General features: G+C 68.4%; 115 protein-coding genes and 1 tRNA gene (1 of these 116 running past the window's edge). 56 read left to right on the top strand and 60 right to left on the bottom strand.

The features are described 5' to 3' along the window. The first annotated feature begins 270 nt into the window (after window positions 1–270). A complete protein-coding gene (locus ABL844_RS27110) occupies window positions 271–693 on the top strand; it encodes a hypothetical protein (RefSeq protein ID WP_418129615.1) in 423 nt (140 codons plus the stop codon). A 40-nt stretch (window positions 694–733) separates the two neighbouring features. Here ABL844_RS27110 and ABL844_RS27105 read toward each other — a convergent pair whose 3' ends face one another. Next, a complete protein-coding gene (locus ABL844_RS27105; protein ID WP_418129614.1) occupies window positions 734–1,246 on the bottom strand; it encodes a DinB family protein in 513 nt (170 codons plus the stop codon). Between the two features lie 102 nt (window positions 1,247–1,348). On the opposite strand from ABL844_RS27105, the gene ABL844_RS27100 reads away from it, so the two are divergent. Together ABL844_RS27100 and ABL844_RS27095 are read left to right on the top strand one after the other, a co-directional pair. After that, window positions 1,349–1,951 (top strand): TetR/AcrR family transcriptional regulator, encoded by a 603-nt coding sequence (locus tag ABL844_RS27100; protein WP_184640752.1) that lies wholly within the window; start codon window positions 1,349–1,351, stop codon window positions 1,949–1,951. Between the two features lie 100 nt (window positions 1,952–2,051). After that, complete coding sequence (locus ABL844_RS27095; RefSeq protein ID WP_418129613.1) at window positions 2,052–2,414, top strand: hypothetical protein; 363 nt, start codon at window positions 2,052–2,054, stop codon at window positions 2,412–2,414. A gap of 14 nt (window positions 2,415–2,428) precedes the next feature. Here the strand turns inward: ABL844_RS27095 and ABL844_RS27090 are convergent, their stop codons facing one another. The 6 genes from ABL844_RS27090 to rtcR form a co-directional block, all read right to left on the bottom strand. Then, the gene (locus tag ABL844_RS27090) at window positions 2,429–2,659 is read right to left on the bottom strand and encodes a hypothetical protein (protein WP_126025617.1); all 231 of its coding nucleotides are present in this window, start codon (window positions 2,657–2,659) and stop codon (window positions 2,429–2,431) included. A gap of 118 nt (window positions 2,660–2,777) precedes the next feature. Further along, the gene (locus ABL844_RS27085) at window positions 2,778–3,725 is read right to left on the bottom strand and encodes an ornithine cyclodeaminase family protein (protein ID WP_418129612.1); all 948 of its coding nucleotides are present in this window, start codon (window positions 3,723–3,725) and stop codon (window positions 2,778–2,780) included. A gap of 8 nt (window positions 3,726–3,733) precedes the next feature. Further along, entirely contained in the window at window positions 3,734–4,594 is an 861-nt protein-coding gene (locus ABL844_RS27080; RefSeq protein ID WP_184640749.1) for an alpha/beta hydrolase, read from the bottom strand. Further along, a complete protein-coding gene (locus tag ABL844_RS27075) occupies window positions 4,591–5,169 on the bottom strand; it encodes an exonuclease (RefSeq protein ID WP_418129611.1) in 579 nt (192 codons plus the stop codon). The genes ABL844_RS27080 and ABL844_RS27075 overlap by 4 nt, the downstream gene beginning before the upstream one ends. A 9-nt stretch (window positions 5,170–5,178) precedes the next feature. Next, entirely contained in the window at window positions 5,179–5,724 is a 546-nt protein-coding gene (locus tag ABL844_RS27070) for a 2'-5' RNA ligase family protein (RefSeq protein WP_418129610.1), read from the bottom strand. A 16-nt stretch (window positions 5,725–5,740) separates the two neighbouring features. Beyond that, entirely contained in the window at window positions 5,741–7,345 is a 1,605-nt protein-coding gene (gene rtcR / locus ABL844_RS27065; protein ID WP_418129609.1) for an RNA repair transcriptional activator RtcR, read from the bottom strand. A 721-nt stretch (window positions 7,346–8,066) separates the two neighbouring features. Between rtcR and ABL844_RS27060 the strand changes: the two genes are divergently transcribed. From ABL844_RS27060 to rtcA, 6 genes are all read left to right on the top strand, one after another. Next, on the top strand, window positions 8,067–9,218 hold the full coding sequence (locus tag ABL844_RS27060) for a slipin family protein (RefSeq protein WP_126025611.1): 1,152 nt from the start codon (window positions 8,067–8,069) through the stop codon (window positions 9,216–9,218). A gap of 313 nt (window positions 9,219–9,531) precedes the next feature. Further along, a complete protein-coding gene (locus ABL844_RS27055) occupies window positions 9,532–10,761 on the top strand; it encodes an RtcB family protein (RefSeq protein WP_418129608.1) in 1,230 nt (409 codons plus the stop codon). A 97-nt stretch (window positions 10,762–10,858) separates the two neighbouring features. Next, the gene (locus tag ABL844_RS27050) at window positions 10,859–11,515 is read left to right on the top strand and encodes a zinc-ribbon domain containing protein (RefSeq protein WP_418122687.1); all 657 of its coding nucleotides are present in this window, start codon (window positions 10,859–10,861) and stop codon (window positions 11,513–11,515) included. Window positions 11,516–11,520: 5 nt separating this feature from the next. Further along, a complete protein-coding gene (locus tag ABL844_RS27045) occupies window positions 11,521–12,477 on the top strand; it encodes an MBL fold metallo-hydrolase (RefSeq protein WP_418129607.1) in 957 nt (318 codons plus the stop codon). A gap of 31 nt (window positions 12,478–12,508) precedes the next feature. Then, window positions 12,509–13,363, top strand: coding sequence for a nucleotidyltransferase domain-containing protein (locus tag ABL844_RS27040; protein WP_418117848.1), 855 nt, complete (start codon window positions 12,509–12,511; stop codon window positions 13,361–13,363). Continuing rightward, window positions 13,356–14,393: an RNA 3'-terminal phosphate cyclase gene (rtcA, locus tag ABL844_RS27035; RefSeq protein WP_418117847.1), complete on the top strand. Its 1,038-nt coding sequence runs from the start codon at window positions 13,356–13,358 to the stop codon at window positions 14,391–14,393. Before ABL844_RS27040 ends, rtcA begins: the two co-directional genes overlap by 8 nt. Window positions 14,394–14,417: 24 nt before the next feature. Here rtcA and ABL844_RS27030 read toward each other — a convergent pair whose 3' ends face one another. Continuing rightward, the gene (locus ABL844_RS27030; protein ID WP_126025605.1) at window positions 14,418–14,867 is read right to left on the bottom strand and encodes a MarR family winged helix-turn-helix transcriptional regulator; all 450 of its coding nucleotides are present in this window, start codon (window positions 14,865–14,867) and stop codon (window positions 14,418–14,420) included. Window positions 14,868–14,941: 74 nt separating this feature from the next. On the opposite strand from ABL844_RS27030, the gene ABL844_RS27025 reads away from it, so the two are divergent. From ABL844_RS27025 to ABL844_RS27000, 6 genes are all read left to right on the top strand, one after another. After that, on the top strand, window positions 14,942–15,934 hold the full coding sequence (locus ABL844_RS27025; RefSeq protein ID WP_418129606.1) for a Bug family tripartite tricarboxylate transporter substrate binding protein: 993 nt from the start codon (window positions 14,942–14,944) through the stop codon (window positions 15,932–15,934). Between the two features lie 8 nt (window positions 15,935–15,942). Beyond that, window positions 15,943–16,914: an amidohydrolase family protein gene (locus ABL844_RS27020; protein ID WP_418129605.1), complete on the top strand. Its 972-nt coding sequence runs from the start codon at window positions 15,943–15,945 to the stop codon at window positions 16,912–16,914. A gap of 1 nt (window position 16,915) precedes the next feature. Further along, window positions 16,916–18,136 carry a 3-hydroxybenzoate 6-monooxygenase gene (locus ABL844_RS27015; RefSeq protein ID WP_369660855.1) on the top strand — a complete coding sequence of 407 codons (1,221 nt, stop codon included), beginning with the start codon at window positions 16,916–16,918 and terminating at the stop codon, window positions 18,134–18,136. Beyond that, window positions 18,133–19,530 (top strand): MFS transporter, encoded by a 1,398-nt coding sequence (locus tag ABL844_RS27010; RefSeq protein ID WP_418129604.1) that lies wholly within the window; start codon window positions 18,133–18,135, stop codon window positions 19,528–19,530. The genes ABL844_RS27015 and ABL844_RS27010 overlap by 4 nt, the downstream gene beginning before the upstream one ends. Continuing rightward, a complete protein-coding gene (locus ABL844_RS27005) occupies window positions 19,527–19,949 on the top strand; it encodes a DoxX family protein (RefSeq protein WP_418122679.1) in 423 nt (140 codons plus the stop codon). Before ABL844_RS27010 ends, ABL844_RS27005 begins: the two co-directional genes overlap by 4 nt. Before the next feature lie 126 nt (window positions 19,950–20,075). Next, on the top strand, window positions 20,076–21,140 hold the full coding sequence (locus tag ABL844_RS27000) for a maleylacetate reductase (protein WP_126025600.1): 1,065 nt from the start codon (window positions 20,076–20,078) through the stop codon (window positions 21,138–21,140). Window positions 21,141–21,155: 15 nt separating this feature from the next. Here the strand turns inward: ABL844_RS27000 and ABL844_RS26995 are convergent, their stop codons facing one another. The 3 genes from ABL844_RS26995 to ABL844_RS26985 form a co-directional block, all read right to left on the bottom strand. Further along, window positions 21,156–21,536 carry an alpha/beta hydrolase gene (locus ABL844_RS26995; RefSeq protein ID WP_418129603.1) on the bottom strand — a complete coding sequence of 127 codons (381 nt, stop codon included), beginning with the start codon at window positions 21,534–21,536 and terminating at the stop codon, window positions 21,156–21,158. A gap of 31 nt (window positions 21,537–21,567) precedes the next feature. Beyond that, window positions 21,568–21,957 (bottom strand): helicase SNF2, encoded by a 390-nt coding sequence (locus ABL844_RS26990; protein ID WP_126025598.1) that lies wholly within the window; start codon window positions 21,955–21,957, stop codon window positions 21,568–21,570. Window positions 21,958–22,075: 118 nt separating this feature from the next. Next, complete coding sequence (locus ABL844_RS26985; protein ID WP_418129602.1) at window positions 22,076–23,752, bottom strand: adenylate/guanylate cyclase domain-containing protein; 1,677 nt, start codon at window positions 23,750–23,752, stop codon at window positions 22,076–22,078. Between the two features lie 29 nt (window positions 23,753–23,781). On the opposite strand from ABL844_RS26985, the gene ABL844_RS26980 reads away from it, so the two are divergent. After that, window positions 23,782–24,528 (top strand): Crp/Fnr family transcriptional regulator, encoded by a 747-nt coding sequence (locus ABL844_RS26980; RefSeq protein WP_126025596.1) that lies wholly within the window; start codon window positions 23,782–23,784, stop codon window positions 24,526–24,528. 12 nt (window positions 24,529–24,540) lie between these two features. Here ABL844_RS26980 and ABL844_RS26975 read toward each other — a convergent pair whose 3' ends face one another. Beyond that, window positions 24,541–25,014 (bottom strand): DoxX family protein, encoded by a 474-nt coding sequence (locus ABL844_RS26975; protein WP_184640733.1) that lies wholly within the window; start codon window positions 25,012–25,014, stop codon window positions 24,541–24,543. Between the two features lie 234 nt (window positions 25,015–25,248). Next, window positions 25,249–26,169, bottom strand: coding sequence for a LysR family transcriptional regulator (locus tag ABL844_RS26970; RefSeq protein WP_184640732.1), 921 nt, complete (start codon window positions 26,167–26,169; stop codon window positions 25,249–25,251). 152 nt (window positions 26,170–26,321) lie between these two features. Here ABL844_RS26970 and ABL844_RS26965 point away from each other — a divergent pair, with 152 nt between their 5' ends. Beyond that, complete coding sequence (locus tag ABL844_RS26965; RefSeq protein WP_418129601.1) at window positions 26,322–27,920, top strand: glycosyltransferase family 39 protein; 1,599 nt, start codon at window positions 26,322–26,324, stop codon at window positions 27,918–27,920. A 109-nt stretch (window positions 27,921–28,029) separates the two neighbouring features. Here the strand turns inward: ABL844_RS26965 and ABL844_RS26960 are convergent, their stop codons facing one another. The 4 genes from ABL844_RS26960 to ABL844_RS26945 form a co-directional block, all read right to left on the bottom strand. After that, a complete protein-coding gene (locus ABL844_RS26960) occupies window positions 28,030–28,494 on the bottom strand; it encodes a YbaK/EbsC family protein (protein ID WP_126025592.1) in 465 nt (154 codons plus the stop codon). A gap of 64 nt (window positions 28,495–28,558) precedes the next feature. Further along, window positions 28,559–28,882, bottom strand: a complete 324-nt coding sequence (locus tag ABL844_RS26955) for an AzlD family protein (RefSeq protein ID WP_184640730.1) — start codon at window positions 28,880–28,882, stop codon at window positions 28,559–28,561. Further along, complete coding sequence (locus tag ABL844_RS26950; protein WP_206169585.1) at window positions 28,879–29,544, bottom strand: AzlC family ABC transporter permease; 666 nt, start codon at window positions 29,542–29,544, stop codon at window positions 28,879–28,881. The genes ABL844_RS26955 and ABL844_RS26950 overlap by 4 nt, the downstream gene beginning before the upstream one ends. Window positions 29,545–29,645: 101 nt before the next feature. Continuing rightward, window positions 29,646–30,539, bottom strand: a complete 894-nt coding sequence (locus tag ABL844_RS26945; protein ID WP_184640728.1) for an AraC family transcriptional regulator — start codon at window positions 30,537–30,539, stop codon at window positions 29,646–29,648. Window positions 30,540–30,709: 170 nt separating this feature from the next. Here ABL844_RS26945 and ABL844_RS26940 point away from each other — a divergent pair, with 170 nt between their 5' ends. From ABL844_RS26940 to ABL844_RS26930, 3 genes are all read left to right on the top strand, one after another. Then, on the top strand, window positions 30,710–31,411 hold the full coding sequence (locus tag ABL844_RS26940) for a methyltransferase family protein (RefSeq protein WP_206169584.1): 702 nt from the start codon (window positions 30,710–30,712) through the stop codon (window positions 31,409–31,411). Window positions 31,412–31,596: 185 nt separating this feature from the next. Then, complete coding sequence (locus ABL844_RS26935) at window positions 31,597–32,433, top strand: intradiol ring-cleavage dioxygenase (protein WP_126025588.1); 837 nt, start codon at window positions 31,597–31,599, stop codon at window positions 32,431–32,433. A gap of 113 nt (window positions 32,434–32,546) precedes the next feature. Next, the gene (locus tag ABL844_RS26930; RefSeq protein WP_126025587.1) at window positions 32,547–33,305 is read left to right on the top strand and encodes a sulfite exporter TauE/SafE family protein; all 759 of its coding nucleotides are present in this window, start codon (window positions 32,547–32,549) and stop codon (window positions 33,303–33,305) included. A 119-nt stretch (window positions 33,306–33,424) separates the two neighbouring features. Here the strand turns inward: ABL844_RS26930 and ABL844_RS26925 are convergent, their stop codons facing one another. The 5 genes from ABL844_RS26925 to ABL844_RS26905 all read right to left on the bottom strand — a co-directional run bounded on the left by ABL844_RS26925 (window position 33,425) and on the right by ABL844_RS26905 (window position 36,800). After that, complete coding sequence (locus ABL844_RS26925) at window positions 33,425–33,784, bottom strand: DUF1428 domain-containing protein (RefSeq protein ID WP_126025586.1); 360 nt, start codon at window positions 33,782–33,784, stop codon at window positions 33,425–33,427. Window positions 33,785–33,854: 70 nt separating this feature from the next. After that, the gene (locus ABL844_RS26920; RefSeq protein ID WP_418129600.1) at window positions 33,855–35,321 is read right to left on the bottom strand and encodes a DHA2 family efflux MFS transporter permease subunit; all 1,467 of its coding nucleotides are present in this window, start codon (window positions 35,319–35,321) and stop codon (window positions 33,855–33,857) included. Window positions 35,322–35,356: 35 nt separating this feature from the next. Further along, window positions 35,357–35,776: a VOC family protein gene (locus tag ABL844_RS26915; protein WP_007833153.1), complete on the bottom strand. Its 420-nt coding sequence runs from the start codon at window positions 35,774–35,776 to the stop codon at window positions 35,357–35,359. 18 nt (window positions 35,777–35,794) lie between these two features. Continuing rightward, complete coding sequence (locus ABL844_RS26910; protein ID WP_126025583.1) at window positions 35,795–36,322, bottom strand: SRPBCC family protein; 528 nt, start codon at window positions 36,320–36,322, stop codon at window positions 35,795–35,797. 40 nt (window positions 36,323–36,362) lie between these two features. After that, on the bottom strand, window positions 36,363–36,800 hold the full coding sequence (locus ABL844_RS26905; protein WP_418129599.1) for a VOC family protein: 438 nt from the start codon (window positions 36,798–36,800) through the stop codon (window positions 36,363–36,365). 131 nt (window positions 36,801–36,931) lie between these two features. Between ABL844_RS26905 and ABL844_RS26900 the strand changes: the two genes are divergently transcribed. Then, a complete protein-coding gene (locus tag ABL844_RS26900; RefSeq protein WP_184640722.1) occupies window positions 36,932–37,585 on the top strand; it encodes a TetR/AcrR family transcriptional regulator in 654 nt (217 codons plus the stop codon). 15 nt (window positions 37,586–37,600) lie between these two features. Here the strand turns inward: ABL844_RS26900 and ABL844_RS26895 are convergent, their stop codons facing one another. From ABL844_RS26895 to ABL844_RS26850, 10 genes are read right to left on the bottom strand one after another with little or no spacing between them, the layout of a single operon-like run. Continuing rightward, window positions 37,601–38,092, bottom strand: coding sequence for a MarR family winged helix-turn-helix transcriptional regulator (locus ABL844_RS26895; protein ID WP_369660870.1), 492 nt, complete (start codon window positions 38,090–38,092; stop codon window positions 37,601–37,603). A 46-nt stretch (window positions 38,093–38,138) separates the two neighbouring features. Then, window positions 38,139–39,887, bottom strand: coding sequence for an acyl-CoA dehydrogenase family protein (locus tag ABL844_RS26890; protein ID WP_418129598.1), 1,749 nt, complete (start codon window positions 39,885–39,887; stop codon window positions 38,139–38,141). A 25-nt stretch (window positions 39,888–39,912) separates the two neighbouring features. Then, a complete protein-coding gene (locus ABL844_RS26885) occupies window positions 39,913–41,658 on the bottom strand; it encodes a tannase/feruloyl esterase family alpha/beta hydrolase (RefSeq protein ID WP_418129597.1) in 1,746 nt (581 codons plus the stop codon). A gap of 43 nt (window positions 41,659–41,701) precedes the next feature. Further along, window positions 41,702–42,436 (bottom strand): ABC transporter ATP-binding protein, encoded by a 735-nt coding sequence (locus tag ABL844_RS26880; protein ID WP_418129596.1) that lies wholly within the window; start codon window positions 42,434–42,436, stop codon window positions 41,702–41,704. 1 nt (window position 42,437) lies between these two features. After that, window positions 42,438–44,249 (bottom strand): ABC transporter permease subunit, encoded by a 1,812-nt coding sequence (locus ABL844_RS26875; RefSeq protein WP_418129595.1) that lies wholly within the window; start codon window positions 44,247–44,249, stop codon window positions 42,438–42,440. A 1-nt stretch (window position 44,250) separates the two neighbouring features. Next, entirely contained in the window at window positions 44,251–45,291 is a 1,041-nt protein-coding gene (locus tag ABL844_RS26870; protein WP_184640716.1) for a branched-chain amino acid ABC transporter permease, read from the bottom strand. 31 nt (window positions 45,292–45,322) lie between these two features. Continuing rightward, a complete protein-coding gene (locus tag ABL844_RS26865) occupies window positions 45,323–46,459 on the bottom strand; it encodes an ABC transporter substrate-binding protein (protein WP_418129594.1) in 1,137 nt (378 codons plus the stop codon). 60 nt (window positions 46,460–46,519) lie between these two features. After that, window positions 46,520–47,284, bottom strand: a complete 765-nt coding sequence (locus tag ABL844_RS26860) for an SDR family NAD(P)-dependent oxidoreductase (RefSeq protein ID WP_418129593.1) — start codon at window positions 47,282–47,284, stop codon at window positions 46,520–46,522. A gap of 32 nt (window positions 47,285–47,316) precedes the next feature. Next, window positions 47,317–49,176 carry a feruloyl-CoA synthase gene (locus ABL844_RS26855; protein ID WP_418129592.1) on the bottom strand — a complete coding sequence of 620 codons (1,860 nt, stop codon included), beginning with the start codon at window positions 49,174–49,176 and terminating at the stop codon, window positions 47,317–47,319. Next, window positions 49,173–49,946, bottom strand: coding sequence for a crotonase/enoyl-CoA hydratase family protein (locus ABL844_RS26850; RefSeq protein WP_126025571.1), 774 nt, complete (start codon window positions 49,944–49,946; stop codon window positions 49,173–49,175). The genes ABL844_RS26855 and ABL844_RS26850 overlap by 4 nt, the downstream gene beginning before the upstream one ends. 103 nt (window positions 49,947–50,049) lie before the next feature. Between ABL844_RS26850 and ABL844_RS26845 the strand changes: the two genes are divergently transcribed. After that, window positions 50,050–50,946, top strand: coding sequence for an amidohydrolase family protein (locus ABL844_RS26845; protein WP_184640711.1), 897 nt, complete (start codon window positions 50,050–50,052; stop codon window positions 50,944–50,946). Here ABL844_RS26845 and ABL844_RS26840 read toward each other — a convergent pair. Next, window positions 50,935–51,831, bottom strand: a complete 897-nt coding sequence (locus tag ABL844_RS26840) for a MurR/RpiR family transcriptional regulator (protein WP_184640710.1) — start codon at window positions 51,829–51,831, stop codon at window positions 50,935–50,937. The two genes, ABL844_RS26845 and ABL844_RS26840, sit on opposite strands and share 12 nt — an antisense overlap. Window positions 51,832–51,947: 116 nt before the next feature. Between ABL844_RS26840 and ABL844_RS26835 the strand changes: the two genes are divergently transcribed. Both ABL844_RS26835 and ABL844_RS26830 read left to right on the top strand, forming a co-directional pair. After that, a complete protein-coding gene (locus tag ABL844_RS26835; protein WP_184640709.1) occupies window positions 51,948–52,943 on the top strand; it encodes a Bug family tripartite tricarboxylate transporter substrate binding protein in 996 nt (331 codons plus the stop codon). Window positions 52,944–52,950: 7 nt separating this feature from the next. Next, a complete protein-coding gene (locus tag ABL844_RS26830) occupies window positions 52,951–53,901 on the top strand; it encodes a succinylglutamate desuccinylase (protein ID WP_418129591.1) in 951 nt (316 codons plus the stop codon). A gap of 12 nt (window positions 53,902–53,913) precedes the next feature. Here the strand turns inward: ABL844_RS26830 and kefC are convergent, their stop codons facing one another. Together kefC and ABL844_RS26820 are read right to left on the bottom strand one after the other, a co-directional pair. Further along, on the bottom strand, window positions 53,914–55,794 hold the full coding sequence (kefC, locus tag ABL844_RS26825) for a glutathione-regulated potassium-efflux system protein KefC (protein WP_418129590.1): 1,881 nt from the start codon (window positions 55,792–55,794) through the stop codon (window positions 53,914–53,916). Next, window positions 55,795–56,547 carry an NAD(P)H-dependent oxidoreductase gene (locus ABL844_RS26820; RefSeq protein WP_418129589.1) on the bottom strand — a complete coding sequence of 251 codons (753 nt, stop codon included), beginning with the start codon at window positions 56,545–56,547 and terminating at the stop codon, window positions 55,795–55,797. A 100-nt stretch (window positions 56,548–56,647) separates the two neighbouring features. Between ABL844_RS26820 and ABL844_RS26815 the strand changes: the two genes are divergently transcribed. Then, window positions 56,648–57,268: a ParA family protein gene (locus ABL844_RS26815; protein WP_126025567.1), complete on the top strand. Its 621-nt coding sequence runs from the start codon at window positions 56,648–56,650 to the stop codon at window positions 57,266–57,268. 81 nt (window positions 57,269–57,349) lie between these two features. Next, a complete protein-coding gene (locus ABL844_RS26810) occupies window positions 57,350–57,820 on the top strand; it encodes a MaoC family dehydratase (protein ID WP_093206665.1) in 471 nt (156 codons plus the stop codon). Window positions 57,821–57,850: 30 nt separating this feature from the next. On the opposite strand, the gene ABL844_RS26805 is transcribed toward ABL844_RS26810, so the two are convergent. From ABL844_RS26805 to ABL844_RS26795, 3 genes are all read right to left on the bottom strand, one after another. Continuing rightward, a complete protein-coding gene (locus ABL844_RS26805; protein ID WP_418122648.1) occupies window positions 57,851–58,144 on the bottom strand; it encodes a DUF4148 domain-containing protein in 294 nt (97 codons plus the stop codon). A 131-nt stretch (window positions 58,145–58,275) separates the two neighbouring features. Further along, a complete protein-coding gene (gene trmL / locus ABL844_RS26800; RefSeq protein ID WP_184640704.1) occupies window positions 58,276–58,737 on the bottom strand; it encodes a tRNA (uridine(34)/cytosine(34)/5-carboxymethylaminomethyluridine(34)-2'-O)-methyltransferase TrmL in 462 nt (153 codons plus the stop codon). Window positions 58,738–58,767: 30 nt separating this feature from the next. After that, the gene (locus tag ABL844_RS26795; RefSeq protein ID WP_418131961.1) at window positions 58,768–59,493 is read right to left on the bottom strand and encodes a ComF family protein; all 726 of its coding nucleotides are present in this window, start codon (window positions 59,491–59,493) and stop codon (window positions 58,768–58,770) included. Window positions 59,494–59,534: 41 nt separating this feature from the next. Between ABL844_RS26795 and ABL844_RS26790 the strand changes: the two genes are divergently transcribed. From ABL844_RS26790 to ABL844_RS26755, 8 genes are all read left to right on the top strand, one after another. Continuing rightward, the gene (locus tag ABL844_RS26790; RefSeq protein WP_126025563.1) at window positions 59,535–60,452 is read left to right on the top strand and encodes a class I SAM-dependent methyltransferase; all 918 of its coding nucleotides are present in this window, start codon (window positions 59,535–59,537) and stop codon (window positions 60,450–60,452) included. Window positions 60,453–60,692: 240 nt separating this feature from the next. Further along, window positions 60,693–61,169 carry a DUF2244 domain-containing protein gene (locus ABL844_RS26785; RefSeq protein WP_126025562.1) on the top strand — a complete coding sequence of 159 codons (477 nt, stop codon included), beginning with the start codon at window positions 60,693–60,695 and terminating at the stop codon, window positions 61,167–61,169. Between the two features lie 60 nt (window positions 61,170–61,229). Then, window positions 61,230–62,408: a cytochrome c oxidase subunit II gene (coxB, locus tag ABL844_RS26780; protein ID WP_126025561.1), complete on the top strand. Its 1,179-nt coding sequence runs from the start codon at window positions 61,230–61,232 to the stop codon at window positions 62,406–62,408. Window positions 62,409–62,451: 43 nt separating this feature from the next. Further along, complete coding sequence (gene ctaD / locus ABL844_RS26775; protein ID WP_418129588.1) at window positions 62,452–64,095, top strand: cytochrome c oxidase subunit I; 1,644 nt, start codon at window positions 62,452–62,454, stop codon at window positions 64,093–64,095. Between the two features lie 25 nt (window positions 64,096–64,120). Continuing rightward, entirely contained in the window at window positions 64,121–64,234 is a 114-nt protein-coding gene (locus ABL844_RS26770) for a cytochrome oxidase small assembly protein (protein WP_019656111.1), read from the top strand. Window positions 64,235–64,273: 39 nt separating this feature from the next. Then, window positions 64,274–64,900: a cytochrome c oxidase assembly protein gene (locus ABL844_RS26765; RefSeq protein ID WP_019656110.1), complete on the top strand. Its 627-nt coding sequence runs from the start codon at window positions 64,274–64,276 to the stop codon at window positions 64,898–64,900. Then, on the top strand, window positions 64,897–65,115 hold the full coding sequence (locus ABL844_RS26760; RefSeq protein WP_418129587.1) for a DUF2970 domain-containing protein: 219 nt from the start codon (window positions 64,897–64,899) through the stop codon (window positions 65,113–65,115). The genes ABL844_RS26765 and ABL844_RS26760 overlap by 4 nt, the downstream gene beginning before the upstream one ends. 72 nt (window positions 65,116–65,187) lie before the next feature. Continuing rightward, the gene (locus tag ABL844_RS26755) at window positions 65,188–66,069 is read left to right on the top strand and encodes a cytochrome c oxidase subunit 3 (protein WP_126025557.1); all 882 of its coding nucleotides are present in this window, start codon (window positions 65,188–65,190) and stop codon (window positions 66,067–66,069) included. A 77-nt stretch (window positions 66,070–66,146) separates the two neighbouring features. Here ABL844_RS26755 and ABL844_RS26750 read toward each other — a convergent pair whose 3' ends face one another. After that, window positions 66,147–66,377, bottom strand: coding sequence for a twin transmembrane helix small protein (locus tag ABL844_RS26750; protein WP_093206674.1), 231 nt, complete (start codon window positions 66,375–66,377; stop codon window positions 66,147–66,149). A 27-nt stretch (window positions 66,378–66,404) separates the two neighbouring features. On the opposite strand from ABL844_RS26750, the gene ABL844_RS26745 reads away from it, so the two are divergent. The 6 genes from ABL844_RS26745 to ABL844_RS26720 are packed head-to-tail and all read left to right on the top strand — an operon-like array spanning window position 66,405 to window position 71,557. After that, entirely contained in the window at window positions 66,405–67,268 is an 864-nt protein-coding gene (locus ABL844_RS26745) for an SURF1 family protein (protein ID WP_418129586.1), read from the top strand. Then, complete coding sequence (locus ABL844_RS26740; protein WP_418129585.1) at window positions 67,255–67,935, top strand: SCO family protein; 681 nt, start codon at window positions 67,255–67,257, stop codon at window positions 67,933–67,935. The genes ABL844_RS26745 and ABL844_RS26740 overlap by 14 nt, the downstream gene beginning before the upstream one ends. 18 nt (window positions 67,936–67,953) lie before the next feature. Next, on the top strand, window positions 67,954–69,180 hold the full coding sequence (locus ABL844_RS26735; protein ID WP_418129584.1) for a COX15/CtaA family protein: 1,227 nt from the start codon (window positions 67,954–67,956) through the stop codon (window positions 69,178–69,180). Next, entirely contained in the window at window positions 69,177–70,082 is a 906-nt protein-coding gene (cyoE, locus tag ABL844_RS26730; RefSeq protein ID WP_126025553.1) for a heme o synthase, read from the top strand. The genes ABL844_RS26735 and cyoE overlap by 4 nt, the downstream gene beginning before the upstream one ends. Window positions 70,083–70,095: 13 nt before the next feature. Beyond that, window positions 70,096–70,713, top strand: coding sequence for an SCO family protein (locus tag ABL844_RS26725; RefSeq protein ID WP_126025552.1), 618 nt, complete (start codon window positions 70,096–70,098; stop codon window positions 70,711–70,713). 16 nt (window positions 70,714–70,729) lie between these two features. After that, window positions 70,730–71,557, top strand: coding sequence for a DNA alkylation repair protein (locus tag ABL844_RS26720; RefSeq protein WP_126025551.1), 828 nt, complete (start codon window positions 70,730–70,732; stop codon window positions 71,555–71,557). Window positions 71,558–71,606: 49 nt separating this feature from the next. Here the strand turns inward: ABL844_RS26720 and rpoH are convergent, their stop codons facing one another. Together rpoH and ABL844_RS26710 are read right to left on the bottom strand one after the other, a co-directional pair. Continuing rightward, a complete protein-coding gene (gene rpoH / locus ABL844_RS26715; RefSeq protein ID WP_126025550.1) occupies window positions 71,607–72,548 on the bottom strand; it encodes an RNA polymerase sigma factor RpoH in 942 nt (313 codons plus the stop codon). Window positions 72,549–72,646: 98 nt separating this feature from the next. Then, the gene (locus tag ABL844_RS26710) at window positions 72,647–73,111 is read right to left on the bottom strand and encodes a DUF962 domain-containing protein (RefSeq protein WP_126025549.1); all 465 of its coding nucleotides are present in this window, start codon (window positions 73,109–73,111) and stop codon (window positions 72,647–72,649) included. A 185-nt stretch (window positions 73,112–73,296) separates the two neighbouring features. Here ABL844_RS26710 and ABL844_RS26705 point away from each other — a divergent pair, with 185 nt between their 5' ends. Then, entirely contained in the window at window positions 73,297–74,028 is a 732-nt protein-coding gene (locus ABL844_RS26705) for a response regulator transcription factor (RefSeq protein ID WP_126025548.1), read from the top strand. After that, on the top strand, window positions 74,025–75,833 hold the full coding sequence (locus ABL844_RS26700; RefSeq protein WP_418129583.1) for a hybrid sensor histidine kinase/response regulator: 1,809 nt from the start codon (window positions 74,025–74,027) through the stop codon (window positions 75,831–75,833). Before ABL844_RS26705 ends, ABL844_RS26700 begins: the two co-directional genes overlap by 4 nt. Before the next feature lie 223 nt (window positions 75,834–76,056). On the opposite strand, the gene ftsY is transcribed toward ABL844_RS26700, so the two are convergent. Then, a complete protein-coding gene (gene ftsY / locus ABL844_RS26695; RefSeq protein ID WP_418129582.1) occupies window positions 76,057–77,298 on the bottom strand; it encodes a signal recognition particle-docking protein FtsY in 1,242 nt (413 codons plus the stop codon). 29 nt (window positions 77,299–77,327) lie between these two features. On the opposite strand from ftsY, the gene ABL844_RS26690 reads away from it, so the two are divergent. Together ABL844_RS26690 and ABL844_RS26685 are read left to right on the top strand one after the other, a co-directional pair. Further along, the gene (locus tag ABL844_RS26690; RefSeq protein ID WP_418129581.1) at window positions 77,328–78,770 is read left to right on the top strand and encodes a M16 family metallopeptidase; all 1,443 of its coding nucleotides are present in this window, start codon (window positions 77,328–77,330) and stop codon (window positions 78,768–78,770) included. Window positions 78,771–78,785: 15 nt separating this feature from the next. Further along, window positions 78,786–80,162: a M16 family metallopeptidase gene (locus tag ABL844_RS26685; protein WP_418129580.1), complete on the top strand. Its 1,377-nt coding sequence runs from the start codon at window positions 78,786–78,788 to the stop codon at window positions 80,160–80,162. Here the strand turns inward: ABL844_RS26685 and ABL844_RS26680 are convergent, their stop codons facing one another. After that, complete coding sequence (locus ABL844_RS26680) at window positions 80,163–81,080, bottom strand: LysR family transcriptional regulator ArgP (RefSeq protein WP_418129579.1); 918 nt, start codon at window positions 81,078–81,080, stop codon at window positions 80,163–80,165. Window positions 81,081–81,168: 88 nt separating this feature from the next. Here ABL844_RS26680 and ABL844_RS26675 point away from each other — a divergent pair, with 88 nt between their 5' ends. The 7 genes from ABL844_RS26675 (at window position 81,169) to pcp (ending at window position 86,334) form a co-directional block, all read left to right on the top strand. After that, window positions 81,169–81,807 (top strand): LysE/ArgO family amino acid transporter, encoded by a 639-nt coding sequence (locus tag ABL844_RS26675; protein WP_184640691.1) that lies wholly within the window; start codon window positions 81,169–81,171, stop codon window positions 81,805–81,807. 35 nt (window positions 81,808–81,842) lie between these two features. Further along, window positions 81,843–82,520 carry an RsmD family RNA methyltransferase gene (locus ABL844_RS26670; RefSeq protein ID WP_369660891.1) on the top strand — a complete coding sequence of 226 codons (678 nt, stop codon included), beginning with the start codon at window positions 81,843–81,845 and terminating at the stop codon, window positions 82,518–82,520. A gap of 43 nt (window positions 82,521–82,563) precedes the next feature. After that, window positions 82,564–83,067 (top strand): pantetheine-phosphate adenylyltransferase, encoded by a 504-nt coding sequence (coaD, locus tag ABL844_RS26665; protein WP_126025542.1) that lies wholly within the window; start codon window positions 82,564–82,566, stop codon window positions 83,065–83,067. Between the two features lie 147 nt (window positions 83,068–83,214). Further along, on the top strand, window positions 83,215–83,862 hold the full coding sequence (pxpB, locus tag ABL844_RS26660; protein WP_418131960.1) for a 5-oxoprolinase subunit PxpB: 648 nt from the start codon (window positions 83,215–83,217) through the stop codon (window positions 83,860–83,862). Next, window positions 83,859–84,857, top strand: a complete 999-nt coding sequence (locus ABL844_RS26655) for a biotin-dependent carboxyltransferase family protein (protein ID WP_418129578.1) — start codon at window positions 83,859–83,861, stop codon at window positions 84,855–84,857. The genes pxpB and ABL844_RS26655 overlap by 4 nt, the downstream gene beginning before the upstream one ends. A gap of 49 nt (window positions 84,858–84,906) precedes the next feature. Continuing rightward, entirely contained in the window at window positions 84,907–85,647 is a 741-nt protein-coding gene (gene pxpA, locus ABL844_RS26650; RefSeq protein ID WP_418129577.1) for a 5-oxoprolinase subunit PxpA, read from the top strand. 24 nt (window positions 85,648–85,671) lie between these two features. Next, window positions 85,672–86,334 carry a pyroglutamyl-peptidase I gene (pcp, locus tag ABL844_RS26645; protein ID WP_418129576.1) on the top strand — a complete coding sequence of 221 codons (663 nt, stop codon included), beginning with the start codon at window positions 85,672–85,674 and terminating at the stop codon, window positions 86,332–86,334. Between the two features lie 20 nt (window positions 86,335–86,354). Here the strand turns inward: pcp and ABL844_RS26640 are convergent, their stop codons facing one another. Beyond that, window positions 86,355–87,062, bottom strand: a complete 708-nt coding sequence (locus tag ABL844_RS26640; protein ID WP_418129575.1) for an alpha/beta fold hydrolase — start codon at window positions 87,060–87,062, stop codon at window positions 86,355–86,357. A gap of 126 nt (window positions 87,063–87,188) precedes the next feature. Between ABL844_RS26640 and ABL844_RS26635 the strand changes: the two genes are divergently transcribed. Beyond that, window positions 87,189–87,833 carry a Yip1 family protein gene (locus ABL844_RS26635; protein WP_184640679.1) on the top strand — a complete coding sequence of 215 codons (645 nt, stop codon included), beginning with the start codon at window positions 87,189–87,191 and terminating at the stop codon, window positions 87,831–87,833. A gap of 31 nt (window positions 87,834–87,864) precedes the next feature. Beyond that, window positions 87,865–88,563: a histidine phosphatase family protein gene (locus ABL844_RS26630; RefSeq protein ID WP_126025535.1), complete on the top strand. Its 699-nt coding sequence runs from the start codon at window positions 87,865–87,867 to the stop codon at window positions 88,561–88,563. Between the two features lie 10 nt (window positions 88,564–88,573). Here the strand turns inward: ABL844_RS26630 and ABL844_RS26625 are convergent, their stop codons facing one another. The 3 genes from ABL844_RS26625 to ABL844_RS26615 all read right to left on the bottom strand — a co-directional run bounded on the left by ABL844_RS26625 (window position 88,574) and on the right by ABL844_RS26615 (window position 92,279). Next, the gene (locus ABL844_RS26625; RefSeq protein ID WP_418129574.1) at window positions 88,574–90,169 is read right to left on the bottom strand and encodes an N-acyl-D-amino-acid deacylase family protein; all 1,596 of its coding nucleotides are present in this window, start codon (window positions 90,167–90,169) and stop codon (window positions 88,574–88,576) included. Window positions 90,170–90,315: 146 nt separating this feature from the next. Beyond that, the gene (locus ABL844_RS26620) at window positions 90,316–91,686 is read right to left on the bottom strand and encodes a tetratricopeptide repeat protein (RefSeq protein WP_369660899.1); all 1,371 of its coding nucleotides are present in this window, start codon (window positions 91,684–91,686) and stop codon (window positions 90,316–90,318) included. Window positions 91,687–91,880: 194 nt separating this feature from the next. Then, window positions 91,881–92,279, bottom strand: coding sequence for a tautomerase family protein (locus ABL844_RS26615; RefSeq protein WP_126025532.1), 399 nt, complete (start codon window positions 92,277–92,279; stop codon window positions 91,881–91,883). Window positions 92,280–92,391: 112 nt separating this feature from the next. Between ABL844_RS26615 and ABL844_RS26610 the strand changes: the two genes are divergently transcribed. Together ABL844_RS26610 and ABL844_RS26605 are read left to right on the top strand one after the other, a co-directional pair. Next, window positions 92,392–93,252, top strand: coding sequence for a LysR family transcriptional regulator (locus tag ABL844_RS26610; RefSeq protein ID WP_418129573.1), 861 nt, complete (start codon window positions 92,392–92,394; stop codon window positions 93,250–93,252). A gap of 44 nt (window positions 93,253–93,296) precedes the next feature. Continuing rightward, window positions 93,297–93,926, top strand: coding sequence for a YitT family protein (locus tag ABL844_RS26605; protein WP_126025530.1), 630 nt, complete (start codon window positions 93,297–93,299; stop codon window positions 93,924–93,926). 9 nt (window positions 93,927–93,935) lie between these two features. Here the strand turns inward: ABL844_RS26605 and ABL844_RS26600 are convergent, their stop codons facing one another. The 7 genes from ABL844_RS26600 to ABL844_RS26570 form a co-directional block, all read right to left on the bottom strand. After that, window positions 93,936–95,348, bottom strand: a complete 1,413-nt coding sequence (locus ABL844_RS26600) for an amidase (RefSeq protein WP_418122618.1) — start codon at window positions 95,346–95,348, stop codon at window positions 93,936–93,938. A 167-nt stretch (window positions 95,349–95,515) separates the two neighbouring features. Beyond that, window positions 95,516–97,003 (bottom strand): ABC transporter substrate-binding protein, encoded by a 1,488-nt coding sequence (locus tag ABL844_RS26595; RefSeq protein WP_418129572.1) that lies wholly within the window; start codon window positions 97,001–97,003, stop codon window positions 95,516–95,518. Between the two features lie 236 nt (window positions 97,004–97,239). Next, entirely contained in the window at window positions 97,240–98,733 is a 1,494-nt protein-coding gene (locus tag ABL844_RS26590; RefSeq protein WP_418129571.1) for an ABC transporter substrate-binding protein, read from the bottom strand. A gap of 109 nt (window positions 98,734–98,842) precedes the next feature. Then, window positions 98,843–99,676: an ATP-binding cassette domain-containing protein gene (locus ABL844_RS26585; protein ID WP_418129570.1), complete on the bottom strand. Its 834-nt coding sequence runs from the start codon at window positions 99,674–99,676 to the stop codon at window positions 98,843–98,845. Further along, window positions 99,673–100,662 carry an ABC transporter ATP-binding protein gene (locus ABL844_RS26580; RefSeq protein ID WP_418122611.1) on the bottom strand — a complete coding sequence of 330 codons (990 nt, stop codon included), beginning with the start codon at window positions 100,660–100,662 and terminating at the stop codon, window positions 99,673–99,675. The genes ABL844_RS26585 and ABL844_RS26580 overlap by 4 nt, the downstream gene beginning before the upstream one ends. A 5-nt stretch (window positions 100,663–100,667) precedes the next feature. Beyond that, window positions 100,668–101,543, bottom strand: coding sequence for an ABC transporter permease (locus ABL844_RS26575; protein ID WP_126025525.1), 876 nt, complete (start codon window positions 101,541–101,543; stop codon window positions 100,668–100,670). Beyond that, a complete protein-coding gene (locus ABL844_RS26570; protein WP_418129569.1) occupies window positions 101,540–102,490 on the bottom strand; it encodes an ABC transporter permease in 951 nt (316 codons plus the stop codon). The genes ABL844_RS26575 and ABL844_RS26570 overlap by 4 nt, the downstream gene beginning before the upstream one ends. 104 nt (window positions 102,491–102,594) lie before the next feature. Here ABL844_RS26570 and ABL844_RS26565 point away from each other — a divergent pair, with 104 nt between their 5' ends. After that, window positions 102,595–102,876: a YfhL family 4Fe-4S dicluster ferredoxin gene (locus ABL844_RS26565; protein ID WP_126025066.1), complete on the top strand. Its 282-nt coding sequence runs from the start codon at window positions 102,595–102,597 to the stop codon at window positions 102,874–102,876. On the opposite strand, the gene ABL844_RS26560 is transcribed toward ABL844_RS26565, so the two are convergent. The 6 genes from ABL844_RS26560 to ispE all read right to left on the bottom strand — a co-directional run. Then, window positions 102,873–103,358 carry a hypothetical protein gene (locus ABL844_RS26560; protein ID WP_418129568.1) on the bottom strand — a complete coding sequence of 162 codons (486 nt, stop codon included), beginning with the start codon at window positions 103,356–103,358 and terminating at the stop codon, window positions 102,873–102,875. The two genes, ABL844_RS26565 and ABL844_RS26560, sit on opposite strands and share 4 nt — an antisense overlap. Before the next feature lie 36 nt (window positions 103,359–103,394). Beyond that, the gene (gene pth / locus ABL844_RS26555) at window positions 103,395–104,027 is read right to left on the bottom strand and encodes an aminoacyl-tRNA hydrolase (RefSeq protein ID WP_184640656.1); all 633 of its coding nucleotides are present in this window, start codon (window positions 104,025–104,027) and stop codon (window positions 103,395–103,397) included. An 87-nt stretch (window positions 104,028–104,114) separates the two neighbouring features. Further along, a complete protein-coding gene (locus ABL844_RS26550; protein WP_126025063.1) occupies window positions 104,115–104,792 on the bottom strand; it encodes a 50S ribosomal protein L25/general stress protein Ctc in 678 nt (225 codons plus the stop codon). 84 nt (window positions 104,793–104,876) lie between these two features. Then, entirely contained in the window at window positions 104,877–105,851 is a 975-nt protein-coding gene (locus ABL844_RS26545) for a ribose-phosphate pyrophosphokinase (RefSeq protein ID WP_019656422.1), read from the bottom strand. 138 nt (window positions 105,852–105,989) lie between these two features. Then, window positions 105,990–106,066, bottom strand: a tRNA-Gln gene (locus ABL844_RS26540). Between the two features lie 64 nt (window positions 106,067–106,130). Continuing rightward, window positions 106,131–107,006: the 3' portion of a 4-(cytidine 5'-diphospho)-2-C-methyl-D-erythritol kinase gene (gene ispE, locus ABL844_RS26535; protein ID WP_418129567.1), read on the bottom strand. It continues 12 nt past the right edge of the window; the window shows 876 of its 888 coding nt (coding positions 13–888); the start codon falls outside the window, past its right edge; its stop codon occupies window positions 106,131–106,133.

The raw sequence follows: 107,006 nt of genomic DNA, 5'->3' as shown, positions 1-107,006 counted from the left end.
GGGCGGTCCGGGTGTGGCCCGGGCGACTGTCTCAGAAGCGATGGCCCGCGCGCAAGCCCGAAGTGCGTTCGCGGCGCAGGAAACGGGCGGACCGGGCCGCGTCGGTTAACAGAAGTTCGCAGAGGCTGCAGGGCGCGCGCGAGAGCCGGTGCTCGGGGCGGGGGCGTCACGGATCTGCCTTTTGCGCTGAATAGCCTCGCTCAGGGTTTTCCCGTATCCCCGGGCAAGCCTCTTACGGACCGACAGGCAACTCACAGAAAAGACCGAACCATGAAGACCTCCCAGATCGCTCTCGATGCCACGCTCGCCCTGCTCGCCATCGCTTCCGTGCCTGCCCAGGCCCAGCAGCGCACGCGCGAAGCCGTCGAAGCCGAAGCCATCGCCGCCGCCCACGCCAAGGACCAGAACGTCACGCGCGGTTCGCGCGGCGCCGATCCGTTCACGTCCACGGCCGATGCCGAAGCCATGTACAGGCAGGCCGTCGAGACCGCCCACGCGCCCAACCAGAACGTGACGCGCGGCTCGCGCGGCGCGGACCCGTTCACCTCCAGCCGCGACCCGGCGCAGGTCTACCAGGAAGCCATGGCCACCGCCGCGGCGCCCGACCAGAACGTGACCAGCGGCTCGCGCGTCAACAGCAAGGTCATCTCGACCATGCAGAACCCGGTGCTGCAATCGGCACAAGGCAAGTAAGCCGGCGGGCCGTGGCCCCCGAGGACGGGAGACGCCGCCGCTATGCGTTGCGCTCGCGGCGAGCGGGTTCGGCCCGATGAAGGAAGCCGGTGAAGGTGTCCGGCGGCGACGAGCCCGTGAGCCGGGTCAGTATCCGGCCGACTTCTCCACGGTGATAGCCCGCGTGAGTCGCCACGTGGGCCAGCATTTCCTCGCGCGACATCCGGCCCGGCGCGCCGTCGGTGAAGGTGAACTCGATGCCTTCCTCCAGCTCGCGCGGGTTCAGGCGCGCGACGTAGTCGATGTACCAGCGATCGGTTTCCCGCACCGCCTCGGCCAGCGTTTCCAGCGGCGGCGGCTCGGGCGCGCCGGTCGCGGTGTGGCCGTGTGCCTTGCGCTGCACGTTAGCGACGAAGATGCGGTCGACGATGAGGCCGTGGTTGAGCACGCGTGCGGCCGCGCGGTACTCGTCGGCCGGGCCGTTGGCCGCCAGATCGGCCAGGGCCGCCAGCAGGCCCTCGTCGGCCCAGGCCTTGTAGCGGAACAGCGAGGCCAGAAGCGTCTGCGTACTCATCACAATCTCCCTTCGGACAGTTGAACGCACGCCTGGCGTGCGCTCCCATTCTTGAGTGGAGCCTCGAACTTGGGTACTCGCATTCCCCCACAGCGCAGGACCATGCGCAAAGCGCCCCGGCAGCAGCGTTCGCGCGTCACGGTGGACGCCATCGTCGAGGCCGCAACTCGCGTTCTGGCGCGCCGCGGATGGGCGCGGTTCACCACCAACGAGATCGCGGCGGTGGCTGGCGTCAGCGTCGGCTCGCTCTACCAGTACTTCCCGGACAAGCTGGCCATCGCCGAGGCGATACGGCAGCGTCACCTCGACGAGGTGCTGGCGGCGCTGAACGGTTCCGATGCGGATGTCGACGCTTCGGCTCCGCTTTCGCGCCGCGTGGAGCGCTTCGTCGACGGGGTCATCGCCGCCCATTCGGTCGACCAGGCGCTGCACCGCGTGCTCGTCGACGAGGTGCCGCTCGCCGCGCGCTCGACCTACCCCGAGTTCGAGGCCGAATACCAGCGCCGCTACCGGGCACTCGTCGTTGAAAGCGGTGGGCCGGGAGACGGCGCCGATGCCGACATCGCGGCCCGCATGCTCTCGTCCGCGGTCGAAGGCGCGGTCCACGCGGCGGCGCGCCGCGGCGACCTGGATGCTCCGGCGATGAGGACCGAACTCCTCAGGCTGGTGTTGGCCTATCTGGGCGACCGCCAGCGTACGGACTGAAGCTCCATCGGCATGCGGGTTGCCGGTGTGGACACCGCCCCCGGACCCTGACCACAATGCCCCGGCCCCGTGCCGTCGCGGGTGCTGAAAGGTCATCGCAATGAAAAAAATGCTCGTGCCGGCTTGCCTGGCCCTGGCTCAGATGATGGTCGTGCAGGTGGCGTCCGCACAGTCTTCCGGCGAAGCCGATCCGGCGCAGGGCAAGGCGCGACCCGTGGCGCCCACCACCAGGGCGGAGCGCGCCGAGGCTCGCAAGGAGCGCCGCGCAGATGGCGCAGCCGCCGCCCGTGGGCCGCAGATGCAGGAGGGCGAAGTGCGCGCGACGACCGCACCGAAAATGTCGAGGGAAGAGCGCCGGGCCGCCGCCGCCAAGCGCCGTGCGGCGAACCGCGAGGCCATGAAGGCGGGCCAGCTCTCGCGCGGCGGCAGCGGCGACGCGCCCGAAAAGCAGAAGAAGCCCTGAGGCCGCACGGGCCGTCAGGCCCAGGCCTTGGCCGAGCGCAGCTGCAGCAGCGCCAGCATCCGGGCCTCTTCCGCGTCGCGCAGGCTCTTGGCTGCGCGGCTGGCGGCGTACGTCACGTAGAGCGTGTCGATCGCTTTCGCCCAGCACTGGGCCGTCTGGTAGGGGCTGTTGGGGTTTCCCGGACCTGCGGGCACGGTGTATCCGGCCTTGCGCAGGATGTTGGCTTTGTGTTCGGTGCTCAGCATGTCGTGCCCCCCGATTCGATGGCGTGAGGAGCACGGTACTCGCGATGCGCTGCGTGCGCTATTGGCTACAAGACGTATCCGGATGTAGGAAAACACAGCGGAAAACAAGCCATAAGTATTAGATGGCGTCGCCTGATTGCCACACGAGCGTGGCAGCGGCCAGGTCTTCCAGCGCGCTGCCGACGGCCTTGAACACGGTGCGCCCGGCATCGTTCGTGCGGCCAGGGTGCTCCCCGCGGCACAGCATCGCCAGCGTGCCCTGCACCTCATCCGCGCGCAGCGTGCCGGCGGCCATCGCGTCGAGCAGGTCACCGGATTTCTGCAGCGCCTCCTCGGTGTCGACCCAGGTCAGGGCGCCGTCGAAGCACCGAGCGTCGGCTTCGCGCATCGCGGGCGTGAAGCTGCCGATCAGGTCCAGGTGCGAGCCCGGTGCCAGCCACTCGCCGCGCACCAGCGGCGAGGTGGCTAGCGTGGCGCAGCTCACGATGTCGGCCTGACGCACGGCGGCTTCCAGATCCGTTGCCGCCCGCGCGTTCCAGCCCTCGGCGCGCCATTGCGCGGCCAGCGCTTGCGCGCCTTCCGGCCGGTGGTTCCACACCCACAGTTCGTCGATGGGCCGCACGCTCGCATGCGCGGCGGGCAGCATGCGTGCGATGCGGCCGGTGCCCAGCACCAGCAGCCGGCGCGCATCGGCGCGCGCCAGGAACGACGCGCCTAGCGCCGAGGCCGCGGCCGTGCGGCGCGCGGTGATCTCGTTGCCGTCCATCATCGCCAGCGGCACGCCGGTGCACGCGTCGTACAGCACGTAGGTCGCATGCAGGCCGGGCAGTCCGCGCTCGCTGTTGCCAGGGAAGATGTTGATCGTCTTGATGCCGAGGAAGCCCGCGTCGCTCCATGCCGGCATGATGAGCACGGTGCCCCTGCCGCTGGCGCCGGCTGTGGTGTCGATGGCGTGCACGTGGCGCGGCGGCACCTGGGCGCCCGCCGCGAAGGCCGCGCGCAGCGCGGGTACCAGCCGGTCGAAGGCCAGCGGCGCACGGGTGGCGGCTTCGTCGAAATGCTTCATGGCAGTCGTCATTGCTGTAGCGGGTGCAGTGCCGACTCGAAGAACTCGGTCAGCGCCTTGCGGTAGGCCGCGCCATAGCGCAGGGCCGTCATCGGTTCGAGATGCGCGGCGCCCGGCGCCTCGATCAGCCGCTTGGGCTCGCGCGCGTCGGCCAGCAGCCGCTTGGAGTGCGAGGGCGGAATCACCTGGTCGGCCGTGCCGTGGATCAGCAGCAGCGGAATGGGCGATATGGCCGCCACGTATTTCGAGGCCGCGTACTCGTCGCTCACCAGCAGGCCGGCGCCGCTGAGCTTCTCGTTGGCGATCGACGAGTAGGAATAGAAGGTCGACTCGATGGCCGCGGCCTTCACGCCCGCGCGGTTGCCCGAGCCCACCACCGCGATCGCGTTGGTGCCGCCCAGGCTCTGTCCGAAGACGAAGAGCCGCTCGGGGTCCACGTCCTTGCGCGAGCGCACGTAGTTCAGCGCGGCGTTCGAATCCTCGAAGACGCCCTTGGGCTCGGGCTTGCCTTCCGACTGGCCGTAGCCGCGGTAGTCGAACACGAACACGTTGTAGTCCCGCTTCGGCAGCCAGGCCACGAAGCGCCAGTGCGTGCTCATGTTCTGCGCGTTGCCGTGGAAGTGCACCACCGTGCCCTTGGCCTCCTTCGGGTTCTGCCGGTTCTCGGCGGGCAGGAACCAGCCGCTCAGGCGTGTGCCGTCGGCGCTGGCGAACTGCACGTTCTCGTAGCGCATGCCGAGAGCCTCGGGGGTCTCGTAGCGCACGCTGTCCGGGTAATAGAACATCGACTGCACGCAGCCGCCCAGCATGAGCGGCAGCGTGCACAGCGCCAGCCTTGCGAACCACCGACGCAGCGCGCCGCCCTTCATGAAAGCCGTCCGCCGGCGGATGCCGCGCGGTTCTCCGCGAGCATGTTGCAGAAGAGCGCGCCCTGCTCGATGGCGTCGTCGAGCGCCACGTGCGTGTGCGGCAGGCCGGCGTCGAACCAGCGGCGCGGCATCGCGCGCTTGGTGCTGTCGCGGTAGTCGAGCTTGAGCATCGCCATTGCGAACGACTTGACGTCGAGCGCCGAATGGCTGAACGGGCTCTCGCCCGCGAATCGCATCAGGTACCAGTAGACGAAGAGGAAGTCGAAGCCCGCCGGATAGGCGACGAACACCGGCCGCGCTTTCAGGCCCTTGAGCCAGCCCACGTAGTTCTTCATGGCGTGGGCGGGGTCCTGAAGATCGGTGCGGCATGCGGCCCAGGCCTCGGGCTGGGTCTTCCACCATGCGGCGGTCCTCGGATCGGCTTGCGCGCCGGGCAGCGTGTGAAGGTTGGCGCTGAAGGTGGAAACGAGTTGCTTGTCGGCCGTGTAGGCGGCCGAGCCGAAGCTGAGCATCGAGTTCGGGCCGGGGATGGGGCCGTCGGATTCGACGTCTGTGCTTATGTAGATTTCTGACATGTGTTGTTCTTATCGGATGGAGGGTATTGGCTGGATTGCACGCTGCAGATGAAAGACGTGCATGTCCCGCCAGTTGCCCGTCGAGTTCTCGATCAGCGCGACTTCCGTGCAACTCGCATGCTCGGCTCCCGACGCGGCAAGCCGGGCCTGCAGTTCGACCGCCGCAGCATCTGCATCGGGTGCACTGCCATGCGCAACCGACAGATGCGCAACGATGCTGTCGTGCTCGCCGCCATACGGAGGAAAGTCGGGAAACGCTTCCACGAGCGCTCGCGTCATTTCGATGAAAGGTGCCGCGGGCTCCGGCGCGAGGTACGCGGTCTCCGGAAAACGCCCGACCCTGTTCAGCGTGAAGGAAAACGAAGTCGTCCGGTTCAAGGCCAGCCTCGCACGCTCCAGGACTTCGGGCGTGATCCGCGCCGGGTCCATGAAAGGAACGAGCACCGTGATGTGTGCAGGCACTCCGAGGGCCACGGTGGCGTCGTAGAGGCGGCGCAGATCGCCCACCATGGGCTCGGCGGCGGGAACCTTCACGGCGAATGCGGAGATGGCCATGGCGGCGGAGGATAGCTCAGGCGTTCGCGATCCGGCTCCATTCCAGGCCGTGCTTGGCGAGGTACTTGCGCAGCCGGTCGGCGTCGTTCACCACGCTGCGCTGCGCGCGCGAAGCCTGGAAGAGCTGGCGGCCCGCATCCGACAGGCTGCGCGACTGACGGCAGACGCGCACCACTGCTTCGAGCTGCAGGCGATCGAACAGGTCGAGCGCTGCGCTGCGTTCCTCGCCGAGCAGGGCATCGAGATCCACGCCTTCGGTAGTGGGCGGTACGGCGCCCGCGTGCTTCCACAGCCAGCGCAGCCGCGCGATCTCGGCTTCCACCAGCGCGACCGGGATGCGCCCGCCGTCGGCCAGCGTGGCCAGCCGCGTCACGCTGGCCGAGAGGTCGCGGAAGTTGCCGCTCCAGACCGCCTCGCCGCTTTGCGCGAAGCGCAGGTAGGCGGCGCGTGCTTCTGCGTTGAAGCGCACCACGCGGTTGTTCTCTGTGGCGTGGATGGCCAGCAGGTGGTCGACGTTGGGCTCGATGTCCTCCGGCCGCTGCGCGAGGCCGGGCAGGTCGTAGGTCCAGAGGTTGATGCGCGCGAACAGGTCTTCGCGGAAGCGCCCCTCGGCCACGTCGCTGCGCAGGTCGCGGTTGGTGCCGGCGATCAGCTGGAAGTCGCTTTCCACTTCCTTGTCGGCACCCACGGGGAAGAAGCGCTTCTCCTCGATGGCCTTGAGCAGCATCGCCTGCTCGTCGAGGCCGAGCTCGCCGATCTCGTCGAGGAAGAGCACGCCCTGGTGCGCGGTGCGCAGCAGGCCCGCGCGGTCTGCGGCGGCGCCCGTGAAGGAGCCCTTCTTATGGCCGAAGAGCGTGGAGGCCGCGCCGTCGCCACGCAGCGTCGCGCAGTTCACTTCGACGAAAGGCCCCGTCATCTGGTGGCGCGACTGCTTCAGTTCGAACATGCGCCGCGCCAGGAAGGACTTGCCCGCGCCCGTCGGCCCCACCAGCAGGATGGGCGCGCGCGAGCGCACCGCCACGCGCTCGATCTCGTCGATCAGCGCGTTGAATCGCGCGTTGCGCGTGGCGATGCCGCTCTTCAGGAAGGCGACCGCGTCGCGCTGCTCCGCGTCGAAGCGCCGCGCGATCACGTCATAGCGAGACAGGTCGAGGTCGATCAGCGTGCACTTGCCGGCTTCGCCCTCGCGCTGCTTCTTCGGCGGCGATGTCTGCGCCAGCACGCCTGGAACCACGCGCGATTCGGACAGCAGGAACATGCAGATCTGCGCGACGTGCGTGCCGGTGGTGATGTGCGTCCAGTACTGCTCGCGCTCGGGTTCGAATCTGTAGCCGCGCGCCCAGTCGTAAAGGCGCGTGTAGACCTCGCCGAAGTCCCAGGGGTCCGCCAGGTCGAGCGGCACGAGGTTGACCGTGGTCTCGGGCGACACGGTGGCGATGTCAGCCTTCACCACCTCGGCCAGCGCCTTGTGCCGCAGCGTGTAGAGCAGCTCCATGCGCGAGACGACCATGTCCTCGTGCTGAGCGAGCGAGACGGTGGGGCGCCACTTGTTCCAGCGGCCCGCGCCCTGGCCGGCATCGAGCTGGGTGCCGAGGAAGCCGATGACGACGATTGGCTTCATGAAATAAAGATCTAGCTAAATTTATAGAAATCGGTTGAATGCTAGCAGATCGAATATGACGTGCACCGGTCGATAAAGAAGAATTTGTCTATTCATATCAACGGCTTGCGTGAGTTTCGAACGCTTTTTTGCCTCTCTCGCCGTCGCCTGGCACGCTGGGTGCAATAGACAACCCGTCGGATGCAGTTCATCCGCTCGCAGGTGCCGCGTGAAAGCGGCCCGGTGCCGCAGGCCAGATCCTGTCTTGGGCTCGCGGTATGCCGCTGTTGAACTGACTGGCAACTGAACTTGTTTCAGTTCTGCTCATGGTTGAGCACCGTGCCAACCGCACGGCGTTGTGGGTTCGATTCCCGCGAAAAACCCTGGCGGTGCTCGCACCGCCATCTGATGGGGCGAAAGCCCCCCGCCCCGGCACACCGGAGCGACGGCGCAAGGCCCTCAAAGCCTTGCGGCGCGCGACACAGTGCCAAGCGCAGGCGGCTTGCGCGCCGCGTGCGTGTCAAGGAACTGCGTGCAGCCATCGACGGCAAGGGAGGTGAGGACGTTGCGATGCAACGACGGGAGGCACCTACCGAACCGCGCGACCGCCGCATGACAGGCCTTGACCGCCGCAGTGTCCGCCGCCTGCCCTTTCGAGGGCCTGGATCGAATGAATGGATGAATGACGACTGGCCGACGAGAACGAAACGAACAGTCGAACCGAACAAAGAGGAGAAAAAGAATGCTGGGCTTCAACCAATACACCATCAAGAAGAACGAACGCGCACTGCTGCTGCGCAACGGCGACTTCGAGCGACTGCTCGGACCGGGAAAGCACCGCGTGTTCGCGGGCTTCGACACCGTCCAGCTGCAACGCTTCTCGCTCGCCGAGCCGGTGTTCGAGCACGAGCTGGCCGACTACTTCCTGGCACGCGAGCCGGAGCTGGTCGAACGCGAGTTCGTGCAGGTGTCGCTGGGCGAAACCCAGGTCGGCCTGCGTCATGAGGAGGGCGTGCTTGTGCAGATCCTGCCGCCCTCTACCCGCAAGCTCTACTGGCGTGGGCTGCGCGAGCAGCGCATCGACGTGATCGATGTTTCCGCCGATGCGCGTCTGCCGGCCGAGTTGCTGGCAAAGCTGCAGAGCGTGGCCTTGCGTCCGCGCGCGGTGCAGGGGCTCGAGGGCGTACTGCTGGTGCAGGTGCCAGAGTTCCATGCCGGTGTGCTGACGCTCGAAGGGCAGATGCAGGCCTTGCTGCCGCCTGGAAACCACGGTTTCTGGCGCTTCAACCGTCAGGTGTCGGTGACCTCCGTGGACCTGCGTTCGCAGATCGCCGAAGTGAGCGGCCAGGAGATCCTGACCCGCGACAAGGTGGGACTGCGGCTGAACCTGTCGGCGGTATGGCGTTTCCTCGACGTGCGGCAGGCCCTGGCGCAGATGCCCAAGCCGGCGGAGCACGTGTATCGCGAGCTGCAGTTCGGTCTGCGTGCCGCGGTCGGCGAGCAGACGCTCGACGCGCTGCTGGAGAACAAGGCAGCCATCGACCAGACCGTGCTGGCGCAGGTGCGCGAGCGGCTGGAAGGCTCGGGAGTCGTGCTGGAAAGCGTGGGCGTGAAGGACATCATCCTGCCGGGTGAGATGAAGACCATCCTTGCGCAGGTGGTGGAGGCCGAGAAGTCGGCCCAGGCCAACGTGATCCGTCGCCGCGAGGAAACCGCGGCCACGCGCTCGCTGCTGAACACCGCCAAGGTGATGGAGGGCAACCCTGTCGCGTTGCGGATGAAGGAACTTGAAACGCTGGAACGCGTGGCCGAACGGATCGACAAGATCTCGGTGGTCGGCGGTCTGGACCAGGTGCTCAACGGACTGGTGACGCTTCGGCCGAACGGTTCCTGAGTTCTGAAGGAAAAAAGGGATACGGGCACGCAGGCACAGAAGGGAGCGCCACTGCCAAAAATGTTGATATTGCCGGCAGTCCGGGTAGCACCGGATGCGGCGGGCAAGTCGGTCGACGAGCAAGGTTGAGGATGCAGGTGCTGGCTCCGATGACGGGTCTGTCACTGGCGCGCGTTTCCAATCGTCGACTGGGCCGCTGGATTGAAACACCACGGTCGCCGTATTGATGCGGGTTCGAATCCCGCCGTGTCCACCAGTCGTTCGTGAAGAATGAATAGATAGATAGCAAAGAGAGAGAGAGAGAGAAAGAAAAATGGAACAGAGCAAGAACTACAACCTGCACGAAGTCGCCAACGGCGTTCCCGTGAAGATGTGGACCCGCGGCGTGCCAGTGGAAGACGAGGCGCAGAAGCAGCTCGAGAACGCCGCCCGCCTGCCCATCGTGTTCAAGCACATCGCGGCCATGCCCGACGTGCACTACGGCATCGGCGCAACGGTGGGTTCGGTGATCCCGACCTTCAAGGCCATCATCCCGGCCGCGGTGGGCGTGGACATCGGCTGCGGAATGATGGCGTGCAAGACCACGCTGCATGCCAACGACCTGCCCGACAACCTGGCGCCGCTGCGCTCGGCGATCGAGGAGGCCGTGCCGCACGGCTCGAACCCCAAGCGCATGGGCCGCGACAAGGGTTCGTGGGAGACGCCTCCCAACGAGACCGACGTGGCCTGGGCCGGCCTGGTGGACGAGTTCGACGCGATCTGCGAGGACTACCCGCGCCTGAAGAACACCAACAACCACAAGCACCTGGGAACGCTGGGTACGGGCAACCACTTCATCGAGGTGTGCCTGGACGAAGCTGGCTCCGTGTGGTTCATGCTGCACTCGGGTTCGCGCGGCGTGGGCAACGCCATCGGCACGCACTTCATCGAACTCGCGAAGAAGGACGCCGAGCAGCACCAGCGCAACCTGCCCGACCAGGACCTGGCGTACTTCGAGGAAGGCGCCAAGTACTTCGGCGACTACGTGCGCGCGGTGGGCTGGGCCCAGAAGTTCGCGCGAGCGAATCGCGAAGTGATGATGCAGCGCGTGGTCGCGGCCGCGCGCAAGGTCATCACCAAGCCGTTCGAAGCGCACGTGGAAGCGGTGAACTGCCACCACAACTACGTGAGCCGCGAAACGCACTTCGGCGAAGACGTGCTCGTGACCCGCAAGGGCGCGGTGAGCGCAAAGGCCGGTGAGCTGGGGATCATCCCCGGCAGCATGGGCGCCAAGAGCTACATCGTGCGCGGAAAGGGCAACCCCGAGAGTTTCATGAGCTGCAGCCACGGCGCCGGTCGAAAGATGAGCCGTACCAAGGCCAAGAAGCTCTACACGGTGGCCGACCAGATCGCCGCGACCGAAGGCGTGGAATGCCGAAAGGACGCCGACGTGATCGACGAGATCCCGATGGCCTACAAGGACATCGACGCGGTGATGGATGCGCAGAAGGACCTGGTGGAGGTGGTCTACACGCTCAAGCAGGTCGTATGCGTGAAGGGATGAATTCGAGGCCGGTGCACGGCCTCATGGCTGGGGTGACGTAGGGAGGAGGGCTCGGGCCCTCCTTCGCGGCACCTCGCGTTTGGGAAAGGTCCGAGAGATGAAGAAGAGCAACAAGCAGCGCCGTGCCGAGATCAAGGCGCGGCGCCTCGAGCGAGCCGCAGCAGCGTCGGCCGCGCATCTGCGCGAGAAAGATGTTCGCCTGCCGCAGCCCGATTTCGGGTCCGCGCTCGGCTGCGAGCCGGCTGATCGGTTCGTCCTGGAGCAATACAACAACACCTATGGTGTGCTGCCTGCGTTCTATGCAGCCCGCCCCTTCACCTGCCGCGATTGCGGCGCTGAAGAAGTGTGGACGGCCAAGCAGCAGAAGTGGTGGTACGAGGTCGTGCATGGGCATATCGATAGCCGCGCCGTGCGATGCCTCGCATGTCGGCGCGCACGGCGCGAGCGTCTGCGCAACGCGCCGCCGGGTGCGAGCCTCCTGCGCGAGCAGACGGATCGCCTTCGTGCGCTGGGCGATGCAAAACCGACCGCGAGCGCCGTCACCGAAATCGAGGCTGCGCTTGAAAGCAAATGGTGGAGCCTGCGCGTCGTGGCGATCCAGACCATGGCTCGCTGGGGAGGCGAAGCGAACCTCGCGAAGCTGCATGAGTTGATGGCGGCTCGTCCCGAGGGAGGTCGCCGATACTTTGCCTGGGAGCGCGTTGCCGCCGATGCGGCAAGGAGCGCGCTGCTGAACAGGGAGCGATGGCCTTGACGACGATGATGAAACTGACTTTCCTGGGGACCTCTTCCGGCACCCCCACGCGCCACCGCAACGTCTCCGGGCTTGCGGTGCAGACGGTGCTTGGCGCCGACTGGTTCCTGGTCGATTGCGGCGAGGGTACGCAGCACCGAGTGCTGCAGACCCCGCTGTCGCTGAACGACCTGGCCGCCGTCTGCATCACGCATGTGCATGGCGATCATTGCTATGGCCTGCCGGGATTGCTCGCGAGTGCCGGCATGGGCAAGCGCACGAAGCCGCTGAAGCTGATCGCGCCGCTGCCGGTGTGGGAATGGTTCGAGGCCACGCGACGGCTGACCGACCTGCATCTGCCCTACGAGGTGGAGCATGTCGATCTGGAGAACGAAGCGCTGGTGTACGACATGCCCGGTTTGCGCATCGAGCGCCACGTGCTGCGGCATCGCGTGCCGAGCCACGCCTATCGCGTGCAGGTCGAGACGCGGCGGGTGCGGCTCAAGGCCGAGGCGCTGCGAGCTGTCGGACTGCCGCCCGGACCGGCATGGCGTGCGCTTCAGAACGGCGAGGATGTGTCATTCAACGGCGAGACGCTGCACAGCGCTGATTTCGTGGATACGCAGGTCGACACGGCCGTCGCCGTGCTCGGCGGAGACAACGCCGAGCCGGCGATGCTCCATGAAGCCTGCCAGGGCGCGCAGCTGCTGGCGCATGAAGCCACGTTCACGCAGGACGCGCTCGACAAGGTCGGCCCCGGGCCGATGCACAGCTCGGCGCGCCTGCTGGCCGAGTTCGCGCAGTCCGTCGAAGTGCCGAACCTGATCCTCACGCACTTCAGCGCGCGCCACCAGAACGGGGAAGGCATGGCGGCGCTGATGGCCGAGACGCTGGCGCACTACCGCGGCCATGCGTTCCTGGCCAACGACCTTGATGTCTACGAGCTCGACAGTGCCGGCAAGGTGACCGTCACGCGGGCCTGACGAAAGAAAGAAGAAGAAAGAAGAATCGAAGATGAGTACCGAAGAAGAATTCCTGCGCTCCGCCCATCCGATCGAGCCCGCCATGCGCGCGCAGATCATGGAGGCCCTGCGCGACATCGAGGCGAAGCACGACGTGAGTGTGCTGTTCGCCTGCGAATCCGGCAGCCGAGGCTGGGGCTTCGCCTCGCCCGACAGCGACTACGACGTGCGCTTCATCTACGTCAACCGCCTGCCGTGGTATCTCACGGTGGCGCCGCGCCGCGACGTGATCGAGGTGCCGATCAGCGGCGACCTCGACATCAACGGATGGGACCTGCGCAAGGCCCTGGGCCTGATGCGCGAGTCGAACCCGACGCTGCTCGAATGGCTGCGCTCGCCCGTCGTGTACCGCGACGACGCGACGGCGATGCCGCGCTTTCGCGAACTGTCGGAGGCGGTGTTCTCCAACGCGCGCGGCTGGCACCACTACAGCTCGATGGCGAGGAAGAACTTCCGCGAGCACCTGCAGGCCGACGAGGTGCGCTACAAGAAATACCTCTACGTGCTTCGTCCGCTGCTGGCCGCGCGCTGGATCCGCTCGCAGCCCGGTGTGCCGCCTATGCGCTTCGCCGACCTTGCGCAGCGCACGCTCGACCCGGTGCGCGACGCCGCGCTGATCGGCGAGATCAACGCGCTGCTCGAAGTGAAGATGCGCGCCGGCGAGGCCGCGACCAGCCCGCGCTGGCCCGGCATCCACGCGTTCATCGAGTCGGAGCTGGCAGCCAATGCCGCGCAGCCGGTGACGCCGCTGCCGCAGTCCGAGCAGGCCGGCCTCGATGCCTTCCTGTACGAAACGGTCCTGCGTTTCGAAGCGAAGAAGAGCGAGAAGGAGGCCGCGCATGGTTGAACTCGACGGCTCCCAAGGTGAGGGCGGCGGCCAGATCCTGCGCACCAGCCTCGCGCTGTCGATGGTCACGGGCCAGCCCATGTCCATCGAGAAGATCCGCGCAGGCCGCGCCAAGCCGGGCCTGATGCGCCAGCACCTCGCGTGCGTGAACGCGGCGGCCGCGATCAGCGGCGCGGAAGTCGATGGCGCCGAGCTGGGTTCGCAGTCGCTGCGTTTCGTGCCCGGCACAGTGCGCGCGGGCGAGTATCGCTTCGCGATCTCGGGCGCCGGCAGCTGCATGCTGGTGCTGCAGACCGTGCTGCCGCCGCTGCTGCTGGCCGGCGCGCAGAGCCGCGTGCATCTGAGCGGCGGCACGCACAACCCGATGGCGCCGCCGTTCCACTTCCTGGAGCGCGCGTTCGCGCCGCTGGTGCGCCGGCTCGGCGCCGACCTGCAGCTGACGCTGCGCCGCTGCGGTTTCTATCCGGCCGGCGGCGGCGAGGTCGAGGCGGCCATCGTGCCTGCGGCTGGTGCGCTGCAGCCCTTCGACCTGATGGCGCGCGGCGCGAATCTCTCTAGCTATGCGGAGTGCCTGGCACCGGGCATCCCGCGCCATGTGCCGACGCGCGAGCTCGACACGCTGGGTGGCGCAATGGGCTGGTCGAGCGAGCAACTGCGCTTCGGCTCGGTGCGCCAGAACGAAGGCCCGGGCAACGCGCTGCTGGCCACGCTGGCCTACGAGCACGTGACGGAGGTGTTCACCGCCTTCGGCGAGAAGTCGCTGAGCGCAGAGCAGGTCGCGCATGGGCTGGTGAAGGAACTGCGCTCTTTCCAGAAGAGCGAGGCGGCTGTCGGTCCGCACCTGGCGGACCAGCTGGCGCTGCTGCTGGCGCTCGCCGCGTGGCAAAGCAGGAAGGCCGGCGCCTTCACCTGCAGCGAGGTGACGGAGCACACGCGTACCAACTGCGCGGTGATCGAGCGCTTCCTGCCGGTGCGCTTCGCGATCGCCGAGAGCCGCCAGGCCTGTACGGTGCAGGTCTCGCCTGCCTGAAGCAGGCAAACGGGTGCCACCCGCTCAGGCGAGCGGCGTGGCGTTCGCGTACAGGCGCAGCAGCATCGCGCGCAGTGTCTTCACTTCGGCTGCAGTGAAGTCCGAGGTCGCGACGGCCTCGTAGTGCTGCGCGAGCGGAATCAGCTCCAGCGTCAACGCAAGGCCGCGCTCGGTGAGCGCGATGCGCACCGCGCGCTTGTCGGTGTCGCACTTCTCGCGCGCCACCAGTTCATGCGAAGCCAGCCGGTCGACGATGCGCGACAGCGCCGACAGGTCGGTCGATGCGTGCGTGGCCAGTTCCGACAGCGTCTGCCGCGGCGTGTGCTGCAGCGAGGCGCAAACACGCCATTCGCTCAGGCTCAGTCCGTAGGGCTTGAGCGCCTTCGCGAAGGCGTTGCCCATGCGAGCGCCGGCGCGTGCGAGGAGGAAGGGGATGGCCTTCTCGAGGTCGTGGTCTTGGGGGAGGGTTTTCATCTAGACATGCTTGAACAATCAAGTATATAGTCCGCCGCAATTACTTGAATAATCAAGCAAATATGGAGATGAAAATGAGCCGGACGCCTTCCCGCCGCGGTGCCATCGCATGGGCCGTTTCACTTTCCCTGCTGTCGGCGCTGCCGCCGGCTCATGCGCAGGGCGCGGCGAAATGGCCGTCGCAGGCCGTGCGCTTCGTGGTGCCGTTTCCGGCGGGCTCCGCGCCCGACGTGCTGATCCGCCACGTCGGCGCCAGGCTCGGCGAGAAGTGGGGGCAGGGGGTGATCGTCGACAACAAGCCCGGCGGCAGCGGCGTGATCGGCATGAACGCGATCCTCGCGGCGCCGACCGACGGCTACACCTTCGGCTTCGTGCAGGGCTCGGCGATCTCGGTGGCGCCCAGCACCATCAGGGGAGTGAGCTACGACTTCAACCGCGACTTCGTGCCCGTCACGCTCGCGGCCGTCGCGCCTTTCATGCTCGCGGTGCCCGCCAATTCGCCGTACAAGACACTGGCCGACTTCATCGCCGCCGCGCGTGGCAGGCCGCAGGGCATCGAGGTGGCCGACAACGGACGCGGCACGGCGCCGCACCTCGCGTCGGCGCTGCTGGGCCTGCAGTCGGGCGCGCAGTTCCTCGAAGTGCACTACCCGGGAGGTGCGCAGGCCATGCAGGCCACGCTGGGCGGCCAGACCCAGATGATGGTCGAGACCTACAACGTGGTCGCCGGCAACGTGCAGGGCGGCCGAATGCGCGTGCTGGCCAGCATGGGCGACCGCGTGGAAGCCGGGCTGGAGCAGTTCCCGCTAGCGAGCAAGACAGTACCCGGCGCCGTCGCGCACGGCTGGTTCGCCGTCATCGCGAAGAAGGGCGTCGATCCGCAGGTGCTCGCCAGGCTCAACAAGGACATGAACGAAGCCCTGCTCTTGCCCGACGTGGTGGCCAAGTCGCGCGAGCTCGGCACCTATCCGAGGCCCGGCACCCCCGAACAGCTGGCGCGCTACATCGCCGAGGACCGCAAGACCTGGCAGGACGTGCTGGACAAGCTCAACATCAAACCGGAGTGATTTCCCCAATGAAGAACAAGATTGCGCTCGAAGAGCATTTCGCGATCGACCTGACCATCGGCGACTCGCAGGTCTACGCCCGCCCAGAGGTGTGGCAGACGCTGAAGAGCAACCTGCTCGATTTCGAGCAGCAGCGCATCGAGCAGATGGACGAGTGGGGCACCGAGCTGTCCATCCTCTCGCTCAACTCGCCGGCGGTGCAGGGCATTCCCGACGCACAGCGCGCCATCGACGTGGCCCGCCGCGCCAACGACGTGCTTGCCGAGCAGATCGCCCGCCACCCGACGCGCTTCGGCGGTTTCGCCGCGCTGCCCATGCAGGACCCGCAGGCTGCCGCGCGCGAGTTGGAACGCTGCGTCACGCAGCTAGGCTTTCACGGCTTCCTGGTCAACGGCTTCTCGCAGGTGGAAGACGAGAACACCGTCGTCTACTACGACGATCCGCGCTTCGCCGATTTCTGGGCCGTGGCCGCGGCGCTGAAGAAGCCCTTCTACATGCACCCGCGCGATCCGCTGCTCGGCCGCGAGCCCATCTACGAAGGCGCGCACTGGCTCACCGGTCCGACCTGGGCCTTCGCGGTGGAAACCGGCATCCACGCGCTGCGACTGCTCTCGAGCGGCCTCTTCGACCGCCACCCGGAACTGCAGATGATCCTCGGCCACTTCGGCGAAGGCATCCCGTTCAACATCTGGCGCGTGGACCACATCCTGCGCAAGGGCCGCCGCGGCATGCCCTGCGACAGGGAGATCGGCGACTACCTGCGAAGCAACGTCCACATCACGACCAGCGGCAACTTCCGCACGCCCACGCTGCTGTCGACCATGCTCGAGGTGGGCGCGGACCGCATCATGTATTCGGTCGACTACCCGTTCGAGAAGCACGAGGACGCGGCGCGCTGGTTCGACAGGTGCGAGATCAGCGAGAACGACCGCCGCAAGATCGGCCGCGACAACGCGGTCAAGCTCTTCGGGCTGAAGTGACATGAGCCGGCACAAAGACAACCGCCCCGTGCTCGTGTCCGGCGGCGGCATCGGCGGGCTCGCCGCGGCGCTGGCGCTGGTGCGCGAGGGCTACCGCGTGAAGGTGATCGAGCAGGCCGGCCAGATCGGCGAGATCGGTGCGGGCATCCAGCTCAGCCCCAATGCCTTCGCGGCCTGCGATGCGCTGGGCGTTGGCGCGAACCTGCGCGCCAAGGCGGTCTACACCGAAGAGATGGTGATGTTCGACGCCATCGACGCGAAGCGCGTGGCGGGCATCTCGCTGTCGGAGCGCTTCCGCGAGCGCTTCGGCAACCCCTATGCGGTGATCCACCGTGCCGACATCCACGGCGCATTGCTCGAAGGCGTGAAGGCGACCACCGAGGGCATCGAGTTCCTCACCTCGACCAAGGTGGTGCACATCGAGCAGGACGAAGGCGGCGTGACGCTCATCGATGCCCAGGGCGGCCGCCACGAGGGCCAGGCCGTGATCGGCTGCGACGGCGTGCGCTCGGCGGTGCGCCAGCAGTACGTGGGCGACAGCATCCGCGTCTCGGGCCATGTGGTGTTCCGCGCTGTGGTCGACACGGCTGACTTTCCCGAAGCGTTGCGCTTCACAGCGCCCTGCATCTGGGTCGGCCCCAACTGCCATCTGGTGCATTACCCGCTGAAGGGCGGCGACAAGTTCAACATCGCCGTCACCTTCCACAGCGACCAGCCGGAAGAATGGGGCTCGATGGACGGCGACCCGGCCGAAGTGCAGCGCTACTTCCGCTCGACCTGCGAGCGGGTGCAGCAACTGCTGCGCATCCCGAAGGCCTGGAAGCGCTACTCCACGGCCGACCGCGACCCCATCGAGCAATGGACCTTCGGACGCGCCACGCTGCTGGGCGATGCGGCACACCCGATGGTGCAGTACCTGGCCCAGGGCGCGTGCATGGCCTGCGAGGACGCGGTGACGCTGGGCCTGGCCCTGCGGCGCGAAGGCGGTGACTGGACACGAGCGCTCGCGCTGTACGAGCGCTCCCGCGTCGCCCGCACCGCGCGGGTGGTGCTGTCGGCGCGGGAGATGGGCCGCATCTACCACGCCAAGGGCGTGGAGCGGCTGGTGCGCAACAGCATGTGGACCGGCAGGCCGCAGGAGCGCTTCTACGACGCGCTCGAATGGCTCTACGGATGGACCGCCGCGAGCTGCCTCGCCGACAGCGACGGGGCTGGCGCGTGAAGATCGACTCGGCATCCATAGAGGCGGGCGGCGGCGGCGCGGCCGCTGCGACGATCGACATACCAGCCCTGATCGACAGCCACCCCGTCAGCGCCTTCCAGAAATGGATTCTTCTGCTGGTCGGCTGCGCGGTCGTCATGGACGGCTTCGATGTGCAGGCCATGGGCTTCGTCGCGCCCGCCATCGTGCAGGCCTGGGGCATCGAGAAGGCCGCGCTGGGCCCGGTGTTCGGCGCCGGCCTGCTCGGCATGCTGGTTGGCTCGCTGGTGCTGAGCGTCTGCGCCGACCGCATCGGCCGGCGCCCGGTGCTGCTGGGCGCCACGGTGTTCTTCGCGCTGTGCATGCTGGCCACCGCCTTCGCGCACACGCTCGACCAGCTGCTCGCCATGCGCTTCATCACCGGCATCGGGCTGGGCGGCATCATGGCCAACGCGAGCGCACTGGCCAGCGAGTACAGCCCGCAGCGCCGGCGCGTCACGCTGATGATGTGGGTGTCCTGCGGCTTCACCGGCGGCGCGGTGCTGGGCGGGTTGATTTCGGCGGTGCTCATCCCCCGGGGCGGCTGGCAGGCGGTGTTCGTCTTCGGCGGCGTGGTGCCGCTGCTGATCGCCGCGCTCATGTGGCGCTACATGCCCGAGTCGATGCAGTTCCTGGTGCTGCGCGGGCGCAAGCTCGACCGCGTGCAGCAGTGGCTGGACCGCATCGCGCCCAGCGTGCCCGCCGGGCCCGGCACGCGCTACGTGGTGCACGAGGCGAAGCAGGACGGCGCGCCGGTGGTCGAGCTTTTCCGCGCCGGACGCGGGCCGGCCACGCTGCTGCTGTGGGGCATCAACTTCATGAACCTGCTCAACCTGTTCTTCCTGGCGAACTGGCTGCCCACCATCGCGGCCGGAGCAGGCTACAGCGCGAGCACCGCCGTGCTGGTGGGCACGCTGCTGCAGGTGGGCGGCGTGGTCGGCACGGTGGCGATGGGGCCGCTGATCGACCGCGTGGGCTTCTACCGCGTGCTGGTGCCGGTGTTCGCGGTGGCGGCAGTGGCCATCGCGGTCATCGGCCAGCCGGCGCTGCCCCTGCTGCTGTTGCTCGCGGTGGTTGCGGTCAGCGGCTTCTGCGTGGTCGGCGCGCAGCCGGCGCTCATCGCGCTGGCCTCGGGCGTCTACCCGACGACGGTGCGCGCCACCGGCATGGGCTGGAGCCTGGGCATCGGCCGCGCGGGTTCCATCGCGGGGCCGGTGCTGGCGGGCTGGCTCATCGGGCTGCACTGGAGCAACAGCGCGCTCTTCTTCGCGGCGGCCGTGCCGGCGCTGCTGTCCTGCGCCATGGTGCTGTGCATGGGGCGATTGAAATTCACCGGCGCCACCGCGCGCCAGGCATCTTCCGGAGCAACGAAATGACGAAAACGATGAACAACGCCCAGGCCCGCAGCGGCCTGGTCCTGGCCGCGCGCGTGCTGATGGCGGTGATCTTCCTGGTCGCGGGCGTGCGCAAGCTGCTGACCTACGGCGCCACGCTGGGCTACTTCGGCAAGCTCGGCATTCCGCTGGCCGACGTGGTGCTGCCGCTGACCATCGCGCTCGAAGTGGGCGGCGGGCTGCTGCTGATCGCGGGCTGGCAGGTGCGATGGGTGGCTTCGGCGCTGGCGCTCTTCACGCTGGCCACGGCCTTCGCCGCGCATGCCTTCTGGGCGGCCGACGCGGCCCAGTTCGCCGGCCAGCTCAACAACTTCCTGAAGAACGTGGCAATGGTCGGCGGCTTCCTGGTGCTCATCGCCTACGTCTCGACGGTCGAGCGCGGGGCCGGCTCCAGGGGCTGAGCGGAAAACTCCTTTCCGTTTTCCGCCATTTAGCGAGGGGCGAGCCGGCGTATCGTGGATGTCCCGGCGCGAGCCGGGCGGCAGACAGATCCGTTCGAGCAAAGACCCGAGACACAGGCCAAAGCCATGACCACACCCTCGTTCATCTACACCAGCGCCCCCCAGCGGGTGGTTTTCGGCGCCGGCTCGCTGCAGCACCTGGCCCGCGAGATCGATGCGCTGGGCGCGCGCCGGGCCTTGGTGCTTTCCACGCCCGAGCAGCGCCCGCAGGCCGAGCGCGTGGCCGACATGCTCGGCGCCCATGCGGCCGGCGTGTTCGACCGCGCCGTGATGCATGTGCCCATCGAGACCGCGCGCGAGGCGAGGGAAGTGGCCACCAGGCTCGGCGCCGATTGCGCCGTGGCCATCGGCGGCGGCTCCACCACCGGCCTGGGCAAGGCGATCGCGCTCGACTCGGGCCTGCCGATCCTGGCGATTCCGACGACCTACGCGGGCTCCGAGATGACGCCGATCTACGGCATCACCGAAGCCGGCATGAAGAAGACCGGCAAGGACTTCCGCGTGCTGCCCCGCACCGTGATCTACGACCCCGAGCTGTCGCTCGGCCTTCCCGTGGGCATGAGCGTGACCAGCGGCATCAACGCCATCGCGCATGCGGCCGAGGGGCTCTATGCGGTCGATTCGAACCCGATCATGGACCTGATGGCGCAGGAAGGCATCGCCGCGCTGGGCCGCGCGCTGCCGGCCATCCGCGCCACGCCGAAGGACCCGGCCGCCCGCGGCGACGCGCTCTACGGCGCATGGCTGTGCGGCACGGTGCTGGGCAATGTAGGCATGGCGCTGCACCACAAGCTGTGCCACACGCTGGGCGGCAGCTTCAACCTGCCGCATGCCGAGACCCACACCATCGTGCTGCCGCACGCGCTGGCCTACAACGCCGGGGCTGCGCCCGAAGCCATGGCGAAGATCGCGAAGGCACTTGGGGGAAGCGGTGGCGCCGCGCAGGCCGTTTACGACCTGGCACGCGACAACGGCGCGCCGGTCGCATTGCGCGACATCGGCATGAAGGAAGCCGACCTGGACCTGGCCTGCGAGCACGCGCTCAAGAACCAGTACCCCAACCCGCGTCCGCTGGAGCGCGCGGCGATCCGCGCGCTGCTGCAGAACGCCTGGGAAGGCGTGCGGCCCTGAGGCAACGCCAGTGCGTCAGGGGCGTGCCGTGACCGGCAGGCCAGCCTGCTGCGTAAACGAGACGCTGGGCTTCTTGTAGGCAGCGGGCACTTCGTCGCGGTAGAAGGCGCGGCGGTCCAGGCTTTGCAGCGGGTTGTTGGCGGCGGCCACGGCCTGCTCGCGCACGGTGCTGCGGTCGAGCGTGGACTTGAAGGCCACGGCGCCTTCGGCGGCGGTGTCCGAATAGGCGTTGCCTTCGCGCGTCGCGGCGACGGCTTCGGCCTTCACGTCGGTGCGGCTGGCGGAGGAGGTCAGGGGCTGCACGCCTTCATAGGCTTCGGCGTGCGCGCCGGCGGCGCCCAGCATGGCGAAGGCTGCGGCGAGGGCGGATGCGGCGATGCGTTGCTTGTTGTTCATTGCGGGATTCCTTTCGAGCGATTTGGGCCGATCAGAGCGGCAGTGCGTCGCCGCGGGCTGCAGCGCGTGCTGCCGCACGCACGGTGGCACGGTCGACCGTGCTGGCCACCATCGGGGCCACGCCCGACGAAGCGGCTTCGGCGTACGGGTTGTCGTTGTGCGCGGCGGCGACAGCTTCGGCGCGCACAGCGGCGCGGCTGGCCGACGAGGCGATCACCGGAGCGGGACCGGCGCTGGCGCCATCGGCGTAGGGGTTGTCGGCGCGCGCGGCAGCCACGGCTTCGGCACGTACGTCTGCACGGCTGACGGACGAGGTGATCGGATGCACGCCTTCATAGGTTTCGGCGTGGACCGCGCCCGCTGCGCCGAGCATGGCGAATGCGATGGCGGAGAGAGCGGCGATGCGTTGCTTGGTGTTCATGATGCGAGTCCCTTTGCTGACTGGTGTGGGCGGCGGACATTCGTCGTTGCCACGGGATGCAGTGTGAAACCGCATCGCGGCCGGCGCTGTGCGTTTGCGCACCGCTTTCGGCGATTGGTCAGAGGGCGGAGGCTGCCGCGTGCTGTCCGTAGAGCACCGCCAGCGGCTCGGAGCGGCCGCGCACCGTAAGCGTCTCGGCCGCGCCCATGGCGTGCGCGACACCGGCCTTCTCGGCCGCGAACAGCGACACAACGAGGCGTGACGCTGCTGTCTTCGAATGATCCTGCAACCGGCTCGCGGTGTTGACCACTTCGCCGATGGCGGTGAAGGTGGTGGTCTCCAGGTAGCCCACTTCGCCGACAGCCGCGCGGCCCGCGTGCAGGCCCATGCCGAACTCCAGCCGCTGGCCGAACTGCGCCTCGAAGCCTTCGCTCCATGCGTCCATGCGCTGCCCGATCAGCTCGGTGGCGCGCAATGCCTGCCTGCACGCGGTGGGCAGGTCGCAGTCGAGGCCGAAGATCGCCATCACGCTGTCGCCGATGAACTGGTTGGGCACGCCGCCACTTTCGCGCACGGCCGCGCCCACGGTGGCGAAGTAGCGGTCGAGCACGTAGGCGAGGTCGAAGGGCCACTGCCGCTCCGACAGGCCCGACCAGCGCCGCAGGTCGACGAAGAGGATGGCCACGTCGCGCTCGCGTCCGAAGCTGCCGACCGGTGCGGGCCGGCCCTCGTTGGGCAGCGGCGCGAACAGCGGCGTGACCTCGATGTCGCCGCGCGGGCGCAGCTGGCAGGCCAGCCGCACGTCGGCCGGCGCGCGCACCCGCTCGAGCGTGCGCCGCTCGTCGCGGCCCGGCTCGCCGATGTGGTCGGCCGGGCCGGCCACGCGCACGCGGCAGGTGGAGCAGCGCGCCCGTCCGCCGCAGATCGACACATGGTCGATGCCGTGGGAGCGGCTCGCCTCCAGCACGCTCCAGCCATGCGGAACATGCACCGTGCGGCCCGGGTAGCGCAGCGCCACCTGCGGCTGGCGCGACCAGCGCGCGAGGCCGTTGCGGCCCCAGCGCGCTGCCAGCAGCGCGACCAGCGCCAGCCCGTAGCCCCACTTGATCGCGTTCTCGGCTGCGCCCAGCGCCTTGCCCTGTTCGGCCGTGGGGAGGGCGGTCGGCGGCACGCCGGTCCACTGGAACTCGCGCCCCATCGAGACGAAGCCCATCGCGGCGGTCAGCGGAAGTACCACCGCGACGGCCAGCAGCAGGTGCGAGAAGCGCCTCCATACCGGCTTGGCCCGCAGCGCGAAGTGCAGGCCCAGGCAGCCGTGCGTCCAGGCGGCCAGCATCATCAGCAGCTGTGCCGCCGCGCCCTGCCAGTCCCAGAGGCCCCAGACCACGCGGGCATACGAGCCCTCGATGCCGTAGGCCAGGTAGGCGCCGCGCATGGCCGTGAGGTGCGTGGCCAGCAGCAGCGGCAGTGCGAAGCCCAGCGCCACGCGCAGGCCTTCGAGCGGGGGCATGTGCAGCGTGCGCCGCTCCCACAGGGCGACCACCGCCAGCGCCAGGTGCGTGGCGGCCGCGCCATACAGCAGCGCGGTGCCCGCCAGGGTGTGCCAGAAGGCCTGCACGCCGCGCAGCACGGTCTCGGCGGCGGCGAAGGAATAGATGCCCAGCGAATGGTTCAGCAGGTGCGCCGTGACGTAGGCCATCAGCACCAGCCCGCTCGCCCAGCGGAGATTGCGCCGTGTGGGCGGTCTCAGCGAAAAGGTGTCGGCAGCAACGGCTTTGGGGGAACGTCTGTCCATGAACGGGTTCGAAGCGGCACCCGAGCATAATGCGCGCGCCCCTACCGTCCCCCGGCATGGCCAAACCCGAACCTACCCCCCGCTCCAGCCTCGCGCTGCGCCAGATCGCGCTGCTCGAAGGCCTTTCCGACCAGCGGCTGGACCTGCTGGCCCAGCAATGCCTGTGGCACAGCGTGGAGGCCGGCAAGCCCCTGCTGCTGCGTGCCGAGCAGCAGGGCGAGGTGTTCCTGCTGGTCTCGGGCCGTGTGCGGGTGACGACCTACTCGGCCAACGGCCGCCAGGTGACCTTCCGCGACTCCGAAGCGGGCGAGCACTTCGGCGATATCTCCGCCATCGACGGCGGCCCGCGCTCCGCCGACGTGGTCACGCTGGAGCCCAGCGTGGTCGCCAGCCTCGACCGCGCTTCCTTCATGGCCCTGCTGCGCGACGAGCCCCTGGTGGCCGGCCGGGTGATGCTGCGGCTGGCGACGCTGGTGCGGCAGCTCTCGGAGCGGGTGATCGACCTGAGCACCCTGGGCGTGCAGAACCGGCTGCATGCCGAGCTGCTGCGCCTAGCCCGCGCCGCCGGCGTGGAGGGCAACCAGGCCCGGCTCGACCCGGCGCCCAAGCACGCGGCGCTGGCCAGCCAGATCAGCACCAACCGCGAGCAGGTGACCCGCGAACTCAACGTGCTGGCGCGCAGCGGCGTGCTGCGCAAGGACGACAAGGCCCTTCTGGTCGCCGACGTGGCCCGCCTGGAGGCGATGGTCTCGCAGGTACGCGGCGACGCCGGCTGAGCCGGAAGGCGATCAGTTCCAGCGGCCCTTGGTGCCGCCCAGCGAGAAGCGGCCGGCGCCCAGCAGCACCACGGTCAGCGCGCCGAACAGGTACAGGCCCTGCAGTTCCAGCGCCCAGCCGCCCTGCTTGGTCAGCGCGAAGAAATCGGCCATGTGCACGAGGCCGAAGGCCACCAGCATGTTGATGACCACCACGCCGGCGGCGGCGCGGGTGTAGAGGCCCGCGATCATCAGCAGCGGCGCGACGATCTCGCCGACGTACACCAGGTAGGCGATGCCGCCCGGCAGGCCGGCCTTGGCCAGCATGCCGGCGATGAAGCCCACGCCGGCCGAGATCTTGAAGATGCCATGCAGCAGCACCAGGAAGCCGACCGTCACGCGGATCAGCAGCTTGCCGGAATCGTCCAGCGTGGAGGGGGAGAGGGCGGACAGCGGCGACGCGATCGGCGCACGCGGGGTGTTGGCGGCGGTGGCCTGGGTGTTCATGGCAGATCCTTGCAGGGTGGAAACGGTGGGTCCGCCGCGGGATGCGACGGTTGCGGTTCCAGTGTGCGGGGCTGCGGAAATGCGGAATGTGCGTTTACGCACATGTTTCAAGCATTGGCTGCGGTGCAGTCCCTTTCGTGGAACACCGCGGAACCGGCTTTGCCGGGCCGCAGGTGTTGCCCCCGGTAGGGGGTTGGCGCAGCGACACGAAGTGCGCGAAGCCTGGGGGCGAGCCTAGAACCTGCCTGTCCACTTGCGCTCGTAGTCCATCTTGCGGAAGTGGGCTGCCATGAAGTCGATGAAGCTGCGCACCTTGGCCGACAGGTGCTTGCGGCTCGGGTAGGCCAGGTTGATCGTCAGGTGCGGCAGGTCCCAGTCGTCCAGCGTGGGCACCAGCCGGCCGGCCACGATGTCGTCGTAGACGATGTAGGTGGGCTGCACCAGGATGCCCATGCCGTCCAGCGCGGCCGCGCGCAGCACCTGGCCGTCGTTCGACTCCAGCAGGCCCGTGACCGACACCGTGTGCGTCTCCTTCCCGCGGCGAAAGCGCAGCTCGTTCGGGTTGTTGGCATGGGTGTAGATCAGCAGCTTGTGCCGCTTCAGCTCGTCCAGCGTCTTCGGAAAGCCGTGCTGCGCGAAGTAGCGCGGCGAGGCCGCGAGGATGCGCCGCGTCTCGCCGAGCCGGCGGATGGTGACGTTGGAGTCGGGCTCGAACTCGCGGGTGCGGATCGCCACGTCGATGTTGTTGTCGATCAGGTCGAAGTAGCGGTTGGCCGCCTCCACGTGCACCGTCACGCCCGGGTAGCGGTCGGTGTACTCGCGCAGCAGGGGCGCGATGTGGTGGATGGAGAACGACAGCGATGCCGTGACGCGCAGCGTGCCCGTGGGGTTGAGCGCGGTGGCGTTCACCGCCGATTCGGCGTCCGACAGGTCGGCCAGGATGGTGCGGGCGCGGCCGCAGAACTCGCGGCCGGTGTCGGTGAGGTACAGCCGGCGCGTGTTGCGCTCGACCAGCCGCGCGCCCAGCCGTGCCTCGAGCGCGCTCAGGTGGCGGCTGGCGGCGGCGTTCGAGAGGCCCAGCGCCTCGGCGGCGCGGCTCAGGCTGCCGGCATCGGCGATCTGCACGAGCAGGGCGATTTCGGTCCAGCGGTCCATGGGTTGTGTGTCTCCGAGACTTGCGGGCCGATCCTGGGCTGAACCGGGGCCCGGACGCCTGCAGGCAGGCTGGCGATTCTATGTGCCGGGGAGTGCAGGGGATGGCGGGTTGGTCAGGTGCCGTTAGGACTGCAGCTTTACAAAGGGAGGCAATGAATTCCTGGCTGATCCCTCCCGGCGCCCGTCCGACGCCCGCGTTCGCGCGGCATCTTTCCCTGAATGGCGCGGTCGTCGTCGCGTTGCTGGCGCTGGTGGTGCTGTGGACGCTGCCCATGGCAACGTTCTACGAGACGCCGCCCTGGGACAACGTCGAGGAGCTCTTCTGGGGCGGCAGCATGCAATGGGGCTACTACAAACACCCGCCGCTGCCGAGCTGGCTGATGGGCCTGCCGGTACTGCTGGCCGGCCGCCAGCCCTGGCTGACCTATGCCGCCGGCGTGGGCTGCGGCGTGGGCGCGCTCTACATCATGTGGCGCTGGTCGCTGGGCATGATGCCGCCGATGCGGGCGGCGCTCGCGGTGCTGCTCGGCTCGCTGGTGACCTACCACGTGCAGCGCGCCACCATCTTCAACCACAACACCGTGCAGCTGCTGCCGATGGCGGGCTACTGGTGGATGCTGTGGCGCGTGCTGCGCAGGCCTTCGGCAGGCGGCCGCTTCGATTGGCTCTGGCTCGGCGTGTTCGCGGCGCTGTCGATGCTCACCAAGTACAGCGCGCTGGTGCAGTTCGCGGTGGGCGCGGGCTTCATCCTGCGCGAGGGATCGTGGCGAGACGCGCGCGTGCGCCGCGACCTGCTGCGCGCAGGCGGCGTGGCGCTGCTGCTCATGGCGCCGCATCTCGCATGGCTGTTGCAGCACGGCGACCAGACCATCGGCTATGCGCGGCATTCGGTGCATCCGTCGGGGCCGCTGCTGAAGCATGTGCACCCGCGGCCGCTTCGCATCCTGCTGGTGCAGGTCGCTCGCCTGTCGCCGATGCTGCTGTTCGTCGCGTGGGCGTGGTTCACGCGCGAGCGCGGCACGGCGCAGGAGAAGACGCCGCAAGGCGGCTTCGACCGCCGCTTCCTCGCCTGGGCCACCTTCGGGCCGCTGTGCCTGGTGCTGGCGATGTCGGTGCTGCTCCACATGCGGCTGGTGGCCTCGTGGCTCAGCACCTTCTTCCTGCCGGTCGCCGTGTGGGCCGTGATGGTGGTGCCGGGCCTCGAAGCCGACCGCTGGACGCGCCGCCGATGGGTCGGCACGCTGACTGTGGCTGCCATCCTCCACATCGCCGGATCGTTCGGCCAGGCCTGGGTCGATGGCGTCTGGAGCGCGCGCCATGGCTACATCACCCGCGCCAACCTGCCATCGGGGCAGATCGCCGAAGCCGTTCAGGCCGTGTGGCATGAGCGCGCCGGCGACCGTCCGCTGACGCTCATGGTGGGCGACACCTGGTTCACCGGCGCGGTGGTGCTGCACATGGACCCGGACGTACAGCTGCTGATCGACGGCGATCCCCGCACCTCGCCATGGCTGCCGCCCGATGCGCTGGCGCGCGAGGGCGGCATGGTGCTGATCCTCGACACGCCGGAGTTCCGCTCCGAGGGCGCGCTGCTGGAGCCGCTGCTGGCCACCGCCAGCTGCTCCGGCAGCCTGCGCCTGCCCTGGGCGGGCGAGGACGATGCGCGCAGTGTGCGGGTGCGCTGGGGCATCTTGCCGGGCAGCGATGTGCAGGAAGAGCTGCGGGGCTGCCTGCCGGCGGCTGCGCCCTGATGGCTGCGAGGAATCTCTTGGGCTCAGACGCGGCCGACCCGTTGACTCTGGCGATCAAACGAAGAGCCGCGACCGGCAATGCTGGACTCAGTCCGGCAAGTGCGGGCGATCACCGCTTGACGAGGTCGTGCAGCGCACAGCGACTTACCCGGACAAGTTCGGCACTGCGAATCTGCAGGGTCGAATCGTTCCGCCCCGTGCCGCAATAGATCGTTTCCATTGCCGTTACTCCCGAATCGACGACTACCCGTGCCCCGTTGATCGGCAAGGGTACGACGCCTCCCGGGACCATCGCGAGGAACTGTGCCAGTTCCATGTCCGTTGCCATGTGGAGATCCGCTCTCCTCACGCCAAGTGCATCGGCGATCTTCTTGTAGTCCGCGCGCTCGGCCGCCCGCATGGCGGCGATCGCGTAGCGATCGCCCGGCAGGCGGAAGGCCAGGCTCTTGACCATCGCGTCGGGATCGAAGGGAAGCAGGCGCTGCGCTTCAGCGAAGCTCACCACGGCGTCGTGGTCGTGCACTTCGAAGATCGCATCGCTCGACGTCAGGAAGGAATGTATGGCCGGGCTCATCGCATCCAGGGTATCGAGGAACCGGGAAGCCGATCCGAGCCGTGGTTGCCGTACTCGCGGACACTCATGGCGCACCTGCCATGCCGAGGCCAAGACGCAGCACGGCCACCGCAACGACGCCCACCAGGATCGTTCCGAGAAGCGGAAGGCGGACCGAGGCCACCGCCGCCAGCAGGCCCGCCAGCGTTTCCGGCCAGCCGGTGACCAGCAGGGTCGGCGCGATGATCGTGACGAACATGACGGGCGGTATGGCATCCAGGGCTGCTTTCGCGCGGCCGCGGACGGCGAACCGATCCCCGCGCACCAACAGCATGCCGGCGACCCGGGTGAGATAGGTGACGATGGCCATCGCCGCGATCGCGTCGAGGGTTGTCGCGTGGAACGTCATGCGGGCTGCGGCTCCTGTGCTTGCTCCGGCCGCGCCGCGAAGTAGGCCACCGCGATGCCGGCCATGGCGCCGGCCATCACGTGCCACGGCGCACCCAGGGTGTGGAACACGGCCGCCGACGACAGGCCGCTGGCGGCGATGGCAAAACCGGTGCGCCGCCACCCCATCCAGAACCTGGCCGTCATGCCGATGAACAAGGCCGCCAGCGCGAAGTCCGCGCCGATCTGCCGGGGATCGCCGAGATAGGCGCCCAGCCACGCGCCGGCCATGGTCGCACCAGCCCACGCGGCCGTGAAGACGAGCGCCAGGCCCATCCAGTAGGACCAGGTGACCGGCAGGCCCGCGCGCGCACGCTGCTCTGCGAATCCCCATGTCGGATCGGTGAGCAAGGCCAGCGCCACGCACATGCGCAGGCGCGTCATGCCGGCCTTCGCGAGCTTCGGAACGAGGGTCAGGCTCATCAGCGCGTGGCGCACATTGATCAGCAAGGTGGACAGCAGGATCGGCCCGAGCCTCGGCCCGTCGTTCGCCCACAGCTGGACCGCCGCGAACTGCGATGCACCCGCGTTGACGAGCAGTGACATCCATCCGGCCTCTGCGGCGTGGATGCCCTTGGACCTGCACAGGGCTCCGAGCAGCAGGCCGATCGGAACCGCGACCATCACCGCAGGCAGGATGTCCCTTGCGCCTTCGGCGGCTGTGGCGAGCGAGGAGGGTCGGCGATCCGGCGGAGCCGCGGATGAGGCGGGGCCTTCGCGCGGCCTCATTTCGACACCCCGTCCCTGTAGGCACCGGGCGTCACGCCGACCCTGGCCTTGAAGACGCGTGTCAGGTGGGCCTGGTCCGCAAAGCCGGTTGCCGACGCCACGGCGATCGGCGCTTCTCCCCGGCGCAGGCGGCGCTTTGCCGCCTCGATGCGGCGGCCGACCAGATAGGCGTGCGGTGTGGTCCCCGCTTCATTGCGGAACATGCGGATCAGGTGGAACCGGCTCACGCCGACTTCGCCGGCGAGGTCGGCCAGGCACACGCCGCTCGACGTGGCTTGATCTTCCAGCATCGACTTGACCCTGGACACTCGCTGCTGCTCCCGGCCTCGCGGGGCCTCGGGGCGGAAGCGCTCGGCGTGTCGCTCGAGGCAGCAGGCATAGGCCAGCAGCAGCGCTTCCTCCGTGCCCAGCGACCAGCCATAGGTCTCCAGTGCCAGGTGCGCGGCCACCAGGCGAGTGGCCGCGGCGGGGTCCCGGATCACCCGGCACCGGAAATGCGGCTGGACTTCATGGCCGGTGATCTCGGCCGCCAGGCGCTGAACGAGCGACGCGGAAGGGTAGGTCACCCGGTAGCTGTAGCCCGTGTCGTCATGGGGCGTCCCGTCGTGCACGTCTTCCGGGTTGAGCAGCGTCAGGTCTCCCGGGCTGGCGCGATGCCGCGTACCTTGAAGCCACAAGGTGCCACAGCCCGAGGTGATCGCTCCGATCACGAAAGTCTCGTGCGCATGCAGGGCATAGCGGTGCTTCCTGAAGGTTGCGGTCAGGCAGTCCACCCGTTCCTCGCCTGTCATGCACCCCGAGGTGAAGAAGCGTGCGTCGTCCCGCAGCGCGTTGCGGGATCGGAGGCCATCAGGCCCGAGTGCTTCTTCACGGTGTCCGTCTTCTCGCATGAAGCCATTCTTGCAGCGCAGGAAACGCCTGTCTTGAAGAAAATTGACATGCCTGATCCGGCATGATGACCACATCATCGAGACCCGCAACGCACGTCATCGGCTCGCGCGCGGCAGCGCAATGACGAAGAAGCGCGCCGGATCGGATGACCCCGGAAGGAGCACCAGTCATGGAAGCCCCCAGGCAACCGCCATCGATCTCACCGCCTGCAGCGATCGCCTATGCGATCGGCCTGCCGCTGGCCTTGCTCGTCCTGATCTTCCTGCCCGCAGGCTCCATCGGCTGGCGACCTGGGTGGGTGTTCCTTGCAGTGCTGCTTCTTGGGTTCGGTGTCTCGGCACTGGTGCTCGCGCGAGTCAACCCGATGATCTATCGTGCACGCAGTCGCTTCCAGCCGGGGACGAAAGACTGGGACAAGGCGCTGCTTGCGGTCATCCTGCCGGCGATGGTGGCGATTCTTCCCGTCGCGGCGCTCGATGCCGGGCGCTATCAGTGGTCACCAGTGCCGGCCTGGGTCATGGTGGTGGGGCACGTCGCGTTGCTCGCCGGGATCGCAATGACCGCTTGGGCACAGGCCGTGAATCCTTTCTTCGAGCCCGGCGTTCGAATCCAGTCGGAGCGCCATCAGTGCGTGATCGATGTGGGGCCTTACCGGTTCATCCGGCATCCGGGTTATGCCGCGGCGCTCGCACTGTTCTTCGGCATGGCGCTCGCGCTGGGCTCGCTGTGGGCGCTCCTGCCCGCCGCGCTCGCTTCGGCGTTGCTGGTACTGCGAACCTCCTGGGAAGATCGCCTGTTGCAGGCAGAGCTTTCCGGTTACGCGGACTATGCCGGTCGCGTGCGCTGGAGGTTGCTCCCCGGCCTGTGGTGACAGCGGCCGGAAGCGGTGAGCGCGTCTCCCCGATAGCCAGCCGCAGACGGAACGCCGCCACAGGGCGAGCGACCTTTCCGCTGCACGGAAAAATCATTTGCGCCCGGGGTGCTTCAACCGGCGCGGCGAGCGGCCTACAGTCTGGCGAAGTCGAAGTTCGACCGGACAACATGGAGACAGCCACGATGCGCAACCTCAACCAGGACAACATCACGCAGGCCGTGCTCGCGCGCTTCGCCGACACGCCCGATCCGCGCCTGCGCGAGATCTTGACCAGCCTGGTGCAGCACCTGCACGCCTTCGCGCGCGAGGTGAAGCTCACCGAGGACGAGTGGTTCCAGGGCATCCAGTACCTTACGGCCACGGGCCGGAAGTGCGACGACAAGCGGCAGGAGTTCATCCTGCTGTCGGACGTGCTGGGGCTCTCGATGCTCACCATCGCGATGAACAACGACAAGCCGGCCGGCTGCACGGAGGCGACCGTGTTCGGCCCCTTCTATTTCGATGGCGCGCCCGAGTACGAGCATGGCGACGACGTGGCCAACGGCGCCGAGGGCGAGCCCTGCGACGTGTTCGCCACGGTGCGCGGTCTCGACGGCGAGCCAGTGGCGAATGCGGTCGTCGATGTTTGGCAGGCCGATGCGGGCGGGCACTACGACGTGCAGCACGCGGGGCTCGACCACGCGGAGAACCGGGGCACGCTGCGCACGGGGCCCGACGGCTCGCTGCACTTCCGCAGCGTGGTGGCGGTGGCGTATCCGATCCCGGTCGACGGGCCGGTGGGCGACCTGCTGCGCGCGACGAAGCGCCATCCGTGGCGGCCCGCGCACCTGCATTTCAAGATCGAGGCGCCGGGCTACGAGCGGCTCATCACGCACGTGTTCCGCGAGGGCGACGAGTACCTCGACTCGGATGCCGTGTTCGCGGTGCGCCAGTCGCTGGTCGCGCCTTGGACGAAGCAGGACAACGGCCGCTGGCGGCTCGACTTCGACTTCGTGCTCAATCCGCTGAAGCAGGGATAGCGGCTGTTCTGCAGCGGACGGAGTAGTCCCCTGGCGGGCGCGGCCGGCACCGTCCTGCTACGCTCGGCAGGCCCGCCGCGATGGCGGGGCTTGTGCGGCTGCTTCCTCCCTCCATGGCTTTTCCCCTGATCACCGACCCGTACTTCTACGCGGTCGCCATTCCCGCCGTGCTCCTGCTCGGCATCAGCAAGAGCGGCTTCGGCGCGGGCTTCGGCTCGCTGGCGGTGCCGATGATGGCGCTGGCCGTCACCGTGCCGCAGGCGGCGGCGATCCTGATGCCGCTGTTGCTGCTGATGGACGTGCTGGGCCTTGCCGCGTTCCGGCGCGACTTCGACCGCTCGCTGCTGAAGTTCCTGATTCCCTTCGGGCTGCTGGGCACGGTGATCGGCACGCTGCTGTTTCGCATGCTCTCGGCACACACTGTGGCGGGCATCGTCGGCGTGTTCACGCTGCTCTTTCTGGCGCAGCGCCTGCTGTTTCCGCCGAAGCCCGACGATCCGCTGCCCTCGCGCGGCGTCGGCGCGGTGCTGACCACGGTGTCGGGCTTCACCAGCTTCATCGCCCACGCGGGCGGGCCGCCGATCAACGCCTACGTGATTCCACTGCGGCTCTCGCCGGTGATCTTCACGGCCACCATGGCCTACTTCTTCTTCGTGGTGAATCTCAGCAAGTGGATTCCCTACGCGTGGCTCGGCCTGCTCGACTTCCGCACGCTGGCCACCTCGCTGGTGCTGATGCCGATCGCGCCCTTCGGCGTGTGGGTCGGCATCCGCATCGCGCGGCGCATCGATGCGACGTGGTTCTATCGCTTCGTCTATCTCGGGATGTTTCTGACCGGCCTCAAGCTCGTCTATGACGGCTTCCTGGCCTGAGGCCGGCGAAGCGAGGCCTTTTCGCGAACACCGCGGAACCGGCTTTGCCGGGCCGCAGGTGTTGCCCCCGGTAGGGGGGTGGCGTAGCGACACGAAGTGCGCGAAGCCTGGGGGCGAGCCTAGAACTCGACGATGGATTTGAAGCCGCCGAAGATCATGCGCTTGCCGTCGAAGGGCATGGACTTGGGGTCCATACCGGCGATGCGCGGGTCTGCCATCACCTTCGCGTTGACCGTGTCGCGGTGCTTGCGCGACTTGTAGACGATCCACGAGAAAGCGACGGTCTCGTCGGGCTTCTGCTTCACGCTCTGCGGAAATGAAGTGAGCTTGCCCGGCTTCACGTCGTCGGCGATGCACTCCACGTATTCGAGCGCGCCGTACTCCATCCACACCTTGCCGGCCTTGCGCGCCAGCTTGCGGTAGGCCTCGACGTTGGCCGTGGGGATGGCGATGATGAAGCCGTCTACATAGCGAGCCATGTTTGTTCTCCTGAAGAGTCTGTGGAACCGTTGAAGAAAGAAGACCGGCGGCTGCATGGCACGTTGCCGCTCATTGCGATGCCGCCGTTCCCTGGGGTGCCGCTGTTTCTTCGTTGTTCTGCATCTGCCCCGGCATGGCGGAGCGAAGCAGCAAGGCACCGAGCAGACCCGCCGCCGCCGCGAACACGGCGCCGACGAGAAACGCGAGGTTGTAGCCGCCGGTGAGCGCCAGCGGCATCTGCGCGCCGGCGGCTTCCATCGACGCGGTGCGCGCGGCCGCCGCGCTGGCCAGCACGGCCAGGCCCAGCGCGCCGCCCATCATGAACGAGGTGTTGACCACGCCCGAGGCCAGGCCCGAGTCGGCAGGGCTCACCTCGCTCATCGCGGCCAGCAGCACCGGGTTGAAGGCCATGCCCGCGCCCAGGCCAAGCAGCATCATGCCGGGCAGCACGTCGAGCACGAAGCTGCCGTTGACCGGCGCGCGCGCGAACAGCGCCAGCCCGATGGCCGCGAGCCACAGCCCCGCCGCCAGCGGCTTGCGGATGCCGAAGCGCATCACGATCTTTGCCGAGAGGCCCAGCGAGAACACCGCCATGATGATGTTGGCCGGCAGGAAGGCCAGGCCGATCTGCATTGGCGTGTAGTTCAGCACCAGCTGCATGTAGAGCGCCGAGATGAAGAACCACGCGAACATGGCCGCGGCCCACAGCACGCCGACCACGTTGGCCACCGACACGCTGCGCAGTTTGAACAGGCCCAGCGGCATCAGCGGATGCTGCACGCGCGATTCGATGGCGATGAAGATCGCCAGCAGCACCACGGCGGCGCCGAGCAGGCCGAGCGTCTGGGTGGAGTCCCAGCCGGCCTCGTTGCCGTTGACCACGCCGTACACAGCGAGCATCAGCGAGAGCGTGACGGTGATGGCGCCGGCCACGTCGAGCTTCTCGCCGTGCGCATGGCCGCGCGCGCTGGGCAGCAGCGCCACGCACAGCGCGTACACCGCGATGCCGATGGGCAGGTTGACCAGGAAGATCCAGTGCCAGCTCAGCGTGCTGGTGAGCAGGCCGCCGAGCAGCACGCCGATGCTGCCGCCGCCGGCGCACACGAAGCCGTACACGCCCATCGCCTTTGCGCGGTCGGCCGGCTCGGTGAAGAGATTCATGATGAGCGAGAGCGACACGGCCGACACCACCGCGCCGCCCAGGCCCTGCACCGCGCGCGCCGCCACCAGCAGGCCCTGCGAGGTCGAGACCCCGCAGGCCAGCGATGCCACCGTGAAAAGCACCAGGCCCGCGAGGAACACGCGGCGGTGGCCGTACAGGTCGCCCAGCCGGCCGCCCAGCAGCAGGAAGCCGCCGAAGGTCAGCATGTAGGCGTTCACCACCCAGACCAGCGAGGTCTCGGTGAAGCCAAGGTCGGTGCGGATCGAGGGCAGGGCCACGTTCACGATGGTGGTGTCGAGCACGATCATCAGTACGCCGAGGCACAGCACCATCAATGCGAGCCAGCGCTTGCGGCTGTCGAGTTGGTTGGTCATGGGAAGCGGGTTTCTTGGAGTGGACAGGAAGCGGCTCAGACCAGCGGCTTGCCGCCGTTGATGAGCCACGGAGTGCCGAAGCGGTCGGTCACCATGCCGAAGCCTTCGACCCAGAAGGTCTTCTCGAAGGGCATGCCGACATGGCCGCCCTCGGCGAAGGCGTCGAACACGCGGCGGGCCTCGGCCACGGTCTCGATGGTCAGCGCGACGCCGAAGCCCTTCATGCCTTCGTACGGCTGGCCGGGCATGGAGTCGGAGGCCATGAGGATGCCCTGGCCGTAGGCGAGCGAGGCATGCATGATGCGCTTCTTCGCCTCGGGCGGGAACTGCTCGGTGTCGGGCGCTTCGCCGACGGTCATCATCATCTGCATGGTGCCGCCCAGCGTCTTCTCGTAGAAGCGCATGGCCTCGGCTGCGTTGCCGTCGAAGGTGAGGTAGGCGTGGATGTGGGGCATGATTTTTCCTTTCGGGAATTACTTTTCGGTGGCGGCCTTCAGGTTGGCAAGGCCCGTCTCGAAGTCCTTGCCGATCATCTGGTCCATGTTGAAGAAGATGCCCATGAGCTTGGCGACGTAGGGGCTCGGGCCGTACATGGCCCAGGTGACCTGCGTCGCATTGCCCTGGGGCTGCAGCGTGAATTCGGCCGTGTTGTGGCCTTCGAAGGGCTTGATGAAGTCGAGCTTGATCGCGACCTTCGACGAAGGCGCCGACTCGACGATCTCCATGCGGCCCGCGCCGGCCTTGTCGTTGCCTTCCCAGGCATAGGTCGCGCCCTTGCCGCTCGCGCTGCCGCCGAAGCTGCGCTTCATGGCGGGGTCGAGCTTCTCGTAGGGCGACCAGGCGCCCCAGCGGTGGAAGTCGTCGATCAGCGGAAAGATCTTCTCGGCCGGCGCCTCGATGCGCGCGGTGCGCTCGACGCGGAAAGTGTCGGGCCGGGTGGCCGCGAAGATCAGCAGCGCGGCGATCGCGAGCACGATGACGAGGGCGATTTTCTTGAGCATGGCGGGGCTTCCGGAAGATTGGCGGCGCGGGCGGGTGCGATCAGGCAGGCTGTGCGACGACCAGCAGCCAGCCCACGCCGAAGCGGTCGGTCAGCATGCCGAACTTGGAGGTGAAGAAGGTCGGGATCAGCGGCTGCATGACCTGTCCGCCTTCGGCCAGCGCGTCGAACCACTTGACGGCTTCGGCGTCGGTGCTGGCGGTGAGGGCGAGCATGACGCCTTCGAACTTCGGCTGGCCCGAGCAGCGGCCATCGGAGGCCATCAGCTCGGTCTCGCCGATGCGGAACACCGCGTGCATCACTTTCTCGGCATCGGGCGTGCCGCCGGCACAGCCGGCTTCGGCGTTCTCCGAAGGGGTGCCCGCGGGTGCTTCCTTGTAACGCATGAGCTGGGTGACTTCGGCGCCGAGCGCCTTCCTGTAGAAGCCGAGCGCTTCGTCGCAGCGGCCTTCGAATGAGAGATACGACTGGACTTTCATGACGATTCCTTTGGACTGAAGAGGTGACTCGGAGGCCCCCGGTGTCTCGGGCCGCAAACAATCGGATTACTTTGTGTACACCGTCCACAAAGAATAGCAGAGATAATGGACAGTGTCCACATGGAGAAGCGATGAAGCTCAACAACGTCCCCGAGAGCCTGCCGCCCGCCCGCAGCACGTATCGCCACGGCGATCTGCGCCGGGCGCTGCTGGAAGCAGGCATCGAACTGGCCCGCGACGGCGGTCCCGACGCGGTCGTGTTGCGCGAGGCCACCCGGCGCGTCGGCGTGGTGCCCAACGCGGCCTACCGGCACTTCGAAAGCCGGCAGGAACTGCTGCTCGCGGTGCGCGAGGCGGCGCTGGCCGCGGCGGCCCAGGCGATGGAAAAGGAACTGGCGGCCCAGCCCTGCGACCAGCCCCCCGCCGACTTCGCGCGCGGGCAGGTGCGCGCCATCGGCACCGCCTACCTGCGCTTCGCCCAGGCCGAGCCGGGCCTGTTCCGCACGGCCTTCGTGATCTCCGACGAGGGGCGCGGCGAACTCGGCCCAGGCAAGGCCGGCGAGAGCGGGCTCGATCCGTTCCAGTTGCTGGGCAAGGCCATCGACCGGCTGGTGGATGCCGGCGTGCTCGATGCGGCGCGGCGCCCGAACGCCGAGTACTGCGCGTGGAGCGCGGTGCACGGGCTGGCGCTGCTCATCATCGACGGGCCGTTGCGCGAGATGCCGCCCGAAGCGGCCTACAAGCTGGGCCAGCAGTTGATCGACATGGTCGAGCGGGGTCTGTGAAGCCCGCGACCGCTGCTACAGATAGATCTTCTGCAGCAGCCGTATCAGCGTCTCGCGCTCCCGCGCCGTGAGCTTGGCGCTGGCATCGGCTTCCAGCTGGATCACGGTCTGCTCCGCCTCGCGGATCAGCGCCTCTCCGGCCGCCGTGAGATGCAGCCCGACCGCGCGGCCATCATGCGGATGAGGCCGGCGTTCTATCAATCCCCGGCTGTCGAGCGTCGCCACCAGGCTCACGAGGTTCGGCGGCAGGATGTCCAGCGCATTGCACAGCTGCCGCGAAGTGGCGCCGGGGTTGTGCGCCAGCAGCGACAGTACCGAGAAATCGATCTGCTTGAGCCCGTAGGGCGCCATGCGCTCCGCGAAGAAGGCGCTGACGATCAGCCAGGCTCGGCGGGCGTTGTAGCCGACCAGGGTTTCGAGCATGCGCGCATCGAGCCGGTCCGGCTTGCCTTGCGGCGCCGCGGCCTGCTCGCCTTTGGCGGGAGCGGATTTCGGGGTGGAGGCCATGGCCCGAGCGTAACCCCGCCCGGACGCCCGCGAACGCCCGGAGTGGCTAGTTGGAGACACCGCCACCGGGCGCGGCCGCATGGGTCAGCGCCACCGTTTCGCAGGCCTTCTTGACGATGCCCATCCGCATCTCGAATTCAGGCAGCACCCAGCGCCTGAAGGCGGCCGCCACGCGCGCCTTCTCCGCGTCGCCGGGCGAGGCCGTCTCGATGCGTGCCCAGGCCCACGCCAGCATCGCGAGCATGGTCGAGCGCAGGTAGTCGTCGGCCACCTCGTACGGCAGCGCCGGGTCGGCATGCGCAGCCATGGCCACGGTGGTGCCCAGGTAGCGCAGCTGCGCCAGCCGGCGCTGCACGTCGGCGTCGGCCTCGCGGGAGGCGTCCAGCGTGTCGCGCAGCTCCAGCAGCACGGCCGACATGGCGGCGCCGCCGTCGGGCAGCACCTTGCGCACGAGCAGGTCGATGGCCTGGATCTCGTTGGTGCCCTCGTAGATCATGGTCACGCGCGAGTCGCGCACGATCTGCTCGATGCCCCATTCGCGCACGTAGCCGTGGCCGCCGAACACCTGCAGGCACTCGCTCGCGCCATGGGAGGCCTGGTGCGTGCACGCGGCCTTGAGCACCGGCGTGACCAGCGAGCACCAGCGCTGCGCGCGCTCGCGGGCCTTGGGGTCGGCGTCGTGCGCGGCCACGTCGAGCATCAGCGCGCTGCGGTAGGCGAGGGTGCGCGCCCCGTCGATCCAGGCGCGCTGCGTGTCGAGGATGCGGCGCACCGCCGGGTGCTCGGCGATCAGGTCGGCACTCTCGCCGCCGCGGCTCGCGGGCACCGGGCCCGGCGCGCGCATCTGGCGGCGCTCCGCCGCGTAGGCGTCGGCTTTCTGCCAGGCCGCGTCGAGCAGGCCGATGCCCTGCAGGGCCACGTGCAGGCGCGCCGAATTCATCATCACGAACATGGCGGCCAGCCCGCGGCCGGGCTCGCCGACCAGCCAGCCGGTGGCGTCGTCGAAGCGCATGCTGCAGGTGGGGCTGCCGTGCAGGCCCATCTTTTCCTCGATGCGCTCGCAGTGCACCGCGTTGCGCGTGCCGTTGGGCAGCAGCCTGGGTACCAGCGCCAGCGACAGGCCCTTGGGGCCGGCTGGCGCATCGGGCAGGCGGCACAGCACGAGGTGGACGATGTTCGGCGTCAGGTCGTGCTCGCCGCCGGAGATGAAGATCTTGCTGCCGCTGACCCGCAGGCTGCCGTCGGCCTGCGGCACGGCGCGCGTGCGCACCTGGCCCAGGTCGCTGCCTGCGTGGGCCTCGGTGAGGCACATGGTGGCGAGCCATTCGCCGGTGGCGATCTTCTGCAGGTAGCGCTGCTTCAGCTCGTCGCTGCCGTGGTGCTTGAGGCAGGCGTACGCGCCGTGCAGCAGACCGGGCGCCATCGTGAGGCCGTGGTTGGCGGCGGCCAGCCACTCGTAGAGCACCGCTTCGAGCACCGCCGGCAGGCCCTGGCCGCCGTCTTCCGGCGCAGCCGAGAGCGCGGGCCAGCCGCCGTCGACGAAGGCCTGGTACGCCTCGCGAAAGCCAGGCGGCGAGGTGACTTCGCCATTGGAAAAACTGCAGCCCGTTTCATCGCCGGCCCGGTTGATCGGCGCGACCACTTCGCCGACGAAGCGCCCGGCCTCCTCGAGCACCTGCGAGTGCAGCGCCTCGTCGACTTCGGCAAAGGGCGCGAGCGCGGCAAGGCGCGCGGGCGCATCGAGCACCGCATTCAGCAGGAAGCGGACGTCATCGGGGCGGGGCTGGTAATCCATCGGAGGCTCGGTAACTGGCTAGATATCAGGGCGTGGGCAGCTTGCAAGCGAAGCTGCCTGCGCGCTCGGCGTCGCCGCCTGTGTAGGTGGCGACCTGCGGATAGGGGCACAGCGGCCGCGTGCGTTGCGCGGCCCAGCTGGCAGGCACTTCGGCATTCGGCACCGGCGTGCCCGCGCCGCGTGCCGAGGCGGTAACGGATGCGGGCGCCTTGCCCTGCTCGACCCAGTCGACCAGCGCGCTGAGCATGTCGAACTGGTCGGTGGCCGGACCGCCCGCGCAGTGGTTCATGCCGGGCACCGGGAAGTAGCGCGCGAACGAGGAGGCATCGCCGCCGTTGGCGGCGCGCACGCGCTCGTACCAGGCCTGCGTGTCGTCGGACGAGAACACCGGGTCGCTGGTGCCGTGGTAGACGATCATGCGGCCGCCGCGCTCGCGCAGCGCGCCCAGGTTGGCCGCGTCGGGCGGCGTCATGAACGACAGCGCCGACTCGCGGAACACCCCGTCGGTGGCTGCGATGCGCGGCGCGTCGCGGTCCATGTCGAAGCCCAGCGCGAAGGGCAGGCCCTGCGGCCGGTCGGCCAGAGGCGGCGTGCTGAAGATGAAGCCGACCGCGCCTGCGTCGCGCGTCGGCGGGCTCGCGAACTTCCATTCGCGCCAGTTGGCGCCGCTCACGCCCGCGTCGAACGGAAAGCCGCTGTAGATCGGCTGGCCCGCGCTGTTGCGCGCGCCCTTGAACACGTTGGCGAGCGCGTTCTTCTGCGGCGCGCTCAGGCACATGGCGTCGCGCGTGCCGGCGGCGCAGGTCGGCACGTCGCGCTGGATGTCGAAGCGCGTGCGGCAGGCGTTGACGTCCGACACGATGCCGTCGGCCAAGCCGTCGAGTGCATCGCAGCGCTGCAGCACCTTGTCGGCCACCAGCTTCAGCTCGGCGGGCGTGAAGGCGCTCTGCAGGTCGGGCTGGCCCGCGGGCGTCTTCGCGCTGGCCACCGCCGCGTACTGCTGCGCGCCGTAGAGCTGCGCCACCGCCGCCTTCGGCAGGTTGAAGCCGGGGTCGCCCGCGAGCACGCCGTCGTACTGGCCGGCCGAACGCACGGCCGCCACCATCGCATGCCGCCCGCCGTTGGAGCAGCCGCCGATGTACGAGCGGTCGGGCCCGCGTCCGTAGGCCTTGGCGATCAGGTTCTTGGCCATCGGCGTGAGCTGCGCGACCGCGTTGTAGCCGTAGTCCAGCCGCGCCTGCGGGTCGAGCCCGAAGCGCGGCCCCATCGAACCCGCATGGCCGGCGTCGGAGCTGATGACCGCGAAGCCCATCTGCAGCGCGCTGCTGCGCGGTCCGCCGCCGCCGATGCCGCCGAGCGCGGGCACCACCACGCCGTCGAGCCCGCCGTTGGCCTGGTAGAAGAAGCGGCCGTTCCAGGCGACCGGCAGCCGCATCTCGAAGCCGATGGCATAGCGCTGGCCGTCGACGGGGCTGGTGCGCTCGTTCATGCGGCCCTGCACGAGGCAGTGCGCGGGTGCCGCCATCGCGACGCCGCCGACCGTGACGGTGCCGGCCGCCACCTCGGTGGCCGACGTGTAGACGGTGCCGGGCAGCGCCGCGCGGGCGGCGAGGTCGGTGCAGGACTGCAGCGTGCCGGGGCGTGCGGCCGCCAGCGGCGCATGCGTAGCCGGCGGCGCGGTGGACCGGCTCGCGCAGGCCGCGAGCAGCGCGGCGGCGCCGAGCGCGGTCGCGCACAGGGCAGGGTGGAAGCGGCGCTGGGGCTTCTTCATGCGGTGGTCTCCTTGCCGCGCGGATCGCGGCGTTGTCGTTCGTTCAGGCGGCCTTCTTCGCAGCGCCCAGGTAGGTGTCGATCACGCGCGAGTCGACGGCCAGCTTCTTCGCCTCGCCTTCGAGGCTGACGTTGCCCATCTCGAGCACGTAGCCGTGGTCCGCCACCTCGAGCGCGGCGCGCGCGTTCTGCTCCACCAGCAGGATGGTCACGCCGGTGGCGCGCAGGGCCTCCACGGTGCGGAAGATCTCCTGCACCACCAGCGGCGCCAGCCCCAGGCTGGGCTCGTCGAGCATCAGCAGCGTGGGGCGCGACATCAGCGCGCGGCCCACCGCCAGCATCTGCCGCTCGCCGCCCGAGAGCGTGCCGGCCAGCTGCGCGCGGCGCTCCTTCAGGCGAGGGAAGAGCGTGTAGACCTCGTCGATGCGGTCGCGCCACTGGCGGTTGCGCATCCGTACCTGGCGGAAGGCGCCGAGCACGAGGTTGTCTTCCACCGGCATGGTGCCGAACAGCTCGCGCTTCTCGGGCACCAGCGCAATGCCAAGCATCACGCGCTCCTCGAGCGACAGCCCGTTGACCGGCTGGCCCTTGAACTCGATCACGCCCTTGGAAGGCAGCACGCCCATCAGCGAATTCAGCAGCGTGGACTTGCCGGCGCCGTTCGGCCCGATCACGGTGACCACGCTGCCCTGGCCGGCCTGCAGGTCGATGCCGTGCAGCACCTCGGCGCGGCCGTAGCCGGCGTGCAGGCCGCGGATGCGGAGCAATGGAGATGTCATGTCAGTGCTCCGTTCCCAGATACGCAGCGCGCACCTTGTCGCTCGCCTGCACCTCGGCGGGCGTGCCCTCCATCAGGTGCGTGCCGAATTCCATCACCACGATGTGGTCGCAGATGTCCATCACCAGTCCCATGTCGTGCTCGACCAGCAGGATGCTCATGCCCTCGCCTCGCAGCTGGCGCAGCACCTTGCCCAGCGCTTCCTTCTCCTTGTGGCGCAGGCCGGCGGCGGGCTCGTCGAGCAGCAGCAGGGCGGGGTCGGCGCACAGGGCGCGCGCGATTTCCAGCAGGCGCTGTTGGCCCATCGCGAGGTTGCCCGCGAGCTCGTGCAGGTAGTCGCTCATGCCCACGCGCTGCAGCTGGCGCTCGGCCTCGCGGAACAGCGCGCGCTCCTCGGCGCGGTCGATGCGCAGCATGGCGGCGACGGCGCCCTTGCGCCCGCGCAGGTGGGCGCCCAGCGCCACGTTCTCCAGCACCGTCATGTCGGCCACCATCTTCACGTGCTGGAAGGTGCGCGACACGCCGCGCTGCGCGATCTGCCGCGCGCCCAGCCCGCCGATGGCTTCGCCGCGGAAGCTCACCGCGCCGCCCGAGAGCCCGAGCACGCCGGTGATCAGGTTGAAGGTGGTCGACTTGCCCGCGCCGTTCGGACCGATCAGGCCGACGATCTGGCCCGCGCGTGTCTGGAAGCTGATGTCGTTCACTGCCACCAGCCCGCCGAAGGTCTTGCGGATGGCCCGCACGTCGAGCACCACCTCGCCGGCGGCCGGCCTGGCGCGCGCGGGCAGGTCGCCGGCATCGCGCCAGTCGACCGCGCGGCGCGGGCGCGGCAGGCGGCGGTCGACGAAGGCCCAGAGCCCGTCGGGCAGGTACTTGAGCACCAGCACGATCATGATGCCGAAGACGATCAGCTCGTAGCTGCCGGCCGTGCCGATCAGCTTGGGCAGCAGCACCTGCAGCTGGTCTTCGAGCTGCTTGACCACGCCCGCGCCGGCGATCGCGCCCCACACGTGGGCCGCGCCGCCGAGCACTGCCATGAACAGGTACTCGATGCCCATCTTCAGCCCGAAGGGCGACGGGTTCACCGTGCGCTGGAAGTGCGCGAAGAGCCAGCCCGAGACCGATGCGAAGAGGGCGGCGAGTACGAAGATGCCGATCTTGAAGCGCAGCGTGTTCACGCCCATGGCCTCGGCCATCTGCGAGCCGCCGGCCAGCGCGCGGATGGCGCGGCCGCTTCGCGAGTCGAGCAGGCGGATCACCGCGAAGGCCGCGAGCAGCGCGAAGATCCACACCACCGCATAGAACATGCGCTGCTGGCCGATCTCGAAGCCGAACACCGTGAGGCCCTTCACGCCGAGGATGCCGTCGTACTTGCCCAGCGCCTCCAGGTTGCCCATGAGGTAGTAGAGCGACAGCGCCCACGCGATGGTGGCCAGCGGCAGGTAGTGCCCCGACATGCGCAGCGTGATCGCGCCGATGATCGCCGCGCTGATGCCCGTGAGCGCCATGCCGATGAAGAGCGTGACCCATGGCGACAGGCCGGTGTTCACCGTGAGGTAGGCGGTGGTGTACGCGCCGATGCCCACGAAGGCCGCCTGCCCGAAGGAGGTGAGGCCCCCCACGCCGGTGAGCAGCACCAGGCCCAGCACCGGCAGCGTGTAGATGCCGACGTAGTTGAGCTGGATGATCCAGAAGTCGGGCAGCGGCAGCAGCGGCAGCGCGATGAGCACCAGCACCAGCGCGAGCGGGCCCCAGGTGCGCAGCGCGCTCTTGTCGGGCGCATGTGCCGTCGAGGGATTCAGGAGTGCTTCCATGTCAATGTTCCTCGTCCGAATGGCCGCTTTTCAGCGAGCGCCACAGCAGCACCGGCAGGATGATGGTGAACACGATCACTTCCTTGAACGAACTGGCCCAGAAGGAGCCGAAGGACTCGATCACGCCCACGGCCAGCGCGCCGACGAGCGCGCCGGGGTAGCTCGCCAGGCCTGCGATCACGCCGGCCACGAAGCCCTTCAGGCCGATGAGGAAGCCAGAGTCGTAGAACACCGTGGTGGTCGGACCGATCAGCAGGCCCGAGAGCGCGCCGATCAGCGCCGCCATCGCGAAGGTGAGCTGCCCGGCCGCCTGGGTGGAGATGCCCATGAGCCGAGCGCCCAGCCGGTTCACGGCGGTGGCGCGCAGCGCCTTGCCGTACAGGCTGCGCTCGAAGAACAGGTACAACAGCACGATCAGCGCGGCCGACATGCCGAAGATGATGAGCGCCTGCCCGCTCACGTTGAGAGGCCCGAGCGCCATGCGCTCGTCCCAGAACGGCGGGTTGCGGAAACCCTCCGCGCCGAAGAAGAGCAGGCCCAGCCCGGTCATCGCGAAGTGCACGCCCACCGAGACGATCAGCAGCACCAGCGAGCTCGCACCCGCCAGCGACTGGTAGGCCACGCGGTACACCAGCGGACCGAAGGCCGTGACGATGAACACAGTGAGCAGCGCCTGCACGCCGATCGGCAGGTTGCGTGGGCCGGCCCAGGCCGAGATCGCGCAGATGACGGCGGGTGCCGCGAGCGTGCGCAAGGCAGCCTTCAGCCCGGCCGCCGCGCTGCCGTTGTGGCGCCAGGTGGTGACCAGGTCCATCAGCGCCGCGACGCCGGCCAGGATGAGCAGCAGCCACACCGTGCCCGGTGTCTTGCCGGTCTGGAAGATCGCCAGCGTCAGCGCGCCGTACGCCACGAATTCGCCCTGCGGAATGAAGATGACGCGGGTCACCGTGAAGACGAGCACGATGCCCATGCCCAGCAGGGCATAGATCGCGCCATTGGTGAGGCCGTCCAGCGTCAGGATGCTGGCGATCGAGAGATCCATGGCGTGTGTTCGATGCGGCTGAAGAAGGGGATTACTGCTCGACCTTGAACGCGCCGTTCACCACCTTGAGCATCACGCCGGTCTCGGTCGTGTAGCCCCAGTGGTCCTGCGCCGTCCAGTTCAGCACGCCGTGCGCGAGCACCGTGCGGCCCATGCCCTCGAGCGCGTCGCGCAGCGCGGCGCGGAACTCAGGCGTGCCGGGCTTGGCCTTCTTGAGCGCGACCGGCACGGCCTTCTCGAGCACCGTGAGCGCGTCGGCCGCGTGGCCGGCGAACTGGTTGCGCGAGCCGGGGCCGTAGGCCTTCTCGTAGCCCTGCACGAAGGCGACGGCGGCGGTCTTCGAGGGATGGCTGTCGGGCAGCTGCTCGGCCACGGTGGCGGGGCCCGAGACCACGAAGGTCCCCTCGGCGTCCTTGCCCGCGGTGCGCATCAGGTCCTGCGTGGCGGCGGCGTGCGTCTGGTAGACCTTGCCCTTGTAGCCGCGCTCCATCACCGCCTTCTGCGGCATGCCGGCGCCGCTGCCCGAAGCCACGATCAGGATCGCGTCGGGATTGGCCGAGGTGAGCTTGAGCACCTGGCCGGTCACGCTGGTGTCGGCGCGCGCGAAGCGCTCGGTGGCGACGATCTTGATGCCGTTCTTGGCGGCCTCGGCCGTCAGCGCCTTGAGCCACAGTTCGCCGTAGGCGTCGGTGTAGCCGAGGAAGCCGACCGTCTTCACGTTCTGCTTCTTCATGTGCGCGACCACCGCGTAGGCCATCACGTCGTTCGACTGAGGCAGGCGGAAGAACCACTTGTCCTTGCCCGGCGGCAGGCCGGCCGGCGCGGTCGACAGCTGCGGCGTGCCCGACTCGGCCGTGACGTCGGCCATCGGGATGGCGACGGGCGTGGCGCTGGAGCCGATGATGATGTCTGCCTTGTCCTCGGTGACCAGGCGCTGCGCGTCCTTCACGCCGGTGGTCGGGTCGGTGGCGTCGTCGAGCACCACCACCTTGAGCGCCTCGCCCGCGATGGTCTTCGGCCAGATGGCGATGCCGTTCTTCACCGGAATGCCCAGGCCCGAGGCCGGGCCGGTGAGCGGCTGCACCACGCCCACGGTGATGTCGGCATGGGCGAGGCCCATGGCCATGAGCGCCAGCACGGCGGCGAGGGTGGTCTTCTTGAAGGTCATCGGTGTCTCCTGGGTACGTTGTGAAGCGGGCGGAACGAACGCGAAAAAGAAGGAAGGGCCTCAGCGCGGCGCCATGCGCAGCGCGCCGTCGATGCGGATCACCTCGCCGTTGAGGTGGCCGTTGGTGACGATGTGGCAGGCCAGCTCGGCGAACTCCGAGGGCTTGCCCAGGCGCGGCGGGAAGGGGATGGAGGCGGCCAGCGACTGCTGCACCGGCTCGGGCAGCTCCAGCAGCAGCGGCGTGGCGAAGATGCCCGGCGCCACCGTGCACACGCGGATGGCGTGCTGCGCGAGGTCGCGCGCCATCGGCAGCGTCATGCCGACCAGCCCGCCCTTGGAGGCGCTGTAGGCCTGCTGGCCCACCTGTCCGTCGAAGGCGGCGACCGAGGCGGTGAAGAGCATCACACCCTTCTCACCGTTGTCGAGCGCGTCCAGCTTCGCGCAGCGCGCGGCGAACAGGCGCGCCATGTTGTAGCCGCCGATCAGGTTGATGTTGACCACGCGCACGAAGTCTTCCAGCGGCGCGGGGCTGCCGTCCTTGCCCACGATGCGCTTGGCGCTGCCGATGCCGGCCACGTTCATCAGGATGCGCGCGGGGCCGTGCGCGGCCTCGGCCTTGTCGAGCGCGGCGTTCACGCTGTCGGTGTCGGTGATGTCGCAGGCGCAGGCGATGCCGCCGATCTCGGCCGCCACCTTCTCGGCGAGCGCGGCATTGCGGTCGAGCACGGCGACTTTGGCGCCCAGCCGTGCGAGCTCGCGCGCGGTGGCTTCGCCCAGGCCCGATGCGCCGCCCGTGACCAATGCGGCTTGTCCTTCGATCTTCATTTGTCTCGTCTCCAGAAAAAGTGTGGAAAGGCTCAGCGTGGCTTCAGGGTGAACGGCAGGCTGCCGTCGTGCATCGCATCGGCCAGCGCGGCGCGGTGCTTGAGCACGGAGCGCTGGTTGATGGAGCCCTTGTCGGTGACCTCTCCCCTGTCGATGGACGGCGGCTCGGCCATCAGGTGCAGCCGCGCGATGCGGTTGGCGCTGCCGGTGGCGGCGGCGGCCAGCGTGTCGACCACCTGCTGGAAGTGCGCCTGCACGGGTGCGCTTTCCAGCACCTCGCGCATGGTGGCGCCGGCCGGCAGGCCGGCGAGCTCGCGCACCTTCTGCGTCGGGAAGACGAGCGCGCCCACTTCCTTCAGGTTGATGCCGGTCAGCACCGCGTCCTGCACGTAGGGCGCGCCGGCCGCGATGATCTTCGCGCGCATCGGGCCCACGCTCACGAAGGTGCCGGTGGCGAGCTTGAAGTCTTCGGCGATGCGGCCGTCGAAGCGCAGGCCGCGATGGATGTTGTTCTCGTCGATCCACTTCACCGCGTCGCCGGTGGAAAAGAAGCCTTCCTCGTCGAAGGCCTCGGCCGTGGCCTCGGGCGCGCGCCAGTAGCCGGGCGTGATGTTGGGGCCGCGGTAGCGCACCTCGGTCTTGCCGTCGACCTCGACCAGCTTGAGCTCGATGCCCGGCGCAGGCAGGCCCACGTCGCCCGACTTCACGTCGGGGCCTGTCACGTACAGCGCGAAGGGGCCCGATTCGGTCATGCCCAGGCCGGTGCCCATGACGATGCGCTCGCCCACTTCCGACTCCTGCGTCTTGTGCAGGCTGTCCCACACGGGCTGCGAGAGCGCCGCGCCCGAGTAGAAGAACATCTTCACGCGAGACAGCAGGTTGCGCCGCAGCACCTCGTCGGTTTCCATCGCCTGCGCGATGGCCTCGAAGCCGGTGGGCACGTTGAAGTAGATGGTGGGCGCGATCTCGCGCAGGTTGCGCAGCGTCTCGGCCATGCCGGCGGGCGTGGGCTTGCCGTCGTCGATGTAGAGCGTGCCGCCGTTGTCCAGCACGATGCCCACGTTGTGGTTGCCGCCGAAGGTGTGGTTCCAGGGCAGCCAGTCGACCAGCACGGGCGGCTCGTCGCCCAGGGCGGGTATCGACTGGCGCAGCTGCTGCTGGTTGGCGCACCACATGCGGTGCGTGTTGATCACGGCCTTGGGCATCTTGGTCGAGCCCGACGTGAAGAGGAACTTGGTGATGGTGTCGGGGCCGGTGGCGCGCATCGCCTCGTCGATGGCGCTCGTGGCCGGCGTGGAGGCGAGGGCGCTGAACGCGGTGACGGGCCGGTCCTCGAGGCTGCCCTCGGCCAGCACGACCTCTGTGCCGGTGGGCACGACGGCGGCGATGGCCTTGGCGAAGCGCGCCGCGTCGCTCGCGAAGACGAGGCCGGGCGTGAGGGTGTCGAAGACGTGGCGCAGCTTCTCGAAGTCCTGGCTCACCACCGAGTAGGGGGGCGAGACGGGGCAATAGGGCACTCCGGCGTAGAGGCAGCCCAGCGCCATCAGCGCGTGCTCGATGCCGTTCTCGCTGAGGATCGCGACCGGGCGCTCGGCGCTCAGGCCGCGCTCCAGCAGTGCCTGTCCGATACCGCGTGCTTCCTCCAGCGCCTGCGCGTAGCTCACGCGCAGCCAGTCGCCGGTGCTGCCGTCGGCCAGCCGTTCGCGGCGGGCGATGAAGGTGCGGTCGGGCGTGCGCTCTGCCCAGTGGGCGAGGCGGTCGGTCATGCGTTCGCGGTAGGGGGCGAGCGGCGTTTCGGCGCTCAGGTACTGCGTGCCCGGCGCGCCGTCGCGCAGCACCGCGCGGGTGACGCCGAAGACCAGCGGGCGGTAGCGGACGGCGGGGGCGCTCATCCCTTGCTCACTTTCGCGCCGCGTCCTTCGAGGAAGTCGCGAACGCGCTGCTTGGCCTCGGGCGCGGCCTGCGTGATGCCGGAGATCAGCGCCTCGGTGAAGAAGCCATGGTCGGCCGACTGCTCGGCGATGCGCGGCAGCGCGTGCATCAGCGCGTAGTTGGTGAGCGGCGCGTTGGTGGCCACGCGCCTGGCGAGCTCGAAAGCCTTGTCGAAGGCCTGGCCTTCGTCGACGAGGTACTGCGCGAAGTTGGCGCGCTCGCCGTCCTCGGCGTTGTAGACGCGGCCGGTCATCATCATGTCGGTCATGCGGGCCACGCCGATCAGCTTGGGGATGCGCACCGAGCCGCCGCCGCCCACGAAGATGCCGCGCGAGCCCTCGGGCAGCGCGTAGAAGGTGGTGCGGTCGGCCACGCGGATGTGGCAGGCGCTTGCCAATTCGAGCCCGCCGCCGACCACCGCGCCGTGCAGCGCGGCGATCACCGGCACCGGGCCGTGCTGGATCAGGTCGAGCGCGGCGTGCCACATGCGCGAGTGCTGCATGCCCTGGCCGGCGTCGCGCTCCTTCAGCTCGCTCAGGTCGAGGCCGGCGCAGAAGTGCGGCCCCTCGCCGTCGATCACCGCGGCGCGCACGGTCGAAGGCAGCTTCTCGAAGGTGTCGCGCAGCGCGAGGATCAGTCCGTCGGACAGCGCGTTGCGCTTGGAGCCGCGCGTCAGGCGGACGATGGCGACTTCGTCGCGGATGTCGAGTTGGAGGTCTGGATTGGTCATGATGGGGTCCGGGGTTGCGTCGAATTATGGTTATGGGAAATAATCAATTCAAGGAATTTGGAGCCCCCGGAGACTAGGGATTTACCCGTACAGGAGACAGCGCATGGACCATCAGAACCTGATCGCGATCGACATCCACACCCACGCAGAAGTCAGCTGCTGGAACCCGTTCGACAACTACGGCGAGGAATACGACCGCGCGGCCGACAAGTACTTCGGCTCCAGCGGCCGGCCCACCATTGCGGAGAGCGTGGCGTACTACCGCGAGAGGAAGATCGGCCTGGTGATGTTCATGGTCGACGCCGAATCGAACATGGGCCGCCGCCGCATCCCCAACGAGGAGATCGCCGAGGCCGCGAAGAACAACAGCGACATCATGATCGCCTTCGGCAGCGTCGATCCGCACAAGGGAAAGATGGGCGCGCGCGAGGCGCGCCGGCTCATCGAGGAGCACGGCGTGAAGGGCTTCAAGTTCCATCCCACGGTGCAGGGCTACCACCCCTACGACCGCATGGCCTGGCCCATCTACGAGGTCATCGCCGAATACGGCCTGCCGGCCATCTTCCACACCGGCCACAGCGGCATCGGTTCGGGCATGCGCTGCGGCGGCGGCCTGCGGCTGGAGTACAGCAACCCGATGCACCTGGACGACGTGGCCATCGACTTCCCCGACATGCAGATCGTCATGGCGCACCCCAGCTTCCCCTGGCAGGACGAGGCGCTGAGCGTGGCCACGCACAAGCCCAACGTGTGGATCGACCTGTCGGGCTGGAGCCCCAAGTACTTTCCGAAGCAGCTCGTTCAGTACGCCAACACGCTCCTGAAGGACCGCGTGCTCTTCGGCAGCGACTACCCGCTGATCACGCCGGACCGCTGGATGCGCGACTTCGAGAACGCGGGCTTCAAGCCCGAGGTGATGCCCGGCATCCTCAAGGGCAACGCGATGCGGCTGCTGCGGCTCGATGCCGCGCCGGCCGCTCCCGCGCCGTCAGCCGGCTGAAGCCGTCTTGCGCGAACGGCCGGCCGGCGCGGCCGTGTCGTTCCAGTGCTGTTCCCACAGGGCGTCGCCACGTTCGAGCGCTGCGCCCAGCTCCTTCTTGCGCCGCTGCACGACGGCGGTAACCAGCGCGTTGCACAGCGACAGCGCCGCCGTGTACGAATCGAAGGGCGACGCGCTCGACGTGCGCACCAGCATCACATGGTCGGCCGCTGAGGCCGCAGCGACCGACGGGCCGTCTGTGATGACGATGACCTTCGCCCCCTTCTCCCTGAAGTACCTGACCGCGCGCGCGGTGGCGAGCCCGTGGCGCCTGAAGGTGAGGGCCAGCAGCACGTCGTTCTCGCCGATCCACAGCAGCTGGTCTTCCAGGAGCAACGGGCCGCCGCCGTTCATCGGGCGAACGTCGGGCAGGCACATGTTCAGGTGCAGCGAGAGGTGGCCGGCCAGCGCGGCGGCATGCCTCTGGCCGGTCACGTGCACGCGCGTCCTGCGCTGCGTGAGCAGCCGCACCGCGCCCTCGAAGGCCGCGACGTCGAGCGCCGCGAAGGTCGAGGCCAGGTTGTGCTGGTCGTGCAGCAGCGCGTTGTCCAGGCAGCTGCGCACCGAGGCGTCGTCGGCGATGACGGCGTCCGCACGCGTGGCCGGCGACGACAGCCGCGCGGTCACCTCCGAGCGCGCCTCGATCTGTGCGTCGGCGTAGCTGGGATAGCCCAGCTTGGCCAGCAGCCGCACCACGGTCGAGGCGCTGGTGCCCACCTTCTTTGCAAGGCTCGTTGCAGATTCGAGGAGGCCCTGCGGGTAGCGCGTCTGCAGTTCGTCGATCAGGCGCTGCTCGCTCCGGGTGAGCTTCCTGCCGTAGCCCGCGATGCGTTGGTTCAGGTTCATGGTCGGGGGCATTCTGCACGCGCAGCGCTGTTACACCCGATTTTGCAATGGTCATTGCAAAAATGAAATCATCTTGCAACAATGCGCGCACTTTCTATTGCACGACAGGACGCCCCATGGAATCCCTCTTCACCGCCGCGGCACTGCGCCGCCGCGAGCTCCTCGCCGCCGGCCTCGCATCGGTGCTGCCTCTGGCGGCGCACGCGCAGGCCTGGCCCTCGCGGCCGGTCACGCTGGTGGTGCCGTTCCCGGCGGGCGGTTCGGTGGACCTGATCGCGCGGCTGTACGCCGATCCGCTGGCGAAGGCGCTGGGTACGCCGGTGGTCATCGACAACCGCGCCGGTGCAGGCGGCTCCATCGCCAGCGCGCAGGTGGCGCGCGCCAAGCCCGACGGCTACACGCTGGTCGCTTCGTCGCAGAGCTCGCACCTGGCCAATCCGCTGACCCAGCCCAACCCGGGCTACGACCCGATCAAGGACTTCGCCTCGATCAGCCAGCTCGCGCGCTCGATCAACGTGCTGCTGGTCAATCCGGCGGTGCCCGCGAAGAACTTCAAGGAATTCATCGCGCTGGTGAAGTCGCGCCCCGGCGAGCTCAACTTCTGCAGCGCCGGCCCGGGCAGCATGGGGCAGCTCAACGTGGAGCTGATGAAGTCGCAGCTGCAGCTTAACGCCACGCACGTGCCGTATCGCGGCGGCGGCCCCCTGGTCACCGCGCTGATCTCGAACGAAGTGCAGTTCGGCCTCGACAACCTCGCGCCCTTCCTGCCGCTGATCCAGTCGGGCAAGCTGCGCGCACTCGCCGTGGCCGCGCCCACGCGCGTGGCGGCGCTACCCGACATCCCGACCTTCGCGGAGCTGGGCTATCCGGTGCTCAACACCACTTCGTGGATCGGCCTGGCCGCGCCCGCGAAGACGCCACCCGAGATCGTCGAGGCGCTGCACAAGGCCGTGCGCTCGGTGGCCGACCAGCCCTCGATGGTCGAGGCGCTGCAGTCGCGCGGCTCGCTGCCGCCCGAGGCTCAGTCGCCCGCGCAGTTCACCGCCATGATGTCGGAGCGGCTCGCGGTCTACGGCGACCTGGTCAAGCGCGCCGGTATCCGCGGCGAGTGAGCGCCGCATGACAGAGCCATCTTTCGCGCCCGACACGGCGCCGCTGGAAGTGCTGCCGCGCGACATCTCAGCCTACCGGCAGGGAAACACAGGCATCGACTACGTGCACCGCTTCGAGTCGGGACGGCCGGGGCCGCACGTGCTGGTCAACGCGCTGACCCACGGCAACGAGATCTGCGGCATGGTCGCCGCCACGCACCTGCTGGACACCGGCGTGCGGCCGAAGACCGGCACGCTCACCGTGAGCTTCGCGAACGTGGAGGCCTACAACGCCTTCGACATCACGCTGCCTTACGAGAACCGCCAGCTGGTGCACAACCTCAACCGCATCTGGTCGAAGGCCATGCTCGATGGCAGCGAGGACAGCCCCGAACTGCGCCGCGCGCGCGAGCTGCGGCCGGTGCTGGACGCGGCCGACTACGTGCTCGACATCCATTCGACCCGCGCACCGGTGCAGCCCTTCTGGGTATACCCGGAGTTCGAGCGCAACGCCGGGCTGGCGCTGGCCATCGGCGATCCGCTGGTGCACCTGGTGATGCCGGTGGGTGGCGCCCCGGGCACGGGCGTGACGGCCTACGGCCGCCATGGCGAGGAGGGCGTCGACGGCGGCGCGGTGGTCGTGGAATGCGGCCAGCATTTCAGCCGGGCGGCGGCCGAACTGGCGACCGACGTGACGCTGCGCTTCCTCGCGCACCTGGGGCTGGTCGAGCCGCCGCCGGGCGCCGAACGGAAGGCGCCCGCGCGCCGCTTCCGCCTGCTCGAAGTGCACATGGTGAAGACCGAGAGCTTCGCCTTCGCTCGACCGGTGCTGGGCTTCGAAGTCTTCCGCAAGGGCGAGCTGATCGCGACCGACGCGGGCCAGGAGATCCGCTCGCCCTGCGACGACTGCACGATCTTCATGCCCACGCGCGCGCCGCTGGTGGGCCGCGAGGGCGTGTACCTGACGGTGCCGATCTAGCTGCGCCTGCGCTCAGGGCGCGGACTGCGATTCCGGCTCGGCTTCCGATGCCGGCACTTCCTCGTCGTCGAGCTTGCCCCAGTCGCGCCCCAGCCGCCGCTGGCGCTCCTCGCGCTCGCGCGCCATCTGCTCCTCGAACTGCTGGCGGCCGGCCTTGTTGGCGGCGATCAGCTTGGCGCGGTCCTTGTAGTGCGGATAGATCTCGTTGCTGAGCTCGATGTTGCGGCGACGGAAGCGCATCGCCGATTCGCGCGCTTCGTGCGCCGGCCAGCCCAGCGCCTCCAGCGTCGAGCGCGCGCTGCGCAGCGAGGACTCGAACACCTCGCGCTCTACCTCCGTCACGCCGCGGTCGCGCAGCTGGAACAGGTGCGTCACGTTGCGGGCCCGCGCGATGATGCGCGCCTGCGGGAAGTTCTCCTTCACGAGGTCGACGATTTCGAGCGACTGCTCGATATCGTCCACCGCCACCACGATCACCTTGGCCGTGCCCGCGCCCGCGGTGCGCAGCAGGTCGAGCCGTGTCGCGTCGCCGTAGAACACGCGGAAGCCAAACTGCCGCAGGCCTTCGACGGTGTCGGCGTCGTGGTCGAGCACCGTCACGCGCAGGCCCTGCGACATCAGCATGCGCCCGACGATCTGGCCGTAGCGGCCGAAGCCGCAGATCAGCACCTTGGCGTCCTGCTGCTCCGAAATTTCCTCTAGCTTGGTGCCGCCGTTGCGGCTGTAGCGCGGCAGCACGAACCGGTCGAGCAGCACCAGCAGAAGCGGCGACAGCAGCATCGACAGCGCCACCGCGCCGATCAGCAGCGAGGTGACCTCGGGCGGCAGCACGTCGGGGCCCGCCGCCTGGAACACCACGAAGGCGAATTCGCCGCCCTGCGCGAGCAGCAGCGTGAACACCGGCCGCTCCTGGTAGGCGATGCCCATGGCCTTGGCGAGCGCGTAGATCACCACCAGCTTGACGACCATGAAGCCGACCACCAGCATCGCCATGATCCACGGGCTCGCGATCAGCACGCCGAAGTTGATCGACATGCCCACCGCGATGAAGAAGAGGCCCAGCAGCAGGCCCTTGAAGGGCTCGATGTCGGTCTCGAGTTCGCGCCGGTATTCGCTCTCGGCCAGCAGCACGCCGGCGAGGAAGGCGCCCAGCGCCATCGACAGGCCCACCAGCTGCATCAGCGCCGCGATGGCCACCACCAGCAGCAGGGCGGCGGCGGTGAAGATCTCGGGCGTGTCGCTGCGCGCGATCCAGCGCAGGATGGGCCGCAGCAGCAGCCGGCCGCCGAGGATGATGCCGCCGATAACGCCGATGATCTTCGCTGCCTCCAGCGCGCGCTCCAGCCCGGTCATCGACTGCTCTGCCGCGGTGGCGCCGGCCAGCAGCGGCAACAGCGCGAGGATCGGAATGGCCGCCACGTCCTGGAACAGCAGGATCGAGAAGCCGGCCTGCCCGCTGGGCGTCTTCAGCAGGTTGCGCTCGCCGAACACCTGCAGCGCGATGGCGGTGGAAGAGAGCGCCAGGCCCAGCGCCGCCACCAGCGCCAAGCGCCAGCTGGCGCCCACGGCGCAGCCGACCGCGAACAGCACGGCGGCGCAGCTCAGCACCTGCGCCGTGCCCCAGCCGAAGATGGGCCGGCGCAGGTTCCACAGGCGCTTGGGTTCGAGCTCCAGGCCCACCAGGAAGAGCATCAGCACCACGCCGAACTCGGCGAAGTGCAGCACGTCCTCGACACTGGAGACCAGCCCCAGCCCCCAGGGGCCGATGGCGATGCCGGCCACGAGGTAGCCGATGATCGAGCCCAGTCCGAGGGCCTTCGACAGCGGCACCACCAGCACGGCGGCGCTCAGGTAGATCAGGCTGTTGGTCAGCCAGGCGGGTGCGTGTTCCATTCAGGCCGCCTTCCCGTTTCCGCCAGTGGAGGCTGTGGTGGTGGCCAGCCCATGGGTCATCGCCGCGCGGAATGCGTCGGAGACCACCTTGCCGACCTCGTCGTTGTCGGCAGGCCGGTCGCTCTCGGGCACGGGGCAGGCGATGCAGGCGTCGATCTCCTCGATCTCCGGCCAGTCGGGATAGCTGCCCAGCCGTTGGGCGAAGGTGTCGACGTGGGCCTTCACCGCCGCCTCGCCGGCGCTGCGCGCGCCGTAGAAGATCATCGGCGGCAAAAAGCGCATGCCGCACAGCGCGGCGGTCTGCTCGTAGGGCGGCAGGAAGGCGTCGAAGAAATAGCGGTGGTAGTTCTGCGGGTGGTAGCTGGCCTCGGGGCTGCCGGTGGTTGCGACCAGCCAGAGGTCCTTGCCCTGCAGGGCGGTGCCGCCGGGGCCGTAGGCCCAGCCGTAGGCGAGCACGTCGTCGAGCCAGAGCTTCTGCAGCGCGGGCATCGAGTACCACTGGATCGGATGCACCAGCACCACCAGGCTGGCCCTGGCGAGCCGGGCCTGCTCGGCCTCGACGTCGATGGCGAAATCGGGGTAGCTGCCGTAGAGGTCGTTGACGTCGACCCCCGGCACGCCGCGCGCGGCTGCGAGCATGCGGCGGTTGACGCGCGAGTCGCGCCAGTGGGGGTGCGCGGCCAGCACATAGATGCCGCCGGAGCCGGTTTCAGCGCCCTCGGCGGGAGTTCCCGTCGGTGTTGTTGTCGTCATCCCGCGAACATATCTCAAGAGCACGCTGCAAGGCGTTTCGCCGGGCAAAAACGCTCAGCGACTACCATTTGCGCTGTTGCCGTTCTGGAGGAGTGCTTTTATGCCGGTGGTTCTGGTCGCCAATCCCAAGGGGGGCGTGGGCAAGTCGACGATCGCGACGAACGTCGCGGGCTACTTCGCAAGCCGCGGCCATGCCGTGATGCTGGGCGACGTGGACCGCCAGCAGTCCTCACGCCTGTGGCTGGGCCTGCGCCCGCCGATGGCCCGGCCGATCTCCACCTGGGAAGCCACCGGCGAAAGCACCGTGGTGCGCCCGCCGCGCGGCACCACGCACGCGGTGCTCGACACCCCTGCCGGCCTGCACGGCTGGCGCTTCAAGGAAGTGCTGGCGCTGGCCGACCGGGTGATCGTGCCGCTGCAGCCCAGCATCTTCGACATCTACGCCACGCGCGATTTCCTTGACCGGCTGCTGGAGAACCGCCGCGCCGAGAAGACGAAGATCGGCCTCGTCGGCATGCGGGTGAACGCCCGCACGCTGGCGGCCGACCGGCTCCACGAGTTCATCGCGGGGCTTGGCGTGCCGGTGATCGGCGAGCTGCGCGACACGCAGAACTACGTGCAGCTGGCCGCGCGCGGGCTCACGCTGTTCGACATCGCACCCGGGCGCGTGCAGCGCGACCTGGAGCAGTGGCAGCCGATCTGCGAATGGCTCGACGCCTGAACGGCGTGCTGCCTGCTCCCGGTTTACCCTGATCCCGGTTGTCGCGAGGCCGACAGCCGCGCGGCGACCCCAGACGCCAGAATGCCCCGCATGACCAAGAAGACATTCCAGACCCTTCAGGATCTCGCCGCCTGCGTCGGCCAGGAGGTCGCCGTGAGCGACTGGATCGCCATCACGCAGGAGCAGGTCAACCAGTTCGCCGAGGCGACGGGCGACCACCAGTGGATCCACGTCGACATCGAGCGGGCCAAGGCCGGCCCCTTCGGCGGGCCGATCGCGCATGGTTTTCTCACGCTGTCGCTGCTGCCGCGCTTCTACGAGACGGCGCTGGACGTGGTCGAGTCGCGCATGGGCGTGAACTACGGCCTGAACAAGGTGCGCTTCATGTCGCCGGTGCCGGTGGGCAAGCGCCTGCGGGCGCGCATGAAGCTGCTGACGGCGGAGCCCATCGCCGACGATGGTTTCCAGATGACCTGGGAAACCACCATCGAGCTCGAGGGTGCCGCCAAGCCGGCCTGCGTGGCCGAGTCGGTGGTGCGCCGCTACCGCTGAAGGCGCGGCGGTCTTCTTTTCTCTTTCTTTCTAGATCCGGCGGTCGGTCACTTCGCCATAGGTGGCTGCGCCCTGGCGGGTGATGCTGCGGGCGCTGGCGCGCACTGCGTCACGGTCGGTATTGCCGTTCCTGGCCTGCGTCACGCCGGTGCCGCCGTTGCCGATCTGCAGCGGCTGGCGCGCATCGGCCTGCACTTGCGCGCGCGACAGCGTCGACTGGAACGGCGCGGGCGGCAGCGGGTTCTGCTCTCCCTGGAAGGCTTGCGCGCCGCTGGCGAAAACGAGCGTGGCGAAGGCGGCGAGGGCAATCGGCTTGGCGTTCATGGCTGGACTCCTTGGAGCAAGGTGGTGGATGGAGCAAATGCCGGCCGGCTGATGGCCGGCATGTCTTCCTTACGGCGCACCTCGCCGGTCGGATGTGTCCGCCCCTGTTGCCCGTAGGGGCGGCCGATGGTTCAGCCGAAGCCGTTTTGCCGCCAGGCTTCGAACACCGTCACCGCCACCGCGTTCGAGAGATTCAGGCTGCGCTGGCCCTCGCGCATCGGCAGCCGCAGGCGCTGGGCCTCGGGGAAGCCGTCGCGCAGCGCGGACGGCAGGCCGCTGGTTTCCGAGCCGAACACCAGCCAGTCGCCGGGCTGGAAGCGTATGTCGTGCACCGGACGCGAGCCGCGCGTGGTGAGCGCGAACATGCGATCGGTGGCCGGCTGCTCGGCCGAGAGCAGGGCCTGCCAGTCGGCGTGGCGCCTGACTTCGGCGTACTCGTGATAGTCGAGACCGGCGCGGCGCAGCAGGCGGTCGTCCATCGAGAAACCCAGCGGCTCCACGAGGTGAAGCTTGCAGCCGGTGTTGGCTGCGAGCCGGATCACGTTGCCGGTGTTCGGCGGGATTTCGGGGTGGACCAGGACGATATTGAACATGCGGCGATTGTCGGCGGGGCGGCACGAGGCTCAGCGCGGCGGATCGGTCCGGGCGAGCACGATGGCGGTGACGTGGGCCGCGCCGGCCTGCCGCAGCACCTCTGCGGCGGTGAAGATCGATGCGCCGCTGGTCATCACGTCGTCCACCAGCACGACGCGCCGGCCGCGCAGCTTGTGGGCGCGCAGCGGTTCGACGGCGAAGGCGCCGCGCAGGTTGCGCAGCCGCTCGGCGCGCGACAGGCCGCTCTGCGCCGGCGTTTCGCGCGTGCGAAGGAGCAGGGTGGCGTCGGTCTTCGTTGGCGCCAGTCGGCGTGCCAGTTCGTGCGCCTGGTTGAAGCCGCGTTCGCGCAATCGGCCGCGCGCAAGCGGCATCGGCAGCACGATGTCGCCGGCTTCCAGCGCGGGCTCCACCCAGGGCGCGCTGCGCAGGAGCGTGGCGAAGGGACCGGCCCAGCCGGCCTCGCCACGGAACTTGAAGGCGGCGATGGCGTCCGGCCAGGGCCAGGCGTAGGTGCAGGCTGCGAGGCAGGCATCCAGCGGCGGCGGGTTCTTCACGCACTCGCCGCAGCGGCTAACGCCATCGGGCACGGGCAGGGCGCAGCCCCCGCAGCGCGCGGCTGGCGGTGCGAAGCGGGCCACGCAGGCGTCGCACACGGGGCGCGAGGGCCAGGCGCGGCAGACCGTGCACTGGCTGGGCAGCCGCGCCAGCAGCGAGCCGAACGACGCGAAAGGGGAAAGAGGAGCGAAAGGCCACATGGCCCGGAGGCTGGACATCGCCTCAATATACTCACGGCCCCATGGCCACCGACCCCACAAGACGACCGCCGACCATCGATGCCACGGCGGCCGCCCGCTGGCGCCGGCTCGCGCCCGCCGATGGCGCCTCTCCCTGGCTGCACGAGGAAATCGGCCGCCGAATGGAAGACCGGCTGCAATGGATCAAGGCCCAGCCCCGCCACTGGGCCGACTGGGCGCCGCTGCGCAGCGGCCTCGAGGCCCATGAACTTGTCGCACGCCGCTACAAGGACGCGGCCTCCTACGTGATCGAGCCCGAGCCCGCGCTCGCCGCCGCCACCGGCCAGGCGCTCGCCGCGCCGTGGTGGAGCGCGCGGCGCTGGCAGGCCGGCAAGGCGCGCTTCGAGGCGCCGCCCGAAGACGGTGTCGACCTGCTCTGGGCCAACATGTCGCTGCACATGGCGGCCGACCCCGAGGCGCTGATCTCGCACTGGCACAGGCTGGTGGCGACCGACGGCTTCCTCATGTTCTCCTGCCTCGGCCCTGACACCGTGCGCGAGCTGCGCGCGCTGCATGCCCGCCTCGGCTGGCCGGCCGCGGGCCACGAGTACACCGACATGCACGACTGGGGCGACATGCTGGTGCATGCCGGCTTCGCCGAGCCGGTGATGGACATGGAGCGCATCGTGCTGACCTGGGCCACGCCCGAGGCGGCGCTGGCCGAGCTGCGCACGCTGGGCCGCAACCTGCATCCGGCGCGCTTTCCGGCGCTGCGGGGCAAGGGCTGGCTCCAGTCGTTGAAGAAGGCGCTGCCCGAACTTGCGCCGGCCGAGGGCGGCGACGGGCGCATCGCGCTGACCTTCGAGGTCGTCTACGGCCACGCGTTCAAGCCGGTGCCGCGCGTGTCGCTCGCGGCCGAGAGCGCGGTGTCGTTGCGCGAGATGCGATCGATGCTCCAGCGCGGGCGTCCGGGCGCCTGAGCGATCGCGGCGGGCGCGTGTGGAAAACGCGTGCCGGAAACGCTAGTCGTACAGGGCGTTTCTTGCCTACTAGTAGTGACCCGTAGGCGTCCCACAGGGCACTCGGGCGCAGGTATCTACCCGCTACAATCCGCCGTTGCGTGAAACTCGCGGGTATTGTCCCGCGATCGAGGGGTGTCGGATCCTGTTCGTACGAGAGGGTTTGGCGACCGTCGACGCACCGATTTGCTGAACTCGCCCGTGTCGAATTCCGTGTTTCGATTTGCCACCGTTTCAGGCCAGAGCATCCACTGGTTCCTGAAGCGCAACTGCTCGGTGACGCCGAGCCAGCTGGGCTGGCTCTACGCTTCGCTGTGCGTGGTATCTCTCGGCATCGGCACCCTGTTCTGGCTGCACGGTGCGCCCATGGTGCTGCCTTTTGCCTGGCTCGAACTGGCCGCTGTCGGGTTTGCGTTCATGGTCTACGCACGGCATGCGACAGACGGCGAGAAGATCGCATTGCAGGAGGGACGGCTCGTCGTGGAGCTCGAAAACGGCGGGCACTACGAGCGCACGGAATTTCTTCCGCACCAGGTGCGGATCGAACCCCAGACCGGCGATCGCTCGCTGATCGAGGTCTCGGGGCAGGGTCGATCGGTCAGGGTGGGGCGCTATGTACGCCCGGAGTTGCGTGCGGCCTTGGCCCGCGAGATTCGAATGGCGTTGCGTGGCGCCTGAGGGGGCTCGCGCAGTGCTGCACGGTTGGGTTTGTCGAAAAATTGAAGAAACGTGAACACGATGAAGAGCATTTGGCGCAATAAGTACAGGCCGGCGAATCTGTTGCTGGCGGCCGGCGCGGCTTTCAGCAGCGCGGCGCACGCAGTCAACGATCTGCCCGGCGGCCCTTCGGTGCGCCAGTTGAATCTTCCGGTCGGCGTGACCAAGATCGCGCAGGAGCAGCATCTGCTCCACACGATCATGATGATCCTGTGCACGGTCATCTTCGTCGGCGTGTTCGCGGTGATGTTCTATTCCATCTGGAAGCACCGCAAGTCGGTGGGCCACAAGGCCGCCAACTTCCATGAATCGGTGGTGGTCGAGGTCATCTGGACCATCGTGCCCTTCCTCATCGTCATCATCATGGCGCTGCCCGCCACCAAGGTGCTGGTGGCCCAGAAGGACACCACCAACGCCGACCTCACGATCAAGACCACTGGCTACCAGTGGAAGTGGGGCTACGACTACCTGAACGGCGAAGGCGAGGGCCTGGCCTTCATCTCCACGCTCGACAGCTCGCAGCGCGCCATGTCCGACGCGGGCGCCAGGGGCCAGATGCCCGACGACTACCTGCTCAAGGTCGACAACCCGCTGGTCGTGCCGGTCAACAAGAAGGTCCGCATCATCACCACCGCGAACGACGTGATCCACGCCTTCGCCGTGCCGCAACTGGGCCTCAAGCAGGACGCCATCCCCGGCTTCGTGCGCGACACCTGGTTCCGCGCCGAGACCGTGGGCGATTACTACGGCCAGTGCCAGGAACTGTGCGGCAAGGAACACGCCTACATGCCGATCCACGTGAAGGTGGTCTCGGCCGCCGACTACACGACCTGGGTGGCCGCCAAGCGCAAGGAAGCTGCCGCCAAGCTCGACGACCCGACCAAGGTCTGGACCTTGCCCGACATGCTCGCGCGCGGCGAGAAGGTCTATGCCGCCAACTGCGCGGCCTGCCACCAGGCCAACGGCAAGGGCGCCGGCCCGATCAAGCCGCTGGACGGCTCGGCCAAGGTGACCGACGCCGACCACAAGGTCCAGCTGACGGTGCTGCTGAACGGCCAGAACAACGGTGCAATGCCCTCCTGGAAGCAACTGAGCGATACCGACCTCGCGGCCGTGGCCACGTACACCAAGAACAGCTGGTCGAACAAGACGGGCCAGCTGGTGCAGCCGGCCGAAGTGCTGGCCCTGCGCGCCAAGTGATGCGCGAGCGCCCCGCGACGAAGAAATTGCAAGGAACAACGAAATGAGCGCAGTTCTCGACCCCCACGGTCACGCAGCAGGCCACGGCGACCACGCACACGACGAGCATCACGACCACCACGCGCCCACCGGCTGGCGCCGCTGGGTGTTCGCCACCAACCACAAGGACATCGGCACGCTGTACCTGCTGTTCAGCTTCACGATGCTGATGGTGGGCGGCGTGCTCGCGCTGCTGATCCGCGCCGAGCTGTTCCAGCCCGGGCTGCAGCTGGTGAACCCGGAGCTCTTCAACCAGTTCACCACCATGCACGGCCTGATCATGGTGTTCGGCGCGATCATGCCGGCCTTCGTGGGCTTCGCGAACTGGATGATCCCGCTGCAGGTGGGTGCCTCCGACATGGCGTTCGCGCGCATGAACAATTTCAGCTTCTGGCTGCTGATCCCGGCGGCGCTGATGCTGGTGGGCTCCTTCTTCATGCCCGGCGGCGCGCCCGCCGCGGGCTGGACGCTGTACGCGCCGCTCACGCTGCAGATGGGCCCCTCGATGGACGCCGGCATCTTCGCGATGCACATCATGGGCGCCTCGTCGATCATGGGCTCGATCAACATCATCGTGACCATCCTCAACATGCGCGCCCCCGGCATGACGCTGATGAAGATGCCGATGTTCTGCTGGACCTGGCTCATCACCGCCTACCTGCTGATCGCCGTGATGCCCGTGCTCGCGGGCGCCATCACGATGACGCTGACCGACCGCCACTTCGGCACCAGCTTCTTCAACCCCGCCGGCGGCGGCGACCCGGTGATGTACCAGCACATCTTCTGGTTCTTCGGCCACCCCGAGGTCTACATCATGATCCTGCCGGCCTTCGGCATCATCAGCCAGGTGGTGCCGGCCTTCGCCCGCAAGAAGCTCTTCGGCTACGCCTCGATGGTGTACGCCACCTCGTCGATCGCCATCCTGTCGTTCATCGTGTGGGCTCACCACATGTTCACGACTGGCATGCCGCTGACCGGCCAGCTGTTCTTCATGTACGCGACCATGCTGATCGCGGTGCCCACGGCCGTGAAGATCTTCAACTGGATCGCGACCATGTGGCAGGGCTCGATGACCTTCGAGACGCCCATGCTGTTCGCGGTCGGCTTCATCTTCGTGTTCACCATGGGCGGCTTCACCGGCCTGATCCTGGCCGTCGCGCCCATCGACACCCAGCTGCAGGACACCTACTACGTGGTGGCCCACTTCCACTACGTGCTGGTGGCCGGCTCGCTGTTCGCCATGTTCTCGGGCTTCTACTACTGGGCTCCGAAGTGGACCGGCGTGATGTACAACGAGACGCGCGGCAAGGTGCACTTCTGGTGGTCGCTGATCTCCTTCAACGTGACCTTCTTCCCGATGCACTTCCTGGGCCTGGCCGGCATGCCGCGACGCTACGCCGACTACCCGATGCAGTTCGCCGACTTCAACGCCGTCGCGTCTGTCGGTGCCTTCTTCTTCGGTTTTGCCCAGTTGTATTTCTTCCTGTTCATCGTGCTGCCCACGATGCGCGGCAAGGGCGAGAAGGCTGCCCAGAAGCCGTGGGAAGCTGCCGAGGGCCTCGAGTGGGAAGTGCCGTCGCCGGCACCGTTCCACACCTTCGAGAACCCGCCCAAGCTCGACGCGACCGCCACCAAGGTGATCGGTTGAACGCACTGTCAGCCTACGCAGCACGATGACGCCCGAGCAGAAAAGGAACAACCGCCGCATGGGGCTCACGCTGGCCTCCATCGCCGTGGTGTTCTTCATCGGCTTCATCGTCCGCATGGTCTGGTTCAGCGGCCGCTGACCGGGCATTCGAGCAGACAACGAACGGGAGCACACGCGCATGAGCCTCGGTCCTCGCATCCGCCGCGCCAACGTCCGCATGGTCGGCAAGCTGGCCGTCGTGGCCTGCGGCATGTTCGCCTTCGGATATGCGCTGGTGCCGATGTACCGCGCGATCTGCGAGATGACCGGCATCAACATCCTCGCGCTGTCCGAGCTCGAGGTGCCCGGCGGTGCGAGCGGCGGCAAGAACGTGCGCGTGCCCGACAACACGCAGGTCGACAAGAGCCGCACCATCACGGTCGAGTTCGATTCCAACGTGCGCGGCGGCCTGTGGGACTTCAAGCCCGCGGAGCGGACCATCCAGGTGCACCCGGGCGAGCTCAACACGGTGATGTATGAGTTCCAGAACGTGCAGAACCGCCGCATGGCCGCGCAGGCCATCCCGAGCTACGCGCCGCAGCAGGCCGCGCCGTACTTCAACAAGCTCGAGTGCTTCTGCTTCAACCAGTACACGCTCGATCCGGGCGAGAAGAAGCAGTGGCCGGTCGCGTTCGTGATCGACCCGAAGATTTCCAAGGACGTGAAGACCATCACGCTGTCGTACACCTTCTTCGAGGTGGGCGGCAAGACGCCCGCGGCCCCGGTGGCCGCAGTTTCCGGCACCGCGAATGAGCCGCGCTCGTGACCGATCCGTCGAACCGGCCGAAGGCTTCGCTGTGGGACACGGTGAAGGCGGTGGGCTGGTCGTTCTTCGGGGTGCGCAAGAACAGCGCCTACCAGGAAGACCTGCGCAAGCTCAACCCGCTGCACATCATCGCGGTGGCGTTCGTGGCGGTGGTGGTCTTCGTGGTCGTCCTCGTGCTGCTGGTGCGCCATGTGGTCGCGTCGGCCGGGGCCTGACGGAAAAGAAGCCTTCCACGGCAAGCAGAATCCATTGAACCGAGAAGAGAAGAAAGAGAGCCAGGAGCTGATATGAGTTCAACCACCCACGGCACCACGCCCTACTATTTCGTGCCGGGCCCCTCGGCCTATCCGGTCTCGGCCGCGATCGGTTTGTTCTTCGTGATCCTTGGCGCCGCGCAATGGATCAATGGCCACCAGTGGGGCGCATGGTCCCTGCTGGCCGGCATGGTGATCTGGCTCGGCACGCTCTTCGTCTGGTTCCGCGCCGCCATCGGCGAGAGCGAGAGCGGCCAGTACGGCCACAAGATCGACCTCTCGTTCCGCTGGAGCATGAGCTGGTTCATCTTCTCGGAAGTGATGTTCTTCGGCGCGTTCTTCACCGCGCTGTGGTGGGCACGCACTCACGCGCTGCCGTCGCTCGGCAGCCTGGACAACGCGCTGCTGTGGCCCGACTTCAAGGCCGTGTGGCCCAGCGTCGCCGCCGGCGCCACCGCCTCGCCGGCAGGCATCGTCGAGCCCTTCCAGACCGTCGGCCCGTTCTGGCTGCCCACGATCAATACCGCGCTGCTGCTGAGCTCGGGCGTGACGCTCACCATCGCCCACCACGCGCTGCGCGCCGGCCATCGCGCGCAGACGATCCGCTTCATGTGGCTCACCGTGCTGCTGGGCGTGATCTTCCTGGGCGTGCAGGGTTATGAATACCACCACCTGTACACCGAACTGAACCTCAAGCTCAGCTCCGGCACCTACGGCTCGACCTTCTTCATGCTGACCGGCTTCCACGGCCTGCACGTGTTCATCGGCATGCTGATGCTGCTGTTCATCACGCTGCGACTGCGCAAGGGCCACTTCACGCCCGAGCGTCACTTCGGTTTCGAGGGCGCGGCCTGGTACTGGCACTTCGTGGACGTGGTCTGGCTCGGCCTCTATCTGCTGGTCTATTGGCTTTGAGCGAAGAACCTCGCGGCATGACAAGAAAAAGGCGCCGTAAGGCGCCTTTTTCTTGGTTCTCCTGGCATGAGCATCATCTACTTGCCGAGCGGGAGCCCGGTTGGCTGGATGTATCCGAACTTCCAGGCGAGCAGCATGCAGAGGAACAAAAACACCGACAGGCCGATCCGAACGGTGAGCGCGCGCGCCATGCCGCCGCTCTTGGCGCGCCCGTTGCGCCCGTCCTTCAGCATGAAGTACAGGGCAAACGCGAGGCTCGCGAAGATGCCCACGAACACCAGGGCGACGAAGTATTTCATGACCCGCATTATCGGCCGCACGCCCCGCCCCCTCCAGTGACTCCCGTATCCCTGTATCCCGACGAACCTCGCCTGCGCCGGGGCCGCTTCTGGGTGATGACCATTGCCGCCGCCCTGACCGTGTCGGCCACCATTTCGCTGGGCCGCTGGCAGCTCTCGCGCGCCGCCCAGAAGGAAGCGCTTCAGGCCAGCATCGATGCCGAGAAGCTGAAGCCGCCGCTGACGCAGGCAGAGTTCCTCGCCCTCGGCAAGGCCTCCGACGCGATGCATCGCGCAGTGCGCCTGCGCGGCCTCTGGCTCACGCCGCAGACCGTGTATCTCGACAACCGCCAGATGTACGGCACGCCCGGCTTCTACGTGCTGACGCCCTTCGCCCTCGAGGGCACCGAGCAGACGGTGATGGTGCAGCGTGGCTGGATCCAGCGCAATTTCGTCGACCGAACGAAGCTGGGCGCGGTCGAGACGCCGGCCGGCATCGTCGAAGTCACCGGCCTGATCGAGCCGCCGCCGAGCCACCTGCTGGAACTGGGCTCCGCCGCGCCGGCGCCCGTGCCCGCAGCCTCCGCGCCTGCCGCGGCGGCCTCGGCCCCGGCGTCCACCACCGCTGCGGCACCGGTCGCCGAAGGGTATTCGCCCATCCGGCAGAATCTCGACCTTGAGGCCTTCCGTGCCGAAACCAGACTGCCCCTGCGCACCGACGTGTCGCTGCAGCAGGGCGGCCCGGCTTCCGAGGGCCTGCAGCGCGACTGGCCGGCGCCGGCACTGGGCCTCGAGAGGCACTACGGTTACGCATTCCAGTGGTTCGGCCTGTCGGCCCTCGTCGTCATCCTCTATGTCTGGTTCCAATTCATCACGCCCATCCGCCGCTCAAGGCGCCGCGCACGCGATGGCCGCTTCTGACGAGCCGCTGGGCCTGACGGTGCATTCGATGCCGTCGCCCAACCAGGCGCTCGACGGCGCGGAGGGCCGGCGCACGGCCATGGGACGCTGGAAGATGATCGCGGTGATGCTGATGTGCGCATCGCCCGTCATCGCCTCGTATTTCACGTACTACGTGATCCGGCCCGAGGGGCGTAGCGTCTACGGCGAGCTGATCGACCCGCAGCGCGAGCTGCCGAAGATCGTCGCCACCGACCGAGGCGGCGCACCCGTCGACCTTGCCACGCTCAAGGGCCAGTGGCTGCTGGTGACGGTGGCCGATGCCGCATGCGACACGCTGTGCGAGCAGCAGCTCTATCTGGCGCGGCAGCTGCGCGAGAGCCTGGGCCGCGAGAAAGATCGCATGGACCGCGTCTGGCTGGTGAGCGACGCCGCTCCCGTGCCCGAGCGCCTGAACAACGGCCTGCACGGCGCGACCGTGCTGCGCGTGCCGGCCGACCAGCTCGCGAAATGGCTAGCGCCCGCGCAAGGCCACTCGCTGGCCGAACACCTTTATGTGGTCGATCCCATGGGCAACTGGATGATGCGCTTTCCCGCCCGCATGGACGTCGCCGGCGCGAGCCGCGCCAAGCGCGACCTCGACCGCCTGCTGCGCGCCTCGGCGTCGTGGGACGAACCCGGCCGCTGACGGCACGACGGACGCCGCATGGACACCACGAGCTCGCTCTACGACCTGACGCCCATCGCCTGGCTCATGGCGGTCGGCGTGCTGATCGCGCTCGGGCCGCTGGTGTGGGTGTGGCGCCGCAATGCAGGCAGTGGACCAGCGCGGCGGCTGCATGCGCTGACGGTGCTCACGCTCTTCCTCACCTTCGACTTGACGCTGTTCGGCGCCTTCACGCGGCTCACCGATTCGGGCCTGGGCTGCCCCGACTGGCCGGGTTGCTACGGCAACGCCAGTCCGCACGGCGCACGCCACGAGATCGCGATGGCGCAGTCGGCGCAGCCGACCGGCCCGGTCACGCACAGCAAGGCGTGGGTCGAGATGGTCCACCGCTACCTGGCCACTGGGGTGGGGGTGCTGATCCTCACGCTCGCCGCGGCCACCTGGATCGTGCGCCGCCGGCAGCGCCTCGCACCGCCTTCCTCGACGGACGGAAGCGGGCACCACGCCACGCTGAGCGCCTGGTGGCCGGCCTTCACGCTGGTCTGGGTGTGCCTGCAGGGAGCCTTCGGCGCGCTCACGGTGACGTGGAAGCTGTTTCCCGCGATCGTCACGCTGCACCTGCTCGGCGCCGTGGTGCTGCTGGCGCTGCTGTGCATCCAGGCCGTGCACTACCGGCAGGCGGCCGCCGACCGGCTGCCCACTCCCGTGTCGCCCGCGCTGCGCAACGGCCTCATCGCGACCACCGTGCTGCTCGTGCTGCAGATCGCGCTGGGCGGCTGGGTCAGCACCAACTACGCGGTGCTGGCCTGCACGCAGTTCCCGACCTGCCAGGACAGCTGGTGGCCGACCATGAATTTCGCGCAGGGCTTCGAGATCTGGCGCCACCTGGGCGTGACCGGTGACGGCCAGCCGCTCGATTTTTCCGCCCTCACCGCCATCCACTACGCGCACCGGCTGATGGCCTACGCGGTGTTCGTCGCGCTCGGCGTGCTGGCCTGGCGCATGCGCCGCATCGGCGCGCTGCGCCCGCAGGCGCGGTGGCTCGCGGGCCTCGCGCTGCTGCAGCTGGCCACCGGCCTGGGCAACGTGCTGCTCGGCTGGCCGCTGGCCGCTGCGGTACTCCATACCGGCGGCGCCGCGGCGCTCGCCGTGGTGCTCACCTGGGCGCTGTGCGAGAGCCGGCGCGCTCCGGCGGCGCAGATCGCCCATGCCAGTGAAAATACGGCCGGTCGCAACAACAACAGTCAAAGGAAGGCCGCCGCGTGAGCACCCCGATTTCCGTTCAGCAAACCGCCAGCGCCAACGTGCTGCGCCAGTACTACGCGCTGACCAAGCCGCGCGTGGTGCAGCTGATCGTGTTCTGCGCGCTGATCGGCATGGTGCTGGCCGTTCCGGGGCTGCCTTCGTGGGCCGAGGTGAAGCGCGCGGTGGTCGCCTGCATCGGCATCTGGCTGGTGGCCGGCGCGGCCGCGGCCTTCAACTGCCTGGTCGAGAAGGGCATCGACGCGAAGATGAAGCGCACGGCCTGGCGCCCGACGGCGCGCGGCGAGCTCAGCGACCGGCAGGCGCTGGTGTTCTCGGCGCTTCTGTGCGCGGCGGGTTCGGCGCTGCTGTGGTTCATGGTCAACCCGCTGACCATGTGGCTGACCTTCGCCACCTTCGTTGGCTATGCGGTGATCTACACCGTGATCCTCAAGCCGCTCACGCCGCAGAACATCGTGATCGGCGGCGCCTCGGGTGCTATGCCGCCTGTGCTGGGCTGGGCCGCGATGACGGGCAGCCTCGATCCGGGCGCTTGGATTCTCTTTCTCATCATCTTCCTGTGGACGCCGCCGCACTTCTGGGCGCTGGCGCTCTACCGCGTGGAGGACTACCGCAAGGCCGGCCTTCCGATGCTGCCCGTGACGCACGGCAACGAGTTCACGCGGCTGCAGGTGCTGCTCTACACCTTCATCCTTTTCGCGGCCTGCCTGATGCCGTTCATCCACGGCATGAGCGGCTGGCTGTACCTGGCGGTGGCGATCGCGGTGAGCATCGGCTTCACCGGCTATGCCTTCGCGCTGTGGCGCAACTACTCCGACGCGCTGGCGCGCAAGACCTTCCGCTTCTCGCTGATCCACCTGAGCGTGCTGTTCCTGGCGCTGCTGGTGGATCACTACATCCAGTGAGCATCAAGTTTCAATGAACAAGCGCAACGCTCTTCGACTGATGGCTGCCGGCGCCGGCTGGGTGGGCGTCAGCGCCGCGCTCGGCCTGGGTCTCTCGGCGTGCAGCGAGACCAGGCAGAGCTTCAATGCCGTCGACATCACCGGCGCCGACTACGCCAAGGACTTCTCGCTGAAGGACGCCGACGGCAAGGTCCGCACGCTCGCCGACTTCAAGGGCAAGGTGGTCGTGCTGTTCTTCGGCTACGCGCAGTGCCCGGACGTCTGCCCGACCACCATGACCGAGATGGCCCAGGTCAAGCAGCAGCTCGGCAAGGACGGCGACAAGCTGCAGGTGCTGTTCATCACGGTCGACCCGGCTCGCGACACCGCGGAGGTGCTCAAGGCCTACATGGGCGCGTTCGACCCGAGCTTCGTCGCGCTGATTCCCACGGCCGACCAGCTGGCTGCGGTCGCGAAGGACTACAAGGTCTACTACAAGAAGGTCGACGGCAAGACGCCGACCAGCTACTCGATGGACCACTCGGCCGCCAGCTACGTCTATGACACGCAGGGCCGGCTGCGGCTCTATGCGCGCTACGGCGCGGGCGTGGCGCCGATGGTGTCCGACCTGAAAACCCTGCTGGCTTCCTGAAAGGGGCCGCCACCCGATGTCCGCCATCGATCCCCTCGGGCACCTGAAGGGGCGCAAGGGCGCGTTCCGCATCGCGCTGATCCCGCCCGAGGTGCTCGATGCCCTCAACGACGGGTTGATCGAAACCGTCAATCTCAACGAATTCCTCGCACTGGAACTGCCCCGGCTGGCGCGCAGCGTGGCGGGGCACATCGGGCTGGACGCGCAGAGCGAGCGGCTGGCCGACACGATCGCGATGCTGGGCGCCTTCAAGCCGATGCAGCGGCACGGGCACATCGCGCGTGCGCTCTACGACCTGGCCGCGCTGCACGACGAGCGCGATGCCGTCGCGCACCGGCTGGCCACGCACGCCAGCGACGTGGCCCGTTGCTGGGCTGCGCAGTGGGTCACGCTCTCGGGCCTGCCGCTGGCGGCGCAACTGGAGTCGGTGCGCCGCTTCGCCGCCGACCCGCATTTCGGCGTGCGCGAGATCGCGTGGATGGCGGTGCGCGACGCTGTGAATGCATCGCTCGACGAGGCGCTCGTGCTGCTGCAGCCCTGGGTGCGCGACGCCGACCCCAACATCCGTCGCTTCGCCAGCGAACTCACGCGGCCGCGCGGCGTGTGGTGCGCGCAGATCGAGGTGCTCAAGGCCGAGCCCTGGCGCGCGCTGCCGCTGATCGAACCGCTGCGCGCCGACACCAGCCGCTATGTGCAGAACTCGGTGGCGAACTGGCTCAACGACGCGAGCAAGAGCCAGCCCGAGTGGGTCGACAAGCTCTGCGCGCGTTGGCTGGCGGAGTCGGATGCAGCCGAGACCCGCTACATCGCGAAGCGGGCGCTGCGAACGCTGTCCAGACAATGAAAAAAGCCCGGCACTGCCGGGCTTTGTCTTTGTGGAAGGGGGAAGGTACTTACGCGTAGTCCGCGAGGGCCTTCTTCATCTTCTTCATTGCCGCCACTTCGATCTGGCGGATGCGCTCGGCGCTCACGCCGTACACGGCAGCCAGATCGTGCAGCGTCATGCCACCCGAACCGTCGTCGTTGACCTTGAGCCAGCGCTCTTCGACGATGCGGCGGCTGCGGTCGTCCAGCGCTTCGAGCGCAGTCGCGATGCCGTCGCTCGAGAGGCGGTCGCGCTGCTGCGATTCGAGCAGGGCAGTCGGTTCCTGCGAGGCGTCGGCCAGGTAGGCGATCGGGCCGAAGGCTTCGTCGCCGTCGTCCGTCGGGCCCGGATCAAGCATCACGTCGCCGCCGGAGAGGCGGGTTTCCATCTCGAGCACTTCCTCGGGCTTCACGTTCAGGCGGGTAGCCATCTGCGAAACCTCGTCGGAGCTCAGCGTTTCGCGATGCGTGCCGTTGTCGGCAGCGGCAGAGTCGGCCTTGAAGCCCTGCTTCATCGAACGCAGGTTGAAGAACAGCTTGCGCTGGGCCTTGGTCGTCGCGACCTTGACCATGCGCCAGTTCTTCAGGATGTACTCGTGAATCTCGGCCTTGATCCAGTGCATGGCGTAGCTCACGAGCCGCACGCCCTGGTCGGGGTCGAAGCGCTTCACGGCCTTCATGAGACCGACGTTGCCTTCCTGGATCAGGTCGCCGTGCGGCAGCCCGTAGCCCAGGTACTGGCGGGAAATGGAGACCACGAGGCGCAGGTGCGACAGCACGAGCGCGCCGGCGGCTTCGAGATCGTTGTGGTCGCGCAGCTTGCGTGCGTAGCCTTGCTCTTCTTCGAGCGTGAGCATGGGCAGGCGGTTGGCGGCCGAAATATAGGCGTCCAGGTTGCCCAGCGGGGGAACCATCGACCACGGGTTGGCGACGGCCAGCTGGTTGGCAGAGACTCCAGACAGCGTTGTCATCAGGGGGAACTCCTTTGTGTTGGCCATATTAGCACTCGGTTAGAGGGAGTGCTAATCCAAGGGTTCCCTTGAATTTCTATCGCCGGAATAGCCTATGGCTACCAGCGGATGCCCAATCTTAGGAAGAGCTTGGACAAGACGAAAAGGGGACCGACCCAGAGATATTGGATGTCTTCGAAGAACGAGGGCTTCTTGCCTTCGATCTTGTGGCCCACGAACTGGAAGACCCAGGCCACTACAAAGATAGCGGCGGAAACCGGCAATACAAGTCCCCCCATCGCATGCACCAGCACCAGGGCCAGGGCGGTCAGCACGAGCATGGCCACCAGGAAAGCGGGGGACCGCAGCAGGACGTAGTAGACGAGGCTGGCCGCCACGAAGGCGTAGGCCACCCAGGGGTGGATCGCGAACAGCAGTCCCACAATGCTCAGCATGATGGCCGGGATGGCCGCGAAGTGGATCAGCTCGTTTGTCGGATTGCGGTGGCTCTCCTCGTAGTGGGCGAGCAGCCGGTCGACCTTGCGATCACTCGACTCGAGGGGGGCGGCAGCGGTGTGCGTCATGGAAAGTCTCCGTGGGCGCCGTGCGATGCGGCGAGACTTTCGATGGTGCCCACAGAGAAGCCCGATGGCAAGGGCGGCCGCCATGTGAAAATGCTATCAAATAAGTAGCATAAGGTACTACAGCCACGGTTGTTGCCGTGACTTTCTACACTGTCACAAGAAGGTTACATCGCTAAGATCGGCATGTGCCTCCCTTCGACTCTCCACCCGCATCCCAGTCGCCGGCCGCGGAGACCGGTACGGCCACCCGCACGCCCCGGGCGATCCTCGTCGTGGACGATCACGATCTGCTGCGCCTGGGTGTCTGCGCCCTGGTGCAGGCCCAGGCCGGTCCCTCCGACGCGCGCATCGAGGTCTTCGAGGCCAGCAACGTCGCCGATGCGCTCAGGCTCTACGAAGCCCACCGGGCTTCCATCGGCCTTGTGCTGCTCGACCTGGCTCTGCCCGACACCCACGGCCTGAGCGGCCTGGCCGAGTTCCGGATGCGCTTTCCCGAGGCGCGGATCGTCGTGCTCTCGGGCACCGGCAACAGCACCCTGGCGCAAGGCGTGCTCGCGCTGGGCGCCGCCGCCTTCCTGCCGAAGTCGGCCGATCTCAAGGAGGTCGTGAGCTTCATCCGCGCCTGCGGCCTGCTCGACGGCGGCCCCGACGCCACGCAACAGCAGCAGCAACCGGCGGCCCCGGCCATGCCCGGCAAGGCACTCAGCGGATATGCCGAGTTCGCCCACGCCAGCGCCTGGCAGGAACTCACGCCCCGGCAGATGCAGGTGCTGCAGTGGGTGCTCGAAGGCAAGGCCAACAAGGAAATCGCCCAGCTCGCGAACCTGAGCGAAGGCACGGTGAAGAACCATGTCTCGACCATCCTGCTGCTCTTCGGCATGCGCTCGCGTGCCCAGCTGATCAGCACCCTGCATTGAGCGTGCAGCCCGCCGCGCCGAACGCCCCGACCGCCGACCACGCGCTCGGCCAGCGGGTGCTGCGCGAGCACGTCGCCTCTGTCTACAGCACTTACGGCATCTCGACGCTCACGCACATGGCCTTCGTGGTCGTGTTCGGCAGCATCATCTATTCGCAGCTGAAGGACCCGAGCCTGCTGTTCTGGCTCGCCGGCCTGTTGATGGCCGACATCTACGTCTTCTTCACGCCGCGCTGGACCCCCTCGCGTCCGGTGCGCGAGAGCGCCTACTGGGCACGCAAGATCTCGCGGGTGGTCACGCTGGTGAGCATGGTCACGGCGGTGGTGCCCTGGCTCATCGTGCCGCACAACAACCTGCCGATGACCTCGCTGCTGATGGCGGTGATCGTCGGCAGCTGCGCGCGGGCGGCGCAGTCGCTGTGGCCGCTGAAGCCGGCGCTCTTCGGCTACACCATGCCGATGTCGCTGGGCATGATCACCGCGCTGGCCTGGCAGGGAGACGGGCTGCACCTGTTCCTGGCGGCGGCCGGCGCGGCCTACCTGCTGCTCACGCTGTACGCGGGCATCGGCCAGCATAAGCTGCTGACCGAATCGCTGATGCTGCGATTCGAGAACGAGGCGCTGGCCGCCCGGCTCGGCGAGCAGATCGCCGCCACCGAGCGCGCGAGCGAAGAGAAGACCCGCTTCCTCGGCACCGCCAGCCACGACCTGCGTCAGCCGCTGCACGCCATCGCGCTGTTCGGCGCCGCGCTGGAGAACGAACTGCGCGACCGCCCCGAAGGCCGCAACGCCGAGCGCTTGATGCGCGCCGTGAACGCGCTGGGCGCCTCGCTCGACACCATGCTCGATGTGTCACGCCTGGACGCCGGCGTGATCACGCCCGCGCCGCAGCCGGTGCAGCTCGACGCGCTGTTCCTGCCGCTGAACCACACCTTCGCGGCGCGCGCCGAACAGAAGGAGCTTCAGCTGCGCGTGCGCGCCAGCGGCCTGTGGGTGCACAGCGACCCGCAGCTGCTGCACCGCATGCTGTCGAACCTGATGGACAACGCGCTCAAGTACACGACGCGCGGCGGCGTGACCGTCACCGCTCGCGAGCGCGGCGAGGCGGTATGGATCGAGGTGCGCGACACTGGCATCGGCATCCCGCCCGAGCAGTCGGGGCGGATCTTCGAAGAGTTCTATCAGATCAACAATCCGGGCCGCGACCGCTCGCGGGGGCTGGGCATCGGGCTGTCGATCGTGCAGCGGCTGTCGCGGCTGCTGGGCCACCCGGTGCAGATGCATTCGCGGCCGGGGCGCGGCACGCATTTCCGCGTGGTGGTGCCCGTCGCGAGTGCGCCCGAGCGGGCGCAGGCCGGGCTGGCGCCCGCTTCCATGAACGAGGTCGCCTCCGCCGGGGAGCGCAAGGTGTCGACGCTGGCGTTGCCCGGCCGCGTGCTGCTGCTCGACGACGAACTGGAAATCCGCGAGGCCATGACCGGCCTGCTGCGCTCCCACGCCATCGACGCCTACGCCGTGTCGGACGAAGCCGGCGCCGCGGCAGCCTTGCGCCAGGCGACGCGCGAGGGCAGACCCTTCGATCTGCTGCTGTGCGACTACCGTCTGGCCGATGGCGCGGACGGGCTCGATGCGGGCTTGCGGCTGAGCCAGGCCGATGGCGCGGCGACTCCGCTGCTGCTCATCACCGGCGAAACCTCGCCCGACCGGCTGCAGCGCGTGCGCGAGTCGCAAGTGCCGGTGCTTTTCAAGCCGGTGGTGGCCGACCTGCTGCTGCAGGCCATGGCCGAGATTGCCGTTGCCAGATAGCACCAGCCGGCTGCAACGGGTCAGCCTGCATTTGAATTCATTTGTATTAGTTTTAACGCCTGATGCGGCGCGTAGACGTTGTGTTCGGCTGCGCCCATGACTTTCGACACTGGCGGGTGTCGGCGCCGTGACCTATCTTCACTGCATCGCGTCGCTCGCGATGGAGTAGTAGGTAGGGGAGAGAGAAAAGTGAGCGGCCCCGGCGCAAGCCGGGGCCGTTTTTTTATCCGAGCAGCGCCTGCGCGAACTCGCGGGCGTTGAAGGTTTCCAGGTCTTCCAGCTTCTCGCCCACGCCGATGAAGTAGACCGGGATCGGCCTTTCCCGCGCGATGGCGCACAGCACGCCGCCCTTGGCCGTGCCGTCGAGCTTGGTCACGACCAGGCCCGTGAGGCCCAGCGTCTCGTCGAAAGCCTTGACCTGCGCCAGCGCGTTCTGGCCGGTGTTGCCGTCGATCACCAGCAGCACCTCGTGCGGCGCGGTGCCGTCGGCCTTGGTGACGACGCGCTTGATCTTCTTGAGCTCGTCCATCAGGTGCAGCTGCGTCGGCAGGCGCCCGGCCGTGTCGACCAGCACCACGTCCTTGCCGCGGGCCCGGCCGGCGTTCACCGCGTCGAAGCTCACGGCCGACGGGTCGCCGCCTTCCTGGCTCACGATCTCGACGGTATTGCGGTCGGCCCAGACCAGCAGCTGCTCGCGCGCCGCCGCCCGGAAGGTGTCGGCGGCGGCCAGCAGCACCGAGGCGCCTTCGTCGGCCAGGTGCTTGGTGAGCTTGCCGATGGAGGTGGTCTTGCCCGCGCCGTTGACGCCGGCCACCATGATCACGGTGGGCGTGAACTGGCCGATCACCAGCGGCTTCTCGAGCGGCTTCAGCAGGTCGGCCACCGTCTCGGCCAGCAGTGCCTTGACCTGCGAGGCATCGGTGGCCATCTGGCGCTTCACGCGGCCGCGCAGGTCGTCGAGCAGGTATTCGGTGGCCTTGACGCCGGTGTCGGCCATCAGCAGGGCGGATTCGAGCTCCTCGTAGAGCTCTTCGTCGATCTTCGCGTTGACGAACACGGCCTGGATGCCGGTGCCAGTCTTGCGCAGGCCGGTCTTGAGCTTGTCGAACCAGCCCTTGCGCTCGGTGGCGATCACGGGTTCGGCAACCGGCGCGGCGGCCACCGGAGTCGGCGCGGGCGCAGGCGTTGCGGAAGGAGCGGGGGCCGGGGAGGGTGGCACGACCGGGGCAGCGACCGGTGCGGGAGCGGGGGAGGGAACCGGTACGGACGCTGGCGCGGTGACGGGTGCGGGCGCCGGCGTTTCTTCCGCCGCCGGCTTCGAGCCGAACCAGCTCGAAGGCGAAAACACCGAGCGTGCGGGCGCGGGCTCCGGGGCAGGCGCCGCCGGGGTCGGCGGGGTGGGCGGGGTGGGCGCCGGCGCGTCGGGGGCCTCGGCAGGCGGTTTTTTCTTGAAGAAACTGAACATCGGGAGCTTTTTACAATCCGAGCCATTCTATGAAACACCTCCCGCCACGCCGCGCTGCGTCTGGTGCGGTGCTGGCGATGGCGCTCCTGGCGCCATGGGCCGTGCCTGCCCAGGCTCAATCCGCTTCGCCTTCCGCCGCAGCCGCCGCCGCGGCTCCCGGTCCCCAGCAATTCACGCTCGCCAACGGCATGACGCTGATCGTGCAGCCCGACCGGCGCTCGCCGACGGCGGTGCAGATGGTGTGGGTCCGCGTCGGCTCCATCGACGAGGTCGACGGCACCTCCGGCGTGGCCCATGCGCTCGAACACATGATGTTCAAGGGCACCAAGGACATCAAGCCCGGCGAGTTCTCCCGCCGCGTGGCCGCCCTCGGCGGCCAGGAAAACGCCTTCACCACCCGCGACTACACCGGCTACTACCAGCAGATCCCGGTCGGCAGCCTGGAGCAGGTGATGAAGCTCGAATCGGACCGCTTCGCCAACAACCAGTGGCCCGACGACGAGTTCAAGCGCGAGATCGAGGTGGTCAAGGAAGAGCGCCGCCTGCGCACCGAAGACCAGCCGCGCGCCCTGCTGGGCGAGCAGCAGAACGCCGCCGTCTTCACCGCCTCTCCCTACCATCGCCCCGTGGTCGGCTGGATGAGCGACCTCGACGCCATGACGCCCGAGGATGCGCGCGCCTTCTTCAAGCAGTGGTACGTGCCCGCCAACGCTGTGCTCGTGGTAGCCGGCGACGTCGACGTGGCGCAGGTGCGCGCCATGGCCGAGAAGTACTACGGCCGCATCCCCTCGCGCGCCGTGCCCGCGCGCAAGCCGCGCATCGAGCCGCCACAGCGCGGCATCCGCCGCATCGAGCTGAAGGCCCCGGCTGAACAGGCCTACGTGTCGCTCGCGTACCGCGTGCCGCAGCTCGCCAATATCGACGACGTGAACAGCGACGCCTGGGCGCTGGTGGTGCTCTCGGCCGTGCTCGACGGCTATTCCGGCGCCCGGCTCGACCGCGCGCTGACCCAGGGGCCCGATCGTGTTGCCGATTCCGCGGGCGCCTACTCGGGCTTCGTCGGCCGCGGCCCGCAGCTCTTCGTGCTCGACGGCGTTCCGGCCGCCGGCAAGAGCGCGGAGGTGGTCGAGGCCGCTTTGCGTGCCCAGGTCGCGCGCATCGCCAAGGAGGGCGTGGGCGAGGCCGAACTGGCCCGCGTCAAGACCCAGTGGGTGGCGAGCGAGACCTACAAGCGCGACTCCGTGATGGCGCAGGCACGCGAGCTCGGCAGCAACTGGATCCAGGGCCTGCCGCTGGATGCCAGCGAGCGCATCGTCGCGCGGCTGCAATCCGTCACGGCCGCCCAGGTGCAGGCCGTGGCCGCAAAGTACTTCGGCGACGACCAGCTCACCGTCGCCACGCTGCGCCCCCTGCCACCCGAGGCCAAGCCGCGTGGCCGTGGCTTCGCCGCGCCCGCGGGCGAGATGCGCTGAAAGGTGACGATTCCCATGCAGAAGACTTTCATGAAGACCGCGCGGCGCGCCCTGATCGCGGGTGCCGTCGCCGTGGCGGGCATCACCGGCGCGCAGGCCGCGCTGCCCATCCAGCACTGGACGCTGGCCAACGGCGCGAAGATCTATCTCGTGTCGACCAACGCGCTGCCGATCGTCGACGCGCAGATCGATTTCGACGCCGGCAGCCGTCGCGACCCCGCCGCGCAGGCCGGCCTGGCCAGCGTGACCGCGACCATGGTCGAGAAGGGCGTGCGTGCAGGAAAGAATGGCGAGCCCGCGCTCGACCAGAACGCGCTGGGCGAAGCCTGGGCCGATCTGGGCGCCAGCTTCGACGTGAGCGCCGGCACCGATCGCACCAGCTATTCGCTGCGCTCGCTGTCCGATCCGGCGCTGCTGAACAAGGCGGTGGCGCTGGCCGCGCGCGAGATCGGCGAACCCTCCTTCCCCGACGACGTGTGGCAGCGCGAACGCGAGCGCATCAACGCCGCCATCAAGGAGGCCAACACCAAGCCCGCCACCGTTACTGGCCGCGCCTTCGCTGCAGGCGTGTACGGCACGCACCCCTACGGCCAGGAAGTGACGGAAGAGACGCTCGCGCGCATCGACACCGCCGCCATGCGCCAGCGCTACCAGCAGCTCATCGTGCCGTGCCGCGCCAAGCTCAGCATCGTCGGCGCCGTCACGCGCGCGGAGGCCGAGACCATCGCTACCACGCTGCTGTCGCGCCTGCCCGGCCCCGAGGCCTGCACGCCGCTGCCGGCCGTCGCCCCGGTTGCTGCGCTGACTGCGCCGAAGAACGAGCGCATCGCCTTCGACTCGGCGCAGGCCCATGTGCTCATCGGCCAGCCCGGCTATCCGCGCAAGGACCCGGACCACTTCGCGCTCACGCTGGGCAACTATGTGCTGGGCGGCGGCGGTTTCGTCTCGCGCCTGATGAACGAGGTGCGCGAGAAGCGCGGCCTCACCTACAGCATCTACAGCGGCTTCGCGCCTGGGCTCGAGGCAGGCGCGTTCCGCATCGGCTTCCAGACCCGTCCCGACCAGGCCGAAGAGGCCGTCAAGGTGTCGCGCGAAGTGCTCGCGAAGTTCGTGGCTGAGGGCCCGACCGCCGCCGAGCTGAAGGCGGCCAAGGACAACCTGATCGGCGGCTTCCCGCTGCTGCTGGACAGCAACCGCAAGCTGATCGGCAACGTCGCCAACATCGCCTGGCACGACCTGCCGCTGGACTATCTCGACACCTGGACCGCGCGCATGAACGCGGTCACCGCCGCCGACGTGAAGGCCGCGTTCCAGCGCAAGCTGCAGCCCGAGCGCATGGTGACGGTGGTGGTGGGCGGCAAGGACGCCAGTACTGCCAAGGCGCAGCAATAGCTACTGGGCCAATGCGTGCGGCCCGCTGGTGGCGGCCGCGCGCACCGCGGCGCCCAGCCGTTCGAGCAGTTTCGGCGCCGCGCGCGCGTGCTGCCAGTAGAGCGGCACCGGCAGCATCGAATCGGGCACCAGCTCGACCAGCCTTCCCTCCTTGAGTGCCCCGGCCACCATGCTGACCGGGTGCATGCCCCAGCCCATCCCCGAGCACGCAGCTTCGACGAAAGCGCTGGGCGACGGAATCCAGTGCCTCGGCGTCTCGACATTGCGGTGGCAGATGCGCCGCACCCAGCGCGCCTGCAGCCTGTCCTTGCGGTCGAACACCAGGCTGGGCGCGCTCGCCAGCGTGCGGGCGCCCACGCCTTTTGCGAAATGCTCCCGCACGAAACCGGGGCTGGCCGCCGCCACGTAGTGCGTCGTGCCCAGGGCCTCGCTGTTGCAGCCCGCCACCGGCTGGGCCAGCGCGGTGACCGCCGCGAGCACCGCGCCGCTGCGCAGGCGCTCGGCCGTGTGGTCCTGGTCGTCCACCGTCAGGTCGAGCAGCGCGCCCGGTTCCTGCGCGGTGAAGGCCGACGCCGCTGCGATGAACCAGGTCGCGAGCGTGTCGGCATTGACCGCCACGCGGATCGTGACGCGCTCGTCCCCCGCTTCGCCGCTGCCCATGCCCAGGGCGGGCAGGGCGTCGCGCAGCTCGTGCTCCAGCATGCCCACGCGCTCGACGTGCCGGCACAGTTGCTGGCCGGCTTCGGTCGCCACGCAGGGCTGGCCGCGCACCAGCAGCGCCCCGCCGGTTTTCTCCTCCAGCTGACGGATGCGCTGCGACACCGCCGAAGGCGTGACGTGCAACGCGCGCGCGGCGCGTTCGAAGCTGCCTTCGCGCACAACGGCGGCGAGGGCGTTCAGGGCGGCGTAGTCGAGCATGGGCGGTCCTCGAGTAATGAAGAAAAACTGAATCTGCTTAAGAAAGTTTAGTTTGAGTTAATGCGCGGCGGCCGGCATCCTCCGACGGATGCAAGCCGTACAAGTCACCACCGCCTTCGCCAACGGGCTCTTCATGAGCCTGGTCCTCATCGTCGCCATCGGTGCTCAGAACGCCTATGTGCTGCGCCAGGGCCTGCGGCGCGAGCACGTCGGCGCGGTGGTGCTGTTCTGCGCCGCCAGCGACGCGGTGCTGATCGGCGCCGGCGTGGCCGGCATGGCGCAGGCGCTGAAGGGGCGGCCGATGCTGGCCACCGCGCTCGCGGGGCTGGGCGCCGCCTTCCTGTGCGCCTACGGGCTCAGGGCGCTGTGGCGCTCGCGGCAGCCGGCGGCACTGCAGGCCACGGCGCAGGGCGCCTCGTCGCTGTCGCGCGCGGCGGTGGTGGCGCAGGCGGCCGGCTTCACGCTGCTGAATCCGCACGTCTACCTCGACACGGTGCTGCTCGTGGGCAGCGCGGGTGCGCAGCAGGCGGGACTGCTGAAGGTCTGGTTCGTGGCGGGCGCCGCCACGGCGAGCGCGCTTTGGTTCACCTCGCTGGGCTTCGGAGCGCGGCTGCTCGCGCCTGTTTTCGCCAAGCCCCGCGCCTGGCAGATGCTCGACGCGCTGATCGGCGGCACCATGCTCGTGCTCGCGGCAATGCTTCTGCGCCGCGCGTTGGCAGGGGCTTGAGAGTCCGGCGGATTCGGCGGCGTTAAGCTCGTCGCATGCCCCAGCACCAGAAGAAAGCCGCCTCACCCTCCCGATCCGCACCTGCCGGCAACAGGTCCAAGCCGGCGGTCAAGCGCCCCTCGAAGCCCAGCGAGGTGCGCATCATCGGCGGCGAATGGAAGCGCACCCGCCTCGCCGTGGCCGACAAGCCCGGCCTGCGCCCCACACCCGACCGCGTGCGCGAGACCCTCTTCAACTGGCTCGCGAGCCTGGCCGGCGCCGGTGGCGGGGAGCTTCCCGGCTGGCGGTGCGTGGATGCCTTCGCGGGCACCGGCGCGCTCGGCCTCGAGGCCGCTTCGCGCGGCGCGGCCAGCGTGCTGCTGTGCGAGCAGGACGCCGCGCTCGTCGCCCAGCTGCAGGCCGTCAAGACCAAGCTCGAAGCCGAGGCCGTTCGCATCGAGCGCGGCAACGGCGTCACCGCGCTCGAACGAGCGCCCGCGGGCAGCCTCGACGTCGTCTTCCTCGATCCGCCCTTCGACAACGCCGCGCTCTACGAGCCCGCGCTTCGTGCCGCCGCACGTTCGCTGCGCGCCGAGGGCTCGGTGTACCTCGAGGCCCCGCGCCGCTGGAGCGGCGAAGAACTCGCGGCCCTGGGCCTCGCCGAGTTCCGCTACCTGAAGGCCGGCGCCGTGCATGCACATCTGCTGAGGCCCGCCGCGCAGGGGACTGCATAATCCGCCGGACAAGCCGCACCGGCAGCATGAGGAAGAAGCAACCATGGCCAGCAACGTCATCGCGGTTTATCCCGGCACTTTCGACCCCATCACCCTCGGTCACGAGGACGTGGTGCGCCGTGCCACCCAGCTCTTTTCGAAGGTGATCGTCGCGGTCGCGGCGGGCCATCACAAGAAGGCGCTGTTCACCCTCTCCGAACGCATGGACATGGCCCGCGAGGCCGTCAAGCCCTACAGCGACCAGGTCTCCGTCGAAAGCTTCTCGGGCCTGCTGCGCGACTTCGTCGTCGCGCGCGGCGGCAAGGCCATGGTGCGCGGCCTGCGCGCCGTGACCGACTTCGACTACGAGTTCCAGCTCGCGGGCATGAACCGCTCGCTGATGCCCGACGTCGAGACCGTCTTCCTGACCCCGAGCGACAAGTACCAGTTCATCTCCAGCACCTTCGTGCGCGAGATCGCGATGCTCGGCGGCGAAGTCCACAAGTTCGTCTCCCCGAACGTTGAGCAGCAGCTGGCTGCAAAAGTCCGCAGCCTCGGACGTGAGTAAGTTCTCCCCCAGGCTGCGCGCACTTCGTGTCGCTTCGCCAACCCCCTCTCCGGGGGCGACACCGGTGGCCCGGCAAAGCCGGTTCCACGGTGTCGCGCGAAGAGCCCAGCCTTGACCACGGGCCGGCGTGAAGTGAACGACGTGCCCCTGCCCCGCCTGCATCTGCTGGGCGACGCAGCACTGCTGTGCGACCTGCCCGCACCCGCCACGCTCGCGCAGCAGCAGCGCATCTGGGCGCTGGCCGAGCATGCGCGGGAGTGGCCCGGCGTCGGCGAGACGCTGCCGGGCATGAACAACCTCACGCTCACCTTCGATCCGACCGCGATCGACCTCGACACGCTCACCGCGCGGGTGCTCGAAGCCTGGCCGAAGCTGTCGGCTGGCGCTGTGGAGGGCCGACTGGTCGAGATCCCGGTGGCCTATGGCGGCGAGCACGGGCCCGATCTGGCCGACGTCGCGGCCCACACCGGCTTCACGCCGGCCGAGGTGGTGCGGCGCCACACCGCCGCCGAGTATGTCGTCTACCTGCTGGGCTTCCTGCCCGGCTTCAGTTTCATGGGCGGACTGCCGTCCGAACTCGCCACGCCACGCCGGGCGGAGCCGCGCCTCGCGGTGCCCGCGCGCTCGGTCGGCATCGGCGGCGAGCAGACCGGCATCTATCCGCTGGTGTCGCCGGGCGGCTGGCAGCTGATCGGCCGCACGCCGCTGGAGATGTTCGACCCCGCCGCCGAGCCGCCTACGCTGCTGCGACCCGGCGACCGCGTGCGCTTCGTCGCCGAGAGCGTGCAGACATGATCGTCGTGCGCAAGCCCGGCGTGCTCGCCTCGGTGCAGGACCTGGGCCGCCATGGCCATCGCCAGCTCGGCATCTGCCCGGGCGGCGCGCTCGACGTGCTGGCCCTCACGCTGGCCAACCGGCTGGTGGGCAATGCCGATCGCGCGGCGGGGCTGGAGCTCACCATGGGCGGTTGCGAACTGCAGTTCGAGGCCGACACGCGCATCGCGCTCGCGGGCGACGACTTCGGCGCCAGCCTCGACGGCGTGCCGCTGTGGCCCTGCTGGAGCGTGCCCGTCGCAGCCGGCCAGACGCTCAGGCTCGCAGGCGCCAACGCCGGCGGCACGAAGAAGCCCGGCGTGCGCAGCTGGCTCGCGGTGGCGGGCGGCATCGACGTGCCGCCGGTCCTCGGCTCGCGCAGCACCGACCTCAAGGCGGGCTTCGGCGGTCTCGAAGGCCGGCCGTTGCGCAAGGGCGACCGCTTGCCGGTGGGCGCCTCGACGCTCGATGCCGCGCAACGCGAGCGCCGCCCCTTCGGCGTTCGAAGCCCCGACTGGGGCCGGTCCGAAGGCGACGGCACCATCGCGCTGCGCGTGCTGCCAGGCCCCGAGTTCGAACTGTTCACGCTGGCCGCGCGCGAGCAACTCTGGGGCGAGCGCTGGCGCATCACGCCGCAGAGCAACCGCATGGGCAGCCGCCTCGAAGGCGCCGAGCTCAGGCGCAAGCGCAGCGGCGACATGCTTTCCTCTGGCGTGATCCCCGGCACGATCCAGGTGCCGCCCTCGGGCCAGCCGATCATCCTGATGGGCGACGCGCAGACCACCGGTGGCTATCCGCGCATCGGCGTGGTCATCCGCGCCGACCTCTGGAAGCTCGCGCAGGCGCCGCTCAACGGCAGGCTGCGCCTCGTGCAGGTCGACCAGTCGCAGGCGCTGGCCGCGTGGGCCGGCCAGCAGCGCTACCTCGCGCAGGTGGCTCAAGGCCTTGCGGCTGCGGGCTGGCCGGGCGCGGCATAGACTGCCCGGAAATCGCGAGAAAGCGCGAGAGAGAAAAAGGAAGCCCACGATGCAAATCGATCTGAATGCCGACCTCGGCGAAGGCGCCGGCAACGACGAAGCGCTGCTCGCGCTGGTGAGTTCCGCCAACATCGCCTGCGGCTGGCACGCCGGCGACGCGAAGACCATGCAGCAGTGCGTGCGCTGGGCCATGCGCAACGGCGTGGCCATCGGCGCGCATCCCAGCTTTCCCGACCGCGAGAACTTCGGCCGCAGCACCATGCACCTGCCGCCCGAGGAGATCGTGGCCAATGTGCTTTACCAGGTGGGCGCGCTGGCGGCCATCGTGAAGGCCGAGGGCGGCAGGCTCTCGCACGTGAAGGCCCACGGCCAGCTCTACAACCAGGCCGTGAAGGAGCCCGAACTCGCCGACGCGCTGTGCGAGGCCGTGCGCCGCTTCGATCCCTCGCTCAGGTTCTTCGGCCTGGCGGGCAGCAACATGATCGATGCGGCCCGCCGCGCCGGCCTCCAGCCCGTGGAGGAAGTGTTCGCCGACCGCGGCTACATGCCCGACGGCAGCCTCGTGCCGCGCAGCCAGCCCGGCGCGCTGATCGAGAGCGAGGAGCAGTCGCTCGCGCAGACCCTCTCGCTGGTGCGCGACCGCCGCGTGACCGCCATCGACGGCAGTGTGGTGCCGGTCAACGCGCAGACCGTCTGCCTGCATGGCGACGGCGCCCATGCGCTGGCCTTTGCGCGCCGCATCCGCGAGCGGCTGGAGCAGGAAGGAATAGCCGTTCGGGCCATGGCCTGACGGCTCGGACGCGCGAGCCCTGCCATGGCAGCCAGGTCCGTCAAAGTCCTGCTCACCGGCTTCGAGCCCTTCGAGCAGGAGCAACGCAACCCCTCGTGGGACGCCGTGCGCGAGCTCGATGGCTGGAAGGTCGGCCGCGCGACGGTGCATGCGCGCCTCGTGCCCTGCGTCTTCGGCGATGCCATCGACGCCTTGCTGGCGGCCATGGATGAGCTGCAGCCCCAACTGGTGCTGTGCATCGGCCAGGCCGGCGGCCGCACGGAGTTCACGCCGGAGCGCATCGCCATCAACATCGACGACGCGCGCACGGCCGACAACAAGGGGCAGGAGCCCATCGACGTGCCGGTGGTGCCGGGCGGGCCCGCGGCGTACTTCTCGACGCTGCCGATCAAGGCGATGGTGCGCGAGCTGCGCGCGGCCGGCGTGCCGGCCTCGGTGTCGAACAGCGCGGGCACCTTCGTGTGCAACCACATCTTCTACGGGCTGATGCACCGCATCGCGACGCATCCGGCGCCGGGGCTGCGCGGCGGCTTCATCCACATTCCCTACCTGCCTGAGCAGGCGGCGCGCTCTCCGGGGGCGCCGAGCATGTCGCTGGAAACCATGGTCAAGGCGCTGCGCATCGCGGTGAGCACATCGCTGGCCGTGGAGCACGACATCGCCGAGACAGGCGGCCAGCTGCACTGAGCGGCCGCGGGAGTCCGGGCTCAGGCGGGAAAGTTCTTCGCCAGCCAGCGGTTGAGCGCGGTGTTGACGAGGTCGGGCTTCTCCATCGTCAGCATGTGGCCGCAGTCGGGCAACCACACCACCTCGGCCTGCGGCAGCAGTGCCGCCATCTCGGTGGTGCACTCGGGAGGCGCGAGCTTGTCCTCGTTGCCGCACATCAGCAGCACGGGCGCGCGCACCGACGCGAGGTGCAGGCGCGCGTCGGGCCGGCGCATCACCGCGCGGTTCTGGCTGATGAGCTGCTGCGCGCCCGCGCCCAGCACGATGTCGAGGTAGCGCTGCACCAGCGCCTCGTCGGCGGCCTGCATGGGGTGGAAAGCGAAGTAGACGTTCGGTTCGATCACGTCGCGCAGCTCGCCGCGCTCGAAGTACTCGATGGCGCCCTCGCGCAGCGTGAACATGTCGGGCGTCTCGGGCCGTGCGCTGGTGCCGAGCAGCGCGAGCCCCGCGATGCGTTCGGGCGCCTGGCGGGCAGCCTCCATGGCGACCATGCCGCCCATCGAGGCGCCGCACAGCACCAGCGGGCCGTCGTTGTCGCGCAGCACGGCTGCGGCCATGCCCTCGATGGTGTCGTTGTGCCGCTGGACGTCGCTCACGCGGGGGCCGAAGGCGGAGGGAAGGGCGGGCAGCTGGGCTTCCCAGATGCGCTCGTCGCAGGCGAGGCCGGGCAGCAGGATCAGATTGGGCATGGCCACGGATTCTGCGCGATTGCGGCAGAGGACGCAGCGGCATAGGTCGTGGCATAGGCCTCATGGCCAGCAGCCGTCGCGCGGCGGCGCCGACATACTCGACAGCCCGTGCAGAGGAATCCCGCAATGAATCTTGTAGAACGCGTCCAGGCCATCCTTCTCAAGCCGAAGGCCACCTGGCCCGAGATCGACGCCGAGCCGGCCGACGCCGCATCGCTCTACAGGAACTACGTGATGATCCTTGCGCTGATCCCGGCGCTCGCCAGCTTCATCGGCCTGTCGCTGATCGGCGTGGGTGCCTTCGGCGTGAGCTTCCGCGTGCCGCTGGCCTCGGGGCTCGCGAACATGATCGTGGGCTACGTGCTGTCGCTGGTGATGGTGTTCGTGCTCGCGCTGATCATCGACGCGATGGCGCCCACTTTCGAGGGCACCAGGAGCCAGATCGGCGCGCTCAAGCTTTCGTCCTATGCGAGCACTGCAGCCTTCGTCGGCGGCGTGTTCAGCCTGCTGCCTTCGCTCTCGGTGCTGGGGGCGCTGGCGGCGCTCTATGGCGTCTACCTGCTCTACACCGGCCTGCCGGTGCTCATGAAATGCCCGCCCGACAAGGCCGTCGCGTACACCGCCGTGGTGGTGGTCTGCGCCATCGTCGGCGGCGTGGTGATCGCGTGGGTGCTGGCGCTGCTCACGCCGTCGCCGATGCGACTCGGCGCGGCGCCTGCGGTCGGCGGCGTGGTGGCTGCCGTGCAACAGGCAATGGGGGCAATGGCCTGAGCGTCATGCCCACGGTGGAAAATGGGCGGCAATGCCAACGCCCAAGCCCGAAACCACCACCGACCTGATCCTGATCCGCCACGGCGAGACCGCCTGGAACCGCGAGCTCCGCTTCCAGGGGCATGCAGACGTCCCGCTCAACGACATCGGCCACGAGCAGGCCCGCCGCATCGGACTGAGGCTGGCCAGCGAGACGGCGGTGCGGCACATCATCAGCAGCGACCTCATGCGCGCACAGCAGACCGCGGCGCCCGGGGCGCAGCAGCTGTCGCTGCCGGTGGTCACCTCGGCGGCGCTGCGCGAGCAGTTCTTCGGCGTGGTCGAGGGCATGCGCTCCGACGAGATCCAGAGCCTGCATCCGCGTGCCTGGGAAGAGTGGCTGGAGTTCCGTGAAGACCACGCCATGCCCGAGGGCGAGACGGCGCGCGAGTTCCATGCGCGCATCATCGCGGCGCTGGGCGGCATCGCCTCGGAGCACCGGGGCCGGCACCTGATCGTCGTCACGCATGGCGGCGTGCTCGACATGGTGTGGCGCACCGCCAGGGGCCTGAGCCTGAGCGGCCCGCGCCGCAGCGACATTCCCAACGCAGGCTTCAACCGCATCCGCATCGCCGATCCGCAGCGGCCCGACGACATCGAGATCGTCGAATGGGCCGACACGCGCCACCTGGCCGACCTGCCGCCGCAGCCGACCTACGACCAGACGCGGCACCTGAAGAACAAGGACTGAGCGGGCACGCTCAGACGCAGCTGCCGGCCTTCGGCGTGCGCAGCAGCGGCTGGCCCGCGCCCACACCCGTGGGCTTGCCGCCGTCGACCGCCAACTGGCCGTTCACCAGCACCGTGCTTACGCCCTCTGACAGCAGCGTCGGCTGCGTGTAGGTGGCCTTCGCCGCATAGCGTGCCGGGTCGAAGACCACAACGTCGGCGTAGTAGCCCGGGCGCAGATGCCCGCGCTGCTTCAGCCCCAGCGTGTCGGCCGTGAGCGAGGAGCTGCTGCGGATGAACTGCGCCAGCGAGATCGTGTGCTCCTTCACCACGTACTGGTCGTACTTGCGCGCGAAGGTGCCGTAGGCGCGCGGATGGCCGAGCGAGGAGTCCGACGAGGTCATGACCCACGGCCGCTTCATGAAGGCGCGCACGTCGTCGTCGCTCTGGTTGAACGAGGCGATCATCAGGTCGCCGTCGCGCAGCACCGCGATGGCGGCGTCCACCGGATCGGCGTTCGATGCCTTGGCCACGTCGGCCAGCGTCTTGCCCACGTACTTCGTGCTGCCGGCCGAGAACAGGATGGCCTCGGGGCCGCCGCGCAGCCGCAGGTTCTCGCGCATGTCTTTGCGCAGGCGCTCCTGCTGCGAGGCATCGTCGAAGCGCTGCAGCGTCGCCGTACGGCCGCCCTCGTTGGCCCAGGGCGGCAGCAGCGCGGCCGAGAAACGCGTGCTCGACGCGGTCCACGGATAGTGGTCGGCCGTGATGTCCAGCCCGCCCGCGCGCTCCTTCTCGATGCGCCCGATGATGTCGCCGCTCTGGCCCTGCACGTCGACGCCCAGCGCCTTGATGTGCGCCACGTGCACCGGCAGCTTCGCCTCGTGGCCGATGCGGATCACCTCGTCGATGGAGCCCTTCAGGCCGATGTTGTACATGGACTCGTCGCGGATGTGGCTGTCGTACAGGCCGCCGTGCCGTGCCGCCACTTTCGCGAGCTCGATGACCTCCTCGGTCTTCGAGAAGTTCTGCGGCGTGTAGAAGAGGCCGGTGGAAAGGCCCAGCGCGCCCTCGCACATGCCCTGGCTCACGCGCTTCTTCATCGCCTCCAGCTGTTCGGGCGTGGGCGCCCGGTCGGCCTCGCCCAACTCGCTCATGCGCACCGGGCCGAAACCCACGTACATGGCAACGTTGGTGCCCACCGGCGCGGCGCGCAGCTTCTGCGCCTGTGCCGCGATGTCGAAGCCGCCGAAGCCGTCGTTGCCGATCACCGCGGTGGTCACGCCCTGCGTGATGAACGGGATGTTCAGCCGCTTCTTCGGGTCGTTCGAGTGCAGGTCGGCATCCGCGTGCGTATGGGCGTCGATGAAGCCCGGCGCCACCACCATGCCCGTGGCGTCGATGACGCGCCTTGCCGTGAACTGCGCCGGCGCCGCCTTGCCCGCGAACACGATGCGGTCGCCCGCGATGCCGACGTCGCCCACCACCGGCGTGTCGGAGTCGCCCGTGTACACGGTGCCGCCGCGCAGCAGCAGGTCGAGGGCGACCGGGGTGCCATCGGCGGCATGGAGAGCGGGTGAGAAGGGCGCGAGTGCCGAGAGAACGGCCAGCGTGACGAGCGACTTGTGCATGGAAGGCCTGCCCGCGAGGGCGTGGTGTCTGAGGGAGCGGCCAGTCTAGGAGCCGCTCGCATGCTGTCGCCAATTCCTTTTGCACCATGCCCCATGACCTGAAGGCATGGAGTTTGGGTCTGCCTCAACGCTCGGGCCGGACCTGCTCAGGCGTGCGCCGCGGTTCCACCGGTCAACTGCCCGAGGCCGAGCCGGGCATACACCGCGGCCGCCTGCCTGCGCAGGCGCAGCGACTCGGGCTGGCCGTTGAGCTGCTGCTGCAGGATGCCCTGGGCAACCCCCAGCGAAGACGCCGTGCCGCTGCGCACCAGCGCATCGAGATACACCTGCTCGAACAGGTCGCGCTGCGCGTGGCTGCCGCCGATCTCGATCATGCGCGGCAGCGCCGTGCCCAGGCCTTCGATGGCTGCCGGAAGATTGCCCTGCGCGTAGGCCACCAGCCCGTGCGCTGCGGGGACGCAGACGCGCTGCCATGCCGCGCGCGTCGACGCCGGCGCATCCGGTGCGAAGGCCAGGATGTTGCGCAGCAGAACCCCCGCCTCGGGGCGGCCGGCGCGCGCCAGGCCGTAGAGGTACTGCAGGTCGAGAAAGGGCAGCACGTGGTCGGCCTGCCGCTGCCGCAGGTGGTCGGCCACGTCGTCCCAGCGCCTGCCCACGTCGATGCCGGCAAGCTCAAGCCGCGCGAGCAGCGAGACCGCACCGATCTGGTCCTGCGAGTAGTCCTTCACCACGCCCCAGGCGTGCTCGTCGTAGACCGCGAGCGCCTCGGCATCGCGCCCGAGGTCGATGAGGAACAGCGCCATGTGCCACCAGTTGTGCGTGACCATGAACGAGTTGAGGCCGATCCAGGTGTCGCTCACGCTCTCCATGAACGCCAGCCCCTCGGCGAGCCGGCCCTCGGTGAGCATCACGTGCGCCAGCGCATGGTGCGCCCAAGGCTCCTTGCGGCACATCGCGATGGCGCAGCGCGCGCTTGCCTCGGCTTCGCGCATCAGATGGCATTGCTCGTAGCCGAAGGCCGCCATGCCGTGCACGTAGGGCACGTCTGCCGCGTGCGGCAGCACCGCCAGCGCGAGCTTCAGCATGCCGGGGCAGTCGCCGGTGTTGAAGCAGTGGTACTGGCCGAGCTTGACCGACACCAGGTCGCGCGGATGCTCGCGCGCCTGTTCGGCGTGCAGCGCGATGGCGCGGGCGATGTCGCCCTCGGCCCAGGCCTCGATGGCCGCGATGTAGCGCTGCTCGCGCGGCGTGGCGCGCGAGGCGCCGGCGCGAGCCTTCGCGAGGAACGGCCGTGCATTGGCCACGGCTTCCCGCGATTCGGCGAACAGGTGCAGCGTGGCGCAGTAGGCCTGGACGACGGGGCTCGCGTCGTTGCCGGCGGCAGCTAGCAGGTTGACCGCGCGCGCCTCGCTGGAGATGAAGCCCATGACGAAGTCGTCGACCAGCGGCAGGCTTGCGGCATCGTCGAGGGTGAGCGGGTTGCCGAGGCTGTCGGCGAGGGGATTTGCGGAAGGCATGGCGGCATGGTGCCACGGCAGGAATGCTTCAGCGTCGCATAGTTTTTCTGCCGTGCCATTGCCGGGCGCGCAACGCCGGATTGCAACTGCCAAGGCCAGGAACACCGCGGAACCGGCTTTGCCGGGCCGCCGGTGTTGCCCCCAGCGAGGGGGGTGGCGCAGCGACACGAAGTGCGCGCAGCCTGGGGGTGAACCTATACCCCGGCCTGCTGGTGCCGGTACTCCTGCGTCTTGCCGCCATAGCCGTAGGCTGCGCCGCGCGCGTCGATCACATGGATGTACGAAACCTCGTGCAGGTCCGGCCTGATCTTCGCCATGGCCGCATGCACCTCGCGCAGGTAGCGCGCCTTCTCGGCCTTGGTGTTGGTCTCGTCGGTGATGCTGATGTCGAGGTGGAAGGCCGACTTGCCCAGCGAGGCGAGCGACTGCCCGCCGATGAACCAGGCGTCGGCGGCGATGTACTGCACGGTGACGGCGATGACCGGCAGCTGCTTGCCAAGCACGCTCTGCGTGAGCTCGGCGACGGCGTCGACGGTCTTGCGGGTGAGGTCGGCGTCGGGTTGGCCGGAGAGGTGGACGACGATGTGGGGCATGGCTGGCTCCTTGGATGAATGGGTTGTCGATGGGGTGATTGTGGGAGCCTGCTGGTCATCGGGAAAGCGGGAATATATGATGCGTTCCATCGGATAAACGGATGGATTGACCATGCAAGGGTTCGACCTGGAGCAACTGCGCACGCTGGCCGCCGTCGTCGAAGCGGGCAGCCTCACGGCGGCCGCGCCGCGCGTTTTTCTCTCGCAGTCGTCGGTAAGCGAGCAAATCCGCAAGCTGGAAGAGCGGGCAGGGCAGTCGCTGCTCACGCGCAGCAAGGCTGGCGTCGCGCCCACCGAGGCGGGGGGGCGGCTGCTAGGCTATGCGCGGCGCATCCTCGCGCTGAGCGACGAGGCATTCCGCGACCTGCACGGCGAGACGCTGCAGGGGGAGCTGCGCCTCGCGGTCACCGACTACTTCCGCCCGGGCGACCTGACGCGGCTGCTGGGGCGGCTCGGCGAGAGCTATCCGCAGGTGCGGCTGCACGTCACCATCCTGAAGAGCGACGCGCTGCGTTCGGCCTATGTCCAAGGCGATTTCGACGTGGCCATCGCGATGAACATCGCCGGAGCGTCCGCGCCGGAGGCCCGGGGCGCGGTGCTGCGGCGCGAATCGCTGGTGTGGCTCGGCGCGGAGGGCATGCGGCTCGTGCGCGGGGAGCCGTTGCGGCTGCTGGCCCTGCCGGACACCTGCTCGCTGCACCAGTTCACCGTTTCGCTGCTGCGGCGCCGGCGCATACCGTATGCGCTGGCGCACGTCGCGTCGGGCGTGGCGGGGCTGCAGTCGGCGCTGGCGGCGGGCCTGGGCGTTGCCTGCCTCAACGAGTCATCGATCAGCGACGGCGTGACACGGCTGGCGCCGCCTCACGGCCTGCCGGCGCTGCCGCGCGTTGCCTTCCAGTTCCTGGGGGGGCGCAAGGGCGAGACCGCGTTCGTGACCCGGGCGAGGGAGATGCTGGCCACTCACCTGATGTGACGGATCTCGCCAGGGGTGGCGCGGGATTTGCGTCAGCCCCGGCCATGGATGCGCCACCTCCCACGACCTCCTCGCCCAGCCTGCTGCGCCACACCCGCTTCGACGACGCGCAGGCCATCTTCTCGGGCACGCTCTTCGTCGCCATCGCGATGATGCTGTTCGGCCAGGCGGGCCTGCTCACCGGCGGCACGGCCGGCATCGCGTTCCTGCTGCATTACGCCACCGGCGCGAGCTTCGGCAAGCTGTTCTTCCTGGTCAACCTGCCGTTCTACTGGTTCGCCTGGCACCACATGGGCCGGGCGTTCACGCTCAAGACCTTCTCGGCCATCGCGCTGCTCTCGGTGATGACCGACCTGGCGCCGCGCTACCTGTCGATCGGTTCGCTGCACCCGGCCTTCGCGGCCGTGCTCGGCGGCCTGATGCTGGGCACCGGCTGCCTGTTCCTCGCCCGCCATCGCGCCAGCCTGGGCGGCGCGACGGTGCTCACGCTCTACCTGCAGGAAAAGCGCGGCTGGCCCGCCGGCAAGGTGCAGATCGGCATCGACTGCACCGTAGTGCTGCTGGCGCTGTTCGTGATCCCGCCGCAGCGGGTGGGTTGGTCGGTGCTGGCCGCGGTGGTGATGGGACTCTTCCTCTGGATCAACCACAAGCCCGGGCGCTATGCCGCGACCTGAGGTGCCTCGCTAGCGGCCGGGCGGCGAGGGCCAGGGGCGCTGCGGTTCGCGGATCTGCTCGAAGGCGCGCGACACGCGCAGTACGCCGAGATCATCGAAGCGCTGGCCGGCGATCTGCAGCCCGATCGGCAGGCCCGCAGCCGAGTACCCGCAGTTCACCGAGGCCGCAGGCTGCTCCGACATGTTGAACGGCACGGTGAACCCGATGTGCTCCAGCGGCCGCAGCGGGTCGTTGGTGGGCGAGGGCGCCTCGGCCGCCGCCGGCATGTTGGGCGACACGGGCGAGATCACGTAGTCGAAGCGCGCGCAGGCGCTCACGGCGGCCACCCGCGTCGCATGGAACTGGCTGAAGCCGCGGAACACATGCTCGCCGCTGAACTCCGCCGCGCTCTCGGCCCATTCGCGGATGTAGGGCAGCACCTTCGAGCGCTGGTCGGCGCGCAGGCTCTTCATGTCCACCAGCGAGCGCATGCGCCAGAAGTGGTCCATGCCGTCGAGCATGGCCTGCGACATGAAGGGTCGCATCGGCTCGATGACGGCGCCGGCCTTCTCCAGCAGGCGCGCCGCCTGCTCGACCGCCGCCTGAATCTCGGGCTCCACCGCCAGGCCGCAGCCCGCATCGAGCAGCAGCCCGAAGCGCAGGCCGCGCAGATGGTCGGGCGCAACGTCGAAGCTCGCCCAGGCCATGTCCTGCGGCGGCAAGCTCATGCTGTCGCGTGCGTCGGGTTTGGACAGCACCTGCATCAGCAGCGCGGCGTCGCCCACGGCGCGGGTCATCGGCCCTGCGGCGCGGCCCATGTAGGGCGGGTCGATGGGAACGCGCCCCAGGCTGGGCTTGAGCGTGAAGATGCCGCACCAGCTCGCGGGCAGGCGCAGCGAGCCGCCGATGTCTGTGCCCAGGTGCAGGGGGCCGTAGCCCGCCGCCGTGGCAGCTGCGGCACCCGCGCTGGAGCCGCCCGGTGTCAGGCTCAGGTCCCACGGATTGCGCGCCAGCGTGTGGAAGCTCGACAGCCCCGAAGACAACATGCCGTAGTCCGGCATCGTGGTCTTGCTCACGATCACCGCGCCGGCTTCCTTCAGGCGCGCGGCAGGCGGTGCATCCGCAGCCGCGGGCTTCAGGTCGACGGCGGCGGTGCCTGCGGGCATCGGGTCGCCGCGCGTCGCGATGTTTTCCTTGATGGTGGCCGGCACGCCATCCAGCGGCCCGCGCGCGTCGCCGCGCAGCCAGCGCGCCTCCGAGGCCCGCGCCTGTTCGAGCGCAGCCTCGGGCCTGAAGAGCCAGGTGGCCTGCAGGTGGGGCTCCCAGCGCTCCACCTGCGCGATCACGGCCTGCGTGACCTCGACCGGCGAGAGCTTGCGGTCGCGGTAGGCGGCGGCAAGCTCCTGCGCGGAAAGACTGCTCAGCAAGGCGACATCGGACATTGCGTCACTCACTCAAGCTCCGCATTCATCATGATTCACAGCGCACGAGACGCCCACGGCCCCTTCGGGGAACACCGTGGAACCGGCTTTGCCGGGCCACTGGTGTTGCCCCCGGTAGGGGGTTGGCGAAGCGACACGAAGCGCGCGAAGCCTGGGGGCGAGCCTCATCACCCCCACGAGAGCGCGGAGAGATCGTTCACGAAGATGGGGTTCTCTTTCCAGATGCCCTTCACGTTCTTCTTCGCGACGGTCGGGAACTGCGGCTGGTACAGGAAGCCGTTGGCCGCGTCGGTGGCCAGCATCTTCTGCGCGTCGCCCAGCAGCTTGTTGCGCTCGGTGGCGTTGGCGGTGGTCTTGATCTTGTCGAACAGCGCGTCGAAGGCCTTCGACTGGTAGCCCCAGTAGTAGTCGGGCTTGGCGTAGTTGCCGAGGTCGAAGGGCTCCACGTGCGACACGATCGACAGGTCGTAGTCCTTGTTGCCGTAGGTGCCGCTCAGCCACTGGGCCCACTCGACGTTCTGCACCTTCACCACGATGCCGATCTTGGCCAGCTGCGCCACGATCACCTCGCCGCCCTGGCGCGCGTAGGGCGGCGGCGGCAGCGTCATCTTCAGCTCGAGCGGCGTCTTCACGCCGGCCTCGGCCAGCAGCTTCTTGGCCTTTTCCACGTCGAAGGGGTTGATGCCGGTGGTGTCCACATAGCCCGCCGCGCCCGGCACGTAGTGGCTGCCGATGGGCACGCCGAAGCCGTCGGCCGCGCCTTCGATGAAGGCCTTGCGGTCTATGGCCGCGAGGATGGCGCGGCGCACGCGCACGTCGTCCAGCGGCTTCTTCCTGTTGTTGATCGACAGGATGGTCTTGGCGCGAGAACCGGCCAGGATCACCTGGAACTGCGGATTCATCTTGAACTGCTGCACCACGCGCGTGCCGATGCGCGGGAACACGTCGATGTCGCCCGAGAGCATGGCCGCGGCCTGCGCGGCCGTGTCGGAGATGAAGCGGAAAGTGACCTTGTTGATCTTCGCGGTGGCGGGGCTGCGAAAGCCTTCCCACTTGCTCAGCGTGATCGACGAGCCCTTGGCCCAGTTGTCGAGCTTGTAGGGGCCGGTGCCCACCGGCTTGGTGGCGTTGCCCTCGGCGCTCTTGGGCTCGACGATCACGGCCGTGGCCTGGCCCAGCACGAAGGGCAGGTCGGGGTCGATCTCCTTGTTGATGATGACCACCGTGTAGTCGTCGACCACCTGCGTGCTCAGGTTGGCGAAGGTGCGCTTGTCCTTATTGGTGCTCTTCTCGCTGCCGGCGCGGTCGAACGAGAACTTGACGGCCGCCGCGTTGAAGGGCTCGCCGTTCTGGTACTTCACGCCGCGCTTCAGCTTGAAGGTGTAGGTCTTGAGGTCGGGGGAGATCTCCCAGCTCTCGGCCAGCAGCGGGGTGACGCTGCCGTCGGAGTTGATCTTGGTGAGCGTCTCCAGGATGTTGTACTGCACCACTTCGGCGATGGCGGCTGCCGCGCCCGTGGTCGGGTCGAGCCCCGGCGGCTCGAGCGCCATGCCGATCACGATGGCGTCCTTCCTGCCCTGCGCCATGCCGGCGAGCGGGCTGGCCAGCGCCACGGTGGCGCCGGCGGTGGTAAGGAGGGTGCGACGGTTCAACATACGTGTGATCTCCGGAAAAACATGCCAGGTTCGAACGGCGGATGACTGCTGCGGCGCACGCCGTGCCCCGAAGGGAGGCGCGGCGCCGCGAAAGACACGGCAAGCAGCACGAAGGATGCCACCTGCGCGAGCGGTCATTTTGATGCACAGGGCACGCCGGTGCGCGGCCCGCGGGCCGGTTTTTCCTTGGGACGTTCCCGTATGCGGGGGGGCCGGCCGGGCTCGGACCCGGTGACTCAGGCCCAAGACAGTGCCGCGATGTCGTTCACGAAGATCGGCGTGTCCTTCCACAGCCCGCGCAGGTTGCGCGCCGCCACGGTGATGAACTGCTGCTGATACAGGAAGACGTTGGCCGCGTCTTCCGCCAGCAGCCGCTGGGCGTCGCCCAGGTAGCGCAGGCGGTCGGCGGGGCGCGCGGCGTTGCGCGCCTTGTCGAAGACCTCGTTGAACTTCGCCGACTGGTAGCCCCAGTAGTACTCCGGCTTGGTGTAGTTCACCAGGTCGAAGGGCTCGACGTGCAGGATCAGCGAGAGGTCGTAGTTCTTGTTGCCGTAGGTGCCGCTGATCCACTGCGCCCACTCGACGTTCTGGATCTTCGCGACGATGCCGATCTTGGCGAGCTGCGCGGCGATGAGCTCGCCGCCCTGGCGCGCGTAGGGCGGGGGCGGCAGTACCAGTTCGAGCTCCAGCGGCGTCTTCACGCCGGCCTCGGCCAGCAGCTTCTTGGCCTTCTCGACGTTGTACGGGTTGACGCCCGTGGTGTCGACATAGCCTGGCAGGCCTGGCACGTAGTGGCTGCCGATGGGCACGCCACGGCCGTCCACCGCGGCGTCAATCACGGCCTTGCGGTCGATGGCCGCCGAGATGGCGCGGCGCACGCGCACGTCGTCCAGCGGCTTGCGCTTGTTGTTGATGGCCAGGATGGTCTTGCCGAGCGAGGCGTTGAACACGATCTGGAAGCGCTTGTCGTTCTGGAACTGCGACAGGCTGCGCGACACCGAGGCATGCGGGAACAGGTCGACGTCGCCCGAGAGCAGCGCCGTGGTCTGCGCGGCCGGTTCGGAGATGAAGCGGAAGCTGGCCTTGCGGATCTGCACCGTGTCGGCCCCGCGCCAGCCGTCCCACTTGGCGAGCACGATGCTCGAACCCTTGGCCCAGTTGTCGAGCCTGTAGGGGCCGGTGCCGACGGGTTTGGTGGCATTGGTCTCCACGCTCTTCGGCTCGACGATGATGGCCGAGGCCTGCCCGAGAAGGAACAGCAGGTCGGGCTCGATCTCCCTTGTGATCAGCACGACCGTGTGCTCGTCGACCACCTGCGTCGCGATGTTGGTGAAGGTGCGCTTGTCCTTGTTGGTGCTGTTGGCGGCGGCCGCGCGGTCGAACGAGAACTTCACGCTCTGCGCGTTGAAGGGCTCGCCGTTCTGGAACTTCACGCCGCGCCTGAGCTTGAAGGTGAGCGTCTTCAGGTCGGGCGAGACTTCCCAGCTCTCGGCCAGGAGCGGCGTGACGCTGCCGTCGGAGTTGATCTTGGTGAGGGTCTCGAAGACGGTGTAGAGCACCACCTCTGCGATCTCCGCGCCGGCCTTGGCCGTGGGGTCCAGGCCCGTGGGCTCCAGCGTGAGGCCGATGACCAGCGCATCCTTCTTTTTCTGTGCCAGCGCGAGGGTCGGCAGTGCCAGCGGGGTCAGGGCTGCGGCGCCGGTGGCGAGCAGGGTGCGTCGTTTGAGCATGGAGCGGTGTCCTCGAAACAGGGGCAGGCATCATCCGCGACGGCGCGCGCATGCGCAACCAGATGCTTATGACCCACTCATCCTAGGGAGGCGGGACGACGCTTCGATGTCAGCCGGGCAGCAGCGTGCCGCCGGCAGGCGTGCGCGGCACGGCGTCGAGCAGCGTGCGCGTGTATTCGTGCTGCGCGTGCTGGAAGAGTTCGGCAGGCGCTCCCTGCTCCACGATGCGGCCCTTGAAGACCACGCACACGTTGTCGCAGAGGTGGTTGACTACCGCGAGGTCATGGCTGATGAGCAGGTAGCTGATGCCGAACTGCTGCTGAAGGTCCTGCATGAGGTTGAGCACCTGCGCCTGCACCGACACGTCGAGCGCGCTCACGGGTTCGTCGGCCACGATGAGCTTGGGGCGCGTGATGAGGGCGCGTGCGATGGCGATGCGCTGGCGCTGCCCACCCGAGAACTCGTGCGGGTACTTGTCCATGTCGGTAGTGCGCAGGCCCACGGCGGCCAGGGTCTCGGCGGCGCGTTCGCGCTGCTCGGCGCGGGTGGTGGCCGCGAGCGCTTCGAGTGGCTCGGCGACTATGCGTGCCACCGTCTGGCGCGGATCGAGCGAGCCGTACGGGTCCTGGAACACCATCTGGAAGTCGCGGCGCGCCACGCGCAGCTCTTCCTTGGAGAGCGCGTGCAGATTGCGGCCTTCGAGGGAAACGGTGCCGGAAGTGGGTGCATCGAGCGCCATCACGAGACGCGCGATGGTCGACTTGCCCGAGCCCGATTCGCCGACGATACCCACGCTTTGGCCGGCCTGCACTTCGAAGCTCACGCCGTTGAGCGCCTTCACGGTCGGCGGCGGGCCGAAGAGCTTCTCGCGCGGCAGCGCGTAGTGGCGGACGAGGTCGGTGACCCGCAGCAGCGGCGAAGAATCGGCGGCGGTCGCGCTCATGGTGCGATGGCTCCTTCAGCGGCGATCTCTTCGAGGCGGATGCAGCGCACCGCATGGTCCTGCGGCAGCATCGTGGCCGGCGGCCGCGTGGTCATGCAGGCGTCGACGGTGTAGCTGCACCGTCCCGCGAAGGGGCAGCCCTTGGGCAGGTCGACCAGCTCGGGCACGCTGCCCTTGATGGTGGCCAGCCGCACGCCGCGCGGCGCGCCGATGACGGGGCGCGCGGCGAACAGGCCTTGCGTGTACGGGTGGGCGCGCCGGGCGAACACGGCTTCGGTCGGCCCGCTCTCGACCACGCTGCCGCCATACATCACGAGCATTTTCGAGACCGTCTGCGCGATCACGCCGAGGTCGTGCGAGATCAGGATCAGCGCCATGCCGCGCTCGGCCACGAGGCTCTTGATCAACTCGAGGATCTGCTTCTGGATGGTCACGTCGAGCGCGGTGGTGGGCTCGTCGGCGATCAGCAGGTCGGGCCCGCACGCGAGCGCCATGGCGATACCGATGCGCTGCCGCTGCCCGCCGGAGAACTGGTGCGGATACGCGTCGAGGCGCGAAGCCGCATCCGGAATGCCCACGCGCTCCAGCAGCGCGAGCACTTCCTTGCGCGCGTCGGCCTTCGAGAGCCCGCGATGCAGCCGCAGCGGCTCGCCGACCTGGCGCGCGATGGTGTGCACCGGATTCAGCGCCGTCATCGGCTCCTGGAAGATCATGCCGATGCGGTTGCCGCGGATCTCGCACATCCGCTTCTCGGGCAACCCGACGAGCTCGGTGCCGTCGAAGCGGATGCTGCCGCCGACCTTCGCGGTGGAGGGCAGCAGGCCCATGAGCGACATCACCGTGATCGACTTGCCGCAGCCCGATTCGCCGACGATGCCCAGGGTTTCGCCGCGTTCCAGCGAGAAACCGATGCCGCGCACCGCCTCCGCGGGGCCGCGTTGCGTCTGCAGGCCGATGTGGAGGTCCTTGACTTCGAGCAGGGGCATCTTGCTTACCTTGCTCTCGCCAGGCGCGGATCGAGCAGGTCGCGCAGGCCGTCGCCGAGCAGGTTCAGGCCCAGCACCGCGAAGGCGATGGCCATGCCGGGGAACACCGCGAGCAGAGGCGCCTGGAACATCATCGTCTGCGCTTCGCTGAGCATGCGGCCCCAAGAAGGCTGCGGCGGCTGCGTGCCGAGTCCGAGATAGGAGAGGGCGGCCTCGGCCAGGATCGCGATGGCGAAGCGGATGGTGATCTGCACGATCAGCACCGCCGAGATGTTCGGCAGCACGTGCTGCATGGTGATCGCGAAGCTGCCCTTGCCGCAGGCGCGTGCGGCGGCCACGTATTCGCGCGACCAGATGGCGTTGGCCGATGCGCGCGTGATGCGCGCGAAGGTCGGGATGTTGTAGATGCCGATCGCGATGATCGCGTTGACGATGCCCGCGCCGAACACGGCCGTCATCATGATGGCCGAGAGGATTGCGGGGAAAGCCAGCGAGAAGTCGGTAAGCCGCATGATGGCTTCTTCCACCCAGCCGCGCTTCGCTGCCGCGAGCAGGCCCAGCGCGGTGCCGACCACGAGGCCGATGCCGACCGCGATCACGCCCACGAGGATGGACGCGCGCGCGCCCACGAGCAGCAACGAGGCCACGTCGCGTCCGTAGGTGTCGGTGCCCAGCCAGTGCGAACCCGTCGGCGGCTTCAGCTTGCTGGCCATGTCCATCTCGTAGGGCGACCATGGCGTCCACACCAGCGAGACGGCCGCGGCCAGCAGCAGGAGCAGCGTGAGCGTGCCGCCGATGACGAAGCTGCGGTGATGCAATGCGCGGCGCCAGAAGCCCGGCACCTTGAGCGCGGCGGCGTTGGGAACTGCTGCTGTGCTCATATGTCGCTGGCCTTGATGCGCGGGTCGATGACGGCATAGAGCACGTCGACGACGAAGTTCACGATGACCACCATGGCCGCCAGCAGCATCACGCAGTTGCGCACCACGATCAGGTCGCGGTTGCTGATGGCCTGGAAGATCAGCCGGCCCAGCCCGGGAAGATAGAACACGTTCTCCACCACGATGGTGCCGGCCAGCAGTTCGGAGAACTGCATGCCCATGACCGTGATGACGGGGATCATCGCGTTGCGCAGCACATGAGTCCAAAGCACCATGCGCTGCGACACGCCCTTGGCGCGCGCCGTGCGAACGAAGTCCTCGCGCATCACTTCCAGCACTGCGGAGCGCGTGATGCGTGCGAGGATCGCCGCCTGAACAACTGCCAGCGAAAGCGCAGGCAGAAGCAACGACTTGATCCCCGCGAAGATCCCTTCGCCCCATCCCTCGAAGCCGCCGGCGGAGAACCACTGCAGCTGCACCGAGAACACCAGGATGAGCAGGATGGCGAACCAGAAGTTCGGAATGGCTATGCCGACCTGGGCCATGCCCATGAGGCCGACGTCGCCGAGCTTGTTGTGGCGGGCCGCGGCGGTCACGCCCACGAGCAGGGCGATCACGACGGTGAGCGCCATGGCGAGCACGGCCAGGGGCACCGTCAACGCGAGGCGTTCGAGGATGAGGTCGAGCACGGGCGAGCTGTAGGCGTAGCTGTCGCCGAGGTTGCCGGTGAGCAGGCCGCCGATCCAGTGCCAGTAGCGCGTCCAGGCGGGCTGGTCGAGGCCGAGCTTGGTGGCCAGGGCGGCCACGGCCTCGGGGGAGGCGTCGGGGCCCATGAGCATCTGCGCGGCGTTGCCGGGCAGGATCTCGAGCACGAGGAAGACGATGACCGAGGCGCCGATCAGGGTGCCGATCAGCGTGGCGAGGCGCTTGACTAGGAACAGACTCATGGGGCGGGGCGCAGCATAACTGACTCCCGCAACAAATGTGCCGCGAATGTGGCCTTTGTCATTCACCGGCTGCCGGCCCGGCCCGAGCCGCGATAATCGGGGCCATGGCCCTCATGATCACCGACGAATGCATCAATTGCGATGTCTGCGAGCCCGAGTGCCCGAACGACGCGATCTACATGGGCGAGGCGTTCTACGAGATCGATCCGCACAAGTGCACCGAGTGCGTGGGCCATTTCGATGAGCCGCAGTGCGTGCAGATCTGCCCCGTGGCCTGTATTCCCGTGAACCCCGAGCATGTGGAAAGCCGCGAGACGCTGATGCAGAAATACCAGCGTCTCACGGCGATCAAGGTGACTGCAGCGGCAGCTTCGTCCGGCGCTTAATCGGCCGATTTCCGTTTCTTCTTCTTGCGCTCCGGTGCGTCGGCGCCTGGGCCGCTGCTGAAGCTCAGGCTCGATTTGCGGGGCGCATTGGCCTCCTTGCGAGCGCGGTCGCGCTCCCTCTGCTCGGCCATGGCGAGCCGCCTTTCCGCCAGGGCCGCGCTTCTTGCCTCCCGCGCGGCGCGCTGGTCGCGGTCATGAGCGGCCTTTTCCAGCGACAGGCGGTTGCGCTCCATGCGGTCGGCCTGGGTCTGGGCGCTGCGGGTGCCGGCATCGGCGGCGCGGCGGTCTTCGTCGCTGCGGCGGTCGTCCACCTTCACCGTCCTGCCGCCTTCACAGGGCTGGTCGGAATATGTGTTGCCGCAGCGCCAGGTGTTCGCCCCTTGGGCGGCGGCGCCTGCGGAGCAGATGCCGGCTGCTATTGAAAAGATAGCGATTGCGGTTTTCGAAACCGTCTTTCCGTTCTTCTCTTTTTTTTCGCTCATTTTTTATTTCTCTCCCTCCTGCACTTCAATGGCCGGCTAGGTGGCGGCAGGCGTGCCCCCTTCGCCGGGCTCCCTCCGCGGCGGCTTGGGCCGGGGCGGTTTGCTCGTGTGAATGACCAGGGTCGCCTTTTCCATCTCGCCCGCCACCAGCGCGGGAATCGCGTGCAGCGTGCGGGTGATGGCGTCCTCGATCGCTTCGCGCTGTTCCTTGAGTGGCTTCTTGAGCACCCAGTTGACGACCTCCGACTTCACGCCGGGGTGGCCAATGCCCAGGCGCAGCCGCCAGTAGTCGCCGGTGCCCAGTTGCGCGTGGATGTCGCGCAGTCCGTTGTGGCCGGCATGGCTGCCGCCGAACTTGAGCTTGACCTGGCCAGGGACCACGTCGAGCTCGTCGTGCACCACGAGGATTTCTTCCGGCGCGATCTTGAAGAAGCGCGCCAAGGCGGCCACCGACTTGCCCGACAGGTTCATGAAGGTCTGCGGCTCCAGCAGCCAGATGCTCTGGCCGCCGATGCTCGTGCGCGCGGCGAGGCCGTGGTAGCTGCGCTCGGGCACGAGGTTGAGCTTCCATTCGCGCGCGAGGGCGTCGATCCACCAGAAGCCGGCGTTGTGCCGCGTGGCTTCGTACTCGGGGCCCGGGTTTCCGAGGCCGACAAACAGCTTGATCATGGTCGTGGATTATCCGGTCGCCGTAAAAGCAAAAAGGCCCGCACGAGGCGGGCCTTCATCGGGAAGCAACGAGTGCGAAGAAGCGGATTACTTCTTGGCGGGTGCCTTGGCAGCGGGCGTCTTGGCCGCGGCCTTGCCACCCTTGCCTGCCGGAGCGGCTGCTGCGTCGGCAGCTGCTGCGCCTTCGGCGGGAGCTTCTTCTTCGGCAGCCGGGGTCACGGCCGAAGCCAGCACCGGGTTGGCCTTGCCGTGGCTGACCCACTTCACGCCGCGGGGCAGCTTGATGTCCTTCAGCGTGACGGTGCCGTTCTTCTTCAGGCCCGACAGGTCGACTTCGATGAACTCGGGCAGGTCGGTCGGCAGGCAGTTCACTTCCAGTTCGGTCGTGACGTGGTTGACCAGGTTGTGGTCGAGCTTGACGGCGTCGGACTCTTCCTCGCCCTTGAAGTGCACGGGCACCTTCAGGGTCATGCGGGTCTTGGCGTCCACGCGCTGGAAGTCGATGTGCTGCACCAGCTGGCGGAAGGGGTGGTATTGCACGTCACGCAGCAGAACCTTGCTGACGTTGCCGCCCAGTTCCATCTCGAGAACGCTGGAGTGGAAGGCTTCCTTCTTCAGGGCGTGCCACAGTGCGTTGTGATCGAGCTCGATCAGTTGGGGCTCGGCGCCACCGCCGTAGACGATGCCGGGGGTCTTGCCCGTGATGCGGAGACGGCGGCTCGCACCCGTGCCCTGCTTTGCGCGCTCAAAAGCGACGAATTTCATAACTAGCTCCTGTAAGAGTCCACCGCGACCAGTGCGACTCCGGTTCAAAAAGGCTTCAGGGGTGAAGCCCGCTCTTTGCCCAGGTCAGAACAGGTTGTCCTGATCCGAGAACAAACTCATCACCGACTCGCCCTTGGCAATGCGCTGGATCGTTTCGGCGATCAGCGGTGCCACGGAGAGCTGGCGGATCTTTCCGCAGGCATTGGCGCCGTCGGAGAGGGGGATGGTGTTGGTCACGACCACTTCGTCGAGGGCCGAGCCCTTGGTGATGCGCTCGATGGCCGGGCCCGAGAAGATCGGGTGCGTGCAGTAGGCGTACACGCTCTTGGCGCCACGCTCCTTGAGCACCTCCGCCGCTTTGACCAGCGTGCCGGCGGTGTCGATCATGTCGTCCATGATCACGCAGTTGCGGCCGTCGATCTCGCCGATCACGTTCATGACTTCGCTGACGTTGGCCTTCGGGCGGCGCTTGTCGATGATGGCGAGGTCGCAGTTCAGCTGCTTGGCCAGCGCGCGGGCGCGAACCACGCCGCCGACGTCCGGCGAGACCACGATCAGGTCTTCGTAGTTCTTGGCGCGCAGGTCGCCCAGCAGCACCGGCGAGGCATAGATGTTGTCGACGGGAATGTCGAAGAAGCCCTGGATCTGGTCGGCGTGCAGGTCCATGGTGAGCACGCGCTCGACGCCGACGGTTTCCAGCAGGTTGGCCACCACCTTGGCCGAGATCGGCACGCGGCTCGAGCGCGGGCGGCGGTCCTGGCGGGCATAGCCGAAGTAGGGGATCACGGCGCTGATGCGTTCGGCCGAAGCGCGCTTGAGCGCGTCGACCATGATCAGCAGTTCCATCAGGTTTTCGTTCGTCGGAGCGCAGGTCGACTGCACCACGAACACGTCGCGTGCGCGGACGTTCTGGTTGATCTCGACAGTGACTTCGCCGTCGGAGAAGCGGCCGACGCGGGCAGCGCCCAGCGAGGTGCCGAGGTTGTGCGCGATTTCTGCGGCAAGGCCCGGATTGGCATTGCCGGTGAAAACCATGAAATCAGGGTGATTAGCCTGCATGAGCGCGTCCCGGCAGTGCAAGTGGGCTTAGGAAGCCGCCAAAAGGTTCGTATGCATGGCGGCCGGTGAGCCGCCGATTATTGCAGCGGGTGGGCTGCAAATGAAGACTGCGGCCCTCGGGCCGCAGTCGTGAAGATTTGGCAGGGGAGAAAGGATTCGAACCTTTGCATGCTGGAATCAAAATCCAGTGCCTTAACCAGCTTGGCGACTCCCCTACACGGGTCGACGGCTTTCGCCATCAACCGATATATGTCGCATCGAACCGAACGAACGATCCGATTATCTTCCGGTTGCCCATCCCCAGAGTGGATGAACTTCCAGATTGCTGCATTGACGAACCTGCCAGCCTTCGGGGGCCTCGAGCAGTTCCGCTTCTTGCGGCGATTGCGGCAGCTTCGCGAACACCGAGCTTCCGGAGCCGGTCATCCGTGCCTTCAATCCTTGGGTACCGAGCCATTCGATGGCGTCGGTGACCGCGGGACAAAGTCGCTGGGCAACCGGCTGCAGGTCGTTGTGGCCGAACTCGAAAACCCGGTTTCCCAAGTTTGTCGCTTCCGACGATTCGCTGTCTGCAGCAAAGCCTGAGATTATAGCAACAGGCGTGGCACGTTGAAGGTTCGAATCCGAAAAAATTAATCGGGTATCGAGTCCTTCGGGTGGTTTGACCACCACGAAGCGTGCGGAAGGGAGTGTAACCGGTGTGATTTCCTCCCCGATGCCTTCCACCCACGCGTTGCGCCCGCCGAGGAAGAAAGGCACGTCGGCGCCCAGCTTCAGGCCAATGTGGGCCAGCCGCGACAACGGCAGGTTCAGGCCCCACAGGCAGTTCAGCGCGAGCAGGCAGGTGGCGGCATCCGACGAGCCACCACCCATCCCCGCCTGCGCCGGCACATGCTTGGCGACGCCGATGTGCGCACCCTGGCCTGGCGCGGCGAAGGGCTGCAGCGCACGCGCGGCACGCAGGATCAGGTCGTCCGCCGGCAGCTCCGTCGTCAGATCCTCCCGGCTGAGCTGGCCATCGCGCCGCAGTTCGACGTGCAGCGTGTCGCACCAGTCGATCAGCATGAACACCGACTGCAACAGGTGATACCCGTCGTCGCGCCTGCCGGTGATGTGGAGAAAGAGATTGAGCTTGGCCGGCGCGGGGAGGTCGTA

The organism is Variovorax sp. 278MFTsu5.1, assembly GCF_048305045.1.
Classification (GTDB): Bacteria; Pseudomonadota; Gammaproteobacteria; order Burkholderiales; family Burkholderiaceae_C; genus Variovorax; species Variovorax guangxiensis.
This window is presented reverse-complemented; position numbering and strand designations above follow the sequence as displayed.

What these genes read in the sequence shown, in the direction of transcription:
- ABL844_RS26720 (WP_126025551.1), top strand. Translation starts at nt 70,730, where the DNA reads ATGTCCGCCATCGATCCCCTCGGGCACCTGAAGGGGCGCAAGGGCGCG.
- ABL844_RS27050 (WP_418122687.1), top strand. Translation starts at nt 10,859, where the DNA reads ATGAAGAAGAGCAACAAGCAGCGCCGTGCCGAGATCAAGGCGCGGCGC.
- ABL844_RS26725 (WP_126025552.1), top strand. Translation starts at nt 70,096, where the DNA reads ATGAACAAGCGCAACGCTCTTCGACTGATGGCTGCCGGCGCCGGCTGG.
- rtcR (WP_418129609.1), bottom strand. Translation starts at nt 7,345, where the DNA reads ATGAAGCCAATCGTCGTCATCGGCTTCCTCGGCACCCAGCTCGATGCC.
- pxpA (WP_418129577.1), top strand. Translation starts at nt 84,907, where the DNA reads ATGCAAATCGATCTGAATGCCGACCTCGGCGAAGGCGCCGGCAACGAC.
- ABL844_RS27080 (WP_184640749.1), bottom strand. Translation starts at nt 4,594, where the DNA reads ATGAAGGGCGGCGCGCTGCGTCGGTGGTTCGCAAGGCTGGCGCTGTGC.
- ABL844_RS26655 (WP_418129578.1), top strand. Translation starts at nt 83,859, where the DNA reads ATGATCGTCGTGCGCAAGCCCGGCGTGCTCGCCTCGGTGCAGGACCTG.
- ABL844_RS26820 (WP_418129589.1), bottom strand. Translation starts at nt 56,547, where the DNA reads ATGACGACAACAACACCGACGGGAACTCCCGCCGAGGGCGCTGAAACC.
- ABL844_RS26965 (WP_418129601.1), top strand. Translation starts at nt 26,322, where the DNA reads ATGAATTCCTGGCTGATCCCTCCCGGCGCCCGTCCGACGCCCGCGTTC.
- ABL844_RS27000 (WP_126025600.1), top strand. Translation starts at nt 20,076, where the DNA reads ATGACCACACCCTCGTTCATCTACACCAGCGCCCCCCAGCGGGTGGTT.
- ABL844_RS26735 (WP_418129584.1), top strand. Translation starts at nt 67,954, where the DNA reads ATGGACACCACGAGCTCGCTCTACGACCTGACGCCCATCGCCTGGCTC.
- ABL844_RS26680 (WP_418129579.1), bottom strand. Translation starts at nt 81,080, where the DNA reads ATGCTCGACTACGCCGCCCTGAACGCCCTCGCCGCCGTTGTGCGCGAA.
- pth (WP_184640656.1), bottom strand. Translation starts at nt 104,027, where the DNA reads ATGATCAAGCTGTTTGTCGGCCTCGGAAACCCGGGCCCCGAGTACGAA.
- ctaD (WP_418129588.1), top strand. Translation starts at nt 62,452, where the DNA reads ATGAGCGCAGTTCTCGACCCCCACGGTCACGCAGCAGGCCACGGCGAC.
- ABL844_RS26575 (WP_126025525.1), bottom strand. Translation starts at nt 101,543, where the DNA reads ATGAGCACAGCAGCAGTTCCCAACGCCGCCGCGCTCAAGGTGCCGGGC.
- ABL844_RS26950 (WP_206169585.1), bottom strand. Translation starts at nt 29,544, where the DNA reads ATGGTCGCGGTTCCGATCGGCCTGCTGCTCGGAGCCCTGTGCAGGTCC.
- ABL844_RS27090 (WP_126025617.1), bottom strand. Translation starts at nt 2,659, where the DNA reads ATGCTGAGCACCGAACACAAAGCCAACATCCTGCGCAAGGCCGGATAC.
- ABL844_RS26630 (WP_126025535.1), top strand. Translation starts at nt 87,865, where the DNA reads ATGCCAACGCCCAAGCCCGAAACCACCACCGACCTGATCCTGATCCGC.
- ABL844_RS26925 (WP_126025586.1), bottom strand. Translation starts at nt 33,784, where the DNA reads ATGGCTCGCTATGTAGACGGCTTCATCATCGCCATCCCCACGGCCAAC.
- ABL844_RS26975 (WP_184640733.1), bottom strand. Translation starts at nt 25,014, where the DNA reads ATGAACACCCAGGCCACCGCCGCCAACACCCCGCGTGCGCCGATCGCG.
- ABL844_RS27025 (WP_418129606.1), top strand. Translation starts at nt 14,942, where the DNA reads ATGAGCCGGACGCCTTCCCGCCGCGGTGCCATCGCATGGGCCGTTTCA.
- ABL844_RS26560 (WP_418129568.1), bottom strand. Translation starts at nt 103,358, where the DNA reads ATGAGCGAAAAAAAAGAGAAGAACGGAAAGACGGTTTCGAAAACCGCA.
- ABL844_RS26845 (WP_184640711.1), top strand. Translation starts at nt 50,050, where the DNA reads ATGGACCATCAGAACCTGATCGCGATCGACATCCACACCCACGCAGAA.
- ABL844_RS26890 (WP_418129598.1), bottom strand. Translation starts at nt 39,887, where the DNA reads ATGGATTACCAGCCCCGCCCCGATGACGTCCGCTTCCTGCTGAATGCG.
- ABL844_RS26795 (WP_418131961.1), bottom strand. Translation starts at nt 59,493, where the DNA reads ATGTGGCCTTTCGCTCCTCTTTCCCCTTTCGCGTCGTTCGGCTCGCTG.
- ABL844_RS26980 (WP_126025596.1), top strand. Translation starts at nt 23,782, where the DNA reads ATGCGCGCGCCCCTACCGTCCCCCGGCATGGCCAAACCCGAACCTACC.
- ABL844_RS26935 (WP_126025588.1), top strand. Translation starts at nt 31,597, where the DNA reads ATGCGCAACCTCAACCAGGACAACATCACGCAGGCCGTGCTCGCGCGC.
- ABL844_RS26580 (WP_418122611.1), bottom strand. Translation starts at nt 100,662, where the DNA reads ATGCCCCTGCTCGAAGTCAAGGACCTCCACATCGGCCTGCAGACGCAA.
- ABL844_RS26595 (WP_418129572.1), bottom strand. Translation starts at nt 97,003, where the DNA reads ATGTTGAACCGTCGCACCCTCCTTACCACCGCCGGCGCCACCGTGGCG.
- ABL844_RS26985 (WP_418129602.1), bottom strand. Translation starts at nt 23,752, where the DNA reads ATGGACAGACGTTCCCCCAAAGCCGTTGCTGCCGACACCTTTTCGCTG.
- ABL844_RS26855 (WP_418129592.1), bottom strand. Translation starts at nt 49,176, where the DNA reads ATGAGCGCCCCCGCCGTCCGCTACCGCCCGCTGGTCTTCGGCGTCACC.
- ABL844_RS26790 (WP_126025563.1), top strand. Translation starts at nt 59,535, where the DNA reads ATGGCCACCGACCCCACAAGACGACCGCCGACCATCGATGCCACGGCG.
- ABL844_RS27075 (WP_418129611.1), bottom strand. Translation starts at nt 5,169, where the DNA reads ATGTCAGAAATCTACATAAGCACAGACGTCGAATCCGACGGCCCCATC.
- ABL844_RS26585 (WP_418129570.1), bottom strand. Translation starts at nt 99,676, where the DNA reads ATGAGCGCGACCGCCGCCGATTCTTCGCCGCTGCTGCGGGTCACCGAC.
- ABL844_RS26570 (WP_418129569.1), bottom strand. Translation starts at nt 102,490, where the DNA reads ATGAGTCTGTTCCTAGTCAAGCGCCTCGCCACGCTGATCGGCACCCTG.
- rpoH (WP_126025550.1), bottom strand. Translation starts at nt 72,548, where the DNA reads ATGACAACGCTGTCTGGAGTCTCTGCCAACCAGCTGGCCGTCGCCAAC.
- ABL844_RS26550 (WP_126025063.1), bottom strand. Translation starts at nt 104,792, where the DNA reads ATGAAATTCGTCGCTTTTGAGCGCGCAAAGCAGGGCACGGGTGCGAGC.
- ABL844_RS26670 (WP_369660891.1), top strand. Translation starts at nt 81,843, where the DNA reads ATGCCCCAGCACCAGAAGAAAGCCGCCTCACCCTCCCGATCCGCACCT.
- ABL844_RS26870 (WP_184640716.1), bottom strand. Translation starts at nt 45,291, where the DNA reads ATGGATCTCTCGATCGCCAGCATCCTGACGCTGGACGGCCTCACCAAT.
- ABL844_RS26750 (WP_093206674.1), bottom strand. Translation starts at nt 66,377, where the DNA reads ATGCGGGTCATGAAATACTTCGTCGCCCTGGTGTTCGTGGGCATCTTC.
- ABL844_RS26875 (WP_418129595.1), bottom strand. Translation starts at nt 44,249, where the DNA reads ATGGAAGCACTCCTGAATCCCTCGACGGCACATGCGCCCGACAAGAGC.
- coxB (WP_126025561.1), top strand. Translation starts at nt 61,230, where the DNA reads ATGAAGAGCATTTGGCGCAATAAGTACAGGCCGGCGAATCTGTTGCTG.
- ABL844_RS27005 (WP_418122679.1), top strand. Translation starts at nt 19,527, where the DNA reads ATGACGAAAACGATGAACAACGCCCAGGCCCGCAGCGGCCTGGTCCTG.
- ABL844_RS26620 (WP_369660899.1), bottom strand. Translation starts at nt 91,686, where the DNA reads ATGCCTTCCGCAAATCCCCTCGCCGACAGCCTCGGCAACCCGCTCACC.
- pcp (WP_418129576.1), top strand. Translation starts at nt 85,672, where the DNA reads ATGGCAGCCAGGTCCGTCAAAGTCCTGCTCACCGGCTTCGAGCCCTTC.
- ABL844_RS26675 (WP_184640691.1), top strand. Translation starts at nt 81,169, where the DNA reads ATGCAAGCCGTACAAGTCACCACCGCCTTCGCCAACGGGCTCTTCATG.
- ftsY (WP_418129582.1), bottom strand. Translation starts at nt 77,298, where the DNA reads ATGTTCAGTTTCTTCAAGAAAAAACCGCCTGCCGAGGCCCCCGACGCG.
- ABL844_RS26835 (WP_184640709.1), top strand. Translation starts at nt 51,948, where the DNA reads ATGGAATCCCTCTTCACCGCCGCGGCACTGCGCCGCCGCGAGCTCCTC.
- ABL844_RS26920 (WP_418129600.1), bottom strand. Translation starts at nt 35,321, where the DNA reads ATGACCAACCAACTCGACAGCCGCAAGCGCTGGCTCGCATTGATGGTG.
- ABL844_RS26615 (WP_126025532.1), bottom strand. Translation starts at nt 92,279, where the DNA reads ATGCCCCACATCGTCGTCCACCTCTCCGGCCAACCCGACGCCGACCTC.
- ABL844_RS27015 (WP_369660855.1), top strand. Translation starts at nt 16,916, where the DNA reads ATGAGCCGGCACAAAGACAACCGCCCCGTGCTCGTGTCCGGCGGCGGC.
- ABL844_RS26905 (WP_418129599.1), bottom strand. Translation starts at nt 36,800, where the DNA reads ATGAAAGTCCAGTCGTATCTCTCATTCGAAGGCCGCTGCGACGAAGCG.
- ABL844_RS27020 (WP_418129605.1), top strand. Translation starts at nt 15,943, where the DNA reads ATGAAGAACAAGATTGCGCTCGAAGAGCATTTCGCGATCGACCTGACC.
- ABL844_RS26690 (WP_418129581.1), top strand. Translation starts at nt 77,328, where the DNA reads ATGAAACACCTCCCGCCACGCCGCGCTGCGTCTGGTGCGGTGCTGGCG.
- ABL844_RS26625 (WP_418129574.1), bottom strand. Translation starts at nt 90,169, where the DNA reads ATGCACAAGTCGCTCGTCACGCTGGCCGTTCTCTCGGCACTCGCGCCC.
- ABL844_RS27085 (WP_418129612.1), bottom strand. Translation starts at nt 3,725, where the DNA reads ATGAAGCATTTCGACGAAGCCGCCACCCGTGCGCCGCTGGCCTTCGAC.
- ABL844_RS26970 (WP_184640732.1), bottom strand. Translation starts at nt 26,169, where the DNA reads ATGGACCGCTGGACCGAAATCGCCCTGCTCGTGCAGATCGCCGATGCC.
- ABL844_RS26565 (WP_126025066.1), top strand. Translation starts at nt 102,595, where the DNA reads ATGGCCCTCATGATCACCGACGAATGCATCAATTGCGATGTCTGCGAG.
- ABL844_RS26610 (WP_418129573.1), top strand. Translation starts at nt 92,392, where the DNA reads ATGCAAGGGTTCGACCTGGAGCAACTGCGCACGCTGGCCGCCGTCGTC.
- ABL844_RS26805 (WP_418122648.1), bottom strand. Translation starts at nt 58,144, where the DNA reads ATGAACGCCAAGCCGATTGCCCTCGCCGCCTTCGCCACGCTCGTTTTC.
- ABL844_RS26945 (WP_184640728.1), bottom strand. Translation starts at nt 30,539, where the DNA reads ATGCGAGAAGACGGACACCGTGAAGAAGCACTCGGGCCTGATGGCCTC.
- ABL844_RS26915 (WP_007833153.1), bottom strand. Translation starts at nt 35,776, where the DNA reads ATGCCCCACATCCACGCCTACCTCACCTTCGACGGCAACGCAGCCGAG.
- ABL844_RS26810 (WP_093206665.1), top strand. Translation starts at nt 57,350, where the DNA reads ATGCCCCGCATGACCAAGAAGACATTCCAGACCCTTCAGGATCTCGCC.
- trmL (WP_184640704.1), bottom strand. Translation starts at nt 58,737, where the DNA reads ATGTTCAATATCGTCCTGGTCCACCCCGAAATCCCGCCGAACACCGGC.
- ABL844_RS26685 (WP_418129580.1), top strand. Translation starts at nt 78,786, where the DNA reads ATGCAGAAGACTTTCATGAAGACCGCGCGGCGCGCCCTGATCGCGGGT.
- ABL844_RS26600 (WP_418122618.1), bottom strand. Translation starts at nt 95,348, where the DNA reads ATGTCCGATGTCGCCTTGCTGAGCAGTCTTTCCGCGCAGGAGCTTGCC.
- ABL844_RS26885 (WP_418129597.1), bottom strand. Translation starts at nt 41,658, where the DNA reads ATGAAGAAGCCCCAGCGCCGCTTCCACCCTGCCCTGTGCGCGACCGCG.
- ABL844_RS26770 (WP_019656111.1), top strand. Translation starts at nt 64,121, where the DNA reads ATGACGCCCGAGCAGAAAAGGAACAACCGCCGCATGGGGCTCACGCTG.
- kefC (WP_418129590.1), bottom strand. Translation starts at nt 55,794, where the DNA reads ATGGAACACGCACCCGCCTGGCTGACCAACAGCCTGATCTACCTGAGC.
- ABL844_RS26955 (WP_184640730.1), bottom strand. Translation starts at nt 28,882, where the DNA reads ATGACGTTCCACGCGACAACCCTCGACGCGATCGCGGCGATGGCCATC.
- ABL844_RS26830 (WP_418129591.1), top strand. Translation starts at nt 52,951, where the DNA reads ATGACAGAGCCATCTTTCGCGCCCGACACGGCGCCGCTGGAAGTGCTG.
- ABL844_RS26960 (WP_126025592.1), bottom strand. Translation starts at nt 28,494, where the DNA reads ATGAGCCCGGCCATACATTCCTTCCTGACGTCGAGCGATGCGATCTTC.
- ABL844_RS26865 (WP_418129594.1), bottom strand. Translation starts at nt 46,459, where the DNA reads ATGACCTTCAAGAAGACCACCCTCGCCGCCGTGCTGGCGCTCATGGCC.
- ABL844_RS26765 (WP_019656110.1), top strand. Translation starts at nt 64,274, where the DNA reads ATGAGCCTCGGTCCTCGCATCCGCCGCGCCAACGTCCGCATGGTCGGC.
- coaD (WP_126025542.1), top strand. Translation starts at nt 82,564, where the DNA reads ATGGCCAGCAACGTCATCGCGGTTTATCCCGGCACTTTCGACCCCATC.
- ABL844_RS27070 (WP_418129610.1), bottom strand. Translation starts at nt 5,724, where the DNA reads ATGGCCATCTCCGCATTCGCCGTGAAGGTTCCCGCCGCCGAGCCCATG.
- ABL844_RS27110 (WP_418129615.1), top strand. Translation starts at nt 271, where the DNA reads ATGAAGACCTCCCAGATCGCTCTCGATGCCACGCTCGCCCTGCTCGCC.
- ABL844_RS26995 (WP_418129603.1), bottom strand. Translation starts at nt 21,536, where the DNA reads ATGAACAACAAGCAACGCATCGCCGCATCCGCCCTCGCCGCAGCCTTC.
- ABL844_RS26640 (WP_418129575.1), bottom strand. Translation starts at nt 87,062, where the DNA reads ATGCCCAATCTGATCCTGCTGCCCGGCCTCGCCTGCGACGAGCGCATC.
- ABL844_RS26900 (WP_184640722.1), top strand. Translation starts at nt 36,932, where the DNA reads ATGAAGCTCAACAACGTCCCCGAGAGCCTGCCGCCCGCCCGCAGCACG.
- ABL844_RS26740 (WP_418129585.1), top strand. Translation starts at nt 67,255, where the DNA reads ATGGCCGCTTCTGACGAGCCGCTGGGCCTGACGGTGCATTCGATGCCG.
- ABL844_RS26860 (WP_418129593.1), bottom strand. Translation starts at nt 47,284, where the DNA reads ATGAAGATCGAAGGACAAGCCGCATTGGTCACGGGCGGCGCATCGGGC.
- ABL844_RS26895 (WP_369660870.1), bottom strand. Translation starts at nt 38,092, where the DNA reads ATGGCCTCCACCCCGAAATCCGCTCCCGCCAAAGGCGAGCAGGCCGCG.
- ABL844_RS26930 (WP_126025587.1), top strand. Translation starts at nt 32,547, where the DNA reads ATGGCTTTTCCCCTGATCACCGACCCGTACTTCTACGCGGTCGCCATT.
- ABL844_RS27040 (WP_418117848.1), top strand. Translation starts at nt 12,509, where the DNA reads ATGAGTACCGAAGAAGAATTCCTGCGCTCCGCCCATCCGATCGAGCCC.
- ABL844_RS26850 (WP_126025571.1), bottom strand. Translation starts at nt 49,946, where the DNA reads ATGACCAATCCAGACCTCCAACTCGACATCCGCGACGAAGTCGCCATC.
- rtcA (WP_418117847.1), top strand. Translation starts at nt 13,356, where the DNA reads ATGGTTGAACTCGACGGCTCCCAAGGTGAGGGCGGCGGCCAGATCCTG.
- ABL844_RS26840 (WP_184640710.1), bottom strand. Translation starts at nt 51,831, where the DNA reads ATGAACCTGAACCAACGCATCGCGGGCTACGGCAGGAAGCTCACCCGG.
- ABL844_RS27095 (WP_418129613.1), top strand. Translation starts at nt 2,052, where the DNA reads ATGAAAAAAATGCTCGTGCCGGCTTGCCTGGCCCTGGCTCAGATGATG.
- ABL844_RS27030 (WP_126025605.1), bottom strand. Translation starts at nt 14,867, where the DNA reads ATGAAAACCCTCCCCCAAGACCACGACCTCGAGAAGGCCATCCCCTTC.
- ABL844_RS27060 (WP_126025611.1), top strand. Translation starts at nt 8,067, where the DNA reads ATGCTGGGCTTCAACCAATACACCATCAAGAAGAACGAACGCGCACTG.
- ABL844_RS26910 (WP_126025583.1), bottom strand. Translation starts at nt 36,322, where the DNA reads ATGCTCAAGAAAATCGCCCTCGTCATCGTGCTCGCGATCGCCGCGCTG.
- ABL844_RS26880 (WP_418129596.1), bottom strand. Translation starts at nt 42,436, where the DNA reads ATGACATCTCCATTGCTCCGCATCCGCGGCCTGCACGCCGGCTACGGC.
- ABL844_RS26545 (WP_019656422.1), bottom strand. Translation starts at nt 105,851, where the DNA reads ATGCAGGCTAATCACCCTGATTTCATGGTTTTCACCGGCAATGCCAAT.
- ABL844_RS26940 (WP_206169584.1), top strand. Translation starts at nt 30,710, where the DNA reads ATGGAAGCCCCCAGGCAACCGCCATCGATCTCACCGCCTGCAGCGATC.
- ABL844_RS26590 (WP_418129571.1), bottom strand. Translation starts at nt 98,733, where the DNA reads ATGCTCAAACGACGCACCCTGCTCGCCACCGGCGCCGCAGCCCTGACC.
- ABL844_RS27045 (WP_418129607.1), top strand. Translation starts at nt 11,521, where the DNA reads ATGATGAAACTGACTTTCCTGGGGACCTCTTCCGGCACCCCCACGCGC.
- ABL844_RS26990 (WP_126025598.1), bottom strand. Translation starts at nt 21,957, where the DNA reads ATGAACACCAAGCAACGCATCGCCGCTCTCTCCGCCATCGCATTCGCC.
- ABL844_RS26605 (WP_126025530.1), top strand. Translation starts at nt 93,297, where the DNA reads ATGGATGCGCCACCTCCCACGACCTCCTCGCCCAGCCTGCTGCGCCAC.
- ABL844_RS27055 (WP_418129608.1), top strand. Translation starts at nt 9,532, where the DNA reads ATGGAACAGAGCAAGAACTACAACCTGCACGAAGTCGCCAACGGCGTT.
- ABL844_RS27100 (WP_184640752.1), top strand. Translation starts at nt 1,349, where the DNA reads ATGCGCAAAGCGCCCCGGCAGCAGCGTTCGCGCGTCACGGTGGACGCC.
- ABL844_RS26710 (WP_126025549.1), bottom strand. Translation starts at nt 73,111, where the DNA reads ATGACGCACACCGCTGCCGCCCCCCTCGAGTCGAGTGATCGCAAGGTC.
- ABL844_RS26815 (WP_126025567.1), top strand. Translation starts at nt 56,648, where the DNA reads ATGCCGGTGGTTCTGGTCGCCAATCCCAAGGGGGGCGTGGGCAAGTCG.
- ABL844_RS27105 (WP_418129614.1), bottom strand. Translation starts at nt 1,246, where the DNA reads ATGAGTACGCAGACGCTTCTGGCCTCGCTGTTCCGCTACAAGGCCTGG.
- ABL844_RS26755 (WP_126025557.1), top strand. Translation starts at nt 65,188, where the DNA reads ATGAGTTCAACCACCCACGGCACCACGCCCTACTATTTCGTGCCGGGC.
- ABL844_RS26635 (WP_184640679.1), top strand. Translation starts at nt 87,189, where the DNA reads ATGAATCTTGTAGAACGCGTCCAGGCCATCCTTCTCAAGCCGAAGGCC.